General features: G+C 62.5%; 106 protein-coding genes (2 of these 106 only partly in view). 59 read left to right on the forward strand and 47 right to left on the reverse strand.

Features of this window, described 5'->3' with window-relative positions:
- A protein-coding gene (locus L0U82_RS20405; protein ID WP_233833949.1) for a glycosyltransferase family 87 protein crosses the window boundary here: on the reverse strand, positions 1 to 47 show its 5' end (the start). It extends 1,240 nt beyond the left edge of the window; 47 of the gene's 1,287 nt are visible here — the first part of the coding sequence; the start codon lies at positions 45 to 47; the stop codon falls past the left edge of the window.
- 841 nt (positions 48 to 888) lie between these two features.
- On the opposite strand from L0U82_RS20405, the gene L0U82_RS20410 reads away from it, so the two are divergent.
- From L0U82_RS20410 to L0U82_RS20475, 14 genes are all read left to right on the forward strand, one after another.
- Positions 889 to 1,125, forward strand: coding sequence for a hypothetical protein (locus L0U82_RS20410; RefSeq protein WP_233833950.1), 237 nt, complete (start codon positions 889 to 891; stop codon positions 1,123 to 1,125).
- Between the two features lie 109 nt (positions 1,126 to 1,234).
- Positions 1,235 to 1,405, forward strand: coding sequence for a Flp family type IVb pilin (locus tag L0U82_RS20415; RefSeq protein WP_233833951.1), 171 nt, complete (start codon positions 1,235 to 1,237; stop codon positions 1,403 to 1,405).
- 68 nt (positions 1,406 to 1,473) lie between these two features.
- A complete protein-coding gene (locus L0U82_RS20420; protein WP_233833953.1) occupies positions 1,474 to 1,644 on the forward strand; it encodes a Flp family type IVb pilin in 171 nt (56 codons plus the stop codon).
- A 29-nt stretch (positions 1,645 to 1,673) separates the two neighbouring features.
- Positions 1,674 to 2,216: an A24 family peptidase gene (locus tag L0U82_RS20425; RefSeq protein WP_233833955.1), complete on the forward strand. Its 543-nt coding sequence runs from the start codon at positions 1,674 to 1,676 to the stop codon at positions 2,214 to 2,216.
- A 41-nt stretch (positions 2,217 to 2,257) separates the two neighbouring features.
- Positions 2,258 to 3,091 (forward strand): Flp pilus assembly protein CpaB, encoded by an 834-nt coding sequence (cpaB, locus tag L0U82_RS20430; RefSeq protein WP_233833957.1) that lies wholly within the window; start codon positions 2,258 to 2,260, stop codon positions 3,089 to 3,091.
- 102 nt (positions 3,092 to 3,193) lie between these two features.
- Entirely contained in the window at positions 3,194 to 5,242 is a 2,049-nt protein-coding gene (locus tag L0U82_RS20435) for a type II and III secretion system protein family protein (protein WP_233833959.1), read from the forward strand.
- 21 nt (positions 5,243 to 5,263) lie between these two features.
- Positions 5,264 to 5,572 carry a hypothetical protein gene (locus L0U82_RS20440; RefSeq protein WP_442793645.1) on the forward strand — a complete coding sequence of 103 codons (309 nt, stop codon included), beginning with the start codon at positions 5,264 to 5,266 and terminating at the stop codon, positions 5,570 to 5,572.
- 78 nt (positions 5,573 to 5,650) lie between these two features.
- Positions 5,651 to 6,871, forward strand: coding sequence for an AAA family ATPase (locus L0U82_RS20445; RefSeq protein WP_233833961.1), 1,221 nt, complete (start codon positions 5,651 to 5,653; stop codon positions 6,869 to 6,871).
- 30 nt (positions 6,872 to 6,901) lie between these two features.
- Positions 6,902 to 8,263 (forward strand): CpaF family protein, encoded by a 1,362-nt coding sequence (locus L0U82_RS20450; RefSeq protein ID WP_233833963.1) that lies wholly within the window; start codon positions 6,902 to 6,904, stop codon positions 8,261 to 8,263.
- Positions 8,264 to 8,291: 28 nt separating this feature from the next.
- Positions 8,292 to 9,269, forward strand: coding sequence for a type II secretion system F family protein (locus L0U82_RS20455; protein ID WP_233833965.1), 978 nt, complete (start codon positions 8,292 to 8,294; stop codon positions 9,267 to 9,269).
- Positions 9,270 to 9,317: 48 nt separating this feature from the next.
- Positions 9,318 to 10,286, forward strand: a complete 969-nt coding sequence (locus L0U82_RS20460) for a type II secretion system F family protein (RefSeq protein WP_233833966.1) — start codon at positions 9,318 to 9,320, stop codon at positions 10,284 to 10,286.
- Positions 10,287 to 10,319: 33 nt separating this feature from the next.
- Positions 10,320 to 10,772: a TadE/TadG family type IV pilus assembly protein gene (locus L0U82_RS20465; protein ID WP_233833968.1), complete on the forward strand. Its 453-nt coding sequence runs from the start codon at positions 10,320 to 10,322 to the stop codon at positions 10,770 to 10,772.
- Entirely contained in the window at positions 10,769 to 11,266 is a 498-nt protein-coding gene (locus tag L0U82_RS20470) for a TadE/TadG family type IV pilus assembly protein (RefSeq protein WP_233833970.1), read from the forward strand. The genes L0U82_RS20465 and L0U82_RS20470 overlap by 4 nt, the downstream gene beginning before the upstream one ends.
- 130 nt (positions 11,267 to 11,396) lie before the next feature.
- A complete protein-coding gene (locus tag L0U82_RS20475) occupies positions 11,397 to 12,749 on the forward strand; it encodes a vWA domain-containing protein (protein ID WP_233833972.1) in 1,353 nt (450 codons plus the stop codon).
- Positions 12,750 to 12,764: 15 nt separating this feature from the next.
- On the opposite strand, the gene L0U82_RS20480 is transcribed toward L0U82_RS20475, so the two are convergent.
- The 6 genes from L0U82_RS20480 to L0U82_RS20505 form a co-directional block, all read right to left on the reverse strand.
- Positions 12,765 to 13,409 carry a trimeric intracellular cation channel family protein gene (locus tag L0U82_RS20480; protein ID WP_233833973.1) on the reverse strand — a complete coding sequence of 215 codons (645 nt, stop codon included), beginning with the start codon at positions 13,407 to 13,409 and terminating at the stop codon, positions 12,765 to 12,767.
- Positions 13,406 to 13,870, reverse strand: a complete 465-nt coding sequence (locus L0U82_RS20485) for a MarR family winged helix-turn-helix transcriptional regulator (protein WP_233833974.1) — start codon at positions 13,868 to 13,870, stop codon at positions 13,406 to 13,408. The genes L0U82_RS20480 and L0U82_RS20485 overlap by 4 nt, the downstream gene beginning before the upstream one ends.
- A 183-nt stretch (positions 13,871 to 14,053) precedes the next feature.
- Positions 14,054 to 15,298: a metal-dependent hydrolase family protein gene (locus tag L0U82_RS20490; RefSeq protein ID WP_233833975.1), complete on the reverse strand. Its 1,245-nt coding sequence runs from the start codon at positions 15,296 to 15,298 to the stop codon at positions 14,054 to 14,056.
- Positions 15,299 to 15,361: 63 nt separating this feature from the next.
- The gene (locus L0U82_RS20495) at positions 15,362 to 16,729 is read right to left on the reverse strand and encodes an MFS transporter (RefSeq protein ID WP_233833976.1); all 1,368 of its coding nucleotides are present in this window, start codon (positions 16,727 to 16,729) and stop codon (positions 15,362 to 15,364) included.
- 339 nt (positions 16,730 to 17,068) lie between these two features.
- Complete coding sequence (locus tag L0U82_RS20500; protein WP_233833977.1) at positions 17,069 to 17,596, reverse strand: GNAT family N-acetyltransferase; 528 nt, start codon at positions 17,594 to 17,596, stop codon at positions 17,069 to 17,071.
- Positions 17,593 to 18,192: a helix-turn-helix domain-containing protein gene (locus L0U82_RS20505; RefSeq protein WP_233833979.1), complete on the reverse strand. Its 600-nt coding sequence runs from the start codon at positions 18,190 to 18,192 to the stop codon at positions 17,593 to 17,595. The genes L0U82_RS20500 and L0U82_RS20505 overlap by 4 nt, the downstream gene beginning before the upstream one ends.
- Positions 18,193 to 18,342: 150 nt before the next feature.
- Here L0U82_RS20505 and L0U82_RS20510 point away from each other — a divergent pair, with 150 nt between their 5' ends.
- Both L0U82_RS20510 and L0U82_RS20515 read left to right on the forward strand, forming a co-directional pair.
- Positions 18,343 to 18,648, forward strand: coding sequence for an NIPSNAP family protein (locus L0U82_RS20510; RefSeq protein ID WP_233837428.1), 306 nt, complete (start codon positions 18,343 to 18,345; stop codon positions 18,646 to 18,648).
- 378 nt (positions 18,649 to 19,026) lie between these two features.
- Positions 19,027 to 21,243, forward strand: a complete 2,217-nt coding sequence (locus L0U82_RS20515; protein ID WP_233833981.1) for a beta-glucosidase — start codon at positions 19,027 to 19,029, stop codon at positions 21,241 to 21,243.
- 59 nt (positions 21,244 to 21,302) lie between these two features.
- On the opposite strand, the gene L0U82_RS20520 is transcribed toward L0U82_RS20515, so the two are convergent.
- Positions 21,303 to 22,769: a metal-dependent hydrolase family protein gene (locus L0U82_RS20520; RefSeq protein ID WP_233833983.1), complete on the reverse strand. Its 1,467-nt coding sequence runs from the start codon at positions 22,767 to 22,769 to the stop codon at positions 21,303 to 21,305.
- Between the two features lie 301 nt (positions 22,770 to 23,070).
- Between L0U82_RS20520 and L0U82_RS20525 the strand changes: the two genes are divergently transcribed.
- Together L0U82_RS20525 and L0U82_RS20530 are read left to right on the forward strand one after the other, a co-directional pair.
- Positions 23,071 to 23,352, forward strand: a complete 282-nt coding sequence (locus tag L0U82_RS20525; protein ID WP_233833985.1) for a hypothetical protein — start codon at positions 23,071 to 23,073, stop codon at positions 23,350 to 23,352.
- Between the two features lie 56 nt (positions 23,353 to 23,408).
- Positions 23,409 to 24,275: a MipA/OmpV family protein gene (locus tag L0U82_RS20530; protein WP_233833986.1), complete on the forward strand. Its 867-nt coding sequence runs from the start codon at positions 23,409 to 23,411 to the stop codon at positions 24,273 to 24,275.
- A gap of 157 nt (positions 24,276 to 24,432) precedes the next feature.
- Here the strand turns inward: L0U82_RS20530 and L0U82_RS20535 are convergent, their stop codons facing one another.
- From L0U82_RS20535 to L0U82_RS20545, 3 genes are all read right to left on the reverse strand, one after another.
- Positions 24,433 to 24,972, reverse strand: a complete 540-nt coding sequence (locus L0U82_RS20535; protein WP_233833988.1) for a thioredoxin family protein — start codon at positions 24,970 to 24,972, stop codon at positions 24,433 to 24,435.
- Position 24,973: 1 nt separating this feature from the next.
- Entirely contained in the window at positions 24,974 to 25,702 is a 729-nt protein-coding gene (locus L0U82_RS20540; RefSeq protein WP_233833990.1) for a cytochrome c biogenesis CcdA family protein, read from the reverse strand.
- A 200-nt stretch (positions 25,703 to 25,902) separates the two neighbouring features.
- The gene (locus L0U82_RS20545; protein ID WP_233833992.1) at positions 25,903 to 26,850 is read right to left on the reverse strand and encodes a LysR family transcriptional regulator; all 948 of its coding nucleotides are present in this window, start codon (positions 26,848 to 26,850) and stop codon (positions 25,903 to 25,905) included.
- 271 nt (positions 26,851 to 27,121) lie between these two features.
- Between L0U82_RS20545 and L0U82_RS20550 the strand changes: the two genes are divergently transcribed.
- Positions 27,122 to 28,165 (forward strand): alpha/beta fold hydrolase, encoded by a 1,044-nt coding sequence (locus L0U82_RS20550; RefSeq protein WP_233833994.1) that lies wholly within the window; start codon positions 27,122 to 27,124, stop codon positions 28,163 to 28,165.
- Positions 28,166 to 28,494: 329 nt separating this feature from the next.
- Entirely contained in the window at positions 28,495 to 28,872 is a 378-nt protein-coding gene (locus tag L0U82_RS20555; protein ID WP_233837429.1) for a DUF4148 domain-containing protein, read from the forward strand.
- A 90-nt stretch (positions 28,873 to 28,962) separates the two neighbouring features.
- Here L0U82_RS20555 and L0U82_RS20560 read toward each other — a convergent pair whose 3' ends face one another.
- A complete protein-coding gene (locus L0U82_RS20560; RefSeq protein WP_233833996.1) occupies positions 28,963 to 29,436 on the reverse strand; it encodes an Lrp/AsnC family transcriptional regulator in 474 nt (157 codons plus the stop codon).
- Positions 29,437 to 29,911: 475 nt separating this feature from the next.
- On the opposite strand from L0U82_RS20560, the gene L0U82_RS20565 reads away from it, so the two are divergent.
- Positions 29,912 to 30,211, forward strand: coding sequence for a type II toxin-antitoxin system Phd/YefM family antitoxin (locus L0U82_RS20565; RefSeq protein ID WP_233833998.1), 300 nt, complete (start codon positions 29,912 to 29,914; stop codon positions 30,209 to 30,211).
- Positions 30,162 to 30,476, forward strand: coding sequence for a Txe/YoeB family addiction module toxin (locus tag L0U82_RS20570; protein WP_233833999.1), 315 nt, complete (start codon positions 30,162 to 30,164; stop codon positions 30,474 to 30,476). Before L0U82_RS20565 ends, L0U82_RS20570 begins: the two co-directional genes overlap by 50 nt.
- 344 nt (positions 30,477 to 30,820) lie before the next feature.
- Here L0U82_RS20570 and L0U82_RS20575 read toward each other — a convergent pair whose 3' ends face one another.
- On the reverse strand, positions 30,821 to 31,870 hold the full coding sequence (locus L0U82_RS20575; protein WP_233834001.1) for a LacI family DNA-binding transcriptional regulator: 1,050 nt from the start codon (positions 31,868 to 31,870) through the stop codon (positions 30,821 to 30,823).
- A gap of 194 nt (positions 31,871 to 32,064) precedes the next feature.
- On the opposite strand from L0U82_RS20575, the gene L0U82_RS20580 reads away from it, so the two are divergent.
- From L0U82_RS20580 to L0U82_RS20600, 5 genes are all read left to right on the forward strand, one after another.
- Complete coding sequence (locus tag L0U82_RS20580) at positions 32,065 to 33,090, forward strand: TRAP transporter substrate-binding protein (protein ID WP_233834003.1); 1,026 nt, start codon at positions 32,065 to 32,067, stop codon at positions 33,088 to 33,090.
- A gap of 62 nt (positions 33,091 to 33,152) precedes the next feature.
- The gene (locus tag L0U82_RS20585) at positions 33,153 to 35,039 is read left to right on the forward strand and encodes a TRAP transporter large permease (RefSeq protein WP_233834005.1); all 1,887 of its coding nucleotides are present in this window, start codon (positions 33,153 to 33,155) and stop codon (positions 35,037 to 35,039) included.
- A gap of 98 nt (positions 35,040 to 35,137) precedes the next feature.
- Positions 35,138 to 35,677: a VOC family protein gene (locus L0U82_RS20590; protein WP_233834007.1), complete on the forward strand. Its 540-nt coding sequence runs from the start codon at positions 35,138 to 35,140 to the stop codon at positions 35,675 to 35,677.
- Positions 35,674 to 36,972, forward strand: a complete 1,299-nt coding sequence (locus L0U82_RS20595) for a ribulose-bisphosphate carboxylase large subunit family protein (protein ID WP_233834009.1) — start codon at positions 35,674 to 35,676, stop codon at positions 36,970 to 36,972. The genes L0U82_RS20590 and L0U82_RS20595 overlap by 4 nt, the downstream gene beginning before the upstream one ends.
- Positions 36,973 to 36,995: 23 nt before the next feature.
- Positions 36,996 to 38,417, forward strand: a complete 1,422-nt coding sequence (locus tag L0U82_RS20600; RefSeq protein ID WP_233834011.1) for a four-carbon acid sugar kinase family protein — start codon at positions 36,996 to 36,998, stop codon at positions 38,415 to 38,417.
- On the opposite strand, the gene L0U82_RS20605 is transcribed toward L0U82_RS20600, so the two are convergent.
- From L0U82_RS20605 to L0U82_RS20630, 6 genes are all read right to left on the reverse strand, one after another.
- A complete protein-coding gene (locus tag L0U82_RS20605) occupies positions 38,414 to 39,214 on the reverse strand; it encodes an SDR family oxidoreductase (RefSeq protein WP_233834013.1) in 801 nt (266 codons plus the stop codon). The genes L0U82_RS20600 and L0U82_RS20605 overlap by 4 nt on opposite strands.
- A gap of 185 nt (positions 39,215 to 39,399) precedes the next feature.
- On the reverse strand, positions 39,400 to 39,555 hold the full coding sequence (locus tag L0U82_RS20610) for a DUF3309 family protein (protein WP_233834015.1): 156 nt from the start codon (positions 39,553 to 39,555) through the stop codon (positions 39,400 to 39,402).
- Between the two features lie 228 nt (positions 39,556 to 39,783).
- Positions 39,784 to 39,990, reverse strand: coding sequence for a hypothetical protein (locus L0U82_RS20615; RefSeq protein ID WP_233834016.1), 207 nt, complete (start codon positions 39,988 to 39,990; stop codon positions 39,784 to 39,786).
- A 331-nt stretch (positions 39,991 to 40,321) separates the two neighbouring features.
- A complete protein-coding gene (locus L0U82_RS20620; RefSeq protein ID WP_233834018.1) occupies positions 40,322 to 40,540 on the reverse strand; it encodes a hypothetical protein in 219 nt (72 codons plus the stop codon).
- Positions 40,541 to 40,729: 189 nt separating this feature from the next.
- A complete protein-coding gene (locus L0U82_RS20625; RefSeq protein ID WP_233834020.1) occupies positions 40,730 to 41,020 on the reverse strand; it encodes a hypothetical protein in 291 nt (96 codons plus the stop codon).
- 88 nt (positions 41,021 to 41,108) lie between these two features.
- Positions 41,109 to 41,378, reverse strand: coding sequence for a hypothetical protein (locus L0U82_RS20630; RefSeq protein WP_233834021.1), 270 nt, complete (start codon positions 41,376 to 41,378; stop codon positions 41,109 to 41,111).
- A 442-nt stretch (positions 41,379 to 41,820) separates the two neighbouring features.
- Between L0U82_RS20630 and L0U82_RS20635 the strand changes: the two genes are divergently transcribed.
- On the forward strand, positions 41,821 to 44,031 hold the full coding sequence (locus L0U82_RS20635; RefSeq protein ID WP_233834023.1) for a serine/threonine protein kinase: 2,211 nt from the start codon (positions 41,821 to 41,823) through the stop codon (positions 44,029 to 44,031).
- Between the two features lie 126 nt (positions 44,032 to 44,157).
- Here the strand turns inward: L0U82_RS20635 and L0U82_RS20640 are convergent, their stop codons facing one another.
- Positions 44,158 to 46,197, reverse strand: a complete 2,040-nt coding sequence (locus tag L0U82_RS20640) for an SUMF1/EgtB/PvdO family nonheme iron enzyme (RefSeq protein ID WP_233834024.1) — start codon at positions 46,195 to 46,197, stop codon at positions 44,158 to 44,160.
- A gap of 452 nt (positions 46,198 to 46,649) precedes the next feature.
- On the opposite strand from L0U82_RS20640, the gene L0U82_RS20645 reads away from it, so the two are divergent.
- From L0U82_RS20645 to L0U82_RS20685, 9 genes are all read left to right on the forward strand, one after another.
- Complete coding sequence (locus L0U82_RS20645) at positions 46,650 to 47,066, forward strand: DUF4399 domain-containing protein (RefSeq protein ID WP_233837430.1); 417 nt, start codon at positions 46,650 to 46,652, stop codon at positions 47,064 to 47,066.
- Between the two features lie 41 nt (positions 47,067 to 47,107).
- A complete protein-coding gene (locus L0U82_RS20650; protein ID WP_233834026.1) occupies positions 47,108 to 47,551 on the forward strand; it encodes a DUF4399 domain-containing protein in 444 nt (147 codons plus the stop codon).
- Between the two features lie 271 nt (positions 47,552 to 47,822).
- Positions 47,823 to 48,110 (forward strand): hypothetical protein, encoded by a 288-nt coding sequence (locus L0U82_RS20655; protein ID WP_233834028.1) that lies wholly within the window; start codon positions 47,823 to 47,825, stop codon positions 48,108 to 48,110.
- Positions 48,111 to 48,475: 365 nt separating this feature from the next.
- Positions 48,476 to 49,858, forward strand: coding sequence for an efflux transporter outer membrane subunit (locus L0U82_RS20660; RefSeq protein ID WP_233837431.1), 1,383 nt, complete (start codon positions 48,476 to 48,478; stop codon positions 49,856 to 49,858).
- 237 nt (positions 49,859 to 50,095) lie between these two features.
- The gene (locus L0U82_RS20665; protein ID WP_233834029.1) at positions 50,096 to 52,687 is read left to right on the forward strand and encodes an FHA domain-containing protein; all 2,592 of its coding nucleotides are present in this window, start codon (positions 50,096 to 50,098) and stop codon (positions 52,685 to 52,687) included.
- A complete protein-coding gene (locus L0U82_RS20670; RefSeq protein ID WP_233834031.1) occupies positions 52,665 to 54,038 on the forward strand; it encodes an HlyD family efflux transporter periplasmic adaptor subunit in 1,374 nt (457 codons plus the stop codon). Before L0U82_RS20665 ends, L0U82_RS20670 begins: the two co-directional genes overlap by 23 nt.
- 37 nt (positions 54,039 to 54,075) lie before the next feature.
- Positions 54,076 to 54,828: a peptidylprolyl isomerase gene (locus L0U82_RS20675; RefSeq protein WP_233834032.1), complete on the forward strand. Its 753-nt coding sequence runs from the start codon at positions 54,076 to 54,078 to the stop codon at positions 54,826 to 54,828.
- 30 nt (positions 54,829 to 54,858) lie between these two features.
- The gene (locus L0U82_RS20680; protein WP_233834033.1) at positions 54,859 to 57,927 is read left to right on the forward strand and encodes a peptidase domain-containing ABC transporter; all 3,069 of its coding nucleotides are present in this window, start codon (positions 54,859 to 54,861) and stop codon (positions 57,925 to 57,927) included.
- Positions 57,924 to 59,279: a sigma-54 interaction domain-containing protein gene (locus tag L0U82_RS20685; protein ID WP_233834035.1), complete on the forward strand. Its 1,356-nt coding sequence runs from the start codon at positions 57,924 to 57,926 to the stop codon at positions 59,277 to 59,279. The genes L0U82_RS20680 and L0U82_RS20685 overlap by 4 nt, the downstream gene beginning before the upstream one ends.
- Before the next feature lie 11 nt (positions 59,280 to 59,290).
- Here the strand turns inward: L0U82_RS20685 and L0U82_RS20690 are convergent, their stop codons facing one another.
- Together L0U82_RS20690 and L0U82_RS20695 are read right to left on the reverse strand one after the other, a co-directional pair.
- Positions 59,291 to 60,061, reverse strand: coding sequence for a PP2C family protein-serine/threonine phosphatase (locus L0U82_RS20690; RefSeq protein WP_233834036.1), 771 nt, complete (start codon positions 60,059 to 60,061; stop codon positions 59,291 to 59,293).
- A 5-nt stretch (positions 60,062 to 60,066) separates the two neighbouring features.
- Positions 60,067 to 60,354 carry a hypothetical protein gene (locus tag L0U82_RS20695; protein ID WP_233834037.1) on the reverse strand — a complete coding sequence of 96 codons (288 nt, stop codon included), beginning with the start codon at positions 60,352 to 60,354 and terminating at the stop codon, positions 60,067 to 60,069.
- A gap of 494 nt (positions 60,355 to 60,848) precedes the next feature.
- On the opposite strand from L0U82_RS20695, the gene L0U82_RS20700 reads away from it, so the two are divergent.
- The gene (locus L0U82_RS20700) at positions 60,849 to 61,376 is read left to right on the forward strand and encodes a lecithin retinol acyltransferase family protein (protein ID WP_233834038.1); all 528 of its coding nucleotides are present in this window, start codon (positions 60,849 to 60,851) and stop codon (positions 61,374 to 61,376) included.
- A gap of 54 nt (positions 61,377 to 61,430) precedes the next feature.
- Complete coding sequence (locus L0U82_RS20705) at positions 61,431 to 61,685, forward strand: hypothetical protein (protein ID WP_233834039.1); 255 nt, start codon at positions 61,431 to 61,433, stop codon at positions 61,683 to 61,685.
- A 24-nt stretch (positions 61,686 to 61,709) separates the two neighbouring features.
- Here L0U82_RS20705 and L0U82_RS20710 read toward each other — a convergent pair whose 3' ends face one another.
- A complete protein-coding gene (locus tag L0U82_RS20710; protein WP_267929665.1) occupies positions 61,710 to 62,585 on the reverse strand; it encodes a LysR family transcriptional regulator in 876 nt (291 codons plus the stop codon).
- Positions 62,586 to 62,684: 99 nt separating this feature from the next.
- On the opposite strand from L0U82_RS20710, the gene bla reads away from it, so the two are divergent.
- Together bla and L0U82_RS20720 are read left to right on the forward strand one after the other, a co-directional pair.
- Complete coding sequence (gene bla, locus L0U82_RS20715) at positions 62,685 to 63,674, forward strand: class A beta-lactamase (protein ID WP_233834041.1); 990 nt, start codon at positions 62,685 to 62,687, stop codon at positions 63,672 to 63,674.
- 224 nt (positions 63,675 to 63,898) lie between these two features.
- Positions 63,899 to 64,390, forward strand: a complete 492-nt coding sequence (locus L0U82_RS20720; RefSeq protein WP_233834042.1) for a DUF4126 domain-containing protein — start codon at positions 63,899 to 63,901, stop codon at positions 64,388 to 64,390.
- Positions 64,391 to 64,474: 84 nt separating this feature from the next.
- On the opposite strand, the gene tehA is transcribed toward L0U82_RS20720, so the two are convergent.
- The 3 genes from tehA to L0U82_RS20735 all read right to left on the reverse strand — a co-directional run bounded on the left by tehA (position 64,475) and on the right by L0U82_RS20735 (position 67,585).
- Entirely contained in the window at positions 64,475 to 65,500 is a 1,026-nt protein-coding gene (gene tehA / locus L0U82_RS20725) for a dicarboxylate transporter/tellurite-resistance protein TehA (RefSeq protein WP_233834043.1), read from the reverse strand.
- A 213-nt stretch (positions 65,501 to 65,713) separates the two neighbouring features.
- Positions 65,714 to 66,064, reverse strand: a complete 351-nt coding sequence (locus L0U82_RS20730) for a response regulator (protein ID WP_233834045.1) — start codon at positions 66,062 to 66,064, stop codon at positions 65,714 to 65,716.
- A 6-nt stretch (positions 66,065 to 66,070) separates the two neighbouring features.
- On the reverse strand, positions 66,071 to 67,585 hold the full coding sequence (locus L0U82_RS20735; RefSeq protein ID WP_233834046.1) for an ATPase domain-containing protein: 1,515 nt from the start codon (positions 67,583 to 67,585) through the stop codon (positions 66,071 to 66,073).
- A 315-nt stretch (positions 67,586 to 67,900) separates the two neighbouring features.
- On the opposite strand from L0U82_RS20735, the gene L0U82_RS20740 reads away from it, so the two are divergent.
- Together L0U82_RS20740 and L0U82_RS20745 are read left to right on the forward strand one after the other, a co-directional pair.
- Positions 67,901 to 68,947, forward strand: coding sequence for a squalene/phytoene synthase family protein (locus L0U82_RS20740; RefSeq protein ID WP_233834047.1), 1,047 nt, complete (start codon positions 67,901 to 67,903; stop codon positions 68,945 to 68,947).
- Positions 68,948 to 69,137: 190 nt separating this feature from the next.
- Complete coding sequence (locus L0U82_RS20745; RefSeq protein WP_233834049.1) at positions 69,138 to 69,386, forward strand: hypothetical protein; 249 nt, start codon at positions 69,138 to 69,140, stop codon at positions 69,384 to 69,386.
- A 331-nt stretch (positions 69,387 to 69,717) separates the two neighbouring features.
- On the opposite strand, the gene L0U82_RS20750 is transcribed toward L0U82_RS20745, so the two are convergent.
- From L0U82_RS20750 to L0U82_RS20785, 8 genes are all read right to left on the reverse strand, one after another.
- On the reverse strand, positions 69,718 to 70,035 hold the full coding sequence (locus L0U82_RS20750) for a DUF4148 domain-containing protein (protein ID WP_233834050.1): 318 nt from the start codon (positions 70,033 to 70,035) through the stop codon (positions 69,718 to 69,720).
- Between the two features lie 274 nt (positions 70,036 to 70,309).
- Positions 70,310 to 71,812, reverse strand: a complete 1,503-nt coding sequence (locus L0U82_RS20755; protein ID WP_233834052.1) for an alkaline phosphatase family protein — start codon at positions 71,810 to 71,812, stop codon at positions 70,310 to 70,312.
- A gap of 209 nt (positions 71,813 to 72,021) precedes the next feature.
- Positions 72,022 to 72,714, reverse strand: coding sequence for a hypothetical protein (locus L0U82_RS20760; protein WP_233837433.1), 693 nt, complete (start codon positions 72,712 to 72,714; stop codon positions 72,022 to 72,024).
- Positions 72,714 to 73,196 (reverse strand): glycoside hydrolase family 108 protein, encoded by a 483-nt coding sequence (locus tag L0U82_RS20765; RefSeq protein WP_233834053.1) that lies wholly within the window; start codon positions 73,194 to 73,196, stop codon positions 72,714 to 72,716. Before L0U82_RS20765 ends, L0U82_RS20760 begins: the two co-directional genes overlap by 1 nt.
- A gap of 65 nt (positions 73,197 to 73,261) precedes the next feature.
- Positions 73,262 to 74,731: a tetratricopeptide repeat protein gene (locus L0U82_RS20770; protein WP_233834054.1), complete on the reverse strand. Its 1,470-nt coding sequence runs from the start codon at positions 74,729 to 74,731 to the stop codon at positions 73,262 to 73,264.
- A gap of 355 nt (positions 74,732 to 75,086) precedes the next feature.
- Positions 75,087 to 75,950: an ABC transporter permease gene (locus L0U82_RS20775; RefSeq protein WP_233834055.1), complete on the reverse strand. Its 864-nt coding sequence runs from the start codon at positions 75,948 to 75,950 to the stop codon at positions 75,087 to 75,089.
- Positions 75,951 to 75,966: 16 nt separating this feature from the next.
- Positions 75,967 to 76,761, reverse strand: coding sequence for an ABC transporter ATP-binding protein (locus L0U82_RS20780; RefSeq protein WP_233834057.1), 795 nt, complete (start codon positions 76,759 to 76,761; stop codon positions 75,967 to 75,969).
- A 47-nt stretch (positions 76,762 to 76,808) separates the two neighbouring features.
- Positions 76,809 to 77,828, reverse strand: coding sequence for an ABC transporter substrate-binding protein (locus L0U82_RS20785; protein WP_233834058.1), 1,020 nt, complete (start codon positions 77,826 to 77,828; stop codon positions 76,809 to 76,811).
- A gap of 258 nt (positions 77,829 to 78,086) precedes the next feature.
- Here L0U82_RS20785 and L0U82_RS20790 point away from each other — a divergent pair, with 258 nt between their 5' ends.
- From L0U82_RS20790 to L0U82_RS20805, 4 genes are all read left to right on the forward strand, one after another.
- Positions 78,087 to 78,764, forward strand: coding sequence for a response regulator (locus tag L0U82_RS20790; protein ID WP_233834059.1), 678 nt, complete (start codon positions 78,087 to 78,089; stop codon positions 78,762 to 78,764).
- Between the two features lie 2 nt (positions 78,765 to 78,766).
- A complete protein-coding gene (locus tag L0U82_RS20795) occupies positions 78,767 to 80,155 on the forward strand; it encodes a sensor histidine kinase (protein ID WP_233834061.1) in 1,389 nt (462 codons plus the stop codon).
- 49 nt (positions 80,156 to 80,204) lie between these two features.
- Positions 80,205 to 81,254, forward strand: a complete 1,050-nt coding sequence (locus L0U82_RS20800) for an ABC transporter substrate-binding protein (protein ID WP_233834070.1) — start codon at positions 80,205 to 80,207, stop codon at positions 81,252 to 81,254.
- Between the two features lie 184 nt (positions 81,255 to 81,438).
- A complete protein-coding gene (locus L0U82_RS20805; protein WP_233834071.1) occupies positions 81,439 to 82,353 on the forward strand; it encodes an EAL domain-containing protein in 915 nt (304 codons plus the stop codon).
- A 338-nt stretch (positions 82,354 to 82,691) separates the two neighbouring features.
- Here L0U82_RS20805 and L0U82_RS20810 read toward each other — a convergent pair whose 3' ends face one another.
- From L0U82_RS20810 to L0U82_RS20820, 3 genes are all read right to left on the reverse strand, one after another.
- Positions 82,692 to 83,960 carry an isoprenylcysteine carboxylmethyltransferase family protein gene (locus L0U82_RS20810; RefSeq protein WP_233834073.1) on the reverse strand — a complete coding sequence of 423 codons (1,269 nt, stop codon included), beginning with the start codon at positions 83,958 to 83,960 and terminating at the stop codon, positions 82,692 to 82,694.
- A 99-nt stretch (positions 83,961 to 84,059) separates the two neighbouring features.
- Positions 84,060 to 85,823, reverse strand: coding sequence for a collagen-like triple helix repeat-containing protein (locus L0U82_RS20815; RefSeq protein WP_233834075.1), 1,764 nt, complete (start codon positions 85,821 to 85,823; stop codon positions 84,060 to 84,062).
- Between the two features lie 244 nt (positions 85,824 to 86,067).
- On the reverse strand, positions 86,068 to 87,147 hold the full coding sequence (locus tag L0U82_RS20820) for a LacI family DNA-binding transcriptional regulator (protein WP_233834077.1): 1,080 nt from the start codon (positions 87,145 to 87,147) through the stop codon (positions 86,068 to 86,070).
- 109 nt (positions 87,148 to 87,256) lie between these two features.
- Between L0U82_RS20820 and L0U82_RS20825 the strand changes: the two genes are divergently transcribed.
- Together L0U82_RS20825 and L0U82_RS20830 are read left to right on the forward strand one after the other, a co-directional pair.
- Entirely contained in the window at positions 87,257 to 88,582 is a 1,326-nt protein-coding gene (locus L0U82_RS20825) for an MFS transporter (RefSeq protein WP_233834079.1), read from the forward strand.
- 393 nt (positions 88,583 to 88,975) lie between these two features.
- On the forward strand, positions 88,976 to 91,204 hold the full coding sequence (locus tag L0U82_RS20830) for an NADP-dependent isocitrate dehydrogenase (protein WP_233834080.1): 2,229 nt from the start codon (positions 88,976 to 88,978) through the stop codon (positions 91,202 to 91,204).
- 139 nt (positions 91,205 to 91,343) lie between these two features.
- Here the strand turns inward: L0U82_RS20830 and L0U82_RS20835 are convergent, their stop codons facing one another.
- The 3 genes from L0U82_RS20835 to L0U82_RS20845 all read right to left on the reverse strand — a co-directional run bounded on the left by L0U82_RS20835 (position 91,344) and on the right by L0U82_RS20845 (position 94,604).
- Entirely contained in the window at positions 91,344 to 91,571 is a 228-nt protein-coding gene (locus L0U82_RS20835) for a hypothetical protein (RefSeq protein WP_233834082.1), read from the reverse strand.
- 395 nt (positions 91,572 to 91,966) lie between these two features.
- Entirely contained in the window at positions 91,967 to 93,478 is a 1,512-nt protein-coding gene (locus L0U82_RS20840) for a DASS family sodium-coupled anion symporter (protein WP_233834084.1), read from the reverse strand.
- A gap of 415 nt (positions 93,479 to 93,893) precedes the next feature.
- Positions 93,894 to 94,604, reverse strand: a complete 711-nt coding sequence (locus L0U82_RS20845; protein ID WP_233834086.1) for a FadR/GntR family transcriptional regulator — start codon at positions 94,602 to 94,604, stop codon at positions 93,894 to 93,896.
- 482 nt (positions 94,605 to 95,086) lie between these two features.
- Between L0U82_RS20845 and gudD the strand changes: the two genes are divergently transcribed.
- On the forward strand, positions 95,087 to 96,436 hold the full coding sequence (gudD, locus tag L0U82_RS20850; protein WP_233834088.1) for a glucarate dehydratase: 1,350 nt from the start codon (positions 95,087 to 95,089) through the stop codon (positions 96,434 to 96,436).
- A gap of 136 nt (positions 96,437 to 96,572) precedes the next feature.
- On the opposite strand, the gene L0U82_RS20855 is transcribed toward gudD, so the two are convergent.
- Positions 96,573 to 98,081 carry an MFS transporter gene (locus L0U82_RS20855; RefSeq protein ID WP_233837435.1) on the reverse strand — a complete coding sequence of 503 codons (1,509 nt, stop codon included), beginning with the start codon at positions 98,079 to 98,081 and terminating at the stop codon, positions 96,573 to 96,575.
- A gap of 479 nt (positions 98,082 to 98,560) precedes the next feature.
- Here L0U82_RS20855 and L0U82_RS20860 point away from each other — a divergent pair, with 479 nt between their 5' ends.
- The 4 genes from L0U82_RS20860 to L0U82_RS20875 all read left to right on the forward strand — a co-directional run bounded on the left by L0U82_RS20860 (position 98,561) and on the right by L0U82_RS20875 (position 103,450).
- Entirely contained in the window at positions 98,561 to 99,595 is a 1,035-nt protein-coding gene (locus L0U82_RS20860) for a porin (protein WP_233837436.1), read from the forward strand.
- 690 nt (positions 99,596 to 100,285) lie between these two features.
- Complete coding sequence (locus L0U82_RS20865) at positions 100,286 to 100,993, forward strand: dienelactone hydrolase family protein (protein ID WP_233834089.1); 708 nt, start codon at positions 100,286 to 100,288, stop codon at positions 100,991 to 100,993.
- A 191-nt stretch (positions 100,994 to 101,184) separates the two neighbouring features.
- Positions 101,185 to 102,204 carry a helix-turn-helix domain-containing protein gene (locus tag L0U82_RS20870; RefSeq protein ID WP_233834091.1) on the forward strand — a complete coding sequence of 340 codons (1,020 nt, stop codon included), beginning with the start codon at positions 101,185 to 101,187 and terminating at the stop codon, positions 102,202 to 102,204.
- 4 nt (positions 102,205 to 102,208) lie between these two features.
- Positions 102,209 to 103,450 carry a Zn-dependent hydrolase gene (locus L0U82_RS20875; RefSeq protein ID WP_233834093.1) on the forward strand — a complete coding sequence of 414 codons (1,242 nt, stop codon included), beginning with the start codon at positions 102,209 to 102,211 and terminating at the stop codon, positions 103,448 to 103,450.
- 114 nt (positions 103,451 to 103,564) lie between these two features.
- On the opposite strand, the gene L0U82_RS20880 is transcribed toward L0U82_RS20875, so the two are convergent.
- Together L0U82_RS20880 and L0U82_RS20885 are read right to left on the reverse strand one after the other, a co-directional pair.
- Positions 103,565 to 103,870, reverse strand: coding sequence for a panthothenate synthetase (locus L0U82_RS20880; protein ID WP_233834095.1), 306 nt, complete (start codon positions 103,868 to 103,870; stop codon positions 103,565 to 103,567).
- A gap of 233 nt (positions 103,871 to 104,103) precedes the next feature.
- A complete protein-coding gene (locus L0U82_RS20885) occupies positions 104,104 to 104,730 on the reverse strand; it encodes a methylated-DNA--[protein]-cysteine S-methyltransferase (RefSeq protein WP_233834097.1) in 627 nt (208 codons plus the stop codon).
- Positions 104,731 to 104,997: 267 nt separating this feature from the next.
- Between L0U82_RS20885 and L0U82_RS20890 the strand changes: the two genes are divergently transcribed.
- The gene (locus tag L0U82_RS20890; RefSeq protein WP_233834099.1) at positions 104,998 to 106,359 is read left to right on the forward strand and encodes a leucine-rich repeat-containing protein kinase family protein; all 1,362 of its coding nucleotides are present in this window, start codon (positions 104,998 to 105,000) and stop codon (positions 106,357 to 106,359) included.
- 97 nt (positions 106,360 to 106,456) lie between these two features.
- Positions 106,457 to 107,437 (forward strand): substrate-binding domain-containing protein, encoded by a 981-nt coding sequence (locus tag L0U82_RS20895; protein ID WP_233834101.1) that lies wholly within the window; start codon positions 106,457 to 106,459, stop codon positions 107,435 to 107,437.
- An 85-nt stretch (positions 107,438 to 107,522) separates the two neighbouring features.
- On the opposite strand, the gene L0U82_RS20900 is transcribed toward L0U82_RS20895, so the two are convergent.
- Positions 107,523 to 107,966 carry a PRC-barrel domain-containing protein gene (locus tag L0U82_RS20900; RefSeq protein ID WP_233834103.1) on the reverse strand — a complete coding sequence of 148 codons (444 nt, stop codon included), beginning with the start codon at positions 107,964 to 107,966 and terminating at the stop codon, positions 107,523 to 107,525.
- Positions 107,967 to 108,190: 224 nt separating this feature from the next.
- Here L0U82_RS20900 and L0U82_RS20905 point away from each other — a divergent pair, with 224 nt between their 5' ends.
- Together L0U82_RS20905 and L0U82_RS20910 are read left to right on the forward strand one after the other, a co-directional pair.
- On the forward strand, positions 108,191 to 108,826 hold the full coding sequence (locus L0U82_RS20905; protein ID WP_233834105.1) for a LysE family translocator: 636 nt from the start codon (positions 108,191 to 108,193) through the stop codon (positions 108,824 to 108,826).
- Positions 108,827 to 108,931: 105 nt separating this feature from the next.
- Positions 108,932 to 109,354 carry an NUDIX hydrolase gene (locus L0U82_RS20910; RefSeq protein WP_233834107.1) on the forward strand — a complete coding sequence of 141 codons (423 nt, stop codon included), beginning with the start codon at positions 108,932 to 108,934 and terminating at the stop codon, positions 109,352 to 109,354.
- 118 nt (positions 109,355 to 109,472) lie between these two features.
- Here the strand turns inward: L0U82_RS20910 and L0U82_RS20915 are convergent, their stop codons facing one another.
- On the reverse strand, positions 109,473 to 110,864 hold the full coding sequence (locus L0U82_RS20915; protein WP_233834109.1) for a TIGR00366 family protein: 1,392 nt from the start codon (positions 110,862 to 110,864) through the stop codon (positions 109,473 to 109,475).
- A 492-nt stretch (positions 110,865 to 111,356) separates the two neighbouring features.
- Between L0U82_RS20915 and L0U82_RS20920 the strand changes: the two genes are divergently transcribed.
- Positions 111,357 to 112,184, forward strand: a complete 828-nt coding sequence (locus L0U82_RS20920; RefSeq protein WP_233834110.1) for an alpha/beta hydrolase — start codon at positions 111,357 to 111,359, stop codon at positions 112,182 to 112,184.
- A gap of 99 nt (positions 112,185 to 112,283) precedes the next feature.
- On the opposite strand, the gene L0U82_RS20925 is transcribed toward L0U82_RS20920, so the two are convergent.
- Both L0U82_RS20925 and L0U82_RS20930 read right to left on the reverse strand, forming a co-directional pair.
- The gene (locus L0U82_RS20925; RefSeq protein WP_233834112.1) at positions 112,284 to 112,862 is read right to left on the reverse strand and encodes a hypothetical protein; all 579 of its coding nucleotides are present in this window, start codon (positions 112,860 to 112,862) and stop codon (positions 112,284 to 112,286) included.
- A gap of 114 nt (positions 112,863 to 112,976) precedes the next feature.
- Positions 112,977 to 113,221: the 3' portion of a DUF1398 domain-containing protein gene (locus L0U82_RS20930; protein WP_233834114.1), read on the reverse strand. The gene runs 172 nt beyond the window's last position; 245 of the gene's 417 nt are visible here — the last part of the coding sequence; the start codon falls outside the window, past its right edge; it ends in the stop codon at positions 112,977 to 112,979.

The following is a 113,221-nucleotide window of genomic DNA, read 5'->3' on the forward strand; positions in this document are numbered from 1 at the left end:
CGAACCGGGTTCTCGCCGCCGCGCATCTGCAGTTGTGAAACGTACATGATCCCCGCCCCCGTGTGATTCGTGATCCGGATGAAATCGTGTCGACCATCCGTTCGCTCTGTTTATTGGTCGCTTATTGACCGCTATTTGCTGGCGTTTTCTGGTCTGCCTTTCTGATCGCCCGCGCGCGACATCGAATCAAAAAACTGTGTCGTTAGCGCTGAACCGGTGAGCTCATTGTTGGCGGAAATCTGTCTGACTTTCAAGCCCGCGCTTTTCAGCGTCCGCCGGGATTCATGCCAATTCGGCCAGATTTCGGCCCAAAGGCAGTGACTTATGTGCGCCACCCCACCAACGCGTCTCGCCGATGAGACGCTTTGGACAAATGCTCCCTTCCGCACACTCCGTTTCCCACGCAAATCTGCTTCTTACCGAGCCAGGGAATGTCCTGAGAAAAAAGTCCCGAGCCTCAATTGGCGCGGCTTCTACGCGCATCGCGAAGTGTTCGGCCGCGCACACAGCGTGTCGCGCAATCAGCACATTCAGGACGGCAATGCGGCATCACTCGCAGGGGCATCGAGCGGGAACCCGCATGTTTTCGAGATTCGCCCGCAGCTGGCCCTGTCCTTGCGATAGAGAGGGCGCGGCAAATCGACGACACGATGACCGGACGATTCGAAGCTCACGCAGAACGGGCACAAATCACGAAGGACATCGATAACGAATACGAGGCCGCTCCGCTCACGCGATGCCGAGGACCAGAACAGCGGCAAGCAAGCGGGAAGAACAAACGAGAAGAACAGGTAGCAAGAGAGAAGCAAGAGAGAAGCGAGAGAAAAGACGGCCGGCTTCGACCGGACGCCAGAAGAATCGCAGAAGAACACAGTACACGGGGGATCCATGAACGACCAGCTCACGCGAGAACGCAACCGCCGCCAGTGCGACGCGCATCGCTCGCCGATGCCACGCCAATGGCTCGCGGCCTCAATGAATCAACTGGCCGGCCGGCTGCGCACGTATGCCGACGTTGTCGTCGCTGCGCGCCTGCATTTCCATTCCTTCCGTTACGCCGATTTCGTATCGCCCAGCGTTGCGCCGGTGCGGGTCCATACCCGTGCCACGACAACGACCGGGTGACGAAAACCTGCCTGCTGTCCGCTGTTGCTTTGCAGTGCCCGCAGTGCCTTCCCTGAGGCCAATCCTGGTCAAGGGCTTTCATCAATTAGATATCGACAGGGAGTTCACCATGAAAAACGTCATCGCTCACGCAGTCCGTTTTGTTCGCGACGAAGACGGCGTCACCGCCATCGAATATGGCCTGATCGCCGCGTTGATCGCGCTCGCCATCCTCGGCGCCGTCAAGACGCTCGGCACCAATCTGAACTCCGTGTTCACCAGCCTCTCCACGGAAGTTTAAGTCTCCCTGCCGACGGACGAACTTTGAGATTCGTCCGTCACTTCCCATTGCCTCGAAAGGAGCCTGTGATGCAAAACGTTATTGCCAACGCAGCACGTTTCGTTCGCGACGAAGACGGCGTTACCGCCATCGAATACGGTCTGATTGCCGCGCTGATCGCGCTTGCGATCATCGGTGCCGTCACCACGCTCGGGACGAACCTGAGCACGCTGTTTAGCAGTATTGCTACGTCGATCTGAACCGTTCGACCTTACGCAACGAGGCCATCATGACGCTGCCACCTCTGCCGCCACATCCTGTACCGCTGTGCGTGATCGTGCTGGTGATCGTGACGGCCAGCACGGATATCACGGCGCGGCGCATTCCCAATCGCGTGATCGCGCTTGGGCTTGCCGCCGCGCTTGCCGTGCAAATCTGGCTTCTCGGGCCGCTCGCCGGCTCGCTCGAGTGGCTCGCGGGTGCCGCGTGCGGCTTCGCGTTGCTACTGCCTTTCTATCTGCTGCGCGGCATGGCCGCCGGCGACGTCAAGCTGCTGACGATGGTCGGCGCATGGGTCGGCGTGACGATGACCTGGCATATCGCGCTCGCCACGTTTCTGATCGGCGGCGTGTGGTCGATCGGGCTCGTGATCTGTCGCGGCAGCATCGGCAGATTGCTCGCCAATCTGCGGCAACTGATGCACGGCTGGCTCGCGGCACCGTTGCGCCAGCCGGACCTGATCGATGCGCATGCGTCATCGGTCGGAACCATTCCATACGGCGTCGCGATCGCGGCCGGAACCCTCGGGACGCTGTTCGCCACCGCCATGTAGAGGCGGATGAACGCTTCCCTGAACCATGCAGGAGTGTTGCCATGAAAAACAGTCGCGCTTTCGTCATGCTGTCGATCGCCGTGCTGGCCGGCCTCGCGGCCGTGAGCTTCGCGTCGCGATGGCTGCTGCAGACGTCGTCGAGCGCGGTGACGGCGGTGGCGGTCGCCTCGGGCGACATCAGCCTCGGCCAGCCGCTCAATCAGAACCTGATCCGCATGGTCAACTGGCCGACTTCGAGTGTGCCGCCCGGCGCATTCGCCGACGGCAAGGCACTCGACGGCCGCGTCGTGCTGACGAGTCTCGCGCCCGGCGAGCCGGTGCTCGAATCGAAGCTCGCACCGCAAGGCACCAAGGGCGGCCTGTCCGCGGTGATCGGCGAAGGCCATCGCGCGATCACGGTGCGCGTGAACGACGTGGTTGGCGTCGCGGGCTTCGCGCTGCCGGGTAACTACGTCGACGTGATCGTGAATACCCAGCAGGCGAACAAGGCCGATTCGCCGCAAAGCATTTCGAAGATCGTGCTCGAAAAGATTCTTGTGCTGGCGGTCGCGCAACAGGTGAGCCGCGACGACACCGCGCCGAAAGTGGTCAACGCGGTGACGCTCGAAGTGACGCCCGACCAGGCCGAAAAACTCGACCTCGCGCGCAGCGTCGGCACGTTGTCGCTGGTGTTGCGCAACCAGATCGACAAGCAGACACCGAGCACCGGCGGCGCGACCAAGCTGACCTTGCTCGACGTGCCGGTGCCGGCATCGGTGCCGGCGGCGCCCGAACCGGTGCATCCGGTGCGCACGCACTACGCCGCGAAGCCCGCGCCGAAACGCGATTGCGTCGGCGTGCTGTCGGGGGTGACGGGCAGCGTCGAATGTTTCTAGCGCGGTCGCGGCGCGCCGGTTGGCAGCAGGCGCCGTGGTCGGAATAACAAAGGCAGCAAAAAACGTCTCGGTTAATACGCATCGAGCGACGGGGGCAGGAACATGAAAACAGAACAGGGGTTCTCATCCGGCGGCGGCACGCGTTGTCGCGCGCTCGGCAACACGGTGCTCGCCGCGGCGCTGTGCGCCGCGCTGGCGAGCGCGCAGAACTGCGCGGCGCAGACCATGGCCGCTGCCCCGATGCCGCAAGGCTGGGGCACGCAGAGCGCACCGCTGCCGATCGGCCGCGGCGCGGTGCCGATGCTGGTCAGCAACACGCCGATGCCGACCGGCGCGTCGAGCGGCAGAACGGTCGCACCCGCGCAACTGACCGGGCCGAACTGTACCGGCGAGATCCGCGACGAATCGAGCGTATCGGTGCCGGTCGGCAAGTCGCTGCTGGTGCCGCTGCTCGAACCGGCGCGCAATCGCACGCTCGGCAATCCGTCGGTCGCCGAGGCGGCGCTGGTATCGCAGCGCACGCTGTACCTGGTCGGCATGTCGGTGGGCACCACCAACATGATCGTGCAGGGGCGCAGCGGCGCGTGCCAGATGATCAACGTGAGCGTGACCGTCGACGGCGACGGCCTGCAACGCTCGCTGCAGCAACTGCTGCCGAACGAGCGCGGCATTCGCGTATCGAGCGCGGCCGGCAACCTCGTGCTCGCGGGCCGCGTGTCGAGTGCGCAGGCCGCCGCGCAGGCGATCGGCATCGCAAGCGCCTATGCGGGCTCGCAGCCGACCCAGCAACAGCAGGCCAGCACCGCGAGCTTCGGTAACGGCGGCTCGATCTCGCAGCAGAGCACGAGCGTCAGCAAGGGCGCCGAAGTGATCAACATGATGACCGTCGACTCGCCGCAGCAGGTGATGCTCGAAGTGAAGGTCGCCGAAGTATCGAAGACGCTGCTGAACCAGCTCGGCTCGGCGGTCAACATTCAGGGCGGCTTCGGTTCGTGGACCGGTGCGCTGGTCAGCAGCCTGCTCGCCGGCGTCGGCAACGGCATCGTCGCGAGCAAGGCGAACAACAGGCCGTTCAATCTCGCGCTCGACGCGCAGAAGAGCGACAGCCTCGGCAAGATTCTCGCCGAGCCGAACCTCGTCACGCTGAGCGGTCAGGAAGCGTCGTTTCTCGCGGGCGGCAAGGTGTTCATTCCGGTGCCGCAAAGCAACGGCACCGGCGGCTCGACGATCACGCTGCAGGAAGAAGAGTTTGGCGTGGGGCTCAAATTCACGCCGACCGTGCTCGCGGGTAGCCGTATCAATCTGAAGGTCGCGCCGGAAGTGTCGGAGCTGTCGCCGACCGGCGTCACCGTATCGGCGACCAACATCAACGGCGCGGCGATCCTGCCGCTGATCACGACACGCCGCGCGTCGACCACGGTGCAGATGAACGACGGTGAGAGCTTCGCGATCGGCGGGCTGATCCAGAACAACATCACCGGTGCGCTGAAGGCGCTGCCCGGTATCGGCGAAGTGCCGGTGCTCGGCGCGCTGTTTCGCAGCACGTCGTTTCAGCAGGATCGCACCGAGCTGATCTTCATCATCACCGTGCATCTGGTGAAGCCGTTGCCGGCTGGCGACTATCCGTTGCCGACCGACAGCTTCGCGCAGACCTCGGAAGCGGCGGTCTACGCGACCGGCAACATGGAAGGCCGCCGGCCTGTCGCGCAGCCGGCAGCGGGTGCCGCGAACCCGAATGCGCCGCAGAGCCAGCCGCAGATGCAACCGGCGCCCGCACCGGCTCCGGCGCCTGCGCCCGCACCGGCGGAAGGCACCAACGCCCCGGCCGCGCTGCTGCCGCGCGATACCCAGGTGGACCGGCCCGCGCCGTCGGCGGCGCAGCCGTCGGCCGAGCCGATCGTATCGGCCGTGCCGCAGGCGGGCGGCGAGATCGTCGCAACTATGCCGGGCAACGCGGCCAGCCCTGCAACCAGTGCACCGCCAAAAGCAGCACCTGCCGCGGTATCGGCCGCAATGACCAGCACGACATCCGGCACGGCACCCAGCGCCGCCGCCGATGCCGCGCCGGGCACCGCGAGCGGCGGCGAGCCCGCGCTCGCCAAAGCCGATGCGACAGGCCAGCACAATCCGGCCGCTCAGTCCAACCAGTAACGCGCCGCGAAGGGGACTCTCATGAAACTCGAACAACTTGTGAAGACGCGCCGCGCGGCGTTGTTGCTGTCGCTGTGCGCCATGGCCGGCGGCTCGTTGAGCGGCTGCATGTCCAGCTCGCCGATCTGGGACGCGCATGTCGGCGACGCCGTGCGCACCGTGTCGCAGATGCAGATCATCGATCCGCATGCCGGCGAGCACACGCCGTCGACGCCGGGCATCGACGGCAAGGCCGCGGTATCCGCGCAGCAGCAGTACGACAGATCGTTCCAGGCGCCCGTCACGTCGTCCAATCCGTTCGTGATCGGCATCGGCGCGGGCAGTCAGTGATGCGCGCGGTGGCAAGCATGCAGCAGCGGCGGGCGGCAACGTCCGCCGGTTAACCTCGATAGCTCGGCTGAGAACATCATGATCAACATCCTGGCTCTCTCTGAAGACAGCGCGCGGCTCGCGCAGATCGTGCATCTGATCGGCGAATGCGGCGACGACCGGACCACGCGGGTCACGCGCGCGAGCGGCACGCCGTCGCTGCTCGGCGAGCGCGGCGACAGCCTCGATGCATTCGACGTGCTGATCGTCGATGCGCTGTCGCTGCAGGACGCGCAGCTCGCGGTGGTCGAACGTCTGCATCGCGAGCATGGCCGCCTGACCTGTCTTCTGCTGATTCCCGATGCGTCGCCCGAAACGCTGATCGCCGCGATGCGCGCGGGCTTTCGCGACGTATTGAACTGGCCGCTCGACGCGCGCCAGTTCGGCGACGCGCTGCAGCGCGCGCAATCGCAAAGCGCGCAAGGCAGCGCGCGCGAGACGCGGTTCCTGTCGTTCATCTCGTGCAAGGGCGGCGCGGGCACCAGCTTCATCGCCGCGAACGTCGCGCATGCGATCGCGCATCTGCCGCAGAAAAAGCGCGTGCTGCTGATCGACCTGAACCAGCAGTTCGCCGATGCCGCTTTCCTGGTCTCCGACGAAACGCCGCCGTCCACGCTGCCGCAAATCTGCGCGCAGATCGAACGCATGGATACCGCGTTCTTCGACACGAGCCTGATGCACGTGAGCGACACGTTCCATATCCTCGCCGGCGCCGGCGACCCGGTGAAGGCCGGCGAGATCAAGGAAGACCGGCTCGAATGGATTCTCGGCGTCGCGTCGCCGCAATACGACTTCGTGCTGTTCGACCTCGGCCTGACCTTGAACCGCCTGTCGATGATCGCGCTCGACCGCAGCGATCAGATTCATATCGTGCTGCAGGCGAGCATGCCGCACGTGCGAGCCGGGCGGCGGCTGCAGGAAATCCTGTGCTCGCTCGGCTACGCGCAGGACCAGATGCGGCTGATCCTGAACCGCTACACGCGCCACGGCGAACGCGCGCGCGCGGCGCTCGAATCGGTGCTCGGCATGAGCGCGTATCAGGTGATTCCCGACGATGCCGACACGGTGACCGATGCGATGAACCAGGGCCTGCCGGTTGCGAAGATCGCGCGCGGCAGCGGCGTCTCGCGCAGCCTGCAGACGCTGGCGGAAAACATCGGCGCGCGCACGGCCAAACCGGGGCGTGGCCAGGCGAAGGGCGACTCGCTGTTCGGGCGGCTATTGGGCCGTCAGACGCCGCCGAAACTCGAACCACTGTAACGCCGCACCTACCAGACAAGGGGAGCCGTCATGTCGCTACGTGAACAGATTTCCGCGCAACGCGCGCAGCCGCTCGGCGAGCGCCAGGACCCGGCCGGTGCCGGCATGCTGCGCAGCGCGTATCAGAAGTTGAAGCGCGAGATTCATCAGGCGGTACTCGATCGCGTCGAGCTGGAGCGCCTTGCAAGGCTGCCGACCGATCAGGTCCGCCACGAGATCGGCGCATTGATCGGGCGCATTCTCGAAGACCAGAAAGCGCCGGCCAACGATATCGAACGCAAGCAGCTCGTGATCGACGTGTACGACGAGATGTTCGGCTTCGGCCCGCTCGAAGTGCTACTGCGCGACCCGAGCGTGTCCGACATTCTCGTCAATACGCACCGTCATACCTATGTGGAGCGGCGCGGCCGGCTCGAAGAGACCGACGTCACGTTCTACGACGACGCGCATCTGATGAAGGTGATCGAGAAGATCGTATCCGGCGTCGGCCGGCATATCGACGAATCGAGCCCGATGGTCGACGCGCGTTTGCCGGACGGCTCGCGCGTGAACGCGATCATCAAGCCGTGCGCGATCGACGGTCCGCTGCTGTCGATCCGCCGTTTCGCCGCGAATCCGCTGCAGGTCGCCGACATGATCGAACTGCAAAGCCTGACGCCGCCGATGGCCGAGGTGCTCGACGCACTCGCGCGCGCGAAGGTGAACATGCTGGTATCGGGCGGCACCGGCAGCGGCAAGACCACGCTGTTGAACCTGCTGTCGGGCTTTATTCCCGGCGACGAGCGCATCGTTACGATCGAAGACGCGGCCGAACTGCAACTGCGCCAGCAGCATGTGCTGCGGCTCGAAACGCGTTCTCCGAATATCGAAGGGCGCGGCGAGATCACGCAGCGCACGCTGGTGCGCAACGCGCTGCGGATGCGCCCCGATCGCATCATCCTCGGCGAAGTGCGCGGCGCCGAAGCGCTCGACATGCTGAACGCGATGAACACCGGCCACGAAGGTTCGCTGTCGACGATCCACGCGAACACGCCGCGCGATGCACTGACTCGCCTCGAAAACATGATGACGTTGGGCGGTTTGCCGTTGCCGACCCGCACGATGCGGCAGCAGATCTCGTCGGCGATCTCGGTCATCGTGCAGGCCGCGCGTCTGACCGACGGCCGCCGCAAGATCATCAGCATTTCGGAGCTGACCGGCATGGAAGGCGACATGATCAATATGCAGGAGATCTTCGTGTTCCGCCGCTCCGGTGTCGATTCGAAGGGCAACGTGCGCGGACATTTCTGCGCGACCGGCGTGCGGCCGAAGTTCGCCGAGCGCTTGCAGGCATTCGGCGTCGCGCCGCCGGATCAGATCTACGATCCGGCCCGGCGCTTCGAAACGGCATGACACGCATCCGGTGCTTCAGGAGACTTGCATGAACCCGATCTTCTATGCGGCAATCATTCTGCTGTTCGTCGCGGTGGTGCTCGCGACCGGCACGGTGTACGAGTATTGGAACAGCCGCCACGGCCCGGTTGCGCGGCGCGTCGATTCGCGTATTCGCGCGGTGTCCGCGGGCGGCCAGGTCAGCAAGCAACGGCTGACGATTCTGAAGCAGCGCATGCTGGCCGATTCGGCGCTGGTCACGCGGCTGCTGCTGCGCGTGCCGCGCGTGCATGCGCTCGATCTGTTTCTGCTGCAATCGGGGCTCACGTGGTCGGTGGGCCGGTTGATCGGCACCTGTCTGGCTTTCCCGCCGTTCGTGCTGATCCTGGGCACGAGCCTGTCGTTGCCGTGGTACGCGACGGTGGGCGCCGCCGCGCTGTCCGCGCTGCTGCCGATCGTCTACGTGCAGCGGCGGCGCAACCGGCGCATTCGTCAGCTCGAACGGCAACTGCCGGACGTCTGCGACATGCTCGCGCGCGCGTTGCGCTCCGGGCATGCGTTCACCGGCGCGATCGATATGGTCGGCACCGAGTTCGCCGAGCCGATGAGCGGCGAATTCCGCATCGTGTTCGACGAGATCAACTACGGCGTGTCGATTGCCGAGGCGCTGACGAATCTCGCGACGCGCGTGCCGATTCGCGATCTGCGCTACTTCGTGATCGCGGTGGTGATCCAGCGCGAGACCGGCGGCAATCTCGCCGAAGTGCTCGACGGCATCACGACGCTGATCCGCGAGCGCTTCAAGCTGTTCGACAAGGTTCGCGTGCTTTGCGCGGAAGGAAAGATGTCCGCGTGGGTGCTGGGCTTGCTGCCGTTCGGTGTCGGCGGCGCGATGTTCACGATGAGCCCCGACTTCCTCGACATCCTGTGGCGCGACCCCGGCGGCATCAAGATGTTGACGGTGGCGGGCAGCGCCATGCTGTTCGGCGTGCTGTGGATGCGCTTCATCGTGAAGATCCGGGTCTGAGTACGCCACGCCGCGGCGAGTCGCCACACACGTCATCAAGGAGGGGCCATGCAAACGCTGAATATCACGCAGATTCTGTTGCTCGTTGGCGTGTTTGCCATCGTCTTCGCCGCCGCTTTCGGCGCGATGCACCTGGCCACGCCGCGCGACATGAGCCGCCGCATCGAGCAGGCCGGCGGCACGGCTGCCGGCCCCGCGCCGGGCCAGGTGGTCGGCACGGACGAGACGCCGTGGTACGAAAAGCTCGTCGAGATTTCGCAGCCGATCTCGAAACTGTCGGTGCCGAAAGACGGCTGGGAGCAATCCGCGTTGCGCGTGCAACTGATGAACGCGGGATGGCGCTCGGCCAATGCCGGGCCGATCTATCTGGCCGCGAAGACCGCGCTCGCGTTGGGCTTGCCGCTGATCGCGATGGGCGTGATGTATAGCTCGTCGGTGGCGACTTCGCTGCTTGAACGCGCATTCGTGCTCGTTGGCCTCGCCGCGTTCGGCTACTACCTGCCGAACGTGGTGCTGTCGCGGCGGATTGCGTCGCGAAAGCGCGCTCTCACCGATGACTTTCCCGACGCGCTCGATCTGCTGACGGTGTGCGTCGAGGCCGGCCTCAGTCTCGATGCGTCGTTGATGAAAGTCGGCGAGGAAATCCGTGCGCGCAGCGCGGTGGTGGCGAGCGAACTCGAATTGATGCTGCTCGAAATGCGCTCCGGCTTCTCGAAAGAAAAGGCGCTGCGCAATTTCTCGCTGCGCACCGGCGTCGAAGACATCGACGCGTTCACCGCGATGCTGATCCAGGCCGAACGCTTCGGCACGAGTATCGGCGCTTCGCTGCGCGTGCTGTCCGATACGCTGCGCACGCGGCGCCGCATGCGCGCGGAGGAGAAGGCCGCGAAGATCGCGCTGAAGCTGCTGTTTCCGCTGATCTTCTGCATTTTCCCGGCGCTGCTGGTCGTGCTGATGGGGCCGGCGATGATTCATATCTACCGGGAGCTGTTGCCGAGCATGGCGGGCGGCGCGTAAGCGCGGGAAGCACCGGACGAGCGGAGAGAGCGGATGAAACGAAACAGGGAGCGCGGCATGGCAACAGTGGAAGTGGCACTCGTGCTGCCGCTGCTGCTTGCGCTGATATTCGGCGTCGTGCAATTCGGCTGGCTGATCAACAACTATCTGGTGCTGACCAACACGGCCTCGCTCGCCGCGCATCTGCTCGCGTCGGAGCGCGGCTACTCGGCGCCGTACACCGACACGCAAAAGGTGATCACCGAGCAGACCCGGAATCTGAAGGGCGCGCTGACGATTTCGATCAGCGTGGGCGGCTCGTCGTGCACCAGCGACAGCGCGTGTGCGTCCGCGTTGGGTTCGACTACTCAGGCGCCGGCCACCGGCACGCAGGCACAGGTGCAACTCGGCTATTCGTTCATGCCGCTGTTCGGTGGCTCGTTGTACAAGCTCAAAAGCATCATGCCAACCAGTTTGAGCGCCACCATGTCGGAGCTGGTGCAATGAATCCTTCGAGAACGACAATGCGCGGCCGCGGCGCTCGGCAACTGAAACTGAAGAAACAACGCGGCGTAGCGGTGGTCGAATTCGCGCTGCTCACGCCGCTGCTGATGACGATCGTGATCGGCATCGCGCAGTTCGGCTGGATGTTCAGCAACTATCTGATGGTGGCCAATGCCGCGTCGTCGGGCGCGCGCTATTTCGCGGCGCAGCGCGGCACCACCAATCCGTACAGTTCGACGCAAACCCAGGTCGGCGCATCGGCCGCGTTGCTGACGACATCGAAACTGACGATCGCGACCTCGGTCAACGGTGCCGCGTGCAGCAGCGATTCGAGCTGCGCCGCCGATCTGACGAGTGCCGGTGGCACCTCGGCGGTGGGCACCGCGACCGTGACGGTCAGCTACACGTTTGCACCGCTGTTCAAGGGCAGTTTGTCGCGTCTCTATACGCTGATGCCAAGCTCGCTCAGCGCGAGCGCGGTGGAGCGCGTGCAATAGCAGAGCATCAAACAAGGGCGCCCGTGATACGAGGCGCCCTATAACGCATCGCGCGATCACAGCGCGGGCAAAAGCAGAAACAAAAAAGCAGAAGCAGAAGCGGTACAACCGACTTCAAGAGCGTGGGACCATGAAAAGAAAATACCTCGGTTTGCGCGGTTCGCGTCGCCGTGAGCGCGGCGCGGTGTCCGTCCTCGTGGCGATATCCATGGTGGTGTTGCTGGGATTCGCGGCGCTCGGCGTCGACTATGGCTATCTGGCCTACAGTCAACGGCGTCTGCAAAGTGCGACCGATGCCGCGGCGCTCGCGGGCGCGGTGGATTTGTGGACGCAATCGATGGATACCGTTTCGAGCGACGCGCAAGCGTTCTCGGCGGGCCGCAACAATACGCTGCCCGCTGGTGTCGTGCCGGCGAGCGCGGTGGTCACCGGGCTGAAGCTCGCGAGTGTTACGTTGCCGTATGCGCAGGCGGTCTCCGGCAACAACGGGATTCAGGTCACGCAGCAGGCCACGGTGCCGCTCTACTTTGCGCGCGTGTTCGGCAAGACCCAGCAGACGATCTCGGCGACATCGACTGCGGGTGCCGGCGGCGGCGCGGAACCGGCGCTGTACAACGTGATGATCGTGCTCGACGCTACGCGCTCGATGGCGACGACGACCGACAACCATTGCAAGGACTCGAAGGGCAACTCGCAGACCCGACTGCAGTGCGCGCAGGCCGGCGCTTTGAAACTGCTGACGGGGCTGACCAACGCTGGAGACAACGTCGGGCTGATGGCGTTTCCGCCGCAGACTTCGTCTTCGTACAACTTCTCGTGCACCGGTAAGTCGCCGACTGTCGCGAGCAGCTATTCGGCGTCGGGGTTGAGCTATCAGATTTCGCAGCTGGGTACGGGGTATCTCGGCAGCAACGGTAAGGTGAGCACGACCTCCAGCATCGTGCAGGCGCTCGGTGGTGGCAACTGTAGCGGGATGCCGGCGCCAGGCGGGCTCGGAACCTTCTACGCGCAGGCGATCACGGCCGCGCAGGCGGCGCTGCAAGCGACTTCGTCGACCCAGCATCCGGCTGGCCAGAACGTAATCATCCTGTTGAGCGACGGCATTGCCTCGTCGACAAAGACCCAGTTGGGCAGCACCTATACCAGCCAGTATGGTAGCGAGTGCTATGCCGCGATCCAGGCCGCTGCCGCGGCGAAAGCCGTTACCAGTACCGGTACCAGTACGTTGATTTATACCGTCGCGTATCTTGGCGGCGAAGCGTCGTCGGCACCGAACTGCGACGACGGCAGCGGTGGGCAGGACACCACGCCAAAGGTGCGCACTGCCTGCGGCACGATGCAAGCGATTGCAACCAGCCAGTCATACTTCTACTCGGATACCTGCTCGAATGCGGCGGGCGGCACCAACAGTCTGAATACGTTGTTCACCCAGATCGCCTACAGCTTGACCAAGCCGCGGTTGATCCCGCAGACCGCGCAGTGAATGCGTGCGCGCGAGTCACGGCATGTCGTGCCGATCAGCCGCGCGCCTTCCCTGAAAAATCGGCAGACGCCAGCCGAAACGCATCGACGCGAGCCGCACCATCACACAGGCGAGCGTCGCGAACCACGGCGTCCACCAGTCGGTCCAGCCTGCATACGAAAAGCCGACCTGCACCCCCGCGCCGAACAGCGCCGCCGATGCATAGATTTCGCGTTCGAGAATCGCCGGCACGCGCGACAGCATCACGTCGCGCATCACACCGCCGCCCACTGCGCTGACGGTGCCGAGCAGGATCGCGAGTTCGGCATTGTGGCTGTACACCAAAGCCTTCTGCGCACCCGCCACCGCGAATAAGCCAAGGCCGATCGCATCGAAAAATAGCACCGGCTGACGCAGCCGGCGCACCTGCGGATACGCGAGAATCGTGACCGCCGCGGCGGCCAGCGAACTCGCCAGATAGCGCCAGTTCGACAGCCCCGCCGGTGGAATCGCGCCGATGCAGACGTCGCGCACGATGCCGCCGCCGCACGCCACCATGAACGCGACTGCGGCAATACCGAACAGGTCGAGCCGTCGTTGCCGCGCGGCCACCGCGCCGCTGATCGCGAACGTGAAGGTACCGACCAGATCGAAAAAGGTATAGACGGCGTGTGAATTCACAGTGATTTATCGAGTTGAGCGGGCAGGGCGCCGGCTTCGCTGGCGAGCAGACTGCTCGAAAGCTTGCCGAGCAGTTGTTCGAGCATCTGGCGTTCGTTCGCGCTAAGCGCGTCGGAGAGTCGGGCTTCCAGCATCGAGCCTAATACTTCCGATGCCTGCGCGATGTCGAGCCCTTGCGTGGTGGCGCGTAACGCGACGCTGCGGCGGTCGGTCGAATGCGGGTTGCGTTCGAGCAGGCCGCGCGCTTCGAGTTCGGCGAGTACCTTGGACAGCAGCGTTTTCTCGATCAACGCGCGTTGCGAGACCGCTTTCGGCGTGATGTCGGGCTCCGCGCAGACGAGGCGCAGCACGCGCAGTGCGCGCACGTCGAGGTTCCAGCGCTCGCGATAGACGACGTTCGCGCGATTGATCAACAACGCGCTGGTCAGATCGAGCCTGAAAGTCAGGAAGTCCGAATACAAGAATTGCTCCGCTGGCGGTTGCGTGCCCAGGGCGGGCACGCACGCATTATAGGCATGTAGTTGCAGCTTTCAACTACATGGCGGAGCGCGGGGTGTGTGATGCGGGGTTCGGCTTTAGCGCGTGCCAGCCGCTTGCGGATGCGCTATCTGCAGCGCAATGAGCGACTGGCGCGCGGCGCCGGTTTAATGCAGTTCGTTGAACTCGATACGGCCGCCTTTCATTACCAGCGGAATATGCTCGCCCTGGCCGGTCAGGCAGTTCAGGTCACGGAACGGATCGCCGTCGACCACCAGCACGTCGGCATAGGCACCCGGCGTGAGACGCCCCAGCTTGCCGGTCATGCCGAGAATTTCGGCGCCGATGGTAGTGGCGCTGCCGATGATCTCGGCGGGGCTCAGCACTTTCGCGCGGATCGCGAATTCGTCGCTTTGCATGCGATGCCCAGGGCCGAGTAGATCGGAGCCGAACCCCATCTTGACGCCGGCGTTTCTGAAAATCTCCAGCGACTTCAAACCGGCTTCGCGCACGATGTCGATCTTCGCCGCGCTCTCGGCGGACAGGCCGAACTGCACGCCCTCGATATGTAAGGCCTCGTAAGCGACCAGCGTGGGCACCACGTAGGCGCCGTGCTCGGCCATCAGATCGGCGGTCGGCTCGTCGATCAGATTGCCGTGCTCGATCGTGCGCACGCCGCAGCGTACCGCGCGACGCATCGATTCGGCCGTGTACGCGTGCGCCATCACATAGGTGCCGCGTGCCTCGGCTTCGGCGACGACCGCGCGGATCTCGTCCTCGGAATAGCCGAGCGCGCCGACCGGATCGGTCGGCGACGCGACGCCGCCGGAGGCCATGATCTTGATCTGGTCGGCGCCCATCTGCAGTTCTTCGCGCACCGCGCGGCGCAATGCATCGACGCCGTCGACGACCCGGCTCAACGCACCGACACGCACGCAGCAGTTGCACGGCGCGTCGCCGGGCATGAAGTCCGTGCGCGCGCGTCCGTCGCCGTGGCCGCCGGTCTGGCTGAGCGCGCGTCCGGCGACGAACAGTCGAGGCCCTTGCGCGAGGCCCATTTCCACCGATTGCTTCAGCGCGAAGCCGGCGCCGCCCGCGTCGCGCACGGTCGTGAAGCCGCGCCGCAGAATGCCGCGCATGATCGGCAGCGCCTTCAGCGTGACGAACACGTTCGGCATGTTCACCTGGCTCGGCAGATCGAACTGCGTCGCGACCATGTGCGCATGCAGATCGATCAGCCCCGGCATGATGGTCTTGCCGTTCAGATCGATGACCTTGGCGTCGGGCGCGTCGATCGTCTGCTGAGACACTTCCTTGATCGTGCCGCCTTCGACCAGCAGGTTATGGCCGGGCTGCAAGGCTTTTTGCAGCGGATCGAGCAGAGCACCGTTCTTGAACAGGATGCGGTCCATTGATTTCTTCCTCGGGTTGCAGGGGCGGGCGCGCGATACGCCCACGGTCAGTGGTTCGGCGAATCAGCGGTTCAGACGCATCGCGGCAATTTCTTCCAGCGAGCGGCCACGGGTGGATACGCCCATCAGCAGAACGGCGAGCGCACCGATGATCAGCACCAGCGTCGTGCCGCCGAAAACGCCGCCGAAGCCGAGGCGCGGATACAGAAAGCCGACCAGGATCGGCGCGGCGATCGCGCCGAGGCGACCGATTGCCGACGAGACGCCCATGCCGGTCGCGCGCACTTCGGTGGGGAACACTTCGGGCGTGTACGCATAGACGCCGGCGTAAGTGCCGTTCATGAAGAACGACAGTAAGAAGCCCGATGTCAGAATTTCGGCATCGCTGTGCGTGAGCGCGAGGCCTAATGCGGAAACCCCGCCGAGTGCCATATACGTGACGATGGTCGCGCGCCGGCCGATCTTTTCATTGAGCCACGCGCCGGAGAAATAGCCGGGAATCTGCGCGAGATACATGACCAGCGAATAGGAAAAACTTCGCGTGATCGTCATGCCGCTTTGCACCAGCAAGCCGGGAATCCACGTGAAGAACGCGTAGTAGCTGAATGTGATCGACAGCCACATCATCCACGCCATCGCGGTGATGCCGGCAAGCTGGCGCGACCACAGCGCCTTGAGCTTGGCGATCGGCGAGCCGCTCGCAACGGGAGCCGGGGCACTCGTCGCGACTTCCTGCTCGGGCAACAGCGGCAAGCCGGCCGCATGCACGACCGCTTCCATCTTCTCGACGATCACCGCGGCTTCGGCGGTTCTGCCGCGGCTGTCGAGCCAGCGCGGCGATTCGGGCAACGCACGCCGCCACCACAGCAGCATGACGATCGGCAGCGCGGTGATCACCGACACCACCCGCCACGCTCCGGGCGCCAGCGGAATGACCAGATAACCGAGTATCGCGGCAAACACGAAGCCGAACGAGAAGAACGCGGCGAGACTGCCGGTGAAGGTGCCGCGATATTTGCGCGCGCAGAACTCCGAAAGAAAGGGCGCGACGATCGCGCTTTCGGCACCGGTGCCGATGCCGGCGACGATGCGCGTCGCCATGAAGAAGGGCCAATCCTGCGCGGTGGCGCTGACCAGCGATGCGATGCAATAAATGACCAGCGCCCACACCATCACTTTGCGTCGGCCAATCACATCGCCGAGGATGCCGGCGAGCGCGGCGCCGAAGAAGTAGCCGATGAAGGTGCCGCTGCCGAGCACGCCGGTCTGCACGCTGGTCAGATGCCATTGCTCGCGCAGCACCGGCAGCATGAAGGCCAGCACGGCCGCATCCATTGCATCGAAAACGTAGCCCAATCCTCCCAGCCACAACAGTTTCCGATGAAAGCTCGAGTACGGCAGGCGCTCTATGCGAGCGGGAATCGTCGACATAGCAAGGTTCCTTCCATAAAGAGGAGCGCCGTGGCGCCGAGGCATCGTCAAACGAGTATAGGGAGTCGAAATAGACGGGGCTTGGACGAAAACCGCATCGAACATGCGGATTCCGGCATCACCGCGCGGGGTGCGGCGACGCGTCAAAAGGGACTTGAAAGTTCGTGGCCGGACAGCGCGAAGGCAATGCCGGCAAGGCGGACAGCGGATTCGTCGGATGTTGAAAAGACCGGCCTCCGTGGCCTTGGCGCCGTCGCTACCGTGGAGAAACGCGCATACCATCGCCACGACGTGAATCCGGCGCTGTCTCGTGCCAGCGAGGCGATGGTGACGCCTTCATTAAAGCTGCTTGCAGTAAAACGTCGTGCCGCAGAATTCGCCGTCCGGCATCAGCGCGTAATTCGGCACATTGCCCACCCGTTGCCAGCCGGCGCGCTGATAAAGCCGCTCGGCGTCGCCACCCGTGACCGTGTCGAGCACGAGCACCGACTTGTTTTCTTCTCGCGCGATGCGATCGATCTCGCTCATCAGATCCTGGCCGACGCCACGCCGCCGCGCTTTTCTATGCACGAGCATCTTCGCGACATCCGCGCGATGCGGCTGGTTTTCGGGCTGCGCGGTAATCAATTGGACGGTGCCGACGATGTCGCCGTTGCTGTCTTCTGCAATCAGCAGCGCGCGCTCGCCGCGCGCCACGCCTTCGGCCACGCCGCGCCAGAAGTTTTGCGCCTTTTCCCGCGAGACCGGCAGCATGAAGCTGACCGATGCGCCGCCTTCGACGCAGTCGATCAGCACGTCGGCGAGTGCGTCGACGCAGGCCGATGCTTCGTTGCCGCCGAGGCGGCGTATGGTTATCGGCTCGATCATCCGTTTCTCCGTTCGTTGATGGGCGACATGATGGGCGACGTGGTGAGCGCCACCAGATAGCGCGCGCGTTTGCGGGTCGGATTTCTGAAGGCGGTTGGACTATCGAGCCGCATCGCGAGGCAGTCGCCGGCTTTGAGCCGCCAACTGCTATCGCCGAACGTGATTTCCATCACGCCTTCGAGCATCCATATCTGCTGATGAATCTCCGCGTCGCGCGCGCCGGTTTCGTAGCTCACGCGTTGGCCGGCCGGAAAGTCGACTTCCACCAACTGGATCGCCGAGCGCGCGGTCGGCGACAGATGACGCCGCACGTAACCGGAAGTCGGATCGGTCCACACGGCCTGATCAGCGGCACGGCTCACGGGCGACGGTTCGACGGAGGGCGTGGTGTCCTGCTCGAACAATGCCGCGAGCGGCACGTTCAACGCAGTGGCGAGTTTGTCGAGCACGGTCGCGGTCGGGCTGCTTTGACCGCGTTCGATCAGCGAGATATTCGAGCGGCTGACCTTGCTGCGTTCGGCGAGTGCGTCGAGCGACCAGTTCTGCGCATCGCGCAGCGCTCTGACGCGGCGTGCGATCAGGGCATTGATGTCCATGTGTTCCAGTTTAAAGGATGGCGTTTCCAGTAAACTAGATGAGACGTTTTTTGCTGTCAACCGCTAATAGCAGTGCGTCGACAGGCGACGTCGATGTGCCAATGCAATCGCTACAATCCGTGGCTTAAATATTTCCGGATCTCTATTTCGATGATTACCTGCCATGTTCGCTATGTGATTGAGCCGAGTCTGATTGCGGAATTCGAGGCCTACGCAAAGATGTGGATTCCATTGGTCGAGAAATTTGGCGGTCAACATCACGGCTATTTTCTGCCCGCGGAAGGTGCAAACAACATTGCACTGGCATTGTTTTCTTTTTCGAGTCTTGCCGCATACGAACAGTACCGGCATCAATCACAGCACGATGCGGAATGTCTGAAAGCCTTTGCGTATGCGGCTCAGACGCGCTGCGTGTTGAGCTATGAGCGCAGCTTTTTCAGGCCCGTGCTCGAGTGAGCAAGCGTATGAGATTGCATATCGCATATTTTTCCGTATTCAATGCCGCGAATAAGAAATCGTATAGAAATTGCCGGTTCAGATTGAATTCACATTCAATCCAGAGCTGACGGTATTCACTACCTATATGTAAGAAAATTCTGACTGCCCATTGCGCATAAAAACACGCATATTGGTAAAAATACTGATGCTGTAGTCAGACTACATTCTTACATTACTCCCCACGGAGCGCCGCTACAGCCCATCCGCTGCAACGATGCTCCGTCCGGCAGGCAAACGTTTGCAGTCACCGCTGCATTGCCTGCTTTCGCGTCCGCCGTCCACCCCTCGACGCGCTCCGCTGGCCCCCAGAAAAAGCCCCATTTCGGAGAGACACCTATGCAGAAGAAACTATGGCCGGCCGTCGCGATCGCGGCGGCCGTGAGTGTTGCTGCGCACGCGGAAATCCCCACCTCGCCGCTCGACTTTGCTCCGCTATCGACGGTGCTCAACGCATTCGCATCGGCGGCCGCGCATCGGCGCGCCGAAACGCTCGTCAACAAGATGACGCTCGACGAGAAGCTGCAATTCATTCACTCGGAGTACGCGATGTCCGCGGTGCCAGGCGGCGGCGCGGGCTATATCCAGGGTGTGCCGCGACTGGGCATTCCCGATCTGAACATGGTCGACTCCGCAACGGGTTCGGGCAGCACCACGCAGGCGAGCACGACGTTCCCCGCGACGATTGCCGTCGCTGCAAGCTGGGACCGCGACCTCGCTTCGAACTTCGGCAAGCAGATCGCGATACAGCTGCGTGAACAGGGCTTCGGCATGGGGCTCGGCGGCGGTACGAACCTGGCGCGTGAACCGCGCGGCGGGCGGCTCTTCGAGTACCTCGGCGAAGACCCGGTGCTCGCCGGCGAAATGCTCGCGGAACGCACTGATGGCACGCAAAGCCAGAAGGTGATCGCGACGATCAAGCACTACATGGGCAACGAGCAGGAGCATGGCCGCAGCGGAGGCAACAGCCAGATCGACGAACGCACGATGCGCGAACTCTATCTGCTGCCGTTCGAAATCGCCGCGCGGCGCGCACAGCCGGGCAGCGTGATGTGCAGCTACAACCGCGTGAACGGCACGTATGCGTGCGAGAACTCGCATATCCTCAACGACGTGCTGAAGAACGACTGGAATTTCCAGGGGCAGGTGCAATCGGATTGGGGCGCGGCGCATAGCACGGCACCCGCGATCAACGCCGGTCTCGACGAGGAAGAGGACGTCGGCACGACCGTTTATCTGACGCCGGATGCGGTCAAGCAGGCGATCGCGAACGGTTCGGTGTCGACCGCGCGTCTGAACGACATGGTCGAGCGCAAGCTGTACGTGATGATTCGCACCGGCGTGATGGACGATCCGCCGAAGGGTGGTGCGACGATCAACTACGCGGCCGCGAATGCGTTCACGCAGTCGGTCGCCGAGCAATCGATGGTGCTGCTGAAGAACGCGAACAACCAGTTGCCGCTCGCCGCCGGTTCGCTATCGCGGATCGCGGTGATCGGCGGACACGCGGACGCGGGCATGCTGACGGGCGGCGGTTCGGGCAATACGCGCGATCCGGTGACCGGTGCGTTCTCCGGGTGCGGCGGCCTGCAGTTCGGCACGACCAATGGCTGCAGCTGGTGGACCAATCCGTGGATCAAACTGAACGTGCCGGTCGTGTCGGCGATTCAGGCACTGGCGCCGAATGCCCAGGTGAGCTTCGCCGGCAATAGCGATCAGCAGTCGCCGTTCCGTGCGTACACGCAGCAGGAGATCACGCAGGCAGCGACGCTCGCGGCGAACTCCGATGTGGCGATCGTCGTTGTCGCGCAGCCGGCCGGCGAGGATATCGGCGATCTGACGAGCTTGAGTCTCGCTAACCCGACCAACCAGGACGCGCTCGTCGAAGCGGTCGCGGCGGCCAATCCGCACACGGTCGTCGTCGTCGAAAGCGGCAACCCGGTGCTGATGCCGTGGAAGGACAGCGTGTCGGCTATCGTCGAAGCGTGGTATCCGGGTGAAGCGGGCGGCAAGGCGATCGCGAACGTGCTGTTCGGCAAGGTCAATCCATCCGGCAAGCTGCCCGTCACGTTCCCGATGCATGACCAGGATACGCCGACGTGGGGTACGAATGGCGCGTTCCAGACCAACCCCGTGTACTCGGAACAGCTGAACATGGGCTATCGCTGGTACGACGCGAAGAACATCACGCCGATGTTCGAGTTCGGCTACGGACTGTCGTATACGCACTTCGCGTATTCGGGTCTGTCGGTCGTGCATCTGCCGGGCGGCCTGATCGACGTATCGTTCAACGTGCGCAACGACGGCCGCATGGCAGGCGCGGAAGTGCCGCAGGTGTACCTCGGTGTGCCGTATCAGGGTGAGCCGCCGCGTCGTCTGGTGGGTTGGGATAAGGTCGGTCTCAATCCCGGCGAATCGCGCCGCGTGCATCTGGTCGTGACGCCGCGCATGCAGAGCGTGTGGGATACGACGAACAACCGCTGGCTGTACGTGCCGGGCAGTACGGTGTACGTCGGTGCGTCGTCGCGCGATATCCGTCTGCAAGGGCATAGCTGAACAGCGTTGCGATGAGGCGAAGCCGGGCGCGGCAGGTTGCGCGCCCGGCGCAATGCCGCTTACGCTTTGAGCGTGTTCTTGTAGAACTTGCCGTCTTTCATCACGATACGCAGGTTCTGCTCGGGGTTGGCGATCAGATCGAGATTCTCGAGCGGATTGCCGTCGACGAGCAGCAGATCGGCGTACGCACCTTCTTCGAGTACACCGAGTTTGCGCGGATACGGATTGCGATGACCGGACATGGCGAGCAGTTGTCCGTTGGTTCCCGTCGCCATGCCCAGTGCTTCCGGCGCGGTGTACCAGCGCTTCATGTGCGCGAGCATCGTGCCCTGACGCGTGGCGACCGCTTGCGAAAAGATCAGGTCGGTGCCGAACGCGACCTTGATGCCGTGCTTGCGCGCGAGCTTGTACGCGTTGTCGGTGCCGGCCGTGACCTCCATAAATTTCTCGCGGCTCGCGGGAGCAAGCGGCGCGACGTCGTCTTCGCTCAGGAACGGCTGCATGCTCAACCATGTGCCGTTTTTCGCCATCAACGCCGCGGTCTTTTCATCCATCAGATGACCGTGTTCGACGCATTGCGCGCCCGCCGCGACCGAGCGTTGAACCGACTCCGGCGTGTACGCATGCACGGTGATATAGGTGCCCCAATCCGCCGCCGTTTCGACCGCGGCGCGTAACTGCTTTTCGGTGAAAGTGAGCATGTCGAGCGGACTACGCGGCGTGGAGACACCGCCGCAGCCAACCATCTTGATCTGCGTCGCGCCCTGAATGAACTGCTCGCGCACCCGCAGACGGACTTCGTCTTCGGTATCGGCGATCGCGCTGCCGCCGTCGCGCTCCGATTGGCTGACCTGGCTGCTCGTGCGCGGCAATTCGGCCAGCGAACGGAAATCGCCGTGACCGCCGGTGGTCGTGATCATCGCGCCTGACGGATAAATGCGCGGTCCGGAAATCATGCCGGCGTCGATCGCCTGCTTCAACGCAAAGGCAGGGCCACCCACATCGCGGATCGTCGTGAAGCCGCGCAATAGCGTGCGTTCGGCTTCGGCGCTGGCCGCCAGATGCACGAGCGCGATATCGGATTGCAGGATCACCTGAATCGGCAATGCCGCGAGCAGCGCATGCCAGTGCATGTCGATCATGCCCGGCATCATCACCTTGCCGCCGCAATCGACGAGCGTCTTGCCATCGGTCGCGGCGGGTTGACCCTGGCCGAGCTGACTGATGCTATTGCCCTCCACGACCATATAGAGGCCATCGCGCAACGTCGACGATTTGCCGTCGAACAGGCGGAAGTTGATGAATAGCACCGGTTTGGCGGGCGCGGTCGGCGGCAACGTACTTTGAGCATGGCTGAGTCCGGGCAGCACGACGCTCAGCATCGACGCCGCCAGACCGGCGACAAAGCCGCGGCGCGACAGATCGGCACTGATGCGGCGGTTCGCGTACTGCGCTTGCGCCTTGTCGCAAAGACATGAAATCGCAGGACTGACTTTTTTGTTGCCGAGGTACTTTCCTGAAGGCATAGCTCACCCGTAACGTAGATCACCGTGCATCGAAAGCCGCCGCCGGACGACAACCTGCGGCGAAGTGTGTCAATCGAGAGCAAGAGTATCGCCTGCGCCCAGGCATGGCAAATTACATTGCAAGTGAACAATTGTGAACTCGCAACGCGAAACTCTTTTCCATTAAAGCCGTGATATGAGAGTGACCCGCTATATCAGCACGACCTTGTTGCGTAATTGCCCTATTACAGCAATCAATTAAAAAAAATCTGCTTGCGACTGCTGAAATAAACGGGCTATGCTCATGCCACTCACGAAGCCCGTGAACCTCCCGGAAAAGGCGGCACAGGCAACCGTATCAAGGCGGCAGGATGGTTCGGACGAACGTCACAGCGAGGCTGTTGCAGTGCGCAACAGTGCTATGTGTATCGCGATCGTTAATCTTTTCGGCACTGGTCGGCCGCGTAGTCCTGTCGCAGCGTCATATTTGTCACATTATCGTGAACTTATTGGTGAACGCATCTTTGTGGCACTCCGTATTTCCAATAAGAACAACCATCCATTCGGCATTCAGTTCTTACCCCGTATCGGCATTGCGCAATAAGCGTCGGGACCGGCGCTATGACATCTGTCCTGCTTATTTTTCACGGAGAAACCAAGATGAATGACGTATCAATGCCGCGTGTGATCAAGGTGCTGGCCGGCGCCGCGTTGTCGATGTTTGCCGTTGCCGCAATGGCGGAGGATACGCTTGGCCTGTCCGAAAGCCTGTTTTCCATCGGCGCGCCGGAAATCACCGAGGCGCCCGCTCCGAATGCGAGCCCGTGGCACTTTTCGGTCGGCGCCGGTGTGGTGAACATGCCGAAGTTTCCCGGTTCGAGCGGCACCAAATGGGAAGTGCTGCCCGTGGTGAGTGCCAACTACGACCGCTTCTTTATCGGCGCGAATCCGGACGCGGCGTCGGCGCTGGCACTCGGCGCCTATCTGTATCGCGACAGTAACTGGCGTGTCGGCGCAGCCATTACTTACGATTTCATTCAGCCGCGCAGCGAGTCGGACGATTCGCGGTTGCGCGGGCTCGGCGACGTGAAGCGGACCGCGCACGCCGAACTGTTCGGTGTTTATACCTATCAGTTCATTACGGCGCGCGCGAGCGTTTTGACCGATATCGCCGGCAACGATCGCGGCACCGTCGCGACATTCGATCTGCTCGGCCGCTATCAACCGATTCCGCAACTGACGTTGACTGCCGGACCAGGGCTCACATGGGCGAGCAGCAAATACAACGAAACCTATTTCGGCGTGAACTCCGAGCAAAGCGCGCGTTCCGGATTGCCAACGTATTCGGCCGGCTCCGGTTTGAACCAGTTGCGCTTCTCGTTGAACGGCGCTTACCGGATTGCACCGCGTTGGAACATCGGCGCGAGCGTGTCGTTCGCGTGGCTGCGCGGCGATGCAACCGACAGCCCGATCACCGAGAAGACCAGTCAGATCACCTATGGCCTGTTCTGCAATTACCTCTTCTAAGCAGAAGTAGTGAAGGCGTTCGCGCGAAAGCGTGACGCGTGCGCGCCCGCAAAGATTAAAGCCCACATGAACCGATAGCTCAGGTACATGTGGGCTTTTTCATTGAGTGAGCAGTGAAGCTCGCTCTATTGGACGCATGGCTCATGCCCATGCAACATCAACTCTTCTGTGCGAGCAGTTCCTGAATCTTCGCTTCGGTCTGCGCATAGGCGCCTTCACCGAAGTGCGAGTAGACGATCTGTCCTTTCTTGTCGATCAGATAGAACGCGGGCCAGTACTGGTTGTTATAGGCACTCCACGTCGCGTACTGATTGTCCTGCGCAACCGGATAAGTAATGCCGAGCCGCTTCAGCGCAGTCTTCACGTTGCCGGTGTCACGCTCGAACGGATACTCGGGCGTGTGGACGCCGATCACCGTGAGCCCCTGATCCTTGTACTTCTGATTCCAGCTCTTCACATACGGCAGCGTGTTCAGGCAATTGATGCAGCTATAGGTCCAGAAGTCGATCAGCACCACCTTGCCGCGCAATTGCTGCAGATTCAGCGGCTCGCTATTGAGCCACTGCGCGATGCCGGTAAGTTCCGGCGCGACCGGACCGCTTTGCGGCGGCGCGGCGACGGCGGCAGTATTTGCTCCGATGACCGCGCAGGCGGCGAACGCGGTGGAAAGCGCGAAGGTTTTGAATCGGGCGATCATGTCAGAGTCCTTTGAGTGACGGGAAAAAGGCGGCGAGCCGCGCGTACAGCAGCACGTCGTATTGCAGATAGATGGCGAGTGCGGTCAGCATCACCAGTACGCCGAAGATCTGTTGCAGGCGTTGCGCGTGACGTGACACCACGCGTACATGGCGGGTCACGTAATGTCCGCCGTAGATGATCGCGAGCATCGGAATGGCCGCGCCGAGCGCATATAACGTGAGCAGCAGCGCCGACCAGCCGAAATCCTGTGCTTTCACCACCAGCACCAGAATCGATGCCAGCACCGGTCCCGCGCACGGTGTCCACACCGCGCCGAGCGACATGCCGAGCACGAAGCCGCCGGCGTTGCCGGTGCCAGGCTGGGTACCTGCCGGAGTGCCCGGTGCAATAGCCGCGCCGATGCGTTCGAGCGGCGCTTGCAGTTGCGCGACGAGCCAGTCGTAAGGGCGCGGCCATAGGCGCAGCAGGCCGGATAGCGCGAGCAATGCGATGCCGGTATTACGCAGTGCCTGCTGCGCGATATGCACGGTGCTGGACACCGCGCCGAGCAGCAACGCAAAAGACGCGAAGCTCAGAATGAAGCCGGCGACGATAAAGAGCGGCCGTGTGCGGCTTGGTTGTTCGACGGAGGTGCCGAGCAGGATCGGCATGACCGGCAGCACGCAGGGCGACGCGATCGTCAGCAAACCGGCGAGCAGAGCGAGCGGCGTTTCTAGAGTGCTGTGCATGGTGGGCGCTCCGTTGGCTGGTATGGCCGTATTGGAACGCCCGCGCGTATCTGGTTTATGTCTGCGCAGATGGCAATATGCAAGCTTTTGTGTCTGCGTATAGCGTGGATACACTACGACACAATTCGATGGATGCGCTTGTTTGCGCGACTACCGGTGGGGCCTTTTTATGTACATGTGCGTGCGCGTGCGTATGTGCGTTAGCGTGTTTTGCGCTTTCGCGTCGCATTTGATTTGGAAGCCGAGAACATCGGCATACGCTCCTGAATCCAGCGCAGCAATTCGAGCGGTCCCGGTGCGAGCGGCCGACCGGTTTTCACCAGCACGCGCGCATGCGCGCCTGAGAACAGCGGATGATCGATCGGCACCGTCGTCAATTCGCCGCTCGCAATTTCCCGGTAGGCGGCAAATTCGCCGATCAGCGTCATGTAGTTGTCAGCGGTCACGAAGCGCTTCAAGGCACTGAGCGAGTTGGTCGTCAGCGTCGCGCGAATCGACATGTTCTCGGCCAACTCGGTCATCTTGATCACGTGGCCGATCCCAAACGTGGGCGGCATCAGTGCCAGCGGATAGGCACGCAGATCGTCGAGCGTCGCGGGCTTCTTTCTTTTCGCAAGCGGATGATCGCTTCTCAACAGCAGGACGACCGGCTGCAGCGAACTCGCGCGATGTTCGATACGCGGATGAGGCGGTGGATTGTAGGCGAGCCCGATATGAGTGCGGCTTTCGGCGACGTCTTCCTGAATCGCATCCACCGCGAGCATATCGAGGCCGATTTCGAGTTCGGGATATTGGGCGCAGAATGGCGCGAGTACTTCGTCGACCAGTACATCGACGAAGCCTTCGCTGACGGCGAGCCGGATTTGCCCTCGCTGAAGGCCTTTTAGCGCATGCAGCTGATCTTCGAGCTTTTCCTGCTGTGAGCGATAGCCGCGCCAGAATTCGAGCAGATGCGTTGCGGCTTCGGTGGGTTTGACGCCGCGCGGCTGCCGCTCGAACAGTACCGCGCCGAGTTCGTCTTCGAGCAGCTTGATCTGCCGCGTAATTACCGATGGCGACGTATTGATGCTTTCGGCGGCACCGCGAATGGTGCCGTGCGTGAGCACCTCGTTGAAATACCGAAGACGTTGCTGATTGATCTCTCGCATATTATTGGCCGACTACGGTTAGTGCGTTGCTCTTAAAGCAACGATATGTGAACTTAGTTGCTCTTGCTGTCAAGGGCTTGCACTGTCACTATTCAACTCAAGCGTTGCGACAGCGGTCAAGCAGCGAACAGCCGTGCCGCCGTCGAAGCATGCGGATTTTCATATTCGCTTCATTCGTTCGATTCCATCGCCTTGTATGTCCGTTCTGTTCGCACAGCGGTTTGCGTGCGTCTGCGCGAGGCTTCGCATCACCTGATTAAGGAGAACAACCATGTCGGATCAGATCAATAGCCGGCGCCGTCGCTTTCTCGGCACGACCGTCGCGGGTCTCAGCCTGCTCGAATTGGGATTGGGCGGACTCGCGCACGCACAGTCGGCCGGCACGAGCGGTAATGCGCAAGCGGGCTCGCGTGTCGCGTCGTTCGAGAATATTCGCTCGATCAAGGCCGGCACACTCGACATCAGCTATGCGGAGGCGGGGCCGCAAAACGGTCCAGTGGTCATTCTGCTGCATGGCTGGCCGTACGACATCTATAGCTTCGCCGACGTGACGCCGCTGCTGACGGCAGCCGGCTATCGCGTGATCGTGCCTTATCTGCGCGGCTATGGAGGCACGCGTTTTCTGTCGGCGGATACGCCGCGCAACGGTCAACAGTCGGTGGTCGCGGTCGACATCATCAATCTGATGGACGCACTGAAGATCGACAAGGCGGTGCTCGGCGGTTTCGATTGGGGCGCGCGCACGGTGAACATCATCGCGGCGCTGTGGCCGCAGCGTTGCAAGGCCATGGTGTCGGTGAGCGGTTATCTGATCGGCAGCCCTGAGGCGAACCGCGCGCCGTTGCCGCCGCAGGCCGAACTGACCTGGTGGTATCAGTTCTATTTCGCCACGGAGCGCGGCCGTGCCGGTTATGAAGCGAACCGTCACGACTTCAACAAGCTGATCTGGCATACCGCCTCGCCGAAGTGGAATTTCGACGACGCCACGTTCGAGCGCAGCGCCGAATCGTTCAATAATCCGGACCATGTCGCGGTGGTGATTCACAACTATCGTTGGCGCTTGGGGCTCGCTCAGGGCGAGTCGCAATACGACGAACTCGAAAAGCGGCTGGCCGCCGCGCCGACGATCGCGGTGCCGACCATCACGATGGAAGGCGATGCGAACGGTGCCGCGCATCCTGCCCCGGCAGCATACGCGAAGAAGTTTACCGGCAAGTATCAGCATCGCGACATCAGCGGCGGCATTGGTCACAACCTGCCGCAGGAAGCGCCGAAGGCGTTTGCGCAAGCTATTCTGGACGTCACGCGTCTTTGATCGGCGGGCGCTTGCGCCCGGGTCGTTTCGCTCACCGTAGCCCCAGCAACCGAATTTCGGCTGCTGGGGTTTTTTCATGGACCGCGTGCAAGGCACACGCGAAAGCGCTCTTTGTATCGCAATGTATCCATCCGGTACACAGACAAACACGCTTGCATAAACGGGGGGTAACGAAAACATTGCGGATACGTTGGCGCGTTCAAATGTCGTCACGCAAGGTTGATTCGCAACGTTGCGTGAATCAGGCGGGACATGAACGCGTATCGATATCGACGGCTTCATGTTTCGCTCAGTCCTTGATCCTTCAATGCTGAAACCGGAGAAACATGATGAAACTCGTTCAATCGCTGATCGTCGCTGCCCTCGTTGCTATTCCCGTCGCTTCGTTCGCGCAATCTCAATCGCAACCTGCGCTGACGCGCGCCGATGTGCGCGCGGAACTGGTGCAGTTGGAGAAGGCCGGCTACAGCCCGGCGAGCGACAACACGCAATACCCGCAAAACATCCAGGCCGCGCAGGCGCGCGTCGATGCGGGCCATGATGCAACGCTCAGCGCTTATGGTGGCGTTGCGAAAGGCGGCTCGGCTTCGGGCTCGCGCGCACCGACGAATCATGCGGCGGTGAATGATACGAATGCGGGTACGAATACGGGCACAAACGACGGCTCGAACATCATCGGGCTCGGTTCGATTTACGCGCATTTGTAATCGATGCGGTGTGACAGGCCGTTCGTTCGCGTCTTCTATCGACGCGGGCGGCCTGCACGCATGCCGAATAGTCCGTTGCGCCCCACGTGTTCAGATCGCAATCGACGGAATGCTCTTCATGCAGCGCAGCGCGAACATCGAGCGGCTATGGCGAATGCCCGCGATCTTGTACAGCTTCTCGCGCAGAAAGCGCTCATAGCCGGCTGTGCCGTCCACCGCGACCTTGACCAGATAGTCGTAATCGCCCGACACCAGATACGCTTCGAGTACTTCGCTGAGCGTCGCGAGTTCGGCGCCGAAGCGTGCGAGCGCATCGTCGTCGTGGCGGTCTAACGTGACTTCGAGCAGCACGATGTCCGCGAAGCCGAGCTTCTGCTGATCGAGCAACGCAACATAGCCGCGGATATAGCCTTCGGTTTCGAGCTGACGCGTGCGATTCCAGCATGCAGTGGTCGACATGCCGACCAGCTCGGCCAGCTCCGCGTTGCTGAGTCGGGCGTTCTTTTGCAACTGACGCATGATCTTGCGATCGAGGTTGTCGAGCGGGCGATTTCGGGCGGTCATGGCATGGGATGGAAGAGTGTTCCGGAAAATCCGATTATAGGCGTAGATCGTTCCGAAATCGCATCTGAACCCACTGCCTTTAAGAAGCCTATCCAGCGGGGCTCCCGGTATATTTTCTCCATGCATTCATGCCCGGGACAACCGTCCGGGCCGAGGGCTCCAGCCCGGCGGCCCATAGCGGCCACAAGCTGCGCTTCGGAGTCTCGCCGCCCTCGCATCAGAGGGCCGCACGCGAGCGAATTCCGGCGTTACCAGCGCCGGAAGACGCGCTCGCCGGGCGTGGACGCATGTCGATGCAGGCGCCGCGCCGAATTGACGACTTGTACAATCTTTAGTACAATGACGTAGATGGTGATTCACGCGGGCCACTCGTTTTGGTCGGCGTTGAATCGCCAGCCGTCTTATCTTTATCTTCAATCCTGGTGTCATCACCATTCGTCGCGGATCGAACAGGGTCCGCTAAGGTATGGTTTCCATGAATATCCTGACTTTTAGTGAGGCGCGAGCCAGCTTTAAGCAGGCGCTGGACGCGGTCTGCAGGGACCATGAACCGACTGTCATTACCCGGCAGCGCGGTGAACATGTCGTATTGATCTCTCTGGACGATTACAACAGCATGCAGGAAACACTGCATCTGCTTGGTTCGCCTGCAAACGCGGAGCGGTTGCGTCGGTCCGTCGCCGAATTCAAGGCTGGTAAGACTTCGGAGCGAGGCTTACTGAAGAATGAATCAACAACGCAGGAAGGCCAGAAACAAGGCCGAAGCAAAAAGTGAAGTAAAGGTCGCCTGGTCGTCCGATGCGTGGGATGACTATCTTCATTGGCAGCAGCACGACATGCGGATAGTCGGAGAGATCAACGATCTGCTCGAGGAAATCTTCCGCGATCCATTCAGGGGAACAGGTAAGCCGGAGCCTCTACGGGGAGATCTGACCGGCTTCTGGTCGCGCCGCATTACGAAGGTGGACCGTCTTGTGTATATCGTGCAGGACGGCATCATCCATGTGATGCAATGCCGCTATCACTACACGAAACCTTAAACGTTTCGCTTCATCCAGAAACGCACATCGCGGCGGTATGCCGACCACGAATCAGCCGCATACCGCCGCCATCTCGTTCAAAGACCACCGTCACACTCTTACCTGTACCGCGAGCTATCAATGGAAAATGAGGTACAGGATAACGAGTACGATCAACGGAACGCCAAGCAGCCAGCCGAGTAGATAAGGCATGATGCGACCTCCTTTCGTATCGAGTTTTGGTACGTACGGAATTCAGCACGCTGCGTGCCTGAGCCGAAAATCGAGCGGCTGGCCGCCCGCGCGGAATGCAGTACTCCCGCCACGCGTTACCTCATACGAACTCGCTACTACCGCTGCTGCAATTACGGCAGGTTCTCCCGCAACACGATGCTGAACTGCACGGGCTTCACGTTGCTCAGCGCCTCGCGTTTCTCCCGCACATTGCGAAAGATCCGCAGACAGTTGCCCACCATCGCCTGCGGCGTTTGCGTAATCAAGGCGTCCATCGTTCCGTCGATCAGCAATGCGCGCGTATCAGGCGTGAGGCCATGGCCGACGAACAGGATCTTCTGTTCGGCACGCGCTTCGACGATCGCGCGCGCCACGCCGTCCGAGCCGCCGCCGCTGTTATAAATACCGGCGAGGTCGGGATGTTCTTCCAGCAGCTTGCGCGTCTGCATATAGTTGCGTTCGCTATCGTCGTGCCCTTCGCGCGACCCGATCACACGCACCTGCGGGAAGGTCGATTCGATCAGATGCAGAAAGCCGATTTCGCGTTCTTCGTGCCCGCGATAGTTGAGGCTGCCCGCTAGCATCGCGATCTTTCCGCTCGGCCGCGGCCCCATGAAGCGGCCCAGCAATAGCGCCGCCGTGCGGCCGGCCGAGCGATTGTCGATACCGACATACGCAAGCCGCCGCGCGTTCGACAGATCCGAAATCAGCGTAATGGCCGGCACGCCCTGGTCGGCGAGCGTATTCACCGCATCGCGCACGACCGGATGTTCGAGCGCCATGAATACGACGCCATCCGCGCGCTGTCCGTAATGCAGCAGACGGTCGGCGAGTTCGCTCGGATTGAAGCTCTCGACGTAGTGAACCCGGCACTTCATATCGAGCGCGCTCCATTGCTCGTGTGCGAATTCGATGTAATCGCCGAGCATGCGCAGATAGCGATTGGTGCCCGCCGGCAACAGAAACGCGACGCGCATCGGCTTTGTGGTCGACACGACGGGTGCATCGGCGCTCAGCAGATAGCCGAGTTGCGCGGCCGCGTGCAATACCCGTTGCGCGGTGACGGCCCGCACGCCTTCGCGGCCGTTGAGCACGCGGTCGACGGTGGCGGTCGAAACGCCGGCAATTCGCGCAATATCGGGAATGCGCGCGGGGGCGGTGAGGCGAACCGGGTCGGACATGGTTGTCCCTGCTAGATTGAAGTCCATCAAAAAACATCAAATTGGCGGTTTGACAGCCCTTACCGCACACGCCTAGTCTTGCAGCTATCGCGCTGTGGCTCAACGCTCACGACCGGAAATCAAAGCGTTGCAGCAAGTGGTGATGGATTTTGATGGATTCGACAGTCACATCAATTATAAGCAAGGAGACGCTCATGACAAACCTCGCGAGACGCAGCCTGCTGCGTGCCGCGGCCGCCGTGCCGGTAGCCAGCGCGCTGGGCTTCCCAGCGATCGCGCGCGCGGCATCCGGCCCGGAGTTCGTATTCAAGTACGGCAACAACCTGCCGCTGACGCATCCGTTGAACGTGCGGTCGCAGGAGGCGGCGAATCAGGTCCGCGAGGCGTCCAAGGGGCGCATGGAGATCCGGATATTCCCGAACAACCAGTTGGGCGGCGATACCGACATGCTCGCGCAGGTGCGCAGCGGCGGCATCGAAATGTTCACGCCGTCGGCGCTGGTGGTTTCGACGCTCGCGCCGTCGGTGGCGATCAACGCGGTCGGCTTTGCGTTTGCCGATTACGACCAGGTGTGGCGCGCGATGGACGGCAAGCTCGGCGCCTACGTGCGCGCGGCGATGCAGAAGGCCGGGCTCGAATCGTTCGAGAAGATGTGGGACAACGGCTTTCGTCAGACCACGACCAGTACCGCGCCGATCGTCAACGCGCAGAACATGCACGGGCTGAAGATTCGCGTGCCGGTGAGCCCGCTCAGCATCGACATGTTCAAGGGACTCGGCGCCGCGCCGACGAGCCTGCAATTCAGCGAGGTGTATTCGTCGCTGCAGACGCATATCGTCGACGCGCAGGAAAACCCGTTGCCGATCGTGCAGGTCGCGAAGCTCTATGAAGTGCAGAAGTACTGCTCGCTGACCAATCATATGTGGGACGGCTACTGGTTCGTATTGAACCAGCGCGCGTGGCAGCGTTTGCCGAAAGATCTGCAAGGTATTCTGAGCGACGCGTTCAATCAGGCCGGACTCAAGCAGCGCGAAGACGTAAAGAAGCTCAACGATGCCGCCGTCGCCGATCTGCAAAGCAAGGGTCTCGCGATCAATCGTCCGGCACCGGATACGTTCCGTACGGCTTTGCGTCAGGCAGGTTTCTACGGCGAATGGAAAGGCCGCTTCGGCAACGAAGCGTGGGATCTGCTCGAGCAATCGGTCGGCAAGCTCGCGTGAGCGTGCCGCCGTCAGGCGAGCATCGGACCGCGCGCGGCGCGCGGCCGCAAGGAGACAGCAGCATGTCGAATCACGCATTGAATCCGGCGGAAGCCGCTGTATCGTTGCAGGCCGCGAGCCTGCCGCGCCGCTGGCTGCGTACCTTCGATCGAGGGCTGATCGCGCTCGTCGAAGTGTGCGCGGCGGTGCTGCTCGCGGTCGAAATCGTCGTGATGCTCGCGGGCGTGGTGTCCCGCTATCTGCTGCATGCGCCGCTCGTGTGGTCCGATGAACTGGCCGGCATTCTGTTCCTGTGGCTCGCGATGCTCGGCGCGGTGCTCGCGTTGCGACGTGGCGAACATATGCGCATGACCGCGCTCGTCAGCCGTTTGTCGCCGCGCTCGCGCGCGTTCGTCGATACGCTCGCGATCGTTGCGTCGATTGCATTGCTCGCGCTGCTGGTTGCGCCCGCCTATGACTACGCGTCCGGCGAAGCGGCGATCGTTACGCCGGCATTGCAGATCAGCAACGCGTGGCGCGCGCTTGCCTTGCCGATCGGCGCGGTGCTGATGCTGCTGGTCGGACTGATTCGCCTTGCGCAGGTGAGCCGCTGGAGCGACGTGCTGATCGTGTGCGGCATCGCTGTACTGATCGGCGCGGTGGCGGTGTTCGCGGGACCGTGGTTTCAGACGCTCGGCAAAGCCAATCTGGTGATCTTCTTTGTCGGTGTGGTGGCGCTCGGTATTTTCTCCGGCGTGCCGATCGGCTTCTCGTTCGCGCTTGCCACCTTCGGCTATCTCGGCCTGTCGACCTATACGCCGCTCGAAGTGATGGTCGGCCGCATGGACGAGGGCATGTCGCATCTGGTGCTGCTCGCGGTGCCGCTGTTCGTTTTTCTCGGCCTGTTGATCGAAATGACCGGCATGGCGCGCGCGATGATCGAATTTCTCGCGAGCCTCGTCGGCCATGTGCGCGGCGGTTTGTCGTTCGTGCTGATCGGCGCGATGTATCTGGTGTCGGGCATTTCCGGTTCGAAAGTCGCGGACATGGCGGCGATCGCGCCAGTGCTGTTCCCGGAGATGAAAAAGCGTGGCGCGTCCGAAGGCGATCTCGTTGCATTGCTCGCGACGACCGGCGCGCAAAGCGAAACGATTCCACCGAGCATCGTGCTGATCACGATCGGCTCGGTAACGGGGCTGTCGATTTCCGCGCTATTCACCGCGGGCATGTTGCCGGCCGCGGTGCTCGCGGCGATTCTGTGCGTCGTCGTGTGGTGGCGTTATCGCAACGAAGACCTGAGTGGCGCGCAACGTTTTTCGCGCCGGCAGATCGGCCGGATGTTTATCGTGTCGCTGCCCGCGCTGGCGTTGCCGTTCGTGATCCGCGCGGCAGTCGTCGAAGGCATTGCCACCGCGACCGAAGTGTCGACGATCGGCATTGTGTATTCGATGGTGGTCGGTCTGCTGATCTACCGGCGCTTCGAATGGCGGCGGCTTGGCCGCATGCTCGTCGATGCGGCCACGTTATCGGGCGCGATTCTGTTCATCATCGGCTGCGCAACTGCAATGGCCTGGGCGCTCACGCAATCCGGCTTTTCGCAGGATCTCGCGCAACTGATGGGATCGATGCCGGGCGGCTCGTATGGTTTTCTTGCGGTGTCGATCGTCGTATTCGTGATGCTCGGCAGCGTGCTCGAAGGCATTCCCGCGATCGTGCTGTTCGGCCCGCTGCTGTTTCCGATTGCGCGGCTCGCGGGCGTTCACGAAGTGCATTACGCGATCGTCGTGATTCTGTCGATGGGTGTCGGGCTGTTCTCGCCGCCGTTCGGTGTCGGCTACTACTCGGCGTGCGCGATCAGCAAGGTCAATCCCGATGCGGGGATCCGGCCGATCCTCGTTTATATGAGCGCATTGATCTTCGGTTTGCTGCTGGTCGCGGCGATACCGTGGATATCGATCGGATTTCTGTAGACCCTGATGTTCTTTTAATTTGCGGCATTCGGGTGCTGTGTTCGCGCAGCGCCAGGGCGTCGCTCGTCCTTAAAAACCCGCAGCAACGGGAGAGTTTCATGAGTCGTTTCTTTGGCGAAATCCGTCAGGCAGGCTACGTGGTGCGCGATATCGAAGCCGCGATGGACTACTGGAGCCGTGTGCTCGGCGTGGGCCCGTGGTTTTATAACGAACGCGTGCCGATCGAAAACTATACGTATCGCGGGCAACGCTATGAAGTGCACAATTCGGTCGCGCTCGCGAATTCGGGACCGTTGCAGGTCGAACTGATCCAGACGCGCAACGACGCGCCGTCGATGTATCGCGACTTTCTCGCCGCGGGCAACACCGGTTTGCAGCACAACGCGTACTGGACGACGTCGTTCGATGCGGATCTCGCGCGTCTGCAAGAGCAGGGCTTCAAGGTGGCGATGAGCGGCGAGGTAGGGCGCAACGGCCGCTTCGTCTACTTCGATACCGAAGATCATCCGGGCACCGTGATCGAGTTGTCGGAAGTCGCCGGGCCGAAGGGCAAACTGTTCGACATGATCTACGCGGCCTCGCGCGACTGGAACGGCCGCGAGCCGGTGCGGCCCTTTCCGGACCTGAGCACGCTATGAGTACCGTTCATGCAGTGCGGCAGATGGAGATCGACATGCTCGAAGCCGACTATCTGATCGAAACGCCGCTCGACCCGGCGCGCGTCGCCGAGGTGATGGCCGGCGAGCAATCGAGCGGCACGTTCGTACGGGTGGCTAACGAATCCGACGCGCTGCGAGCGCGCAGCCGCGCGAGCGTGGTGCGCGTCGAGGAACTCGAACCGGTCGGGCAGCCGTCGCTGCACAGCGCGTGGCTCACGCGCCAGCGCACGCCGGGACCGTGGCGGCGCGCGCGCATCACGCTGGCGTTTCCGATCGCCAATATCGGCGTGAATCTGCCGACGCTCGCCGCGACGGTGGCCGGCAATCTGTACGACCTTGGCGAAGTCACCGGCATGCGTCTGCTGTCGGTGCGTTTGCCGCCCGCGTATCGCGCGCATTTCGAATTGCCGCGCCATGGCGTGGCGGGCACGCGCGCGCTGACGCAGGTCAGCGGCCGGCCGATGATCGGTACGATCATCAAGCCGAACGTCGGCCTGAGCGCGACGGAAACGGCGGCGCTGGTGCGCGATCTGTGCGAGGCCGGTGTCGATTTCATCAAGGACGACGAGGTCTGCGCGAACCCCGTGCATGCGCCGCTTGGCGAGCGCGTGCGCGCGGTGATGGCCGAAGTGCGCGCGTATCGCGAACGCAGCGGCCGGCCTGTGATGGTCGCGTTCAACATCACCGACGATCTCGATTCGATGCGCGCGCATGCGGATCTCGTCGAGCATGAAGGCGGCAGTTGCGTAATGGCGAGCATCAACTGGTGCGGCTTCTCCGCGATCCAGTCGCTGCGTCGCTCTACACCGCTGGTGCTGCACGCGCATCGCAATGGCTACGGGATGATGTCGCGCGACCCGGCGCTCGGCATGTCGTTTCAGGCGTATCAAACACTGTGGCGGCTCGCCGGTGTCGACCATATGCACGTGCATGGTCTCGCAGGCAAGTTCGCGCAGAGCGACGCCGAGGTGATCGAGTCCGCGCGCGATTGTGCGGAGCCGCTCGCGCCTGGCTACTACGACAGCGTGCTGCCCGCGTTTTCGTCGGGGCAATGGGCGGGCACCGCGCAAGCGACGTACGACGCAGTGCAGTCGAACGATCTGCTGTTCATGTGCGGCGGCGGCATTCTTGCTCATCCCGATGGCCCAGCGGCGGGCGTCGCGAGCGTGCGCCAGGCCTGGGCGGCGGTGCAGGCCGGCGTGCCGCTCGCGACCTACGCGGAGAATATGACCGAACTGCGGCACGCGTTGCAGTTTTTCGGCGCTCGCGCGTGAGTGCGCTTCGAGACCGCGACAAGATGATAGAAACACACGGCTCACACGACTTGTCTGAAGCGCACCGCGGAGGTCCAGCCTACGCGTTCTATGGCGACGACTTCACCGGTGCGACCGATACGCTCGCGCATCTTGCGCGCGCGGGTCTGCGCACGATGCTGTTGTTCGCGCCGCCCGATGCAGCGCGTCTTGCGATGCTGGGTCGGCTCGACGCACTCGGCGTTGCAGGCGCCGCGCGAACGATGGCGCCGGCTGCGCAGCAGCAGGAACTCGTGCGCGTCGGCGCTGCGTTCGCCGCGCTCGGCGTGCGTGTGATCCACTACAAGGTCTGTTCGACGTTCGATAGCGCGCCTCATACCGGCAGTATCGGTGTCGCGATTCGCACGCTGCGCGAGTACTGTGCGAACGAACTCGTTGCGATCGTCGGCGGTCAACCGAATTTGCGGCGCTATTGCGTGTTCGGCCAGCTATTCGCGGCGGCCGGCGCACACGATGGACAACACGCGATCTACCGGATAGACCGCCATCCGACGATGAGCCGCCATCCCGTCACGCCGATGAACGAAGCGGATCTGCGCGTGCATTTGCAACGACAAGGCGTCGAGCATGTGCAGTCGATCGACTGGCGCAGCTATGCGACGGACGATATCGCGTTGCAAACCGAAGTGCGGCGCAAGCTCGCTGCGAAGCCGGACGCGTTGCTATTCGACGTACTCGACGATACGCACCTGCAGGCGATCGGCAGGATCATCGTGCGTTATGCCGCGCAGTCGGCGCCATTGCTCGCGATTGGCGCGAGCAGTGTCGCGCAGGCATATGCATTGGCATGCGAAACGCGAGTGGAAGTGGTAACGCCAAACGAGGCGGCCACGCCGTTGGCGCGCGCGCGGGGTCCGGTATTCGTGATGGCCGGCAGCCTGTCGCCGGTGACCGAGGTGCAGATCGAGTCCGCGCACTCGTATTTGCGTGTGGAACTGGATCCACTGCGAATGACGGGTGATTCGGCGTCGGCCTATCTGGCGGATCGTGTCGCCGCGATTACGGGGCCGTTGCGCGACGGACGCAATGTGCTGGCATTTACCGCACGGCGCGTGGTGACCGCGGTGGCGACCGGCGAAAGCACCACACATTCCAGTAACGACAGCGCTGCGCAATCGCAACTCGCGCATGCATGCGCGGCGCTGCTGCAACAGGTGCTAGACAAGGTGCGATTGCAACGTATCGGTATTGCGGGCGGCGATACGTCGAGTATTGCCGTGCGTGCGCTCGATGCGTGGGGACTGTCCTATCTGGCGCCGCTGTCGGCTGGCGTCACGATGTGCCGCCTGCATTCCGACCGCGCGGAACTCGACGGCATGGAGATCATGCTGAAGGGCGGTCAAATGGGCGACGCGGATCTGTTCGAGCAATTGATCGACGGCTGCGCTGCTGAACAAAGTACTTAGCCATTACCGGCAAAGCCCGGATAAAGCGTCATTCCGCCATCGACGAATAGCGTCGTGCCCACCACATAGTCGCTTTCGTCCGATGCGAGCCAAACGGCGGCTTTGCCGATATCGTCCACGTTGCCGATACGGCCATACGGAATCAATTGCAGCAGCTTGTCGAGCGCTTGCTGCGAATCCCATGCATCCTTGTTGATCGGCGTGCGGATTGCGCCCGGTGCAATCGAATTAACGCGGATACGCTCGGGCGCAACTTCTTGCGCGAGCGACTGCATCATCATCCGGATACCGCCTTTTGATGCCGCGTAATTGACGTGCCCGGCCCACGGAATCAGCTCGTGAACCGAACTGATGCAAATGATCTTGCCGAGTGCTTTGGAAACGGGCGTCGCGCCGCGCCGGCGGAATTCCCTGACCGCGGCCTGGCAGGTGAGGAACTGACCAGTCAGATTGGTCGACAGAACCAGTTGCCAATCGTCGAGCGTCATATCCGCGAATGCACTGTCTTTCTGCAAGCCGGCATTCGCGATCACGATATCGACTCCACCGAAGCGCGCGCGGCTTGCATCGAACATATCGGCTACCTGAGTGGAATCCGAAACATCGGCTTGAATTGCAAGCGCGGAGCCTCCCGCCTTTTCGATCTCGCTCGCGAGCTGTTGCGCCGATTCTGCGTGCGAGTGGTAATTCAGCACAACGGCCGCGCCCGCGTTTGCGAGTGCCTGCGCGACGCCATAGCCGATTCCCGAACTCGCGCCCGTAATCAACGCCACCTGATTGGCGAGCAATTTTTCCATTACATGCTCCGGTGAGATCCGACAGCAGAAGAATTGCGCTTGAACAATGAAACAACGATGAAGAGGCGAAGAAACGACGAGGCCGTCGCGTACCGGCGCGTCGCATTGCGCGCTTGTACACGGCGGCCCGTCTGAAATTGCGGTGTGACTTGAGTAACTTATATCACCTCGCCGTATCACCCCCGCTATATCACGCCGGCGATCAGCAATACGATCACCACGACGACGATGACGCCGACTCCGCCGGTAGGACCATAGCCCCACGAGCGGCTATGCGGCCATGCTGGAAAGGCGCCGATAAGTAGCAGAATCAGCACAATCAGAAGAATGGTTCCTAACATGTTATGACCTCCCGCCTGGTTGATAAGGACCTGCCTTCCCGGCACGGCCATGCAAGGCCGCAGGGATATCCCTATCGAGCAAACGCTATGCCTGAGGCCGGCGCATTGCCGGATTGCCTCGTGCATCGGTGCCGCACGCGGAGTCTTCAGCTAGTTGGAACGGCACGCGGCGTACGCGCGAAACGTAAGCAGGGTGCCGTTTTTCCAATTGCGGACACGTCGCGCGTCCTATAGATAGGTCCCGCTGATGCGGCCTTCGAAGATCGCGGTGTTGATTTCCCAATCGTCGACATGGCCGGTGCTATTGCCGTCCACGGTGACGACGACGGAACGGCCGCCGTGCAGCGTCTTCATCTGCTCGACGCTCAGGGTTTTTTCGCGGGACGCGTCGCCGTCGCGACGTGGCAGGTCTTTGATGATGACAGTGGCTTTCATGGCATTTCTCCTTGACGTGAAAAGGCGAGCAGGGTGCGGCGCCCGCATCGATTTCTGCAAGGCCTATGCCAATGTGCGTGGACGTGGTGAGCAAAATCGCCTACTGGCTGAGGCGCGCGTCCAGACGGGGATCGCCGTGAGCGCATGGATATCGCACGAGGGAAACGCAAGCGAGCTCACCGCGAAGTGTTCGCGCGAGCCTCACGTATCGCGTGGGAATGGTGGGATTGCACCGGCGTTTTGCACGAATCAAAGCCCGCAAAAGCCGATGCAAAAGAATACGGCACGCGCGATTCGAGCGTACCGTGAAGCGTCCGATCTAGCAGCGGTACTAGCGACGCTTCTGTTTGCGTTGCAGGGCTGTCTCGCCGATACGCTGATGCGCGGCCGGGAATCCCGGCGGATATTCGACGACTCGCGTTCCGACCGGCACCAGTGGCGCGGCGATAGTCGAGTGCGCACCGACGCGCGCGCCACCGACGATCGCGGCCATCGCCTCACGGTCCAGTTCGACGTTCTCGGTCAGATCGTTGATTTTGAGCTTGGCCATGGCGGCTCCATAAAAGCAATCGGGCGGCCGGACCTGGTCAGGTTCCGGCCGCCGCGCCTGCATGTGGTTCGGCATATCGAGGTCTCAGCGCACTATCAGTATAAGTATAGGAAATCCGTTTGCGGCTTGCGTGGTGGCGACATGGCCGCGGCACGGGAGGAACCCCCGTTCCCGCGCTGCTGCATGCGATCACACGGCAGCGTAGTTGGTAGCGAACAACGACGGATCGACACTCAGCTTGAACGGCACGGCGCCCGCGCCGTTGATATGAACGTCGTTGAATGCCGCGACGTTCACGTATTGCTGCTGAACCAGGTTCTGGTTCACCGTGACGTTGATGTTGGCGATACCGGCAAGACTGCCGAGGCCGCCCGAAGGCATGCCGGGCACGCTGCTGCCGGTGCCGCCGGCCAGCGCGGACATGGCTCGGCGGTCGAGCTCGCGGGCGCCGGGCAGGTCGCGAATCATGAGGGATGACATGGCGTTTCTCCAGAAAAGCATGGAAAGCGGACATGAACGGCGCGCGGCGAAGCGGCCCGCGGTAGCGGGTGCCTCGCCGCGTCACACATTACATGTGGATGTTGTTGTCCGACTTGACCGACGGATCGAACGACGAGGTGATGCCGGCAGCGAGCGCAACGTTGTTGCCGTTGGCGTTCTGGAAGTTCAGTTCGTTGCTGATCAGCTGCGTCGCGGTGACGGTCTTGCTGTTGTTCGTGGCAGTGACCGGGCTGAAGTTGTAGTACAGGCTCGGGCCGAAGCCGCCGCGCACGGCGCGCATTGCCTTGCTGTCGAGTTGTTCGGTGACGGCGAGGTCTTTGATCATCAGCGTTTTCATGGTGAGTCTCCTGAAAGAAAGTTTCGCAGTGTTGCGAGTGGTTGTGAGCAACTTGTTTGCTCGGACATCACTAATGCACAGGCTGTGCCAGTTTTATTCAAGGATCCTGAGAAAGTCGGCAAAGCCGCGTCGTATAAGGGCTTTGCGTTGGGCTCGATGTTGTCGACCAGGGTGCCGGTGGGCTCTATGAGGCCGAGGGCGATGGTGGCCGTCCGACACACGGGTGGGCCCTGTTGGTTCCTCCACGACACCAGCATGCGATGGAAGAATTTCGGCGCGTCGTTCGTTTGTGTTTTGTCTGGTTTGTCCGGTTTGCGAAAGCTCAGACCGGGAGCTAGTATCGAATCGGCACATGTAACTGGTTACGACAGGTTCTCTATCGACCCGCGTGGCTCCCGTCGCATGCGACATGGCCCAGCGGCAACGGCGGTGCTTCGCACAAATGGCTAGCCTTGCGCGTGTGATTCACGACTTCCAGAGTGGCGAGCTGTCGCGAGACGAGTTCGTTGCTCAACTCGACAGCGCGTTGAGAACCGAGCAACTCGGGTCGACGCAGCTGCTGGAGATGCTTGGCACCGCGCAACGTCAGGCGCCGTTGCCGGAAGATCTCTATCTGGAAGTACGGCGGCGCATCGAGTTGTTGCGTGTGTCGAACGTGGCCGCGGGCGGAGAAGAAACCGGTATCCAGACGACGGTGGAGATTCCGTCGCTGCGCTCGTCGAGTGCGGGTAGCGTGGGGGCGTCGAGTGCTTCGGGTACTTCCGCTGGCGCCGCCGCGCACGATCCAATCAAAGGCATCGGCGATACGCTGAACAACCGCTTCGTGCTCGAAGAGTGCCTCGGCGTCGGCGGTATGGGCACCGTCTATAAGGCGCTCGATCTGCGCAAGCTCGAAGCATCGGATCGCAAGCCATATCTCGCGATCAAGGTGCTCAACGTCCAGTTTCGCGGAAATCCGAATTCGCTGGTCGCGTTGCAGCGAGAGGCGCGCAAGGCGCAGGTGCTCGCGCATCGCAACATCATCACGGTGTACGACTTCGATCGCGATGGGCCGATCGTCTATCTGACGATGGAGTACCTGAGCGGCAAGCCGCTTAGCCAGTTGCTGCGCACGCCCGGCTATCAGGGTATGCCGGTGCGCGCCGCGCTGCCGATCGTGCGCGGCATGTGCGCGGCTCTCGCGTACGCGCATGAACGCGGTTTCGTCCATTGCGATTTCAAACCGGCCAATGTGTTCCTGACGACCAATGCCGAAGTGAAGGTGATCGATTTCGGCATTGCGCGCGTATTCCAGCGGCCCGAAGAGGAAAGCGACGCGACGGTATTCGACCCGGGCAGCCTCGGCGCATTGACGCCCGCGTATGCGAGCCCGGAAATGATCGAGCATCGCGAACCGGATCCGCGCGACGATATCTATGCGCTCGGCTGCATTACGTATGAGCTGCTGACCGGCCATCATCCGTTCGATCGTCTGTCCGCGACGCAGGCGCGTAATGCCGATTTCAAACCGCAGCGTCCGCCGAATCTCGATTCCAAACAGTGGCGTGCGCTGCGCGCTGCGTTGTCGTTCGATCGCAATACGCGGATGCCGAGCGTCACGCGCTTTATCGCCGAGTTCGACAATGAAGCGCGCGCGGAGAAGTCCGGTGCGCTCGCGAAGGTGGGCCTCGCGGGTTTGGCCGTGGTGTGCGCGGCGGCGGTTGGAGTGTTTGCGCTGCGCTCGGGACCGAGCCGCCACAACGAGGTACGCAACGGCGCGGCTAACCCGCAGACGCAGGCCGATCAGGTGGATCGCGCGGGCGGTGCCTCGGCATTGGTGCCATCAACGACTTCGCCGGGGGCGCGTGCGCCTTCTACGGTGGCGAACGAGTCGGCCGCGAATGGCGGTAACAGCGGTAGCAACAGCGGCGCTAGCGCGATCGCAACCCAGCCGCCGGTCGAGCAGAGGCCCGTGCCAAAACCAGCGCCCAAACCCGCGCTGACGCTCGCCGCGATCACACCCGTGCTCGCGCAGGTGCCCTGTTCGGCGCTGTCGGCCAGCGTGCAGGATCACGCGCTGACGGTGCGCGGTTTCGTCTCGCAGCGTTATGGCGCGGCGCATCTGAAAGACACGCTGGCCGCTGCGCCGGGTGTCGATACGGTCGCGCTCGACGTGCAGCCGCTTGCCGACGACAAATGCGATGCGGTCAGGACGTTGGCGCCGTACTGGGTGCGTAACTGGCAAACGGGGCGTGCCGCGTCGCTGCACGTGCGGCCGCCGAGCGGCCTGTTGACCGAGGGCGATTCACTCGTCGTCGATCTGAGTACGCCGGGCTTCGACTCGTACGTGAACGTCGATTACTACCAGCTCGACGGCAGCGTCGTGCATATGGTGCCGAGCCCGCGCATGAAGGACAATCAGGCGCCGCCGAACTACTCGGCGACGATCGGCAGCGCGGGTGACTGGATCATTTCGAAACCGTTCGGCTCGGAAATGGTGGTATTGCTGATTACGCCGGTGCAGCTATTCGACAAGCCGCGCCCGGAAAGCGAAGCGCGCGCCGATTATCTGCGTGCGCTCGACACGCGGCTCACGCAGATCGGCGGCAAGTATGGGCAGGAGCATATCGTCGCGGATTTCGCGCCGATCACGACGCGGCCGCGTTCACCCTGAGTGCTGAACGCTGAGCTGGCAGCGTTGAAGCGTAAGCCGATGAATCGATCCATAGCACGACGCCGCTAATAGCCGCGACCGAAAGCCCCCGAATCGATTCGCGGCGCGATGCACACGGCCTCACCCTCAGCGCAGATCCTTCACGACGCGGAAGCCGTCCTGAGATTGCCGTACGCCCGAGCTGTATTTGAAGCGCGTCGCGCTCAGCATGTAGTTGCCGCCTTCGCGCCATGAGCCGCCGCGAATCACGCGCATGTCGCAACCGGGGCTGTCCCATGCGTGGCCATCGGCGGGCGCGCCCTGGTAGGAGTTGTGCCAGCAGTCGGCGGTCCATTCCCACACGCCGCCGTTCATATCGTGCAAGCCGAGTGGGTTCGGCGTGAACGAGCCGACGCTTTCCGGTCCTTCCTTGTGCCATGGGTCGCCGCAATCCTTGCAATTGGCGGTGCCTTTGCGCATCTGTTCACCCCACCAGTACGCGGTGGTGGTGCCGCCGCGATCCGCGTATTCCCATTCGGCCTCGGTTGGCAGGCGGTATGGCTTGCCGGTCGTTTTGGACAGCCATTTGACGTATTGCTGCGCGTCGTCCCAACTGAGATCGCGCGCCGGGGCTGCCTTGTTGGTATTGCTCTCGGGCGTGAGCTTCTGGCAAGCATTCGCCGCCACGCACGCATTCCATTGCTCGACCGTCACCGGGTATTTGCCGATCGCGAACGGCGAGCCGATGTTCACGTGATGGACCGGCTTTTCGGAAGGATCGTCGGTATTGCTGCCCATCACGAATGAGCCGGCCGGCACCGCGATCATGATCGGGCAGGCCGCGCAGTCGCGGATTTCACCGGCGGTGGGCGGATGCGCGACGGTCTTTTGCGCGAGCGGCGTGGCCGTCGTTGCGGTCGTTGCAGTTGGCGCCGGCGCCGGAGTGGATGGAGCCGGCGTGGCGCGCGCGGATGGCTGAGCCGGAGCACTCGCCTGCGCGGCTGGATGAGCGGCTGGTGGTGCGGGCGTTGCGGGTGTCGCGGGTGTAATACGGCCGCTGCTTTGCGAGCTGGGTGACGCCGGTGGCGCCATCGGTGCCGCACTAACGGCCGGACTCGACGCGGCCGTCGCGCGCAATCGATCGATACGCGCATGTGCAAGCGTGGCGAAGCGGCCATTCGGATAGGCCTTCAGATAAGCCTCGTAATCGCCGGGGTAGTTGCTGTCCTTGATCGAATTCCAGAACGTGATTTCGTATTGCTCGGTACTGTCTTGGGGCAGGATGCCGCGGCTACGCAGCGTGATGGAATTGTTGGGCGCGGTCGACGATACCGTGACGGGTGGTTCATTCGCTCCAGCCAGGGAAGAGGGCGCGGCTGCGATCCACGGTCGCTGCATGCCACCCGTTACCTCGCGAACCTCGGCGGCGACACGTTGAAACAGCACTTCCGGCGGTGGCTGCGACGTTTGTTGCAGCGCGTGCAGCAGGGCATCGGTATAGACGCCATGATGCAATCCGTCCGCCGCGAAGCCACCCGGCGCGGTTGCATAAGCAATCACGGTGTTAGCAGGCAATGCCGAAGTACTGGTGGCCGTCGCATCTGATGTAAATGGATTGTTCAGACAGGTATCGAGAATCACGAGATTGGCGCCGCTGGCGTGAGCGGATTGCATCGCGAGCAATACCGTATTAAGATCGACGCCGCTATCGATCAGCGTTGCGGCCGCGTGTGCATCAGCTCGTACATCGACCCCCGCCGGAATCAGCAGTGTTTGCTGGCCGATTTGCAGCCCGTGTCCGGCGAAATAGAGCAGCGCCGTCTGGCTTATCCCGTGTTGTTGGCCTGCTTGCAAACGCCGCCGGAACTCGTCGATCGCTTCGCGCATTTGCCGGGGTGTCGCATTGATACGAGCGATGACGTCGAAACCGCGAGCCCGCAGCGTATCGCGCATTGCTTCGGCATCGCGCGGCGCGTTGTTTCGAAGTGCGTCATTGGCATTGCCGTACGCGCCGTTACCGATTACGAGTGCAATGCGCCGCTGACGCATATCCCCGTTTGCCGGCGCGATACTTGCCAAAGTACTCGCCCGCGGCTCGATGCTTTCACGCTGCGTTGCGGCATCGGCGCTGCCCCATTGCAGCTGGATCGCGCCAACCATGCACATCAGCAGGAATTTTCGCCACATCTTCATATCCTGTTTGTACCGGACAGAATTCAGGCATTCGAGGACTGCGCCGCCCGCGTTATTCGCAAAGTACTGCGGAACGGCTCTCGATGCCGCTATTGGCCATTGACCCGCATCCTTTCAATAACGATAGCACGCGCTTTGCCTGATAACGGCGCGGCTACCGTCGATGCGTCATACGGTTAACGAGCATTGCGTATCTTTTTGGCAAGTTACGTCCTAAGCTGATTCACAAAGTCACACCGCACGGTCGTTTTAACAAGGCGGCAGTCCGGTCATTCGAGTCTGCGACATGCCGCTCGAGGACCCGGAAGGACATTCGTAGCCGGGCCAGCCATGACTCCTCTTCGGGAGAGTGCGCTATGCGAAGAAGAACCCGTGTTGCCCTTTTTCTCAGCGGATATCGTTCGGCGACAACGCATCCGAATGCGTTGCGAGCGGTTTTCTGCGCGATGTTCGTCGTGGCATTGGCGAGCCTCGCGCCAACCGATGCCGCACGCGCGGAACAGACGCCATCGCCGCCGGGCGCCGAGGAGTACATCATCTGGCCGTCGGACGGCGCGGTGATTCACGGCGGCAAGCTGTGGGTGCGCATGGGGCTGCGCAATATGGGCGTGTGCCCGAAAGGCGTCGCGATTCCGAATACCGGGCACCATCATCTGCTGATCGACACGGATTTGCCGCCGCTCGATCAGGAGATTCCATCGGATCGCCAGCATCTGCATTTCGGCGCCGGCGAAACCGATGCGCGCATCGAGTTGCCGCCCGGCAAGCACACGCTGCAACTGATTCTTGGCGATCACAATCACGTGCCGCACGTGCCGCCCGTGTATTCGAAGAAGATCACCATCACCGTGCTCAAGAACTAGCGCGGCCATTGGCTCGTGTGCGTCAGGAACGGAGAGACCTCATGTACAAGATCATTGCGGCCGCGGTGCTGAGTACTTGCGCGGCATTGGCGGTCTGGGCGGTGCCCGAAGCGGCGCTGGCCGGTACCACACCGGCGCCTCCCGGCGCCTATGCCTATATCGGTTATCCGAACGATGGCCAGGTCGTACCCGCCAATAAGCCCTTTCGCGTATGGTTTGGGCTGCGATTCATGGGTGTCGCGCCGAAAGGCGTCAAATACCCGAATACCGGCCACCACCATCTTCTGATCGACACCGATTTGCCGCCGATGGACCAGGAGATTCCATCGGATCGCCAGCATCTACATTTCGGCGCGGGCGAAACGGAAACGATGATTCAATTGCCGCCCGGCAAGCACACGCTGCAACTGCTGATGGGCGACGACATGCATATCCCGCACAACCCGCCGGTGTACTCGAAGAAGATCACCGTGATTGCGCGCTGAACGCGCGCGCGAAGTACTGTCACCATGCAGCCAACAATTCAGTATTCGCTGTTGGCTGCAATCCACCATTCGCGTTCTTCCATTCCCCGCTTGTTACTGCCGCGGCATTACGCGCCGCTCGTCGAGGTCCTTTATCCACGGCGTGTTCATGCAATCGATTGAACGAGGCCGCCAATCCTGGCATGGGCCATGCATCAGTAGCGCCCGAGCAGACAAGTTGCTCGAATCCCAACGCAACCCGATGCGCTTTCCCCCTTCCAGGAGATTTACCATGAACACGCTGATGATCAAGGACCTGTCCAACACCGCGGAACTCGACGGCAAGGCGATGAGCGCCGTGCGCGGCGGCAACGGCTATTACTATCCGATGTCGTCGTCGTATTACAGCTTCGCGCCGGTGTATGCGCCGAACAACAGCAAGACCGTCAACGCGACGCAACTGATCAGCACGACGATGAACATCCAGAGCGCGAACGGCAACAACTCCGCACTCATGACGGGCACGACGACCGAAATCGATCCGCAAGTGCAGTCGAGCAACAACATCGTCATGCGCTGAGCGAAGCGACGCGCGCGCCGACCACCGGCGCGCGCGCATCCCGCTGTGGCGAACGACTCAAAAAGATCGCCTGTTTAATCGTCCTTTCCACGCACCCTTCGCGCTTTCGCCCGATTTCCGCCTGATCCCCGCGCCGACTTTTCCGCAGCTTCGCAGACGACGCCGCGCGGGCGAGGCTCGGCCCGATACAGCATTTTCCTGGCGGAAACGAAGTGCCACCGGAGACCATCGTGTCAGCGTTGCTCGCTTCATTGCCCGGCTCGTCGCTCGATTCGTTGTCTGTGCCGTCTGTCGCGACCTATGTCGCAGCGCCCGTTTCGCCGCATCGCCGCAGCGTTCTTCGCACGCTGCGCGGCGTTTGCGTGATGGCGGCCTGCGCGGTTTCGCTGTGCGCGTGCGTCGATGTGAGCATGCCGGCCTACCAGCGTCCCGACACGCCGGCGAAGACGTCATGGTCCGACCACAAGGGCGCGCCGGTATCGGCCACGGAAACGATCCAGGCCGACTGGTGGAAAGGCTTCCAGGATCCGTATCTGGACACGCTGATCGACAAGGCGATAGCGGGCAACTTCGATATCCGGGTACTGGCCGCGCGGATCCAGGTCGCGGGCACGCAGATAACCGAAGCAAAAGCGGGCGCGCTGCCGACGATGGATCTCGGCGCTGGCGCCGACTTCGAAAAGACCAGCGGCGTGCCGCTTGCCAAGACGTACAACCTTGCCGCGCAGGTCAACTGGGACATCGACATCTGGGGCAAAGTCGAAAAAGGCGTGCAGGCGCAAAAGGCGGAATTCCATGCGAGCGAGGCAGATTGGCGCGCCGGCTATCTCGAACTGGTCGCGAACGTGTCCAGTACCTATTTCCAGATCCTGCAATTCGACGATCAGATCGTGCAGCAGCAAAAGACGCTCGGCACGAATCAGCAGATCCTGACGATCTACCAGGGCCAGGCCCGCAACGGCCTCGTGCCGCAAACGCAGGTACTGCGCCAGCAGGCGGAAATCAACCGACTGACTCACGACCTTTACGAGTTGCGCCGCTCGCGCGCGGTCGCCAATAACGCGCTGTGCACGCTGCTCGGCGTGCCGGCCGGCGACTTCCAGATGCCGGAAGGGCATCTGCAGGATCGCGTGAAGCTGCCGGATGTACCGGACGGTTTGCCCGCGCAATTACTCGCGCGGCGCCCCGATATCGTTGCCGCTGAATTCCGCGTGCTGGAGGCCTATGACCTCGTCGGTCAGGCGAAGCTCGCGCAATTGCCGACCATTGGCCTGACCGCGCACGGCGGCACCGCGAGTTTCGCGCTGAACAATCTGCTGAAGTCGTTCACGTTCGGCTTGATGCCGAGCATCAACATTCCGCTGCTCGATCCGAGCACGCGAGCGCATGTGAAAGTGACACAGGCCCAATCGACAGTCGCCGAGCAGCAGTACCGCGTGACGGTGATGGGTGCGTTCGAGGAAGTGGAAAACGCGCTGGTCAATCTGAGCGCGCACAAGGCGCAGCGCGAGGAATTGCTGCAACAGGTCGCGCGCCTGCAAATCGTCGCCGATCAGATCCAGTCGCAATTGCGGCTTGGCGTGGTGTCGCAGCTGGAAGTCTTCGAAGACGAGCGGACCCTGCTCGAAGCGCAGCAAACGCTGCTCGAGAATCATCAGGAAATTCTGTCGGATACCGTACTGCTTTATAAGGCGCTTGGCGGCGGTTGGCCGAGTGTCGACGTGCAGGCGCAGGTCAAAGATAAGTAACGAAGTATTGAGCTAATCCGCAAGCTGGCGTGCAACGCGGATATTTCGGCTGCTGATGACGCATCAATGCGGTTCTCAACAGACAATATGGAAATTGACACCCGTCATGCGTGACTTACAATCCCTTAAGGGTCAGCGTTCGCGCGGCTCTTCATTACAACGTCGTTGCGCCGTAGTTTCTCGTCCTGTTTCCGCCGCGCTTTTGCCGCGGGTTAACGCTTCGTGTTCCAGATAAAAATGGCCGCCGGCGAAGCTTCGATTGCTGAAATACGCGCGACAGTGGACGCTGCCTTCGACGTGGTGTTGTCGCCGGTTGCGTGTGCGCAACGTCCGACGCTCGACGCCATTCGCATCGTCGACGAACTCTTCGCCATTGGCCGCAGCGAAGCCCCATTCAACGATTACCCGCCGCAATGGACCGCGAGTCTGTCGCGCCGGCATGCGCGTGTTTTTACCGAGCATGGCGCGGTGTATGTGGCCGACCTCGGCAGCAAGAACGGCACCACAGTCAATGGCATTGCGGTACGCCAAATCCCCGCGCGAGTGCGTGCAGGCGACGAACTGTGCTTTGGCGGCGAGCTGTGCTATCGCGTCAATATCGAACCGCGCGCGCGTATCGTCGCGAGTGCAGGTGCGGGTGCACTACCTCAACTTTCGCTCGTGCCGCAGCGCGACGATCTCGGTTTGCAGCCGATCGACGTGCTGGCGTTTCCGTTTCTCGTCAGCAAGACCGACGACGTTTTCGCGCGCTACAAAGAGCGCTATCCGCACCAGGTCAACTATATTTCGCGGCGTCACGCGCATCTGTTTCTGAAGGGCGGCGAGTTGTATGTCGAAGATCTCGGCAGCACGAACGGCACCTTCGTGAACGGCAAGCGACTCGACGAATCGGCGCTGCCGCTCGTCGAGGGCGACGTCGTTGCATTTGGCGGCGATCACTTCGTCTACAGGGTGTCGCTACAGAAGTCCGCCGATGTCGAACCCACCGTGACCCAGCTTGCCCTGAACCCCGCCGCCGACAGTGCCGTCGATGCCGACAAGACCACCTTCGTTGGCGCCGCGCATTCGTTCCTCGATATCTTCTGCGTCGATCCGGCACTGCAGCGCGACGACGAAGTGAACGAGGCGGCGCAGCCGGCGTCCGCGCAGGCGAAACGCGACGCAGCCGGCGTCAGGGCGAATGGCGCGCAGGGCACGAAAAGCGCGAACGGTGCGCACCATGCCGATGCAGCAACGGGTAAAGGCGCCGCTAAGAGCAAACCGCGCCGCTGGCGCCTCGTGGCTGGCGAACTGCGCAATGCACTCGCGGATGGCGAACGCACGAACGTGCGCCGTATCGCGGCATGGAGCGGCGTGGCTGTCGTCGTCGTGGCCGCGCTTGGCGTGACGCTTTATCTGCGCGGCTCGTCGGAGCGCGAATTGAAGAACCTGCTTGCCAATGGCGACTACACGAGCGCGGTGACGGTGGCGCGCGGCTATCTGGCGACCCACCCCGCGGATACGAAAATTCGCGCGCTTGCGAGCGAAGCCCTGTTGAAAGCGAAACTTCCGGGCTGGATCAATGCATTGGAAAAAGCGCAGTTCGACGATGCCGATGCGCAGCTCAAGGACATGAAAACGGCAAGTACGAACAATGCCGATGCAACGTCGTTGGTCGGTGAACTGCAGTGGGTCGGCGATCTCGAACGTTTTGTCGCGGCGCGCGGCGGCGTCGACGCACCGATCCGCATGTACGCGGACGAATCGACAATCAATGGTCTGCTGCAGCGCTGGGATGACGATGCAAGAAGCCATCAACGCGCGCTCGATCGGATTGCGGGCTACGTGCCCACCTTTGCGGAGCCCTATGCGCACGCACTCAGTCATTTGCGCAAGCTCGAAAGCGACGACTCGGTGTATGTCGCCGCGATTGATCGGTTGAATGGCGTAATCCGCACCGAACTCGCGCGCGACAAGCCGGACGCATTGCCGGCGGTACTCGACGATTACGCGCAGCGTTATCCGCGCCTCGCCGGTCTCGACCGAGTGCGCGAGGATTTGCGCGAATACACCGCGCTGCTGAACGCGGCACTGAGCCGCCAGTTGACGTCGTTGCTCGCGATGATGAAGACCGCGCGCTTCAGCACTCCGCCGTTTCAGGCGCAATACCAGCAACTGGCGGCCACGCGTCTGCCGTCCGCGGAAATCGTCGCACGCCAGAACGCGGTCGACGCCGCCTGGCAGCGCGGCGATACGCAACAGGCGCTGGCCGGTTTGCAGTCGATGCCGGCGAGCCCGTGGTCCGATGTGCTCGAAGCCGAGGCCGCGCGCAAGAAGGCTTTGTCCGATCAGTACGCCGATCTGCAGAAGACGCGCGGCAGCAAGGATTACGACCAGCGTCTGCTGTCGTTCTATGCGAGCCTCGATCCGCAAACGGACGCGTGGTTTGCGCAATCGATCCAGAAGGATGTCGCGGCGCTGCACGATAAGGCGATCGCGCGTGCGCAGGAACTGCTGACGCGCGCGCAGAGCCTGTGGAAGGAGTACCGCGCGAATGGCCCGATTGGTGGCACGCAGCGGCTCGAAGCCGGTATCTCACCGGGCTTTCGCAGCGAGGCGCGGCTGCTTTCCGATGCGCAAACGGCGGCGCGGCAAGGCATGCGCATCTATACGCAACTGAAGGCCGATCATCCGGCCGAGTTCGACCGCCTGCTCGCGGATATCGATGCCGAAGCCAGTTTGCAGCGCCGCTCGCTGAGCGAGTTGCGGATGGTGCTCGACCCCGGGCTGCTGAAAGCGAAGCTCGCGTTGATTGGAGGCGACCAGAGTGAAACGCGACCCTCACCCTAGGCCATTGTCGGAGGCGCTGGAAGATCACAGCGTCGAAGGCATTGCGATTCTGACCTCGGAACCGGTGCGGATTGCGCGCGCGCTGATCTGGGCAATGGTCGCGCTCGTGGTGGCGGGCTTGTTGTGGTCGTTCGTCGGCCGCGCGGATGTGATCGTCAGCGCGCCCGGCACGCTGTCGCCGGAATCGGAAGTGCGGCGCATCTACGCGCCGATCGACGGCGAACTCGCGGATCTGTATATCGCCGAAGGCCAGCCGGTGTCGAAGGGCGACGTGCTGGCGCGGCTCAATGCGCGCGGCGCGATCGAGGCGGCGAGCAATGCGTTGCAGGCGCAGGTCAAGCTTGAAGACGCCGAGCGTGAATGGAAGCAGTTTCCCGAGAAAAAGGCATTGATGGAACGTAAGGCCGCTTCGCTGAAAGCACAGCTCGATGTCGAGGAGCGCCTGCACGAGAACCGCATTTCCGAGGGCACGACGAAGCTCGCCGAAGGACAGAAGGCCGAATTCGACGAAGCGCGCAGCACGCTCGACAATGCGCGCCGCGCGCGCGAAGCGGCGCGCCAGGAACTCGACCGCTATTCGCGGCTGTTCGCGCAGCCGGGCGGCGGCGGCATTGCCGAATTGCAGGTCGAGCAGAAACGCACAGCCGCGCTCGAAGCGGATAACGCGTACCGTGTCGCGCAGTCGAAGCTTGCGGAACTCGATTTCCGCTTGAGTCATGAATACGCGCAGGCCAATGCGCAACTCGCCACCAGCGGCCAGCAAAGTACCGATCTGCAACTGCAATACGACTCGGCCGTGCGCGATATCACCGATGCGGAAGATAAATTGCGCGTGCAACTGCAAAGCGCGCGACTCGAAGCCGATGCCGCTGCGCGCATCCGTTTCGAGAACATCGATAAAGACAATTTCCTGCTGATTCTCGCGCCCGTCTCCGGCGTCATTACCGATGTGACGTCGACGCAGCGCGGCGACAAGATTCAGGCGAACGCGCCGCTTGGCGGTATTGCGCCGAAAGATGCGCGGCCCGTGCTGAAGATCGAAATCGCCGAGCACGACCGCGCCTTTTTGCACGAGGGCCTGGCTGTCAAGATGAAGTTCAGCGCCTTTCCGTATCAGCGCTATGGGCTCATCAGCGGCACGCTGGCTTATATCTCGCCGGCGACCAAGCCGTCGCTGCAGGACAAGCAGCCGGTCTACGAGGGCCGCGTGGTGCTCGACAAGGACTATTACGAGGTGGCCGGCACGCGCTATCCATTGCGTTACGGCATGACGGCCAATGCGGAAATCGTGGTGCGCGAGCGGCGCCTGATCGATCTCGGTCTCGATCCGTTCAGACAGGTAGCGGGTTGAGCGCGCCCATTACATATCAATCAAAGGAGCGGATGAAATGACCGCGATAGTGCGTATCGATGACGAGGTCGTGGACGTGGACGAGTTCATTCGACTGCTGAAATTGACCGGCCAGTTCGAGAGCCTGATCGAGCAGATCGTGCGCGACAAGCTCACCGTGCATGCGGCGAAAAAGCAGGGCGTTGCCGTCAGTGCCGACGAGATCCAGCAGCGCGCCGACCAGTTTCGCCGCGTGCGCGGACTGCATCGCGCGGCGGATATGAATCACTATCTCGACGCGCTGCATGTGAGCCTCGACGAGTTCGAGGTGTTCATTACCGATGGGCTCTATCAGGAGAAGATGCTCGACGAGATCGGCAACGACACCGCGATTCGCGATTATTTCGCGCTGAATTCGCCGAAGTTCGATGCGATCGAGGTTAGCCATATCGTGCTCGACAGCGAGGGCAAGGCGAAGGAAATGATTTCGTATCTGCGCGACGATCCCGACAGTTTCGCCGAGATGGCGCGCGAGCATTCGATTGCCGATACGCGCGAGTCGGGCGGCGTAATCGGCAAGGTACTGCGCGGTTCGCTGAAGCCCGATATCGAGGCGAAGATCTTCAACGCGGCGGTCGGCGATCTGCTCGGGCCGTTTCCGTCGGCCGATCGCTCATGCTTCGAGATCTTCGCGGTGACGGCCAAGTATCCGGCCTCGCTCGATGCGGATGTGTCGACCGAGATCCGCCGTCTGCTGCGCGAAGGCTGGCTGATTGCGCGCGCGCAGGAGCATGTGATCGAAGCGCGTTGACGCGCTCGTCGAACCGGAAACCGCTGATCTATGGACGCTCCGCAGACCGCCCCCTCCGCGCCTTCCACCGCCGACTTTCTCGCGTCGGTGGAAATTCTGTCGCCGTTCTCGCGCGAAGAGATCGAGCGCCTTGCCGAATTTGCGCAGGCGCGCTTCTATTCGTTCGGCGAAACGGTCTGCTCGACGGGCGACGTGGCCGATGGTCTGTACGTAATCCGCTCGGGGTCCGTGCGTATCTTTACCGAGGAACACGGTAAGGAAACCAGCATGGGCGTGCGCAAGTCCGGCGAGATCTTTGCCGATATCGCGATGTTGCGCACGTATATCCACGAAGCGTCGGTGCGGGCGTCGGCGAAAACCGAGCTGCTATTTATTCCGCGCGCGTCGATCGAACCGGTGATGGCGGCCAATCAGGCCGCGCTGGCCTTCGTCGCGAGTTATGTCGCGATCAATTCGGCGGGCGGCTTCGTCGCGCAGCTATTCGATCTGCGCGGCAAGTTGAATAAGGCGGAACTGGAAGAATACGTGCGCAGTGTCGGCGTCAAGCGCGTGGCCGCCGGCAAGGAGATTCTGAAGCAGGACGGCCGCGACGACAGGCGGCTCTATGTGGTGCGGCAAGGCGCGGTGCGCATCGTTCGCCATGACGATGGGCGCGACTACACGCTCGCGACGCTCGGCGAAGGCGAAATATTCGGCGAAAAGGCTTGCCTGATGCGCCAGGAGCAAATGGCCTCGGTCGTCGCAACGATCGACACACGGCTGCTGGTGATCCCCGAGCGTACGGTTCATTTCATTCTCGAACGCAACCCGAAACTGCGCGAAGTACTCGACGAACGCATTCGCTACGGCGATCGGGAATTGCAGCGGCAAAAGCGGCTGGAGCAACGGCGCAAGCTGCCGCTGATGCTCGACCTGCAGAGCAAACCGGAACTCGGCGAAAAGATCATCAAGCGTTTTGCGCTCGTCGAGCAAGCCGAAGAGATGGATTGCGGCGCCGCCTGCCTCGCGATGATTTGCCGCCACTACGGCATTCCGATGACGCTCGGCAAACTGCGCGAACTCGCGAACGTGACGACGCAAGGCGCGACGCTCGATAGCCTCGCGCGCGCGGGCGAATCGCTCGGCTTCACGACGCGTGGCGTGCAATGCACGTTCGATTCGCTGCGCGGCTTCGATCTGCCGTTTATCGTGCATTGGGAAGGCTATCACTACGTGATCGTGTATGGCCTGTCGAAAGACTATGTGTGGGTCGCGGACCCGGCGCTCGGCTTCAGAAAGCTCGCGGTCGAGGATTTCGAGCGCGGCTGGAGCGGCACCTGTCTGTTGTTTACCGGCGGCGCGCATCTGTTGCAGATGTCCGCCGCGCGCTCGCCGTGGATACGCTTCGTCGGCTATCTGAAGCCGTACCGGAAAATACTCGGGCACCTGTTTCTCGCGACTTTCGTGATTCAAGTGCTGGGTGTGATTCCGCCATTGATCATCCAGAACATTCTGGATGGCGTGATCGTGCATCAGAACGTCAGCCTGCTGCATCTGCTGATCGGCGGGCTGATCATCTCGAACGTGTTTACGCAATTGATGTCGACGATTCGCGCGTATCTGGCGAACTTCATGGTGCGCAACATGGACTTCGCGATGATGTCGCAGTTCTTCAAGCATACGTTGTCGTTGCCGTTTTCTTTCTTTGCCAAGCGCAAGACCGGCGACATCTTCGCGCGCTTCCAGGAAAACCAGACGATCCGCGCGTTCCTGACCGAATCGACAGTCACCACTGCGCTGAATCTGCTGATGATCTTCATCTACTTCACGATCATGTTCGTCTACAACGTGAAGATGACGCTCGTGCTGATCGCTTTCGTGATTCCGATCATGGCGCTGACGCTGGTCGCGACACCGAAAATCAAGGCTTATGCGCGTGAAGTGTTCACCGCGTCGACCGAGGCGAAGTCGTTTCTGATGGAAGCATTGTCAGGTGTCGAGACCGTCAAGGGTATGGGCATCGAGCGGCCGGTGCGCTTGCGCTGGGAGAAGAAGTACGCGAAGGCGCTGGAGGTGCAGTATCGCGCGCATGCGTTCAATATTCTCGTCGGCTTCGGCAGCCAGTTGCTCAATGCGGCGACGACGATTGCGATTCTGTGGGTCGGTGCGAATCTGGTGCTGGCGCGCGAATTGACGATCGGCCAATTGATCGCATTCAATGCATTCATGGGCAGTGTATTGAGCCCGCTGATGGGGCTGGTCGGTTTGTGGAGCATGCTGAACGACGCGGGCGTGGCGATGGAACGGCTCGGCGACGTGCTCGATATCGAGCCGGAGCAGCGGCCGCAAGACCTACCGTCGCGCGTGATGCTGCCGGAGCTGCAAGGCGAAATCAGCCTGAACGGCGTGTACTTTCGCTACGGCGAGGACGATTCGGCTTATGTGCTGGAGAACATCAGCTTCGATATCAAACCTGGCGAACTGGTGGCGATCGTCGGGCGCAGCGGGTCCGGCAAGACCACGCTCGCGAAGCTGCTGGTGGGTTTCTATCAGCCGAGCGAGGGCAAGATGACGATCGATGGTTACGACGCCAACGTGATCGACAAAGCCTATTTCCGCGCGCAGATCGGCTATGTGATGCAGAGCAATCTGCTGTTCTCCGGCACGATTGCCGAGAACATTGCGAGCGGTGACGATGCGCCCGAGCGGCGCCGCATCGAGGAGGTCGCGAAAATGGCCGACGCGCACGGCTTTATCAGCAAGATGCCGCTTGGCTACGAGCAGATTGTCGGCGAGCGCGGCATCGGCCTGTCGGGCGGGCAGATCCAGCGGCTTTGCATTGCGCGCGCGTTGTATCACGACCCGCGTTTGCTGGTATTCGACGAAGCGACGTCGGCACTCGATTCGCAATCGGAAAGCAATATTCTCGGCAATATGCACGACATTCTGAAGGGCCGCACCGCAGTGATCATCGCGCACCGGCTCAGCACGATCATGCGCGCGGACAAGATTCTGGTTCTGTATGAAGGCGCGATCGTCGAACAGGGCCGTCACGAAGAATTGATCGAGCGTGGCGGCATGTACTACCAGCTGGTGCAGAAACAGTTGAGCGCATCATGATGAAGATACTCGACCAGGTTGAAGAAGCGAGCCCCGCAATATCCTATGCGGGGCTGATCGAGCGGATCGAGATTCTGCGTTCGACGCTGCGCTGGTCGTCGCGGCTCGAACGCGCGGATATCGACAAGCTGCTCAGGCAGGCCACGTCGTTGCGCGATGAGGTGATGCAGCTGTCGCACAAGGAGCGCTTCGTGCAGGCGGCGACATCGGCCGAGCCGCAAGAAAGCACCAGTCAGTCGCGCGGTGCGCGCCGCAAGGCACTGCTCGAACGCAGCTTTATTTTCGAAGGGACCTTCGGCGACAATCCGCGTCTGCTCGAATCGCTCGAAATCGCCGAGAAAGCGGCGCCCACCGATTTGCCGGTGTTGATCGACGGTGAAAGCGGCACCGGCAAGGAGCTGATGGCCAAGGTGATCCATGCGAATGGCGCGCGCGCGGACAAGCCGTTTATCTCCGTGAACTGCGGCGCGATTCCGGACAATCTGCTCGAATCGGAGCTGTTCGGGCATCGCAAGGGCGCTTTCACCGGAGCGTCGAATGATCGCAAAGGTAAATTCGAAAGCGCGCATACGGGCACGATCTTTCTCGACGAAATCGGCGAGTTGCCGCTCGCGGGTCAGGTGAAGCTGCTGCGCGTGCTCGAAGCACACGAGATTCAGCGCGTCGGCTCCGACGAAACGATCGCCGTCGATACGCGCATCGTCGCGGCGACCAATCGCAATCTGCGCAAGCTCAGCGAAGAGGGCAAATTCCGCGAGGATCTGTTCTATCGGCTCAGCGTGATTCATGTGACGCTGCCGCCGCTGCGCGAGCGCCGCGACGAAATTCCACTGCTGATTTCGTGGTTCGGCGACGAGGCGGCCGGCACGTTGAAACGCCGCCCGGTCAGATTGACGCCACGCTTGCGCGATTTTCTGTTGAGCTATGCGTACCCAGGCAATATCCGCGAATTGCGTAACGTGATGTACCGCATTTCGTGTCTGGCGGGCGATATGGCGGACGTCGAACATTTGCCGCTCGACATGCGTCCCGCGGCGCCCGGCACGCTGGCGGCGGTGTCGAACGGCACGCATGCGAGCGGCGAGCAGCCGATCAGCGTCGCGAACCTGATGTCGTTGAGCGATGCAAAGCGTGCTGCGAGCGACGATGCCGAAAAGGCGTTTCTCGAACGCGGGCTGCGCGAAACGAGCGGCACTGTCGCGGAACTGGCGCGACGCATCGATATGAACCGCTCGCATTTGCAGATGCTTCTGAAAAAGCACGGTCTGCATTCGAAGGATTTTCGCAACCGCAATGCGTCGTCCGCGAAAAACGGCTCGGACGAGCGCGACGAGGAAGACGGCGAAGTTTGAACAATGGCCGGTTAAGGCGCGGGATTCAGCAAGGTCTTTTCCGACGCATTCGGGTCTTGAGCTTCGACGACCACCGCGGTGATGTTGTCGCGCCCGCCACGCGCGAGCGCGAGTTCGACCAGTTCGCCACAGGCGTTTTCGCGTTGTGCCGATGTCAGCACGTCGGCAATTTCATCGTCGCTCAATTCGTTGCTGAGGCCGTCGCTGCATAGCAGGAAGATGTCGCCGTCGGCGACTTCGATTGCGTCTTCATCGAGTTCCAGCACGTCCGTTGCACCGACCGCGCGCGTAATCATGTGTTGCGCGGGATGATGGCGCGCTTCTTCTTCGGTGATCACGCCGAGCGAGCGCAATTGCTCGACCTGACTGTGATCGCGCGTGAGTTGCCGCAATTGTCCCGATCGATACAGATAGATGCGGCTGTCGCCGGCCCACACGTAACCGCAAAAGCGGTCGCACGCGAGCAATACGACGACCGTGCTGCCGATCCGCTGCACCTGGCGGCGCGCGGCCTCGTCGCGCAGTTGCCGGTTCGCGCGTTGCAAACGCGTGCGCGTATCGGCAATCAATGTCCTGATGCTGCGCGGTGTCGTCAGTTGACTCAACGCGTCGATCACCGTGCGGCTCGCGAGATCGCCGACCGCGTGACCGCCCATGCCGTCCGCGACCGCCCAGCGTCCGGCGTCGGGTTGGTCGAGGCAGGCATCTTCGTTGATTTCGCGCACGCGTCCGGCGTCGGAACGCGCGGACGACGTCCAGCGAAATTGGCTGGCACAGGTCACAACGGCTACACCATATCGTTTCGGTTGCGCGCGTCGGGAGAGACGTTGAGGTTCGAGTTCGCGCCGAAGTTACGCACGTCGACCGACTGGAACTGGTTGATCATCTGGTTAGCATAGAAGTTGTTGGACACCTCGTACAGATTGACGACGGGCCCGATACTCGGCGTTTGCGGCACATACGGCTGAATCCAGCCATAGACCCATGGCGCGCCACCGCCGCCGCGAATCGCGGCCATCGCCCTGCGATCGAGCGCGAGGTTCAGCGAGAGATCATTGATCGTGAGGCAGGACATGTCGTTCTCCGGTTGGCCGCGTGTGCAATGCATGCGGCGAAATGGACGTTGTGCCTGATGGTGCAAGTGCCATGCCAATCGGCGGCGCTTTGCGCAGATCGCCTGTAGTCCATTGACTGGCGGCGACTGCGCGCGTTTCCGTACGTTATGGTTAGCGCGATCGGTCGGTCGGCAACCAACAGGCGCGCATCCAAACAGTGGTGCGATCCAACACATTCGTGTGCGGCTGCGAGCGCTGTCGTCTGTTTTTCATTCACGCAAATTCCCCGCGGATTCTCCGTCGTTCCACGCGAATGCGCGTCTGGCACGGCGCGCAAAAAGAGCGCCGCACGCCAACAGATTCACTCGAATTCTGTTGGCCTGCCGCTGACATTTGCTCGCCAGGAAATCTGGCGAATACGCCGCAAACCCCGTCAATAAAGGCTTTCCAGCGCATGGCCCGGATGATGCAAAAGCTGTCGCAACAGTGTTGGAAATTGCGAACGAGGCCAGCCATGAACACCCCCACGCCCGATACGAATCACGAAGAATCCTTTGATGCCCGCGTTGCCGCGTCGTCGACGATCGATCTGCCAATCGGCTCGCATCTGGTCACCCAGCGCAACGGCTACGAGCATCACGGCATCTACGTCGGCAACGGCCGCGTGGTCCATTACTCGGGCTTTGCTACTTCAGCGCATCGTGGGCCGGTCGAGGAAGTCGAGATCGCGCGCTTTGCCGCCGGTCATCCGCTGTCGGTCCGCGCAACGCCGAGCGCGCGTTATGCCGGCGCCGAAGCCGTGAGCCGCGCCCGTTCGCGCCTCGGCGAAAACCGCTACCGCCTGTTGACCAACAACTGCGAACACTTCTGCGCGTGGTGTCTGCTCGGCGAAAGCCGCAGCGAGCAGGTGCATTGCTGCCTGCGTCATCCGCGTACTGGTATGCGCGCGCTGATGTGCCTCGTGAAGGCGTTCGTCGAAAGCGGCGTGCGCAACGATGAAGGATGCGTGGAGCGTGCCGTTGAATTCGCGCAATTCGCGTGAACGTATCGCTGTGAATATCGCGCGTGACTCGCGCAACGATTCGAGGAGAGCATCATGGTTGCCGCCGAAAAAAGCTTGCACCGGGCCGTCGACAAATGGCTCGCACCGACCCCTTCGATGCCCGCGCGCGTCGTGCAGTTCTGCCATCGTACGTCGCAGCGTTATGTCTGCGTGCAGGCGCTGCGGCCCGAAGGCTTGCTGTCGATCTTCTTCTTTCGTCACGGCGACGGGTCGTGGAACGTATTCCCGCCGCAAGCCGAGCGGCCCGCGATGAACGGCGATTGCCGCACCGCTGCCTTGTTGAGCTAGTCGTATTGAACTGGCAGTGTTGAACTAGTTTCGCGGCGTGGCCGCTTCCTTCACGATCCACTGACTGAACAGCACCATCGCCGGTGTCATCGGCTTGCCCTTCAGGCAGGTCAACCAGTAACTGCCCGCGTGAACCTCCACGTCGAACGGGCGCACCAGCCGACCGGTATTGATCTCACGCTCGAACATCAACGCGGGCGCGAGCGCGATTCCCGCACCCTGTACCGCCGCTTCCACCATCAGCCGCGATGAATCGAACACCGGGCCGCGCACCGGCCGCGGTGCGATACCCGCCGCGGCAAACCAGTTCATCCAGTCATCCACGCGATAGGAGCGCAGCAGCGTTTCGTTCGCCAGATCGTCGGGCCGCGCCAGACGCGCGGCGATTTCCGGTGTGCATAGCAACGCGAGCGGCGCGTCGAGCAGTCTTGTGGCGAGCGAGCCGGGCCATGTGCCGTCGCCGAAACGGATCGCGAAATCGAGACCTTCGGTTGCCAGATCGACGAGGTTGTTATTCGTACGCAGCCGCAATTCGACAAACGGATGCGCGTCGCGAAACGATTTGAGGCGCGGCATCAACCAGCCGACCGCGAACGTGCCGACTACGCCGACCGTCAGTACTTCGTGGAAGTGGCCGCCATCGAATTGCTTGAGCACCGCTTCGATGCGATCGAATGCGTCGGACAGCACCGGGCGCAGCGCGAGCCCTTCATCGGTCATCGCGAGACCGCGCGGCAAGCGCTTGAATAGCGTGGTGCCGAGCCGTTCTTCGAGCGAGCGGACCTGCTGGCTGACGGCCGCCTGGGTGACGTTCAATTCGAGCGCCGCGCGCGTGAAACTCAGATGCCGGGCGGACGATTCGAACGCACGCAGCGCGTTCAACGGAAGATACGGTCTCATGATGTAGGCATTAGATTTTCTTGTGAGTCGGCAAACTTATCATCGTTTGTCAGCAGCGCGCGAAAAATCGATAGTAGCGCCTTCTGACAAGGAGCAACGATGATTACAAGAAGAAGATTCACGAGCGCGATGCTGGGTGTTTCGATAGCGGGGATTGCAGCTCACGGTACGGACGCATGGGCTAAAACGGCCGGCACGGTGAAGGCCGCGACCCAGGCGGGTGCGTTGAAAGCGGACGCGGCGTCGGGCGATGTGCTGGCCCGAGCCGATACGATCCGCGAAAGTCTGACGTGGATCGAAGCGCAAAGCGGGGGCCGGCTGGGTGTCGCGATCGTCGATACGACGTCGAGTTTGCATGTGGGGCTGCGTGCGGACGAGCGCTTCCCGATGTGCAGCACGTTCAAGGTGCTCGCAGCGGGTCTCGTGCTCGCACGCGTCGATCGCCGCGAAGAGGATTTGCAGCGGCGCATCGTGTTTTCGCAGCGCGACGTGGTGGAGAACTCCCCCGAGACCAGCCGGAATACGCGCGAGCTGACCGGCGACGCGGGCATGACCGTCGCGCAGTTGTGCAAGGCGGCGCTCACGCTCAGCGACAACACCGCCGGCAATCTGCTGCTCGCGAGTTTCGGCGGTCCGGCCGCGCTGAACGCGTTTGCGCGCAGCCTCGGCGACCCCGTCACGCGGCTCGATCGTATCGAGCCGGCACTGAACGAGGCGACGCCCGGCGATCCGCGCGATACCACCACGCCCAACGCGATGCTCGGCAATCTGCGCGAACTGACGCTTGGCGAGCGCTTGTCGACGGCTTCGCGGATGCAGCTACTCGCGTGGCTCGCCGCGAATCGGACCAGCGCGACGCGGATTCGCGCGAAGCTGCCGAAGGACTGGGGCGTCGGCGACAAGACCGGTGCCGGCGAGCATGGCACGACCAACAACATCGCGATTCTGTGGCCGCCGGCACGCGGGCCTATTCTGGTGGCCGCGTATCTGACCGGCACAGCCGGTGACGTGGCGCGCGATAACGCGGTAATCGCGAGCATCGGGGCGCTGGTGGTCGAGTCGGTCTCAGGGCGAATTGTGCGACACTAGGGCCGCATCGAAGGGGGCAACCGCGAACTCGGCGCGGCGGTAGGCGGGCAGCAGCGGCCACGCGCAACAGACGTGCAGTAGTGAACGGCCAATGCGGATTGCCTCGATGGAGGTGGTGAGAAGTTGACTGTCCAGATGGAATGCTCGACATATTCTGCCGACGTTCGTCCCGGTAAGCCGTCGGCTTGATTCACGTGCATCATTGCCCTCGATCGGAGTTCACTATGTCCGTGTATGTTCTGGCCTTGCTCATCGGCATCGTCGCCGGCCTTCGCGCGATGACTGCTCCCGCCGCGGTCAGTTGGGCCGCGCGTCTCGGATGGTTGCCGCTGCAGGGCACACCGCTCGCGTTTTTCGGCTTTGCGGCCACGCCGTACATTTTCACGGTGCTGGCATTCATCGAACTGATCACCGATCAACTACCCGAAACCCCCAGCCGCAAGGTGCCGTTGCAATTCGGCGCGCGCATCGTGCTGGGCGCGTTGAGCGGCGCGGCAATCAGCGGCGCGCATGGCGGTCTGGCGGGCGGCGCGATTGTCGCCGTGCTGGGGGCGGTCGTCGGCGCGGTCGGTGCGATTATCGGCACGCTCGGCGGCGCGAAGGCGCGTGCGTCGCTGGCGAGCATGTTCGGCCGGGATGCGCCGGCGGCGTTGATCGAGGACGTGGTCGCGATCGTCGGTGTCGCGCTGATCGTCGTGTCGCTGCACGGCTTCTGACGATAACGTGAATGCGGCGGGACGCGTTGCGCGTCCCGCCGCATGTTCTTGTTTCGAGTCGGCTGAGCGAGTGGTCTCGCGGTTTCAGCTAGCCCGTGCGATTCGCGAACCCGCCGCCACTGTTGCAACTGCGGCGCTGGTCGAAACCGGAGTCGTCGCGGCCGGCGGGATCAGCTTGCCTTGCACGAGCAGGCCCAACGTCTTCACGACAAGAATCGCGATGATTGCATTCGCCGCGATGAACAGAACCGGTGCGGCCCATGCGAGCGGACCCGTTGCGCCATGTTCGAGAATGCGCAGGACCATCGTCGGCAGCGCAGCCACGCCGAAGCTGAAGGCCCAGTAGCCGGGCACGAAGGCCTGTTGGCGGATCCACGGCAGCAAACGCAGCAACAGCATCGCTTGATACAGACCGTAGCCGAGCAGCGCATACGCAAACAGGTCAGGCGTGCCGGTGGTCAGGCTCAGGTACGACACGCCACCCACCACCGGCGGTGCGAGCTGAATGCCGAGCGTCGGGCGCAGTGCTTCGGGCAGCGGGTCGTGCACGGCGGCACGATGCAGGATCTTCGATTCGAGCGCGAGCCAGGACAACATAGCGGCGCCGAAGAACAGTTCACCGAGTTCATGGAAACCAAATGCGGCTGATGCGGTGGCCGCGACGAAGCCCGGTGCGACGGTCGGCAGATAGATCGCCGGCGTGGTCAGTTCGGGCTTGCGGCCGCCTTGCCACAGCTTGCCGTGCAGCCACGCGCCGAGTGCGAGTTGAGCGACGGTGGCCACGCCGAACAGCGTCAGCGCGAGCGTATGTGAGTAGGGTTGCAGCAGCACGGCGGCGAGCAGTGTCGATACCGGTCCGAGTGCCGCGAACGACGATTGCACCGGATGTGCCATTTCCGCGCGGGCATCGGCGGCATGCGTGAGCCACTTGTGGCCATAGGCGAGCATGATCACGACCCACACGGCCAGCGCGCCGACCGTCAACAGCGTTCCCGCGAGCTCGGGCAGATGCCACACGCGGATTGCCACGCGCCACAGATTGGCGAGCGCCAGGCCGCCCACCGCGATTCCGAAGAAAGCAACAGGTACCGCACCACGATTGCCGTTCATCACCCATCTCCTGAAGTTGCGACGCGCTACGGTGTGTGTTGCTGTGCGCGATCGATGGGTGTCACTGTAAAAGGCGGCGGCCAATCGCTGAATGCTGCAAACGCTCGACAAATGGCGCGCGCGTCTCAAGCTGTTTTTCGTGGTGAGACAAGTGTTTGGCGCACGCCAATATGACGCGGGCGTGACGTGGAAGTCGCGCGAAAGTGCCGCCCGTTAGCCGCCCATCTGCTTCAGCATCGTCAGCAGATGATCGAAGGACAGCGGCTTGCGCGCATACGCGATGTGCGGATTCGGTTGCACCGGAATATCCGATGCCGCGCTGCACAGAATGATCGGGATGTCGCGCAGTTCCGGATCCGCGTACAGCGCCGCGCACAACTGCGTGCCCGACATCACCGGCATCATGCAGTCGGACACGATGATGTCGGGCCGGTTCGTGCGGATCAACGCGAGCGCGGCGGCCCCGTTCGACGCGGTCAGCACCGTATAGCCCTGCCGTTCAAGCAGCAGCCGCCACACGGTGAGGATGTCGAATTCGTCGTCCGCGACCAGAATGGTTTTCATGAGCGGCTAGGTTTTGCGCCGCGATTGCAGCGTGGCCGACAGGCCGGGCGCCGATTGCGCGCTGGTGGCGCTCGCCGGCCCGTCGATCACGTCGATGCCTTGCGATGAAATGCCGAGTTCGCGCAGCGAGGTGTCGTGCGCGCTTTCGCGCTGCTTGACGACCGAGATCATGCGCCGCAGTCCGGCGTCCGTTTCCGCGTAGCGCAGCAATACGAGGTTCTCGGTCAACGCGGATACGCGCACGCTTCTCGCGTGACCCGGATCGGCGTACAGAGGCAATTCCTCGGTGACGAGCGTGGTGACGGCCGCTTCGCGAAGCTGATGCATCAACGCGTTGAGGAATAGCCCGAAGCGTTCGGGGCGTAGCGCGGAGTCGCGGAAACCTTCGACCCCGTCGATTGCGATGCGTGTCGCGCCGGTCTGTTTGACCGCGGCGAGCACGCGCGCCGCGACTTCATCGACGGCAAGTTCGATCGCGGGTTGCCAGTGAATCGTCAGACGGCCGTCGTGCCAGGCATCGGCGAGCGGAATCGATACGGCTTCGGCTTTGCCGATCAGCCGCTGCGGTCCTTCGTAAAAGCCCAGATACACGCAGCGTTCGCCTTGCGCGAGACCGGCCGCGAGAAATTGCAGACATAGCAGCGTTTTACCGACACCCGATGGTCCGATCAACGTCGTGGTCGAGCCCTGCGCGAAGCCGCCGCCGAGCAGCCTGTCGAGATGCGGCAGGCCGAAGCCGAGACGCGCTTTCAGGTCCACGGGACCGGGCGGTTGCGCGCACTGCGCTTCGAGGCGCGGGAACATCAGCAGTCCGCTTTCGGCGATACGGAAGAAATGCCTGCCCATCAGATGATCGCGCGCGCGCATCTTGTGCACTTCGATTTCGCGCGCGCGGCGCATGCCGTCGTTATAGCGGTTCAACTCGATCAGCCCGTCGACGAGCGTGTGCTCCGGATGCGGTTCGTTGCCGGAGAGCGGCGCGAGCAGCAGCGTGGTGCAGTCCATCGCAGCGACCAGCGCGTTCAGTTCGTGGATGAACTTCGATAGCGACAGCTCGGTTTCGCTGAATTCGCGTGCGCTGCGAAACCCGTCGATGATCATCAGACTCGGCCGGTAATCGTAGATGCTCGACGCGATCAGCTTCAGAAAGCCGTCGAGGCCGTCCTGCATCAGTTCGTGATAGCCGGACACGAACAGCATCTGCTGCGCGACCGCGGTTTCGTCGAAGAAGCTCAGGCCTTTCAGATGGCCGAGCAGCTTGTCGTGCGATTCGGCGATCAACGTCATGTACAGCACTTTCTCGCCCTGTCTGACACGATGAAAGCCGATCTGACTCGACAGGATCGTTTTGCCGGCGCCGGCCATTCCTTCGAGCAGATAGACGCCGCCGCTCACCAGGCCGCCGCCGAGAATCTCGTCGAAGCCGGGTACGCCTGTTTCCACGTTTCGTCGCGCGATGCGAGGCTGGGGCGCGTGAGACGGAGGCAACGGAGAGGGCGTACTGGATGCGTGCTTGGTCATTGTCGATATGTCGTTCGAAGTGCGATAACCGGCGCTATGGCGATGAAACGGCCGGTGCTGAACCCCTTCGTGGTAGCAATCCCTGTTCCCGGCCTGTCGTGCATGGCGATGCGTGACGGCTGGATCGCGGGGATTCTATCTGGCAACGCGCTATTTGGCGAACCGCGGGCTCTGGCGTGTTCCAGCCGAGCTAGATAGACGCGCGCGAGACGCGCGCGCGGCATCGGCGCCGTGCCGCGCCGTGCCGTATACAATCCGGCAGCGCCTGACTGTCGCGGTATTTTTCTCCGCTTATTTGCCAATTCGATCCAACCCATGCCGAATCCGACCCGGGCCTTTCTTCTCGGCCCGCTCCTGAAAGGCGTCTCACGCTCCTTTTATCTGACGCTGCGCGTGTTGCCCGTCGGCATGCGCGACCCGATCGGCCTTGCGTATCTGCTCGCGCGCGCGGCCGACACGATTGCCGATACTTCGCTGATTCCACCGGACCAGCGCCTTGCCTTGCTGCTCGCGCTGCGCAACCAGGTCAATGGCGTCGCGCACGACAGCGCGCTGTTCCAGCGTATCGCCGCCGAAGTCGCGGGGCAGCAGTCGCAGTCGGATGAAAAGGTGCTGCTCGAATCGCTGGGTCCGGCGCTCGACGTGCTTGCGCAACTCAGCGAATCCGACCGCCACGCGGTGCGTCAGATCGTGACGACGCTGACCGAGGGCATGGAATTCGATCTGCGCACGTTCCCCGACGAGCGTTCTGGCCAGCTCGCGGCGCTGCGCGAATACAGCGAACTCGATCGCTATACCTATCTGGTCGCCGGCTGCGTCGGCGAGTTCTGGACCACGATGACCTACGCGCATCTGCCGGGCACGCTGAAAGAGCTGCCTGACACGATGACGCAGCGTGGCGTGCGCTTCGGCAAGGCCTTGCAGATGACCAACGTGTTGCGCGATTGCGGCAAGGATCTGCGGATCGGCCGCTGTTATTTGCCGCAAAGCATGCTCGATCGCCATGGGCTGGATGCGCATGAGCTGCTGCAACCGGCCAATTCGATGCGCGCGCGGCCGTTACTCGTCGAGCTTCTGCGCCACACGCTCGATCATTTCCGCGCGGCGCTCGATTACACGCTGGCGATTCCGGCGAGCGCGGTGCGCTTGCGCCTTGCGTGCCTGTGGCCGATTCTGATTGGCCTCGAAACCCTGCTATTGCTCGCGGATAACGACGCATGGCTCGATCCGGCGAAGGTGTCGAAGGTGACGCGCAATACCGTGTATCGGATCATCGCGTCGTCGCTGCTGCTGGTGCCGTCGAATGCGCTGGTGCGCAATGCGATCGACAAGCGGATCCGGCAGGTTGAAGCGCGGCTGTGAGCGGCGTCAACGTGTCGCCCCGCCCCGCATACCAGGCGTTTCAGCCAGGACCCTACGTCCTCGATACCCGACCGATCGAGCCGTACAGCAGCCAGTTTGATCTGGATCGTTGAACGGTCAACAATCGGGAAACCCCTAAGCCCATCGGTCCGCGCTTCGCGTTAGTCTCTTCCAAAAGAGGAGACAACCGATGCGACAGGCGTTCTATATTGCCGTGGTGCTTTTGCTTGGCTATCTGATGGCCGATCGGGCGCTGATGCGCGCTCAGGCCGGCGAGGTCGGGACGATTACGTGTCACCAGGGCGCGTCGCTCGTCAAATCGGACGCGTTGAAGAAGGGCTTTGGAGAGGCCGGAGCGGGCGCGCAGAGCGAGAGCTTTCTGTCGAGCTGTCTCGTGACCGGGCGCGGTCAGGTCGGCGATCTGATCGCTCGCGAATGACACGCGACTGACATCAAATCAATCACGCAAGATTCGGCGCGGCGCGCAAAGTGCCGTGAAGAATGCGCCGCGAAAAAGCGCCCAGACCGCGAAGGTCCGGGCGAAGTCATCGGCAAACCGATGACGGAGGTAACAAAACATGAACTGGCCCGCGCCCGGAGATACCCGGTCGCGGGCCAGTTCATTTGAATCGGGGTGCGCGCCCCAACGGCGCACTAAGCGGTACGGCGCGTTCAACGTGCGCCAGCGGTTCGTGTCGGCGCGATGCAGCCTGACGTCGACGTGCGATGACTGCCTGACGAACCGCTTTCTACTTTCTACCTGCTACTGCTTACTGACCGAAGTAGATCGACTTCATGTTGGTCGTCGGCGCTGCGTGGCTCGATTGCGACGTACCGTTTGCCACACCGCCGAAGCCGCTGGTTGCCGCTTGCGCGACACCGCTTTGCGCGTCGACACGAGCTTGCGCGGCCTGGATGTTCTCCGGGTAGTACACGTCGGATTGCCCCGGTTGATAGCCGGCCTTTTCCAGTTGAACCAGTTCGGCGCGCACTTGGGCGCGGGTCACGGGCTGGTTCGATTGTGCAAACGAAGCGACCGGAGCGGCGATAGCGGCGGCGATTACAACGGCTTGAATGAGCGATTTCATGATACTTACCTCCAGTTTCAGGGTTCTGTGTTGCTGCGAACGTGCTTGTTCGTAGTCAGTGATTGCATTGTAGTTTTGAGAACTGGAGAGAGTAATGGCGGTTCTGAGGATTATTTGTTGCTGATTTTGAGATAGACTCGCGGAACTTTAAGGGTTAACGCGTAACCATCGCTGCGGTGCATCACTGCCGGCGGCGGCGCGCCGCCAGCGCAACGTCGGGCCTCGGTGCCGCGTGCTAATCCGTTGATATGGAACTAGTCTGCGACGTCGTTGCTCACGCATCGTTGCGCGGCACGCCGGTGTTCGCGCCTGCCGATTGCGATAAACGCGTGAATGCGCCGCTCGTGCGCGCATCGCGCTGGTCCCTCGCGTCATAGAAGTCTTTGCTGAGCCATTGCCCGAAGCTCGTCATCAGCGAGCCCAATGCGCTCTTGAAGCGCACCCACGCATTGCCGGTTCGCGCGAGGCCCGCCGCGGATTCGACTGCTCCCGCGGCGAGCCGATCCAGTTCCGCGTGCAGAAAATCCGCGAAATGATGCAAGCCATGCTGGTTGCCGTTCGACGATTTGCGCTCCAGTTCGACGTGCGTGGGGATCAGCGACTGATTGGTTACGCGGATAAACGCAGGCGTATCGGTGCGCGCAACGTCGGCACCGTGAATCGCCACGCCGATGCTTGCCGCTGCCTGCGTGCGCTTGCCAAGCGGTTCGAGATGCCACTTGTCGCACAGATACTTCAGCAGACTGCAGTGATCGAATTGCGTATTGCACACGCCGGGCTTGCACCATGGCGACACCAGAATCGCCGGCACTCGTACGCCGAGCTGTTTGAAATCGAAGCTGGTGACGTGTTCGTCGGGCGCTACCGCATCGGCCGGCGGCGGCACGTGATCGTAGAAGCCGCCATGTTCGTCGTACAGCACCACGAGCAACGTGCGCTCCCACAGCGCCTGATTCGAGCGCAACGCGTTGTAGGTATCGGCGATCAGCTTTTCCGCCTTCATGATGTTGTGCTGCGGATGATCGTCGTTTTGCGCATCGCCGAAATACTTCGGCTCGATCAGCACGAATTGCGGGAATGCGTCGGCGGGACCGGCCGCGTCGTGAAAGAACGTGTCGAAAAGGTGATAGTTCGCGAGATTCTCCGCGCGCCGCTGGTTCTTCAAGAGCAATGAAGCGGGGAAGTCGTAGAAATAGACCTTCCATGTTTTGCGCGCGGCATTCAGGCGATCGAAAAGCGTGTCCTGGTCCTGCTCGGTGTACCAGTGCGGACTCAGTGCATCGAGTCCGGAAGGCATGCCGGTCTGGCCTTTCGATGTGCCCGTCAGCGCGAAGTAGCGGTTCGGCCAGGTCGGTCCAGGTAATGACGAAAACCAGTGGTCGCAGACGGTGAATTGCGAGCCCAACGTGTGCAGCGCGGGCAGAAAGCCGAGTGGGTAATAGCCCATGATGTCTTGGCGCGCGGCAAGGCTGCTGTTCGGATAGTCGTGCACGAACGAGCTGACGAAGCCGCTGTTGCCGCCGGCGATCTGCTTCATGACCGCGTCGTGTTCGTGATTCGGATCGTGCTTCATTTGCCGCTCGCGCGTCGCGCGAGGGGAGAACGTGTGGCCTTTGCCATCGGCGTTCGATTGACCGGCCGCATTGCGTACGCCGTCCAGATCCCGATGCACGGCGTCAAGACAGCCGAGCATCTGGTCGAACGAGTGATTCTCCATCAGCAGCAGAACGACGTGTTCGATCGGATCGTTCTGCGCATTCTGCTCGATGTCGCTCATGTTTATCGCTCCATTCGGGACGGGATGGATCGCGTGCGGGTGATCGCGCGGCACGTTGCCGCCGGGCACGGCGCTGCCAACTTAACGCAAATCGTTGGGATGGGAAAGCGTTTCGCTGGTGATGCAGCGAGATGGGACATAAGCGACAAACATGCGCGCGGCGGGTTGCGATACCCGCCGCGCGCACGGTTTGCTTAACGAAACAGCGCTCAACTGCCCGAGAAGATCGGCCCTTGTCCGCCTGGCGAGAACGGCTGGAACACGTCGGCATGCGGCGCGGCCGCCGTGGCCGGTGCGCGCGAGCCCGGTTGCGAAGCGGGTTCGCGCAGCGTGACCGCGCTATCCGGCGTGATCGGCACACTCGGCTTCGCGAGCAATTCGGTCTTGCGCATCGAGCCGACCGACGTGCCGAAGTAGTAGCCGATGATGCTGATCCACGCGGTACCCAACGCGCCGACGACCACGTTGACCAGATCCTTGTTGCTGCCCGGCAAAGGCTGGAACGCCATCAGCAGCAGGATGCCGAAGAACCCAGTGGTGACCGCCATCGCGAGTACTTTCGGCACCCAGTCGCGATTGGCGACACCCATTGCGCGCGCGCCGGCGCGATCGTCGGCGGCGATGCGGGCCATGTCGGTTTCATGCGCGAGGCTCGCCTGCGCGGCGGTCACCATCAACTGCTGCAATTGCAGCGAGTTCGCGCTTTCGGCCTGCCTGATCTTGTCGATCGCGCCGGGTTCGTTCAGCGCGGTCTCCACGATGCCGGGATCGCTCGGCGTGCCGAGCGCGTGTGAAATGATCGCCGCGGCGGCCGTGACGCCGAGCCCGACCGGTCCACCTACGAGCCCGCCGAGAAGCGGGGCGGCGTTGCCGATGTTCGTCGCTACTTTAGACCAGTCCATCATGCTGCTCCCAGAAGAAGATTGGCTGCCATGCGTTCGGTCCAGCCGCGGCTGAAATGCGGCCATGTATGCAGGTTTCTCAGATACCGCAAGCGATACGCGGCAAAGCGCATCACGAACTTCATCGCGTCGACGCTTTTGACCGCGTCGAGCGTGTCCGGTCCGAACTTGCCGTCTTCCTTCGCACCGGACGCTTTCTGCATCCACAGCACGACGAGGCCGCCGTTGTAGTTCGCATCGAAAATCTGGAACGCGACACGCGGGTCGAGTTCGTCCAGATGCAGCGGATCCCAGTACCTGCGTTTGGCGATCTGGTGGGCGGTATCGAGCGGCAGATCCTTCATCGCGCCGGTATAGCCCTCGGCACGCGCGACGCGCGCCGTCACGCCCCACATCGTTTCGCCACCGGGATCGGCTGGATTGAAGCTGTAACCGCCTTCATTTCCGATCAGGGCTTTGAATGCGTCTTCGAAACTGTCCATCGAACTGTCTCCTCTTCGGTGTGTTGCCGGGTGAATCTACGACTCGAACATCGGATGCATTCGGCTTACACCGGACGCATTGCACTTCCTCCGGTACCGCGCGCCGTTTCAAGCGCTGCCTGAAGCGGAGATGCCGCCGGTGGATTCGGAACGGGCCTGGCGTGAGCGCCGGCCTTGGGTATGGAATCGCCCGCGTCCTGCGCCGCGTTGGCGAAGTGAGCCAGTTCGCTTTCGCGGCTGGACAGCGTGCCGGCATCGAGTTGCAATGCCTGTGCGTATTTGCGCGAGGCGCCGCGCAGGTCGCCCTGACGGTCGAGCGCGCGGCCCCATTCCGCGTATGACGGAGCCAGATCGGGACGCAGTGCGACGGCGCGCGAGAGCTTGTCGATCGCTTCGTCGTAGCGGCCGGCGGCGACGAGTGCTTCGCCCCAGTCATGCAATGTGTCGACGGAATCGGGCTTCATCGACGCGGCCCGCTTGAAGGCGTCGAGTGCTTCCGTGTAACGATGCGCGTGCAACAACACGTCGCCGAGCAGACGCAGGTTCTCCGCGGTGCGCGATTTCTCGCTGGCGCCGGCGCGCAGTGCTTCGAGCGCGTCGTCGACGCGATGCTGTTGTTCGAGTGCGATGCCGAGACTTGCGCGCAGTACCGCCGAATGTCTGTACGTGGTCAGCGCTTCGCGAGTCTGCTGTTCCGCTTCTTTCGAGAGCCCCTGACTGGCGAGCAGCCAGGCTTTGCCGGCGAGCGCCCACTCGCCCTGTTCGGATGCGGGCAGCGCGAGTACTTCGTCATAGATCGCGACGATGTCGCGGTAGTCGCAATGCGCGAGCGAGCATTTGGTCTTCTGCACCTGCGAGAACAGATGGCTGGCGAGAATGTTCGGCTCGGCAAGCCGCATCGCCCTGATGGCAATTTCGCGCACGAACTTCTCGACGTCCCGCCCTTCGAACGACACCACGCTTTCGCGGGCATTGAACGGGCCGCCTTCTATCTGCACATGCGCGATGTAGGAATCCGTATTGGCATCCATGCTCGTGATGCCGACACGCACGACCACGTCGTTGCGCTTGATAACGCCCTTGATGAATCGCACCGTCGTCGCGTACGACATTTCCTGCCCCGGAATCTGGATATCCGGTTGTGCGTCGTTATCCGTCATCGTGTCGTGCGGGATCGATTCAGCGTCCTGACCGATCTCCTTCATCGACGACATGATCCGCTCGGCGAGGAAGTTGGACGTATAGCCGCGCTCGGTCAGCTTTTGCGGTGCTTCGACCGGCGGCACCAGCAATTGCCGCGTCAGCACGCCGTGCACGACGAGGCACAAGAATCCGATCGTCAGTACGGCAAATACCCATGGCAATACGTACGGCCACAACCGCTTCGGACCTCTGCCGATCAGCCCGGCGGTGCGCAGCCCGAATAGCACGAAGCCGCCCGAATGACGACGCTCGCGGCGATTCTCGGCATTGCCGCGAGCGAATGGACCCGTGCTCCCATTCATTGGCCGACGTTGACTCTGCGCACTCGACATGACTCACCTCGTTGCGATCTTTCGATCGATGTTGGCAACCGTCCGACTTGCGCGGGATAACGCATCGAACGTGCCATCGGGGCGAATGCAAGGCGCCAGCGTGGTTCAGGCTTTGGGAGGCGAGCGGGAGAGCGCGAAAGTGTCGCGTGCCGGCCAACGTATCGACAGCGATAGTCTGGCTGCGGGAGACATCGCGCGAAGAAGCGGGTTAAATAAACGCTTTCACGCGACGGAAAATGAAAATGCCGTTCAGTCTGTGACTGAACGGCATCTGTCGTTACGGGTACTTCAGGCGATTTGCGCGCCGTATCTGAATGGCGCGGTTACTACGCTGCTGCTTTGCTCACTGCGTGGCTCAAACCGAACTCGGCCGCCACTTCAGCAGCCGGTTTTCGACTGCAGTCAACAGATAGTCCGCCGCGAGCGCCACGACGGCGAGCACGATCATCGCCGCGAACACGCCGCTTGCATTGAACGCGCCCTGCGCGGTCGAAATCAGCAAGCCGATACCCTGCTTCGAGCCGAGGAATTCGCCGACCACCGCGCCGACCAGCGCAAAGCCGAAGCTCACGTGCAAGCTCGCGAGAATCCAGCTGAGTGCCGACGGAATTACCACCGACGTCGTCACCTGGCGGCGCGACGCACCGAGAATCTGCGCATTCGCGATCATGTAGCGGTCGGCTTCGCGCACGCCCTGGAATGCATTGGCGAACACGACGAAGAACACCATCACGACCGCGAGCGCGACTTTCGACGCCATCCCGAGCCCCAGCGAAATCACGAACACCGAACCGAGCACGACGCGCGGAATCGAGTTGGCGATCTTGATGTACAGGCTGAACACGTCCGACAGCAGCTTGTTACGGCCCAGCACGATACCGCAGACGATGCCGCCGATCGCGCCGATGATGAAGCCGAGCCCGGTTTCTTCCAGCGTGACCCATACCTGCGTGAGCAACGGGCCTTGCGACGTGCCGTTCACGAACCAGTCGACGATCTGATTGAAGATCTCGGTTGGCATCGAGAAGAAGAACGGGTCGATCCACTTCAGCCGCGCGGACAGTTCCCAGCCGCCGAGCACGACGACGAGCACCAGCACGCGCAGCGAAATCACCAGCGCCTGACGCTGACGGATCTTCTTTTGCGCGACGCGCTCGACGTGAGCGAGCGACGCGGCATCGATGCCCGACGGCATCATCTGTTGAGAGGGTGTAGACATGGTTGCCGTTCCTTGATTAACCGATTTGCACTTCTTCGCGCAGGTCGTGCCAGATGTCGCGCGAGATTTCGATAAAGCGCGGGTCGTAGCGGATCTCCGACGTGATGCGCGGACGCGGCAGATCGATTTCGTACACTTTCTTCAGCGTTGCCGGGCGCGCGGTCAGCACGAACACGCGGTCGGCGAGCGCGATGGCTTCTTCCAGATCGTGCGTGACGAACACGACCGAACCGGCGCCACCCCACAATTGCAGCAGCTCGTCCTGCATCAGCGTGCGCGTCTGCATGTCGAGCGCCGAGAACGGTTCGTCCATCAACAGGATTTCCGGCTTGTTGATGAAGGTTTGCGCAAGCGCGACGCGTTTGCGCATACCGCCGGACAGTTGATGCGGATAGTGCTTGCCGAACTTCTCGAGACCCACGCGACGCAGCCATTCGTTTGCTTCGTCGTAAGCGGCCGATTTCGAACGGCCGCGATACAGCGGGCCGGCCGCCACGTTATCGAGCACCGAGCGCCACGGAAACACCGCGTCGGCCTGGAACACGAAGCCGATACGCGGATCGATGCCGTCCACCGGCACGCCCATCACGCGCACCTCACCGGTGGTCGGCTTCAGCAGGCCGGTGATCATGCTGAGCGTGGTGGACTTGCCGCAGCCGGTCGGGCCGACCACCGCGACGAATTCGCCGCGCGCAACAGCCATGCTGAAGTCGCGCAACGCAACGGTTGCCTTGCCGTCCGGGGAAATGAAACGGCACGACACGTTGCGCATTTCGATCGCTGGCGTATCGCGTGACGTAGATTGATTCATCGGCGGTTGCCTCGCTGTACTGTGGATTCTCGGGATGTCGAACGGTGTTACTGCGCCGCGGTCTTGACCGGCGCCGATACGTAGTCGTTGGTGTAGGTCTTGGCCAGATCGATATGCTTGCCCTTCACCGACGGATTGAATGCCGACAGCACCTTCAGCACCGTTTCCGGACCGTCGGCGGGCATCTTGCCGTCCTTCGTGAACATCGGTTGCGATGCCTTCAGCGCGGCCACGTACAGGTCCTTGTTGTTGCCGTAGTAATCCTTCGGCATCTTCGCGGCGATGTCTTCCGCGCTATGCGTGGCGATGAAGTTCAGCGTCTTCGCGAACGCGTGCGACAGCTTCGCGGCGTCGTCCTTGTGCGATTCGGCCCACGCGCGCTGCACGTAGAAGCTCGAAGCGGGATACGTGCCGCCGAGCGCGGCGCGCGTGCCGTCGAGCGTGCGCATGTCGACCAGCACCTTCGCGTCGCCGGTCTTCAGCAACTGCGATACGGTCGGCTCGGTGGTCATGCCGGCGTCGATACGGTTCTGCTTGATTGCCGCGATAAAGCTGTTGTCCGCGCCGACCGGCAGCATCGTGTACTGCGTGGGCGGCACACCCGCGCGTTGCGCGAGGTATTGCGTGAGAAAGCTCGTCGACGAACCGAGGCCGGTCACGCCGAGCGTCTTGCCTTTCGCGTCGGCCATGCTCTTCAGCGTATCGGCCGCCTTGGTCGACGCCATTTCCACTTCGCCCGGCACCTGACCGAAGATCACGAGCGCCTGGATTTCCTTGCCCTTGCTCTGCAGATCGATCGTGTGATCGTAGAAGCCGACCACGCCTTGCACCGCGCCCGCGAGCAGTTCGTTTTCCGCGTCGACGCCGGCCGGTTGCGACAGCAGTTCGACGTCGAGGCCTTCGTCCTTGAAGTAACCGAGCTGCTCGGTGAGCTTGGCCGGCAGGTAGATGATCTTGGTGGCGCCGCCGATCATGATCGTGATCTTCTCGGCATGAGCGGCCGCCGAAGCAGCGGCGAGGGCGAACGCAACACCTGATACAGCGGCAATCTGGCGCAAGGTACGCATCGAGCAGTCTCCTTAGGTTTGGTCGCCGCGGCAATCGTGTGCGGCGCTTTTTGGGGTGAATGGCAGCGATTATAAAAATGCGAAACCTTCTGCCAGCTTTCTGGGCTTTGGGCAAAACATGGGTGTTAACCCGAAAGAACGACGAAAACTTCACGGAGCGCGCGACGTATGGGGCAAATCACGTAGCCGGCACACGGCAAGCGCGCAAACCCCTTGTTTTAAGGCACAATCGACGGCCTGACTTTCGCCGTTGCCGCCATGAAGCTGCTGCTCATCGAAGACAATCCCACGCTTGCGCACTGGCTCGCCAAGATGCTGGAGCAGGAAGCATTCGCGCTCGACGCCGTGCAGGACGGCGAAGAAGCCGACCGCCTGCTGCGCACCAATCACTACGACGTGATCCTGCTCGACCTGAATCTGCCGAAGCTCTCCGGCAAGAACGTGCTGCGCCGGCTGCGTCAGCGCGGCGACGCGACGCCGGTGCTGATCCTGACCGCGAGCGGCTCGATCGACGAGAAAGTGGAACTGCTCGGCGCCGGCGCGGACGACTACCTGGTGAAGCCGTTCGAAGTGCGCGAGCTGATCGCGCGCATCAAGGTCGCGATCCGGCGGCAGTCGCCATCGAAGGCGGGCGAGGTTGTATGCGGCGATCTGTCGTTCGACATCGATACGCGTCAGTTCACGCTGAAGGGCGCGCCGCTGAACGTAACGCCGCGCGAGCGCTCGGTGCTCGAAGCGCTGATTCTGCGGCTCGGCAAGACGGTGACGAAGCCCGCGCTCGTCGACGCGATCTTCACGCTCGCCGATGAGCCGAGCGAGGACGCGGTCGAGATCTACATTTCGCGCCTGCGCAAGAAGCTCGACGGCAGCTCGGCGGCGATCGTCACGCTGCGCGGGCTCGGCTATCTGCTGCGCAAAAAAGAAGAAGACCAGTAACGATGTCCAATAGCCTGCGCATACGCCTGCTGTGGTGGCTGCTCGTGCCGCTCGCGCTTTATGTGCTGGTGACCGGCGAGACCGAATACGACAACGCGCGCCGCACCGCGAATCTGGTGCAGGACAATCAACTGGTTGCGTCGGCACGCATGATCGCGGGCGAAGTCGAATGGGTGGACGGTTTTCTGCGCGTCGACGTGCCGCCCGCGGCGCTCGAGATTTTCGCGTCGCCGTATCGCGATCAGGTGTTCTACAGCGTGCGCGTCGACGATGGGCGGTTGCTGGCAGGCACACCGGATTTTCCGGCGCGTCCGGTGCAGGCGCCCGATGTGCCCGATCACTACTACACGGAGTTGCACGGCCGCCAGGTGCGCGCGGTCGATATCGTGCGGCTCATGTACGACAACGGGGTGACGCGCCATGTGCGGGTCACGGTCGGCAAGACCACCCGCTCGCGCGATGCGATGACGCAGCAGCTATGGCAGCCGCAACTCGTGCGGCAGATCGTGATGATCGCGCTGGCCGTCGCGCTCGTTTGCATCGGCCTCACGTTCGAATTGCGGCCGCTGATCAAGGTGAAGGACGAGGTCGCCGACCGTGATCCGATGCAGCTGGAGCCGATTCGCGTCGAACGTTTGCATTCGGAATTGCGGCCCATCGTCGAGGCAATCAACCAGTGCATCGCGCGGCTCGGCGTGCAGGTGGCCGCGCAGCGCCGCTTTATCGCCGACGCCGCGCATCAGTTGCGCACGCCACTGACGGTACTCGGCACGCAATTGCAGTTCGCGCGGCAACAGGAAGGCCTGACCCCCGCACTCGACGAAGCACTGGTCGCGATGCATCGAAGCAATCGCTCGATGGTTGGCCTCACGAACAAGCTGCTATTGCTCGCGCAGGCCGAAGCCGCCGATAACGCGCAGCTCGCGACGGAAACCGTCGATCTGGTGCCGCTCGCGATGGAAGTTGTCGAAGATCTCGCGGTGCTGGCGCAGGCGCGCGACATCGATCTCGGCGCCGAACTGGCTCACGCCGCAACGGTGGTCGGGCATCGAGGGTTGCTGCAGGCGCTGATCGCGAATCTCGCGGATAACGCGATTCGCTATACCGGCAGCGGCGGCCATGTGACGGTCGCCGTCAAAGCCGATGCCGCGACGGTCACTGTGAGTGTGATCGACAACGGGCCGGGCATTCCAGCCGAGTCGCGCGGCCGTGTGTTCGAACCGTTCTTCCGCGCATCGACGGATACGGATGGCACGGGTCTGGGGCTTGCGATCGTGCGCGAGATCGCCGATGCGCATCGCGGTGAGATCACGCTGAAGACGGGCGATGGCGGCAGGGGCCTGCATATTGCGGTGAGCTTTCCGCGCGCGGCGGGCGCCACGGATGCGTAGTTCTTCGACAGATAACCGGGACATGGACCCTCGAAGGAGACTCTTCACAATGCAGTTTCCCCGAGTGCGTTTCCTGCGCATGACGCGCGCGACATTCGTGGCATCGCTCTTGTTCTGCGCATTCGCAACGCTTGCAACATTCTCGATACCGGCCCAAGCAGCCGAACCGGAGAAGCTCGCAATCATGGTGGGCGGCATCAACAAGCTCATTTATCTGCCCGCACGTATTGCCGAACGGCTCGGCTATTTCCAGGCCGAAGGGCTCGATGTCGAATTGCTGTCGCAGCCCACCGGTATCGATGGCGAAAACGAAATGCTCGCGGGCGCGGTGCAGGGCGTGGTCGGTTTCTACGATCACACGATCGATCTGCAGGTGCGCGGCACCGAGGTCAAAACGATCGTCGTATTCAGCTCGGTGCCGGGAGAAGTGCAGATGGTCGCCGCGCAATCGGCCGATTCGATCAGAAGCATGGCCGATGTGCGCGGCAAAACACTCGGCGTGACCGGGCTCGGATCGTCGACGAGCTTTCTCACGCAGTACCTCGCGCAGCGCGCCGGCGTGCATCGCACGCAATTCACGCTGTTGCCGGTCGGCGCGGACACCAGTTTTATCGACGCGATGCGGCGCGGACGCATTCAGGCCGGCATGACGACCGAGCCGACCGTGACTCAGCTGCTAAAAGCCGGCGACGCGAAAGTACTGGTGGACATGCGCAATGTCGAAGGTACGCGCGCCGCGCTAGGCGGTACTTATCCCGGGGCGAGCCTGTACGTGCAAACCACGTGGCTCGATGATCATCCGCGTGAGGCGGAAAAACTCGCGCGGGCGTTCGTCAGGGCACTGCGCTACCTGCATACGCACAGCGCCGCGGAAATCGCCGCGCGGATGCCGCAAGAAGATATCGGCGGCGACAGGGCGCTTTATATCAGCGCATTGCAGGCATCGCTGCCGATGTACACGGTGGACGGCAAGATGCCGGCCGATGGTCCGCCGACCGTGCTCAAAGTGCTGGCCGGTTTCAATCCAGCGGTGAAGGGGCGGCATATCGATCTGTCGCGCACGTATACCAATCGGTTCGTCGATGCGGTCGAGCCGTGAGAAGCGCCGTTCGAATCGCCCGTTGCGCGGCGTAACGTTACGAACGAACGCTACGTAACGAGGGCGATCGCGGCGGCCTTCTCGCCGCGCATACGTTTGGTTTGACATCGACTGATCGCGCGCAAAGCACTGTCCAGAAAGGCTGCAATTAATCTGCGGCGATTCATTTAGAGCTTTTCCTTGTTTGGCACGGTATCTGCATGCGTCGAGGCGGTTAAACCCGTACCGATTCGCCATGCACACACTCGACTACGCGAAACATATCGCGCTTGCCCACACGCTGCCCGCACGTCTCGCCGCGTTCGCCCAGAACGATGCGGACGGTGTCGACGACACATCCGCCGGACTCGGCGAACTGGAGACACGTGTCTGCGAAGGCTTGCGTGCGGGCGAGTTTCATCTCGTGTTCCGCGGCGCGCATCGTGTCGCGGACGGCACATTGACGCGGCTCGAAGCGCAGCTTCGCTGGACACATTCCGAATACGGACTCTTGTTGCCGGGTGTCTTCATGATGCCGCTCGAGCATCCGCAAGTGGCGCGGGAAATTGCGGCGTTCGTCGCGAACAGCGTATGCCGCGAGTTGAGTGAATGTCTGGCCGCGAAGCAGTCGTTGGCGCCGATCGCGCTCACGGTGTCGGCGCAGATTGCATTGCTCGATTCGTTTGCCGACGATCTCGCGCGGACCGCCGATACTTATGACGTCCCGTCGCATCTGTTTGAAATCGAAGTGGCGGATAGCGCGGAAGCGGCGACGCTGCTGTCGTTGCGAACGATGACGGCGGGGCTTCGCGATGTGGGTGTTGGGGTGGCGTTGGGGAATTGGGGGAATGGTGCTTCGTCGTTGGCGTTGCTCGGGGCGCTTGATGTCGACACGATTACTATTGCGCGCGAGTTGATGGCTGCGGTGCCGCGGGATGGGCGTGCCAGGGTGGTGATGGCTGCCGTGCTGGATCTGTTATGTGCGCTTGGTGTGCGGACGGTTGTGAATGGGGTTGATACGGAAGCGCAATTGCAGTGGTTGGGGGCGTGGCCGGAGGTGTTGGCGCAAGGGGCGGTTTTTTCGCGGGCGTGGCGGGGGTTGAGGGATGTGGTGGGGTGAAAGCTTTTTTGTTGGTTGTGGTGTTGGCCTTTTCCTGAATGCTTATTGGTCTATTAGCGTTGCCCCTGTGCGGGGCGGCACCTACTTTCTTTGCGTGCTGCAAAGAAAGCAGCTTGACACCGCTAGCTCATAAGTGGGTCCCCTGGCTTGGACGAGGTAGTGGTGCATCTGGAATCTGTGTTCTCCGCACACTTCGCCTCAGTGACAAGGCCGTCATTCTTCCGGCGGCGCTGCGCGCGCCGTAGCGCTGGTCAAGAACCGTCGGGTTTCTTTGCGTGATGCGGTCATTTCTTACATCGTGCTGGTGATATGGCTTTTGCTACGGTGTAGAGCGGTCCCTAATCAAATAGTCGCGATAGCTTTGCGACTATCCCGTGCTTTGCAATCCACGCTGCGTAAATTCGGTACTCGGGGTCGTTCATCAGATGCCGCTCCTCCGTTTTTGCGCGCAGAAAATACAGCAGGTTGACGGCGATCAATCCGGCGCAGTGTGTCACCGCGATTTTCCAGCCGAGCGGTTCGACGAACGGCACCGAGATCATCCAGTACGACAGATTCTTCGCGATATAGGCCGGGTGTTTGGTAAACCGGTAGGGTCCCGATGTGATGATTCCGCGATTGGTCAGGTTCGAGAAGCGTAGTCCGAATGAAATCGTCGCGCACGCATAACACAGCAGCAACGCGACGATGACGACGCCCCATGCGAATCGTAGTGCCGGCACCGAAATCAGCCAGCTATCCCAGAACGTCGAGCCTTCATAGCGGATGTACTGGCTCGAGATCAGCGACCAGAACGGCTGGTAGCAGATGATCGCGACGAGCCAGCCGAGCGTGGTTGGCTCCGCGCTGCGCACGTGGCTGTCGAGCACGCGGAATGTGCACAGATAGCCGACCGTGCCGAACATCAGATCCATCGCAAACGACAGGTCGTACATGAAGCGGAATGTCGCGAGCGAGAACGGCGCGTCTAGCGCGCTCGTCAATGAGGCGTTCAGATGTTCCGCGTTGGTCGACAGATAAACGGTCATCAACGGCAGGAAGAATGCCTTGACCATCCAGCCCGCGAGCATTTCGCGCAACGGCCGCCAGTTTGCCGGCCGCTCGCCGCGCAGAAGCAGACGCGACAACACGAGGTAGGTGTCGTCGGTTTCGCGCTGATGCCGGTCCATCCATGCGAAGTAGAACGGCGTGGCGGCAATCGCATAAGGCGCGAGCGTGCGCAATAGCGACCAGAACGGATCGTAGAACGCGCCGTGATATTCGGGCAGCAGCCAGTACAGCGCGCCGATGATTGCATAGATCGATGCCAGTGCAACGAGCCGCGACGCGACGCGCGCGAGACTCAACGATCGTATTGCCCGGTTCGCGAGGCCAGTGCCCGGCCGCAGATAGACGCGCGCGACGAACAGATCGTAGAGCGCGATTGTCGCGATGATCGCGACGCATGCGAGCGTGCTGCGCGTCGCGCCGTCGATCGTCGTGCTATCGCGTACCAGCCAGAGCGTCGACAGGCCGGCCGCCATGCCGGCGACGCCAATCGAAAACGGCGTGGCCGAACGCGGCCGCGAGTCTTCAGCGCGAGCGATCGTGTCGAAGGTGGAGCTCATGTCATCCCCCGTAGTCATCGCAGCGAGGCGGCCGGGCTATCGTTTTTTAAGGCCCGGCCGCCGGGCCGCCGGATGGTGCCCGGTTGCGCGTTGCCGCGCTTACTTGCCGGCCGCGGCGCCGCCGCCGAGCAGACCGCCGACAAGATTCGTCACTGGCGCGAGCGGGTTCTTGTTGCCGGAAGCATTGCCGCCCGATCCGCTCGACAAGCCACCGGTGAGGCCGCCCAGCAAGCCGGTCACCGGGTTGACCGCAGCGCCTGTGCCGCCGGCGCTGCCACCACTGCCGCCGCTCCCGTGAGGCGCGCCGACGCCGACGCCGACGGCGCCCGTCAGCGAGCCGACCAGACCGGTGACGGGCGCGAGCGGGCTGCTGCTGCCTGGCGTGCCGTCGAGCGAGCCGACCTTGTTGAGCAATCCATTGACCGGCGTCAGCAGACCGCCGAGTCCGGCGCCACCACCGGCACCACCCGAACCGCCTGTTCCCGCGACGCCGCCGAGCGAACCGAGGTTGCCGAGCAGACCCGTGAGCGGCGGGATCGCACCGCCGCCCGCGCCGCCGCTTCCACCCGCGCCGCCGACTCCGCCCAGCAGACCGGTGAGCGGCGCGAGCGGATTGGCGGTCCCGCCGGTCAGCAGACCGCCCGTGGTGGTGACGGTGTTGCCCAACTGGCTGACGATTCCGCCGACGTCCTTGCCGACCTGATCCTTCGTCGAGTTCGATACTTTCACGCCGGCCGCGTTGACTCCGTTGCCGACCGTGCCGAGCAGGTTGCCGAGCGGCGCGCCGAGGCCCGTGGCTTTGCCGAGTGTCTGCGTCGTATCGGAGACCGCGAGCGTGATCGGATTGATGACCGTGCTGAGTTGCGTCTCGACCTGTTGAACCGGGCCGCTCGATAGCAGCTTGTTCAGTCCGGAGCCGGCCGCGATGACGCCGTTGCCCACGCCATCGACGGCGCCGCCGACGGTCGATGTCACCGGCGACAGCGGCGCGAGCGGTCCGCTGCCGAGGCTCGCGACGACACCGCCGACCGATTTGGTCGCGGCGCCCACATCGGTGACGACACCGGAGGTGGAGCCCAGCGTCGCGCCGAGCGGATTCTTCGGGTTGCCGAGCGTGCCGAGGCCCGCCGCCACACCGTCGCCGAGCGTCTTGACGCCGTTGCCGAGATTCGTGACGGCTCCGCCGAGATTGTCCGTCGTCGCGCCGTTGACGCCGGGGATCGACGTGCCGGAAACCTTGGTGCCGGTATCGGCGACGGTCGTGCCGATCGCGGTGATGAGGTTGCCTGACTGGGTGACGACGTTGCCGATCGGAGTCGAGGAGGTGCCTGAGGTACCCGAGGTACCCGAGGTACCCGAGGTACCCGAGGTACCCGAGGTACCCGAGGTACCCGAGGTACCCGAGGTACCCGAGGTACCCGAGGTACCCGAGGTACCCGAGGTACCCGAGGTACCCGAGGTACCCGAGGTACCCGAGGTACCCGAGGTGCCTGAGGTGCCTGAGGTGCCTGAGGTGCCTGAGGTGCCCGAAGTACCCGAAGTACCCGAAGTACCCGAAGTACCCGAGGTGCCCGAAGTACCCGAGGTGCCCGAAGTACCCGAAGTACCCGAAGTACCCGAAGTACCCGAAGTACCCGAAGTACCCGAAGTACCCGAAGTGCCCGAAGTACCCGAAGTACCCGAAGTACCCGAAGTACCCGAAGTACCTGAAGTACCTGAAGTCCCTGAAGTCCCTATCACTCCGCCTAGCCCACCGCCGCCGACTCCGCCACTGGGGGCATGAAGAGTCGAGCCGCAACCATAGAGTGCGAGAAGCGTGGACGTTGCGACGGCGACGGCTGTCAGACTGGTGATTGTTTTCATGATGTCCTCGTTGAACGACAATTGACGAGGCCATCAATGCAAATCGCACGCCAGGCGTAAGTTATCTTTTATTTCGCCTGCAAATAAGAATTCCGATGCAGGAAACCACCGGTCGACCGAATTTATATCGATAAAACCCGCTTTTTATAGATGGCGGGCGGGCGATGTACCGTGCGTGTGCTACGTAACGTCAGGGCCACGCGTAACGGCGTTGCTCCACGACAGCGGATCCGTCACAACCCGATCACCCGGTCGACATCCTCGTGGCTCTTTTCGGCGCGTCGCTTGCCGCGACATTGCCGGCGTCGCTCGAACTGGCTTGTACCGCGTCCCCGCGCCTGATGGTCGACTCACGCACGACCAGATGCGGGTCGAGCATCGAATAGCCGGCGTTTACCGCGGCTTTGCCATGCAATTCGTCGATCAGCTTCGTCATCGCGAGTTCGCCCATGCGCTCGCTCTGAAAATCCACCGACGTCAGCGATGGCGACGTGTACTCGCCATACGGCACGTTGTCGAAGCCGGCCACCGACACATCTTGCGGCAAATGAAAACCGAGTTCGCGAGCTTCCTTGATGAAGCCGAGCGCAATCAGATCGTTGTAGCAGATCACCGCATCCGGGCGTTTCGGGCCGAGCATCAAACCCGAACACGCGCGCTCGCCGCCCGCGGCCGACGGGCTCTGCGCATCATGCACATCGAGCGGTATGTCGTGTTCGTCGAGACAGTTGCGGATGCCACGAATCCGTTCATCGTTCCAGCGCGAGCGGCCGAAGCCGAGATAGGCGAAGCGCCGATGGCCGAGCTTCAGCAGGTGATTCGCCAGCATGTAGCCCGCGAGGCAACTGTCGGTGCCGACACTCGAAATCGGAAAGCGCTCGCTGCGTCCGAACAGCACGACGGGTTTGCCGAGATCGAGCAGCCATTGCACGGACTCGTCCGGCATCCGCGAACTAACGATCATGCCGTCGACGCGAAGCGCGAGCGATTCGATCAGCGTTTTTTCGCGCTCCTGGCTTTCTTCGGTATCGACGAGCAGCAGCGTGTAATCGTGCTGCAACGCGACGCGGTTCGCGCCCTTGACGATGTTGGTGAAATGCGGATTGCGGATATCGAGGATCGCCAGACCGATGGTGTGCGTGCGGCCGGTGATCATCGAGCGGGCGAGCGGATTGGAGCGATAGCCGAGCTGTTCGATGGCCTGCTTGAGCCGGGCTTCGACGACCGCGGTGAAGCGCTGGGTCCCATTCATATACTTCGACACGGTGGCGACCGACACGCCTGCTGCGGCCGCGACGTCGCGAATGGTGGCACCCTTCTTCATCGGTAGCGGATATCGTTTTCTATTAGTTTTTTAATATTATCGGCAATCCGGCGCAAAGGCGAGCGCGGCCGGCGCGGGCCAATCGACAAAGGGAGACACGAGGTAACACATGACGATCAAGGTAAAAGGACTGCGCTGGTGGATGATCGGGCTGCTCACGCTCGGCACGATCACCAACTATCTCGCGCGCAGTTCGTTGAGCGTGGCCGCGCCGACGGTGCTGCATCATCTGCATATCTCCACGCACGAATACGGCTGGATTACCGGGGCGTTTCTCGTCATGTATCCGATCGGCGCACCGTTGACCGGCTATCTGATCGATCGCGTCGGGTTGCGCTTCGGTTTTCTGCTGTGCGGTGTCGCGTGGTCGTTGATCTGTATCGCGCACGGTTTCGCTTCGGGCTGGCTCGGTCTGTTCGTGCTGCGCGGCATGCTCGGGCTCGTCGAAGCCGCGTTCATTCCCGGCGGCATGCGCGCGGCCGCGTACTGGTTTCCGCCGCATGAGCGCGGCACGGCCGCGGGCGTGTTCAACCTCGGCACGTCGACCGGCGCGATTCTCGCGCCGCCGCTGATCGCGTGGTCGATCCTGCGCTATAGCTGGCACGTCGCGTTCATCATCGTCGGCGCGCTGGGGCTCGCGTGGGCCGTGCTGTGGCTGCTGTTTTACCGGCAGCCGGAGCGGCACTCGGCGTTGTCGAAGGAGGAGGCTGCATATGTCGGCGCGAGCGTCGGCACATGCGGCGAGTCCGGTTTGCGCGCCGCCACCGCCATCGACGCCCCAGCGCCGAAGTTGCTCGCGATACTGAAGCAGCGCAATTTCTGGGGCATCGCGCTGCCGCGCTTCTTTGCCGATCCTGTGTGGGGCACGCTGGTCTACTGGATGCCGCTCTATCTGTACCAGGCGCGCGGTTTCGATCTGAAGGCGATCGCGCTGACCGCGTGGCTGCCGTTCGTCGCGGCCGACCTCGGCTGCATGGTCGGCGGCCCGTTGTCGGCGTGGCTCGAACGCCGCTTCGACGTGCCGATCGTCAACGGCAAGCGCATCGCGTTCACGCTGGCCGCGTTGCTGATGATCGGCATGGCCGGCGTCGGCTTCGTGAGCAATCCGGCGCTCGCGGTGGCTCTGCTGTGCCTCGGCGGCTTCGCGCATCAGACGCTGTCGATCACCGTGATCTCGATGTCCGCCGATCTGTTTCCCCGCCGCGAGGTCGGCACCGTAACGGGTCTGGCCGCGCTCGTCGCCGGGCTCGGCAACTTCGCGTTCACGATGACGATCGGCGGATTCGTCGCGCGTGTCGGCTATACGCCGTTTTTCGTCGCGCTCGGTTTGGGCGATCTGATCGGCGTGGCGCTGCTGTGGGCGCTCGTGCGCCGTCCGTCGGCGTCGGCAGCCGCGGTCGCGGTGGAACGCGCGGCGCGGCAAGCGCGGGCGTGAGATGGGTTTGAAAGGGACTGCCGATCCCGTCCACGCCACATCGCCATCCGTTGACACAGGTCAAAACCGCGCATCACACACGCATTCGACAATGCGAGCAGTTCTCATCTGAAAGCAACGGGCAGGCATCAAGTCATCTATAAGATATCTGTCTCAAGACCTTCGGAATTGACCGCAAAGCCTTATCGGGCGGGGCTCGACCCCTTTGGGTGAGTTCTCGGGACCTGTTTGTTTAGCAGCAAATAGTGCCAAAGGCGCATATACTCTCGGTCGTGCCGCAAAACCCGGGGGCCGCGGGTTGCATCGTGTCGTCGTGCAGCGCAGTCGTTGTCGCGCCGCGATTGCACTGGCTCCGCCAACGCTCTGTCTACCACTTCTAGCAAAGCCTCAATCATGTCCACATCGCCGAAGATCATCTACACCCTGACCGACGAAGCGCCCGCACTGGCGACGTACTCGCTGCTGCCGATCGTCAAGGCGTTCACGCGCTCGTCCGACGTGCTCGTTGAAACCCGCGACATTTCGCTCGCCGGCCGGATCATTGCCGTATTTCCGGACTACCTGACCGCGGAACAGAAGGCCTCCGACGATCTGGCGGAGCTGGGTGGACTCACCACGCGCCCGGAAGCGAACATCATCAAGCTGCCGAACATCAGCGCATCGGTGCCGCAGCTGAAGGCCGCGATCGCCGAATTGCGCGACCTCGGCTACAAGCTGCCGTCCTATCCGGACGTCGCGACGACCGACACCGAAAAGGACGTCAAGGCCCGCTACGACAAGATCAAGGGCAGCGCGGTCAACCCGGTGCTGCGCGAAGGCAATTCGGATCGCCGCGCGCCGCTGTCGGTGAAGAACTACGCGCGCAAGCATCCGCACAAGATGGGCGTGTGGAACGCGGACTCGAAGTCGCACGTCGCGCATATGAACAGTGGCGATTTCTACGGCAGCGAGAAGTCGGCGCTGATCGCGCAAGCCGGTAACGTGAAGATCGAACTGATCGCCGCCGACGGCGCGGCAACGGTGCTGAAGGCAAAGACGGCGGTGCAGGCCGGCGAAATCATCGACGCGTCGGTGCTGAGCAAGAAGGCGCTGCGCAGCTTCATCGAAGCGGAAATCGCCGACGCGAAGAAAACCGGCGTGCTGTTCTCGGTGCACCTGAAGGCAACGATGATGAAGGTCTCGGACCCGATCATCTTCGGCCAGGTGGTATCGGTGTTCTATCAGGACGTGCTGGCCAAGCACGCCGACGCGCTCGCGCAAGTCGGCTTCAACCCGAACAACGGTATCGGCGATCTGTACGCGCGTCTGAAGGACCTGCCGGCTGAAACCGCCGCCGCGATCGAAGCCGATATCAAGGCGCAATACGAACAGCGTCCGCCGCTCGCGATGGTCAACTCGGACAAGGGCATCACGAGCCTGCACGTGCCGAGCGACGTGATCGTCGACGCATCGATGCCGGCGATGATCCGCGAGTCGGGCAAGATGTGGGGCGCCGACGGCGCGCTGCACGACGCGAAGGCGCTGATTCCGGACCGTTGCTACGCGGGCGTTTATCAGGCTGCGATCGAAGACTGCAAGAAGAACGGCGCATTCGATCCGGTCACGATGGGCACGGTGCCGAACGTCGGCCTGATGGCGCAAGCGGCCGAGGAATACGGTTCACACGACAAGACGTTCCAGATCGCAACGAACGGCGTGGTCCGCGTGACCGACGAAGCCGGCGCGGTGCTGCTGGAGCAGCCGGTCGAGCAGGGCGACATCTTCCGTATGTGCCAGACCAAAGACGCGCCGATTCGCGACTGGGTCAAGCTCGCGGTCAACCGCGCTCGCGCAACCGGCACGCCGGCCGTGTTCTGGCTCGACTCGGCGCGCGCGCACGACGCGCAGATCCTCAAGAAGGTCGAGCAGTACCTGAAGGACCACGACACGAACGGCCTCGACATCCGCGTGATGGCGCCGGTCGACGCGGCGAAGTTCTCGTTCGAGCGCATCCGCGCGGGCAAGGACACGATTTCGGTGACGGGCAACGTGCTGCGCGACTATCTGACCGACCTGTTCCCGATCATGGAAGTCGGCACGAGCGCGAAGATGCTGTCGATCGTTCCGCTGATGGCCGGTGGCGGCATGTTCGAAACCGGCGCGGGCGGTTCGGCGCCGAAGCACGTGCAGCAGTTGGTCGAGGAAGGCTTCCTGCGCTGGGATTCGCTGGGTGAATTCCTCGCGCTGGCCGCGTCGCTCGAACATCTGGCGGGCATGTATCACAACCCGAAGGCGCAGATTCTGGCCAAGACGCTCGATCAGGCGACCGGCAAGTTCCTCGACAACGACAAGTCGCCGGCGCGCAAGATCGGTGGCATCGACAACCGCGGCAGCCACTTCTACCTCGCGATGTACTGGGCCGAAGCACTGGCCGCGCAAACCGAGGACGCCGCGCTGCAGGCGCAATTCGCGGGTGTTGCGAAGGCGATGGCCGACAACGAGGCGAAGATCGTCGCGGAACTCGGTGCTGCGCAAGGCAAGCCGGTGGATATCGGCGGCTACTACCGTCCGAACGTCGAACTGACCGCCAAGGCAATGCGCCCGAGCGCGACGCTGAACGCGATCGTCGATTCGGTTGCCTGATAGCTCGCGTTGAAGTCGCGACGCACGCGGCTGATGTGGTGAGCATCCTGGCCGCAAATACGACAATGGCGCCTTTTGGGCGCCATTGTCGTTTCTACTTCCCCTTCTTCGTCTACGTGCCCAGCGGTCATACCCGTCCTTATACGTGAACGATTTCCCAGTCGGCGAGCTTCTCCGGAATCTCCAGCGTCGACGTATCGAGTTCGCACAGATGCTCGCAGGTCAGGCCGCGCGCGAGGTCGTCGGCGGCCTGTTGCGGGCTCGAAAACTCACCCAGCGTTTCGTTGCCGTAAGTGGCTTGCCAGCCGTCGTCACCCGGCAGAATGTAGAACGCTCCTTGCGTCGAACCAAAGCGAAAGCCTTTCATTTTTTGTCTCCCAGTTGCCAATAAAAAACCGCGATTCGTGGCGGCTTCGTCGCAATCTGTGGGATCGGAGCGGGCTGTCCCGTTGCGCCCTCTCGAATCCGACTGCGTGAAGCGACTGCTCTTGTGAAAGAGTCTACGTCAGCGCCAGAGCGGGCAAGCGGGCGTCAAATCGTTCTTTTCTATAAAAATTATTGTTTATAAACAATGAATTGCGGTCGTCATTTTGCGATGTGCAACGGAGGGCGACATCGTGAAACGGCTGGTTTGTGCCTCGCACCATGATTTTTTACGACACGCGGAATCGTTTCGTATCGTGAAAATTAGCGGTTGCGCGCGATGCGTGAAAACGATCACTGCGCGGGCACCGCGACCCTACGCCGCGCCACACCCGGCGCTTACAACCACCCAAGCCAGCGCCACCACGTCGCCGCGAACAGCAGCAGCACCAGATACCCGGCGATCGTCAATACGATGCCGACACGCGAGAACTGCCGCGCGGTGAACGTATCGGTGGCGAGGCACACCATGTTTTGCGGCGCGTTGATCGGCAGCAGGAAGCCGAAGCTGACCACATAGCCGAGCAGCATCGTCATGCCGATCCGGCTGAACTCGCCTTGCATCGATTGCAGCACCGCGATCAGGATCGGCAGCATCGCCGAGGTCAGCGCGGTCGCGCTCGCAAAGCCGAGGTGAATCACGATCAGGAACGCGGACAGAATCGCGAACGCGGTGAACGCGCTCGCGTGATCGAGGCCGGTGTGATGCGCGACGAGATCGCCGAGCCATTGGCCGGCGGTGGTCGTCAGCAGCGCGGTGCCGAGGCTGATACCGACGCCGAAGACGATCACCGTGCCCCACGGAATACGGCTTTGCACCGTCTTCCAGTCCATCACGCCGAAGCGCGGCAGCATCAGGATCACGAGACCGACGTAGGTGACCGACGTGGTGTCGAACGGATGCAGCTTGCCTTCCGTCGCCCAGAAAAACAGCAGGCCGATCGCGACGCCGAGCAGGCGCTTCTGCGGCCCGGTCATCGGCCCAAGCTCGCGCAGCGAGCGCGCCACGGCCTCCTTGCCGCCGGCGATCTGATCGGTTTCGGGCGGCAGCATTTTCAACACGATCACCAGCAGCACGGCCGACATCACGATCGCCCACGGCGCGCCGGCGATGAGCCAATCGAGCCATGTGACGCGCGCGCCGAGCATCTTGTCCATGAAGCCGACCGTCAGCAGATTCTGCGCGGCGGCGGTCAGGATGCCGACGTTCCAGATGCTGGTCGCCTGCGCGACCACGATCATGATGCCGGCCGCGATATTCGAGCGCTTATCGACGCCGAACGCCGAGATCACGCCGATCATGATCGGCACGACGCAGGCACTGCGCGCGGTCGCGCTCGGCACCACGAACGACAGCACGATCGTGACCGCGATCGAGCCGATCAGAATGCGCCGCGTGGTCGTGCCGATCAGCGATAGCGTGACGAGCGCGATGCGCTTATCGAGACCGGTGATCGTCATCGCAGCCGAAATGAACAGCGCGCCGGTGACCAGCGCGAGCGCCGAATTCGAAAAGCCGGCGAGCGCCATGCTGATCGCCGCCGACGTGCCGTAGATGACGCCCGGATCCTTGATGGTCGGCGCGGTGCCGATCAGGAACGCGATCAGCGACGTGATGATGATCGCGCTCGCCTCATACGACACGGCCTCGGTCAGCCAGACGACGACCGCGAACGCGAGAATCGCGAGCATTCGGTGCCCGGCGGGCGGCAGCGTGGCGGGGAGCGGCAACAGCAGCACGACGATCAGGGCGGCGACGCTTGCGATCGGACCGATCGGCACGCCGTGTTTGACCGGCGTGGAACCGGTCGAGCCGGCGCCGGATTGAGCTTCGGGTTTCGATGCGCTCATGCTTGTCGCTCCTCGGTGGGAGTGCTGCTCGCCGCGCGGGTCGATCGATGATCGATGTCCGAGTCGGTCGATGCATCGGGCATCGCGCGATGTCACGCGGCGAGCGTCACGGTATCGCAAGGGGATGTCGCAAGCGCTGTTGTATCACGCGGTGGGTTTCGATTTGAACGCAGCGTGCGTGGCGATGTGATGACGTGGTGTGCCGCGAACTGTTGCATATCGCGGCGTTTCGATTTCGTGCGGGGGGAATGCGGGCGTCGGCGGTGTGACGCGTTTGCTCGTGCTAGTTCGACGTTAGGGAGAGTGAGCCTGGAGTTGACGCCACAGCCGTCTTATCGCGAGCGATCCGTTGACCTCAGGCATAGCCGATTCACCGACCGCAAAGCATTCACACGGTCAGCGAACCACGCTCCGCTCAGACGCCCACCTTGGTCAACTCATGCGCGCGGCGCAGCCGTTCGCGGCTGTTGCTCAGATGCATGCGCATCGCGGCGCGCGCATCGTCGGCATCCTGGCGTTCGATCGCGCGATAGATCAACAGGTGCTCGCCGAGCACGTTGCGCAGCACCTCGATCTGGTCGAGTTCGGCGATCTCGGCCGAACCGAGCCGCGTGCGCGGGTGGACGGAGTTGCCGAGCTGGCTCAGCACGTCGAAGAAATAGCGGTTGCCGCTTGCCCGCGCGATCTGCAGATGGAATTCGATGTCATGCGCGAGCGTATCGGTGCTGCCGCGTTCGAGTTCCGACTCGAAGCGCGCGAGCGCCGCGCGGATCTGCTTCAGATGCTGATCGGTGCGCCGCGAAGCCGCGAGCGCGGCGGCGGCGGCTTCGACGTCGATACGGAATTCGATGATCGCCATCACGTCCAGCATGCTGGACAGATCGGCGGCGGGCAACTGCATCGGCTTTTCGGCGGCGGGCGCGAGTACGAACGTGCCGATGCCGTGCCGCGTCTCGACGATATGGGCTGCCTGCAGACGCGAAATCGCCTCGCGAACCACGGAGCGGCTCACGGAAAGCTGCTTCATCATGGCGACTTCGGTGGGAATGCGGTCGCCTGGCCTCAGGGCGCCGCGGCGGATTTCTTCGGAAAGGGTGGCCACCACCTTCTCAGTTAGGCTGCTCATTTTTGTGGCTGATTGACTGATTTCCAGCAAAGTATCGCACAGGACTTTACTTGATACCGCTGTGTTCGGCTGGACGGGCACGGCCGGCTTTTGCGTGTGGGGATGTTGTGCGTTAAGGCGGAAGGCGGCTGACGCCGACGCGCTTTCGATGGTTCATCGGGTGCGCAAGATGCCTGGGCGAGTCGGTGGAAGAGTGATGGCTGGCACTCGGCGGTGGTGATTAAATTAAAGACATCAGACGTCTTAGTTCGGTCGTATTGGCATGTTCCAACGTTGTAATGACCGTGGATTAGCCCGATTTTGCCCGATAAACATCATGTTTATAGGGTAAACGCTGTGCTTTACCTGGCAAATGGATCAAGGTAGACTGTCATCGGACAACATATCTTGTGTTCGCAGAATCATACGCGCTGCCCGGATGCGCACGCGCCTCCCGGAGGCTTGCACCGGCCGGCTTACTTCATGCACCAGGTGCTCTTCCCATGTCCACGAAACCTACCGAATCGAACGCCACGCCGGTCGTCACCGAACTGCGCGTCGTGCCCGTCGCCGGCCGCGACAGCATGCTGCTGAACCTGAGCGGCGCGCACGGCCCGTTCTTCACGCGCAACGTCGTGATCCTGCGCGACAGCGCCGGCAACACCGGCATCGGCGAAGTGCCGGGCGGCGAGAACATCCGCAAGACCATCGACGATGCGCGGCCGTTCGTCGTCGGTCAATCGATCGGCAACCTGCAGGCGATTCTGAACAAGGTGCGCACGCAATTCGCCGATCGCGACGCGGGTGGGCGCGGCCTGCAAACCTTCGATCTGCGCACGACGATTCACGCGGTCACCGCGCTCGAAGCAGCGCTGCTCGACCTGCTCGGCCAGCACCTCGGCGTGCCGGTCGCGGCGCTGCTCGGCGAAGGGCAGCAACGCGACGAAGTGGAAATGCTCGGCTATCTGTTCTATATCGGCGATCGCAACAAGACCGACCTGCCGTACGCAAGCGGCGCCGATGGCCGCGACGCCTGGGAGCGCGTGCGCACCGAACAAGCGCTGACGCCCGAGGCGGTCGTGCGTCTCGCCGAAGCCGCGCAGGCGCGCTATGGCTTCAACGACTTCAAGCTGAAGGGCGGCGTGCTGGCCGGCGATGCCGAAATTGAAGCGGTCACTGCACTCGCTGAGCGCTTTCCCGACGCGCGCGTGACGCTCGATCCGAACGGCGCATGGTCGCTTGCCGAAGCGGTGCGCCTGTGCCGCGATCAGCACGACGTGCTGGCCTACGCGGAAGATCCGTGCGGCGCGGAAAACGGCTATTCGGGCCGCGAAGTGATGGCCGAATTCCGTCGCGCAACCGGCCTGCCGACGGCGACCAACATGATCGCGACCGACTGGCGCCAGATGGGTCACGCAATCCAGTTGCAATCGGTCGACATTCCGCTGGCCGATCCGCATTTCTGGACCATGCAGGGCTCGGTGCGCGTCGCGCAGATGTGCAACGACTGGGGCCTGACGTGGGGCTCGCATTCGAACAATCACTTCGATATTTCGCTCGCGATGTTCACGCACGTCGCGGCCGCCGCGCCGGGCAAGATCACCGCGATCGACACGCACTGGATCTGGCAGGACGGTCAGTTCCTGACGCAGGATCCGTTGCAGATCGTCGGCGGCAAGGTGAAGGTGCCGCAGAAGCCGGGTCTCGGTATCGAACTGGATATGGACGCGCTCGAAAAGGCGCATGCGCTGTATCAGCAGCACGGCCTCGGCGCGCGTGACGATGGCGTGGCGATGCAGTATCTGATTCCGAACTGGAAGTTCGATAACAAGCGTCCGTGCCTGGTGCGCTGATATCGCTACTGTTGGGCGAGATGTTAAAAGGCGGCTGCACGGATAAGCGTGCAGCCGCCTTTTCTTATGGTCCCAACTAACCGGGCAGGGGCAGCTAAGCCTGCCACCCTCAGCTCACGCCGCCACCACCCTCCGCTCAACCGCGCCGAAACACCACGTGTGAAATCCGCTGCACCAGCAGCGCGGCCGCGAGCGATGCCACCGCCGTCAGCCACACGCCGATATGAATCGACTGCACCAGCGCATCGCGCGCGGTGTCGAGCAGTGCGAGCGTGTTGAGCCCCGACGATTTCATATCCGCGATCAGTTGCAGGCGCGAAGTGTCGTCGATCAGGATGCGCAGATCGACGAAACGCGGCCGCCATTGCGACGCGGCGGGCTCGCCGAGCACGCTCATCGTGCGCGTGACGACATCGCGATAGTGATGCGACACGACCGTCGCGACGATACTCGTACCGAGCATGCCGCCCACCATCCGCGTGGATTGCAGCAGCGCGGTCGTGATGCCGAAGCGCTCGCGCCCGGCGATCTCCTGCGCGAACACGTTCAGATTGTTCAGGATGAAACCGAGGCCGATGCCGACCGCGCCCATCGGCACGACGATGCGCAGCCGCGGCGTATCGGGATTGGCGAACGCAAGCGCGATCGATGCGAACATCAACAGCGCGAAACCGATCGACAGAATCCGCGTGGGCTTTTTCATGTGAATCACGATGCGCGTATTCAGCAGACTGCCGAGCGCGATGCACGCGGCGATCGGCGTCGCGAGCAGGCCGGCCTGTTGCGGCGACAGGCCGAAGCCGCCTTGCAGCAGCAGCGGCGCGAAGAAGATCAGCGAGAACATCACGAAGCCCGACAGCATGCCGAGCGTAAATAGCGTGACGAGCTGCGGGTCCTTGAACAGGTCGAGCGGAACGATCGGATGGGTTGCGCGCTTTTCGCAGATCAGCAGCGCGACCGCGCCGACGATCACGCATACGCCGAGCACGAGATTGCCCGGTGTGAGGCCGTGTTTCGGCACTGCCTCGATAAACGCCTGCAAGCCGCCGAGCACGGCCGCGACCAGCGCAGCGCCGAGCCAGTCGATCTTTACCTCGCCTTCCTGCGGCCGCCGGAAAGTGGGCAGATGCATCCAGATGAAATAGAGCGCCGCCGCGCCGACCGGCAGGTTCACCAGAAACGTGGAGCGCCAGCCGAGGTGTTCGCTCATCCAGCCCCCGAGCGACGGGCCGGCCGCGGTGCCGATGCCGTACGCGGCAGCCAGCACCACCTGCCAGCGCACGCGCGTGCGCGCATCGGGGAACAGGTCAGGGATCGACGCGAACGCGGTGCCGACCATCATGCCGCCGCCGACGCCTTGCAGACCGCGCGCGATCGCGAGGAACAGCATGTTGGGGGCGAGCCCGCACAGCACCGACGCGGCCGTGAACGTGATCACCGCGGCGATCACGAAGCGCTTGCGGCCGAAGTAGTCGCCGAGCCGCCCGAACACCGGCACCGTGACAACCGACGCGAGCAGGTACGCGCTCGCGATCCACGCGAAATATTCGAAGCCGTGCAGTTCGGCGACGATCGACGGCAGCGCGGTACTGACGACGGTCTGGTCCAGCGCGACCAGCATATTGACGAGGCCGATGCCGAGCATCGCGAGCAGCGCGTTACGGAACGGCAGCGTGGGGGCGGGGGTGGGATCGGCTGGGGCGGCGTCTGTAGTAGCGGAGGTGGCGGTCGAATTCACGGAGGCGGGCAGAAGGCGGTTCAGGGTGGGCGCGGCGGGCGGGTCGCGAAGCAGGTTTCCGGCAATTCTACGGAAGTTGTCTGACGTCTTCGAGGATTATACGGGTTTTCCCTTATCAAAATTATTCGTCGCGTGGAAAACATGCGGGGCGAAAGCAGGAGAGGCAGGCGGTACGGTTCGTGCAACCCGGGAAAGCGCGCGCCTGTTCACGCAATCGAACGTGGTAAGTTTTGTCGCGCGACAACCCGATCGAAGTGCCAGCGGAGGACCTCACCCTGCGCCACGCTCCGGCTTCCTGTTCGACGACCCGCCAGATCTCTGGGACTTCATCCCCTGAACGAATGGCGACCAGCTCTTGGCGTACGTTTGCGTGCGCACGCATCGGCATGAGCGTCGGCCTGAGCCTCGCCGGCGCCGCCGCTACGTTGCTGCTGTGTTCGCAGCCGGCCGCCGCCGCCGAAATCAACGCCGGCTTCGTGTCGCTCTACGGCGTGCTGGACACCAGCCTCGAAATCACCGACTCTGGCTCCGGCTGGACCCCGCGACTCGACTCGGGCGCGTTTCGCGGCTCGCGTGTCGGGCTGCATGGCGCGGAGCCGATCGGCGGTGGCACCGCGATCGTGTTTACGCTTGAAAACGGCTTCAGCTCGGTCGACGGCTCGTTGCAGGTGCCTGGCTCGATCTTCAATCGCCAGGCGTGGATCGGCGCAAGCGGTCCGTGGGGTGAAGTGCGGGCCGGCCGCCAGTACTCGCCGATCTATATCCCGTTCAAGGGCGATCTCGACGCATTCGGCGCCGGCACGATCGCCTCGGGGCTCAACAACCTGTCGAAGATCACGCCGTATGCGAGCAACGCGGTGGCGTATCTGTCGCCGCGAGTCGCGGGCTTCAGCGCCACGCTGATGCTGGCGACCCGCGATCCGTCGGAGGACGACGGCAACGGCATCGACGGCTACTACGTGACCGCGTCCTATCGGCTCGATGAACTGCATCTGCTGTACGCGCGTCAGCAGACGCATGGCGCCGGCGCGCTGCGCGCGAATCTCGGCGGCGCGAGCTACGGCTTCGGCAAGCTGCGCGTGTGGCTGTCGTTTTTCAACGGCGATGGCGGCTCACCGGTCTATCACGGCGCGGGTGGAGCGCTGTCCGCGCAGTACAGCGTGTCGGCGAACGCACGGGCGTCGCTCGGCTATGCACACGTGCGCGACTACACGACGCCCGGCGGTAACGCCGATCAGTTCAGCGCCGCGTTCGAATACGACGTATCGCGCACGCTGCAGCTGTACTTCAGCGCTGCCTATCTCGCCAATCACGACGACTCGAGCTTTACGCTGCGCGGCGTCAACGTGACCGGACTGCCGGTCGCCTATCCGGGCGCGCCGGTCGCGGGCGTGCAATTCGGCGTATTGGAGCGGTTCTAGCGCGCATGCCGATATTTATCGGACAGCAGGAATCGCAATGATCGAATAATCGGATAAGACCATTTAAATGATCGCGGACTATAGCGCGGCATGTTGCAATATTATTTTGAGATGTGACATATGTATTTTTGAGACAACGCTTGTTTGACAAAAAACTGTCAGGGGCTTGCATCCGTGCAAGGTCGGGGAATAAAAAAAAGGCCGACACAATGTGCCGGCCTAAAGATTCTGGCGTCCGAGGGTTTTGTTTGCCAGAACCTGAGAGACATTTGCCGCAAGCCCGTGCTGGGCGGGGCAATCAGGGATTTCGAGCTGAGCGCCGCAACGCGCGGATAATCACGCTGCGGCTTCGAGGCACTGCGGCCCATCAGCTTGCGACGCACAGCCTGTTCGGCCGAGGGTCGCTAACGGTCGGGGATTTTAAACCAAAAAGCATCACGCTGAGCAAAGTTTTTAAAATCAAATTTTTCGCCCAGCATAACGTCTGATTAATATCGGAAAATTCTTATGAGTTCCTGATGTCGCTTATTTTAAATAATCGTGAAAATTGGGCGGCGTGTTGCCGGGCGCACGAACTGGTTGAACGTGAATCGCGAGCAAATCGCGACGGCGTCTGATCGCGAGTCCGACAGCACAGAACACCGGATACTGGCGCTATGCTTGTGCCTTCGTCTACTCGAGGAGCCACCCATGACACAACCCGCAGGTTCGATGATCACCTTCAGCCGTCCCGATGGCCAGCAGCTCCAGGGCTATCTCGCGAAGCCGGCCAACGCCGACGGCGCGCCCGCCATTGTCGTGATCCAGGAGTGGTGGGGCTTGAACGACCAGATTCGCGGCGTCGCTGACCGGCTCGCGCTGGCCGGCTATACCGCGCTGGTGCCCGATCTCTATCGCGGCAAGTCGACGGTCGAAAAGGAAGAAGCGCATCACCTGATGAGCGGCCTCGATTTCGGCGATGCCGCCACGCAGGACGTGCGCGGCGCGGTGCAGTATCTGAAGCAGCATACGGAGAAGGTCGCCGTGACCGGCTTTTGCATGGGCGGCGCGCTGACGCTGCTGGCGCTGTGCAACGTGCCTGAGGTATCGGCTGGCGTGGTCTGGTATGGCTTTCCTCCGCTCGACTATATCGACGCATCGAAAATCAACGTGCCGGTGCTGGGCCACTGGGCGTTGCAGGATGAGTTCTTCGCCGCGGAAACCGTCGATGCGCTCGAAAAGAAACTGACCGACGCGAAGGTCGATATCGAGTTTCATCGCTATCTGGCACACCATGCGTTCGCGAACGAAACGGCCGTGGGCTCGGGCCGCATCGCGCAGACGCAATACGATCCGGTGTGGGCGCAGCAGGCGTGGGACCGCACGCTGACGTTCTTCGGCCGCACGATGTGGAAGTGATGGGTGGATAGAGGAAGTGGGCCGCGGTCCGCTTCCAGTTGGAGCGTCGCGATTCAATTCGGCGTTCCGCAAACCGGCCGCGCGATGTCGAAGCGCGGCCGGCTTTTTTATAGGCGACGACGCTACGGTGCAGAAGTTTTGCGCATCCGCGGCTATGATTCGCAAAATACGAACCCCGGCGGAGGCCCATCTTGACGACCGATCCGGCGACTGGCCGCGCGGCCTCCGAGGCGACGCCGGCCTGCATCCACAGCTACTTCGATACCAGCCGCGAAGCGCCGCGTGCGCAACTGCCCGCCTGGCGCGAGCGCATCGGCCATTTTCTCGACGTGCCGATTTCGCGCGCACAACTGGCCAGCGGTTTTAGCGGCAGCATCGACAGCTATCGCGTAGGCGGCATGGCCTTCATGGATTGCCGTACCGATCCGTTTTCGCAGAGCCGGCCGGTCGCGCGCATTTCGACCGACAGCGTGCGCCAGTTCGTGTTTCACGTGGCCGTGGAAGGTGCGATCGAAACCGTCACGGGTCTTTATCCGACGCGCAACGCGCTGCAAACACGGCCCGGCATTCTGGCGCTCGATATGAACCAGCCGATGCGGATGACGCGCGGTCCGTGCCGCGTGCTCGCGCTGTTCCTGCCGCGCGAGCTTGTCGAGTCGGTATTGCCGGAAGCGGAGTCGATTCATGGCAGCGTGATCGAATATCAATCGCCGCTGGGTCGCCTGATTCCCGCGCATCTCGCTCAACTGTGCCGCAAGCTGCCTACGATGAGCGCGGCCGAAGCGCGCGAAACGCTGGAGACCTGCGGCCTGCTGATCGCCGCGGCTTTCGGCAGGCAGGCAGGCCTGACCGGCAATGCACGCGCGGCGGTTCGCACCGCGAGGTTCGCGACCGCGCGCCGCTATATCGATGCGCATCTCGGCCAGCTGGATCTGACGGTCGAGCGTGTGCTGGCGGTCTCGCAACTGTCGCGGCCCACGCTGTATCGACTGTTCGAGCCGGAGGGCGGGCTCGCCGCGTATATTCGCAACCGGCGGCTGCGTGAAGCGGCCGACGAGTTGCAGCGCTATCCGCAGCGACCGGTCATCGAAGTCGCGTATGGCTGGGGCTTCAATAGCGCGTCGGATTTCAATCGCGCGTTTCGGCGCGCTTACGACATGTCGCCCGGCGATTTTCGCGCGGCGGCGTCGGCAATCAATCGAAGGAGATAACAACGTGGTGAAGATCGATCCGAACCGTCTGATGGCCGACCTCAAACGGCTGCGCAGCTTTGGCGCGACCGGTCCTGGCGTGGTTCGGCTGTCGCTGTCGCCGGTGGATCTGGCGGCGCGCGAATGGCTGGTCGGACGGATGACGGAAGCGGGGCTCGACGCGCGCATCGACGGCGTGGGCACCGTGTTCGGCCGTTCGCGCAACAGCGGCCCGGCGCTCGTGATCGGCTCGCATACCGACACGCAGCCGACCGGCGGCTGGCTCGACGGCGCGATGGGCGTGATGTACGGCCTTGAGATCGCGCGCGCGCTCGCGGAAAACGACGCGACGCGTCACCTCGCGGTGGACGTCGCTTCGTGGATCGACGAGGAGGGCACGTTCTCGGGCTTTCTCGGCAGCCGCAGCTTCATCGGCGAGCCGGTCGACGAATCGATTCGCGGCGCGAGCAACCGGCAGGGTGAGCGCCTCGAAGACGTGCTGAAGGCAGCGGGACTCGCGGAGCGTCCGCGCGTGCGTTTTGAAGCGGGGCGGCAGGTCGCGTATCTGGAGCCGCATATCGAGCAGGGCGGGCGGCTCGAAGCGATCGGCAAGTCGATAGGCGTGGTGACGACGATCGTCGGCTTGCGCGATGTGCGCGTGCGTTTTAGCGGTCAGCGCAATCACGCGGGCACGACGCCGATGGCGATCCGCCGCGATGCTGGCGCCGCGCTGGTCGCGTTCATCACGCGGATGAACGATGCATTCAAGCCGCTCGTCGATGCCGATACCGTGTGGACCGTCGGCCGCATCGATCTGGAGCCCGGCTCGATGAGCGTCGTGCCGGGGACGGCCGACATGTACCTGCAATTCCGCGACGCGAACGCCGCGCGGCTCGATGCGATGGAACAGGCGCTGGTCGATCTGGCGCGCGGCTTCAATGCGCAAAACGCGGTGGGTGTCGAATTGCAGACGCTCGACGATCCGGTCGAACCTGTCAGCATGAATACGACGCTCGCCGAACATATCGCGCGAGCCGCCGATGCGCTCGCGCCGGGGCAGTGGCTGCGCATGCCGAGCGGTGCCGCGCATGACGCGCAGTTGATCGCGCGTTGCATGCCGGCCTGCATGATGTTCGTGCCGAGTATCGGCGGCGTGAGCCACGACTTTATCGAGGACACGGCCGACGAGCATATCGTGCTCGGCTGTCAGATCGCCGCCAATGCGGCCGCTTCGATTCTGCTGGAAGCGTCGGCGCAGCATTCGTGATTCGACGCGGGCGCGGGTGGCGCGGTTGATCGACCGCGTTGCCCGCGCCGCGAGATGAATGAAGCCGAGTGAAGCCGAGTGAAGCATTACCGTGCCTCGCCTGCTTTCTTCACCTTATTTCCACTTCTGGCCGAGCCCGTCGAGGCCCGCCTTCATCAGATCTTCGGGCAGCATCGCGATGCGCAGTTCGCAGTTGGCGTTCAGTTTCAGGAACCACGGCTCGGCGAGTGCGGGAATCGCGGACGCGTCGTCGATATGGACGACCATCACCGCGCCGCGTTTGCCCTGCTGTTCGGTGAAGTAGACGCTTTCCGGCTTCGCGTCATCGAGTATCTTCGCCATCAGCTCGCCGATCGTGCCTTCGCGCACCAGCGTGTTGAAGGGTTCGTTCGGTATTTGTATGTTGAGAAGCATGCGCATGTCATCCTCCTGATCGATGCCGAACCGGCATCTTAAGAATAGATGTTGGATGCGCTGGCCGATGGCGCTGATCGCGGACGATTCATCGGCAATTGCGGCCGGTGGCGGTGCGCGCGTTGCGTGAGGTGCGTGTTGCGTCGCGAGGGGTACGACAAGGGTTTTGTCGGCATGGGTGAACGGTCTCTATCGGGCGGTCCTGGCCGCCCGTCCGTTCGCAATGCCTTCGTTCACGTTCAGTTGCCGAATAGCGACGCCTGTGTGCCGCGGCTCGGCAGCGCGCGTGTCGATTTTGTTGCCGGTGTGTCGGCTTTGACTGCGGGGGTGGCCTGCCGCGGCTGCTCCTGCACCTGCGCTCCATCCGCCGCCGCTTCGAGCGAAGTCTGCCCCGCCTCCAGCGAAAGCAGCAGCATCTTGTTCGCGAGTCCGCCGGCAAACCCGGTCAGCTCGCCCGACGCGCCGATCACGCGATGACACGGCGCGATAATCGAAATCGGATTCCGGCCGTTGGCGGCGCCGACCGCGCGCACCGCGCTGACATTGCCGACCTGCTGCGCAATCTCCGTGTAGCTGCGAGTCTGGCCGAACGGAATCGTCAGCAGCGCGTGCCAGACTTTCTTCTGAAACTCGGTGCCCTGAAACTTAAGCGGCAGATCGAAAGCTTGCCGCGTGCCGGCGAAATACTCGCGTAATTGCCGCTCGGTTTCGACGAGTACCGCAAGCTCGTTCGCTTCGGTCATCTCGCCGAGGCGGACGCGGTTTGGCCGGTCGTGTTCCCACAGAATCGCGGCGAGGCATTCGCCGTCGGCGACGAGTTTCAATTGGCCGACGGGCGAATCGATCAACTTGTATGTGTACGGCACTTTGCTTGACTCCTGACGGGATTCGGACGCGCAAATCGCGAGGGGGGCGCGAACCGGCGCGAAAGACCACACGAATGCGGCGCCAGTATTCGATAGTGTGGCGCTCGCGCTGTCTGAACGCGCTCCAGATATTGCGGTCTTATTCGCATTCGACAAGACGGTGTCGAACGCAACAATCCTGTCACTGTACCGCAGACAGTGCGCGACTCAGTAGAATCGATAGCTTCGGTATCACGCACGACGCTGCCCGAACCTCTCTCCACGACTGTGACTACGACTTTAGAACAACTTCGCGCCGGCCAACTGGCCGGCGCGCGCGAGCTCAAGCTGGCGTGCGGATTGAAAGAGCTTCCACGCGAGGTCTTCGGTCTCGCCGATACGCTCGAAGTGCTCGACCTGTCTAACAACGCGCTATCGACGTTGCCCGACGATCTGCCACGCCTGCGCAAACTGCGCATCCTGTTCGCGTCGAACAACCCGTTCACCGAACTGCCCGAAGTGCTCGGCGACTGCGCGCAATTGAGCATGATCGGCTTCAAGGCGAATCGCATTCGCGAAGTGCCGGCTGCCGCGTTGCCGCCGTCATTACGCTGGCTGATCCTGACCGACAATGAAGTCGAACGCATGCCCGCCGAGCTGGGGCGTTGCACGCAACTGCAGAAGCTGATGCTGGCCGGCAACCGGCTCGCCGCGTTGCCCGAGGAGTTGGCTGCCTGCACGCGGCTCGAACTGCTGCGGCTCGCGGCGAACCGTTTCGATGCGCTGCCGCGCTGGCTGCTGCGTCTGCCGCGCCTCACATGGCTCGCGTATGCGGGCAATCCATTCGGCGCCGCGCTGGAAGCCGCCGCGTTGAGCGATACGCCGATTCGCGCGATCGGCTGGGACGCGCTGAAGCTCGAACAACCGTTGGGCGAAGGCGCGTCGGGTGTGATCTATCGCGCGATGCTGCGTGACGATTGCAACGGCGGCGACGAACGCGCGGTGGCCGTCAAGCTGTTCAAGGGCGCGGTGACCAGCGACGGTCTGCCCGACTGCGAAATGGCCGCTTGCATTCGCGGCGGCGACCATGCGAACCTGATCCCCGTGCTGGGCAAGGTGATCGATCATCCGGCGGGCACGCATGGGTTGGTGATGGAGCTGATCGATCCGCGTTTCGGTAATCTCGCCGGTCCGCCTAGTCTCGCATCATGTACACGCGATATCTACAGCGACGGTTTGCGTTTCGATCTCGCCACCGTGCTGGCAATAGCGAGCGGTATCGCGAACGTCGCGAGCCATTTGCATCGGCGCGGTGTCATGCATGGCGATCTGTATGCGCACAATATCCTGCACGGCGGCGCGGGCCAGGCGCTGCTCGGCGATTTCGGCGCCGCGTCGTTTTATGATGCTGGCGATCGCGAACTTGGCGCCGCGTTGCAGCGGCTCGAAGTAAGGGCATATGGCTGTCTGCTCGAAGAACTGCTCGAGCGTTGCGATGCGCTCGATACGCCCGATACGCCCGATACGAAATCGCAAATCGCCGCCGGACTCGTCGCGTTGAAAGCGCGTTGCCTGAGCGAAGCAATCGATAACCGGCCGCTATTCGACGAAATCGCGGCCAGCCTCGCGGTGTGGAAGGAGCAACGATGAGCGTGCAACATTTTTCCTGTGACCGGGCGCAGTCCGGGCGATTCGCGGTGGCGCACGGCGTTGCGTTCGAGCAGCCCGTGAGCGTAGGAGGTCGCCCATGACGCGGAACCTGCGCCGCCGCGTGCTGTTCGCGAGTGCATTGAGCGCCACGGGTCTTGCCGGTCTTTCGCTGTTCACGGGCAACACGCAAGCCGAAGTGCTGCCCGGCACGCAGTTGAAAATCGCGCTCGTGCTGAAGGCGACCACCGATCCGTTCACGGTTTCGATGCTCGATGCCGCTCGCAATTACCAGCAGCACTTCGCGTCGCAATTCAGCCTGACGACTCGCATCACGACCAAGCAGACCGACACCGCCACGCAGATTCGCATGGTCGACGAGATGATCAAGGCGAAGATGAATGCCATCGTGATCGCGCCGACCGATTCGAAGGCGCTGATACCGGTCATCGCGCGAGGTATCAAGGCCGGCATCATCATGATCGCGATCGACAGTCCGCTCGACGCGGCGGCGCAGGACGCCGCCGGCATTTCGGTGCCGTTCGTCGGACCGAACAATCGCAAGGGGGCGAGGCAGGTCGGCGATTATCTGGCCGCGCGGCTGAAGCCCGGCGATCAGGTGGGGATCATCGAAGGTAATTCGGCAAGCGGTAATGCGCAGGAGCGCACGGCCGGCAGCCGCGACGCGATGGAAGCGGTGAACGTGCAGGTCGTCGCGGTCGCGTCGGGCAACTGGGATTACGGCAAGGGCCGCGACGCCGCCGCGAAAATGCTCGCCGACCATCCCAAAGTGCGCGCGCTGCTATGCGGCAACGACAACATGGCGATGGGCGCGGTCGATGCAATCCGCGACGCGGGCAAAGGCGGCAGTGTGTACGTGACCGGCTACAACGCGATCGACGCGATCAAGCCGCTGCTTGCCGACGGCAGCGTGCTGGCAACGATGAATCAGTTCCCCGACCGGCAGGCGGTGTTCGGTATCGACGTTGCGTTGAAGGCGGTGACCGAGCAGCGCAAGCAGCAGGAATTGTCGAAGGTGATCGAGACGCCGCTGCAACTGGTGACTGGCGCGAAGCGTTGAAGTGAAGCGTTGAGGCGGAACATTGAAGCGAAGCGCGCATCACGACGACGATGCGCGCTTCCCGTCCCGGCACTTTGCTTCTACATCATTCAACCGCCACCTTGTGCGGCTTCGTCGCCTTCTCCAATTTGTTGTACTCGAACTCGGGCACCGACTTCAGCGCGTCTTTCGTCGCGCCCGCGAGGAACAGGTTGCCGTCGCGAATCTGGAAATGGTCGACCGGAATCGCGACATAGTGCTTGCCCATGCCGAGAAAGCCGCCCACCGATACCACCGCGTACGTTGCCTTGCGATCCGGCGCGATGATCACGTCATAGATGCTGCCGATCTTGTCGTTCAAGTCGTTGTAGACCGGTTCGTCGACGAGCGCGCGCCGCACGCTCCAGCCCCTGAGCAGCGCGTTGGTCTGTTCGACGGTGCCGCCGAGCGGTTGCAGCCCCGCGACCTGGGCAAGCGCGACCGGCGAAGCGCTGAGCGCCGTGAGCGTGGCCGCGCAGATCATCGCGCTTGTGATTTTTTTCGCTTTCATTGTTGGGCTCCCTGATTGCCTGTCGAAAACACATCTGTAGGTGTCGAAGGCGGTAGCAGGTGGCGTGCCCGGCGCTCGCTTCGGTATGAACGTGCGCGGATGGACTTTGTGAAAACCACCGATAGCTTTACAGCGATCGCCGTTCTGGCGACTACGTGGTTTTTTTCCATGGCATCATCGTTAGCATTGTCGAAAAACATTCAATACGAACCACGGGGCTTGTCATGTCATTGCACACCTGGCTGCTTTTTGCCGCGGCTTATCTGCTCACCACGATTTCACCGGGGCCGAATGTTCTGCTCGTGATTCGCAACTCGGTTCGATATGGAAGCCGCGGCACCGCGGCGACGATCGCCGGTAATCTGCTCGCGCAACTGCTTGTCGTCGTGCTCGTGGCGCTCGGTGTCGGTGCGGCGCTTGCGGCGCTGCCGCCGCTGTTCGTCGCAATGAAGCTAATCGGCGCGGCTTATCTGATGTTTCTCGGCGTCAAGCAATTGCGAGGTGGCAAGCCTGGGGATGCGCGGGCGTCGGTGGCCGCATCGGGCGCTCACGAATGGGATCGGACGAAGGTATTCCGTGAAGCCTTGCTGGTGTCGGGAAGCAATCCAAAGACGCTGATTTTTCTATCGGCGTTTATGCCGCAGTTCATCGCGCATGATCGCGGCTTGCCGGAACAGTTCTTCGTGATGTATCTGACGGTGGCGATCATCGTCGCCATCGTGCATACGATCTATTCGCTCGGCGTGCGCGGCATTCATAATCGGCTCGGCGCAAACCGGTGGCTCGGCGCGATCAAGCGTGGCAGCGGATTGATCTTCGTTGCGCTCGGCATCAAGCTGCTGGCGGCGCGGCAAGCGTAGTGGTAGTGCAATGAGTGGGTGTCGATTGAGTCGACATCCGCTCGCACGCATTGGCTCGGGCTACACTCGCGGTTCACCCAGCATGCCTGCTTAAAAATGAGCCGAATGCAAAGCGTTGTTGACGTGAACGTCCTGTTCCTGAATGAGCGGGGAGAGTGCCTTTTTGTCCAGCGGGCCAACACCGGCTTCAGGGACGGTCAATACGCGCTGGTTGCCGGCCATCTCGAACCGGGCGAATCGATAGAAGAGTGCGCGATCCGCGAATCGAAGGAAGAGGCCGGCGTGACGATTGCACCCGGCACACTCGATTTCAAACTCGTGATGCGACGCGATTCGGATCAGAACCGCATCAGTTTCTTTCTGGCCTGCCATTCGTGGGAAGGCGTGCTTGCCAACATGGAGCCGCACAAGTGCTCGGATTTCGTCTGGGCGAAACCGGACAATCCGCCCACGCCGATCGTCGATTATGTGGAGGCTGCGCTCGCGCATATTCGCGATGGTGTGATGCTGGCCGATTTCAAGCCATAGGTGCTGATTTCTGGGCGAAGCGCTGCGTCGTGAAAGTCACATCGCTTCGCGCATTCGACACCCGCCTGGCCTTCATTGAAATCCGCGTCGATCTTTCTTCCCTACGCCGCAAACGTACTCAAGGCACGAGCCACAACGCGACCGCGTAAATCACGAGCGACACCGCGAACGTCACTGCCGTGTAACCCATCACACGCTGAATCCGGATACCCGCGATCGCGACGATCGGCACGGCCCAGAACGGCTGCAGCATGTTCGACACGTTCTCCGCCATCGCGACGCCCATCGCGGTACGAGGCACCGACGCGTGCAGGCTGATCGCGGCGGGCAGCACGAACGGGCCTTGCACTGCCCAGTGACCGCCGGCGCTCGGCACCAGCAGCGTGATGATCAGCGAACTCAGATAACTCCACAACGGCAGCGTGAGCGGCGACGCAATCGTCACGAACGCCTTCGCGATCATCGACGCGAGACCCGTGCCTTTCATGATGCCCATGATCCCGCCGTACATCGGATATTGCAGCAGCATCGAACCCGTCTGACGCGCGGCGCGACGGATCGAATTCGCGTACGCGATCGGCGTGCGCTGCAACGCGAGGCCGATCAGCAGAAAGATCAGGATCGTGTTGTTGATGTCGAGATCGAAGCCTTCCTTGTGCCATGTCATCGCCAGATACCCGATGCCGAGCGCGAGCAGCAACAGCGTGCCGAGCACAGACCGTTCGAGGCGCGCCGCAAGCGATGACGCATCGCTCGCGCGGGCGTGCGGATCGTCGCTGGGTGCATCGTCTGCGTTCTCGCCGCTTTGACGAAACGCCACTACGTTCTCCGGCTTCGGATGCATCTTGATGAAGATCGCCGTCATCACGACCACGACCAGTACCGTCGGAATGAAAACGAATGGCGCGAAGATCGTCTCGCTGAGTGGCACGACGTGGCCGGTCGCTTTCTCGACGAGATTCAGCGCATTGCCGTGCGATGCCTGCGACAGCGCAATCGAACTGGACAGGCCGCTATTGCAGATCGACCAGGCCGAGTAACTGCCGGCGACGAGCCACGCGAAATCGACATCGACGCGCCGCGCGATTTCTCGCGACAGCAACGCACCGACGATCAGCCCAAGGCCCCAGTTCAACCACGCCGCGACCGCGACGACCGGAAACACGAGCAGAGCGGCGCGCGTCGGCGTGTGGGCGTTGGCCGCGAGCGCGCGCAAGCCGCGCTGCACGATCGGTGCTTCGGCGATTGCATAGCCGGTGCAGAGGATCAGGATCATCTGCAGCGCGAAGCCGAGAATGCCGAACGTGCCGGTGTACCAGGAATCGAGCAGCGTCGGCAGCGTGCCGCTCGGCGCGATCAATAGCGCGAGCACGGCGACGAAGAACGTCAGGCAGATCGACAGCACGAACGGGTCGGGCATGACCTGCTCGAAAACATAAACCAGGCCGCCGACGATGCCGCGCGAAGCGGCAGGCTGGGCAGCGGCGTTAGGGGTGTTGTCTCGTTTCATGGATGTGTGTGACTTTGAGTAGTGCGCGGCCATTTGCAGCGTGGCGCGAACAGGAACGGGGCGGCGGATCCGCTTGCACGGGATAGGCGCGCGTATCGCTGGCACGCTTGCGTTAACGGGCTTTCATGAGCCGGCCTTCATGAACTGGCCTTGATGAGAGGGATCAGCTTCTCGTGAATGCCCGAGCGTGGGCGGGGGCTATCGGGATTTCAACGCAGTGAGTCTCAACCTCGTGCTGTGCGCGGTGAAAGACTTCTGGTCCGTTTTCAATGTTCTTACAATGAACGGTGTTTCGGTAAACGAACGTGTCATTATTCGTCTCGCGTGCGCGGGATGTCAAGAAAAGAGCCCGGCCTGCGCGTTGCGCGGCGCGCTTCATATCGTGCGTCGGCGCTCATATGGCACACTGCGCGCGAGATGAATGCCAATTGAAAGCGACGCATCCGCGTTGGTATCTGGATCAAGCAATTTTCCGAGTGAGGCCTTGAGGCTATGACGACTGTTTATCGCGGGATGGATCGACCGACACTCGATGTCGCCTACAACAACACCAAGGCCATTCCGAACTTTCCGGAAGTCCTGAGCGATTTCCAGGCGCGTAGCGCGAAGCTTTATGAGCGCGTGCCGGGACGCCGCAATTTGCGTTATGGCGAGCGCCCGCGCGAATGCTTCGACTGGCTTTCCTGCGGCAAAGCCGACGCGCCCACGTTTATCTTCATTCACGGCGGCTACTGGCAGAACTGTGTGAAAGAGGATTTCGCGTTCATCGCGGACGGCCCGCTCGCCAGAGGCTTCAATGTCGTGCTGGCCGAATACACGCTCGCGCCGCACGCATCGATGACGCAGATCGTCGGCGAAATCGGCCGTTTGCTCGATCATCTGCAAGCGGATCCTGACGGGTTTGGCATCGCGAGCCGGCCGGTCTGCCTGAGCGGTCATTCAGCGGGTGGCCATCTGACCGCGATGTATCGCGCGCATCCGCTCGTCACGCGTGCGCTTGCGATCAGTGCGCTGGTCGATCTCGAACCGATCAGCCTGTCGTGGCTCAACGACAAGCTGCAACTGAGCAATGAGGAAATCGCCGCGTACAGTCCGATTCATCACGTCGGCGCCGGTGTGCCGACTATCGTCGCGGTTGGGGCTGAGGAATTGTCCGAACTCGTGCGTCAATCGGACGACTATGCGGCGGCGTGCGAGGCGGCGGGGCAGAAGGTCCAGCGATTGCATATGGCCGGCTGCACGCATTTTTCGGTGCTCGACGATCTCGCGCGAGCGGACGGTGTGCTGATGAGCGCGCTGGAACGCAGCGAAACGCAATGAGTGAGACTGGGGCATCCGGCAAATCAACGACCTGACCCGTTGCGGCAATTCAAGCTACCGGCGGTCGACGTGCTGGCCTCGGCTCATCAAGTCATCAGGTCATGTTCGTGTTGCTGCGCGCTGTTCGGGATACCAGCGCGTAAACTTCACCGCCGCGACGAGTGCCACTACCGTCGCGATGACTCCCATCGAATGTGGCACCGCCGGCACGTAAGCCATCACGATATCGGCGAGCACGAGCGCACCGAACGCGATGGCCCACGCGGCACTGATCACATAGTTGATCGCCACGAAGTCCGGGCTGTCCCAATGCTCGCGGCCGACGGTCTCGCGGGCATACTGAAGTGTGAACGGCTTCCGTACGGCGATCGATGCCAGCACGATCAGCATCAGTCCCGCATCGACGCGCAGCCGCACCGCCGCGGTTGACCATTGCACATCGTTCGTGAACGCATAGACCGTAAGTGCACCAAACAGCAGGACCGTGCCGATCTCCAGCAGCTTGACGTGGCGGCCCGGCGTCACCAGATCTCGCACCACAAGAGCGGCGGCCAGGATCGCGCCGGCTGCAAGTCCCGCCGGCACACTGACCAGATGTTCGACCACGACGAACGCGACAAAAGGGGCAAACGCCAGAAGAAGATTCATCTCGAACTCCAGAGTGTCCAGGTCATCCACGCGTCAGTGTGAGTTCACGCGAATGGGCAGGCATGTTCACGTCGTCGAACCTGAATATTTCCAGTGGAAAAGATGTTGATATCGATGCTCCGCCTGGTCAACCAGTCTCCACGGCTATTGGCCTTCCGCAGCGGGATACTGCTCGACGTATTCTTCATCGTGACAGCCGTAGTACGTAACGGTGCGATTGAGAAGGTCGACGTCATAGCGGACGACGCCCGCGCGCCACGAAGCCTCCAGAAATTCCGGAAATGAGCTCTCCCCTGCCTGATCTATCCGCAGCGCTTTCACGAGTGCCTGCTGGTCGAATGGCGGCACGTCGGCGGCGCCCGACACCAGCGGCGTGCCCTGCACGACGA

Origin of the sequence: Paraburkholderia sp. ZP32-5, assembly GCF_021390495.1 — a bacterium.
Lineage (GTDB): Bacteria > Pseudomonadota > Gammaproteobacteria > Burkholderiales > Burkholderiaceae > Paraburkholderia.

Excerpts from the sequence above, each read along its gene's own strand:
- L0U82_RS20410 (WP_233833950.1), top strand. The coding sequence starts at position 889 with ATGAACGACCAGCTCACGCGAGAACGCAACCGCCGCCAGTGCGACGCG.
- L0U82_RS20415 (WP_233833951.1), top strand. The coding sequence starts at position 1,235 with ATGAAAAACGTCATCGCTCACGCAGTCCGTTTTGTTCGCGACGAAGAC.
- L0U82_RS20420 (WP_233833953.1), top strand. The coding sequence starts at position 1,474 with ATGCAAAACGTTATTGCCAACGCAGCACGTTTCGTTCGCGACGAAGAC.
- L0U82_RS20425 (WP_233833955.1), top strand. The coding sequence starts at position 1,674 with ATGACGCTGCCACCTCTGCCGCCACATCCTGTACCGCTGTGCGTGATC.
- cpaB (WP_233833957.1), top strand. The coding sequence starts at position 2,258 with ATGAAAAACAGTCGCGCTTTCGTCATGCTGTCGATCGCCGTGCTGGCC.
- L0U82_RS20435 (WP_233833959.1), top strand. The coding sequence starts at position 3,194 with ATGAAAACAGAACAGGGGTTCTCATCCGGCGGCGGCACGCGTTGTCGC.
- L0U82_RS20440 (WP_442793645.1), top strand. The coding sequence starts at position 5,264 with ATGAAACTCGAACAACTTGTGAAGACGCGCCGCGCGGCGTTGTTGCTG.
- L0U82_RS20445 (WP_233833961.1), top strand. The coding sequence starts at position 5,651 with ATGATCAACATCCTGGCTCTCTCTGAAGACAGCGCGCGGCTCGCGCAG.
- L0U82_RS20450 (WP_233833963.1), top strand. The coding sequence starts at position 6,902 with ATGTCGCTACGTGAACAGATTTCCGCGCAACGCGCGCAGCCGCTCGGC.
- L0U82_RS20455 (WP_233833965.1), top strand. The coding sequence starts at position 8,292 with ATGAACCCGATCTTCTATGCGGCAATCATTCTGCTGTTCGTCGCGGTG.
- L0U82_RS20460 (WP_233833966.1), top strand. The coding sequence starts at position 9,318 with ATGCAAACGCTGAATATCACGCAGATTCTGTTGCTCGTTGGCGTGTTT.
- L0U82_RS20465 (WP_233833968.1), top strand. The coding sequence starts at position 10,320 with ATGAAACGAAACAGGGAGCGCGGCATGGCAACAGTGGAAGTGGCACTC.
- L0U82_RS20470 (WP_233833970.1), top strand. The coding sequence starts at position 10,769 with ATGAATCCTTCGAGAACGACAATGCGCGGCCGCGGCGCTCGGCAACTG.
- L0U82_RS20475 (WP_233833972.1), top strand. The coding sequence starts at position 11,397 with ATGAAAAGAAAATACCTCGGTTTGCGCGGTTCGCGTCGCCGTGAGCGC.
- L0U82_RS20490 (WP_233833975.1), bottom strand. The coding sequence starts at position 15,298 with ATGGACCGCATCCTGTTCAAGAACGGTGCTCTGCTCGATCCGCTGCAA.
- L0U82_RS20495 (WP_233833976.1), bottom strand. The coding sequence starts at position 16,729 with ATGTCGACGATTCCCGCTCGCATAGAGCGCCTGCCGTACTCGAGCTTT.
- L0U82_RS20500 (WP_233833977.1), bottom strand. The coding sequence starts at position 17,596 with ATGATCGAGCCGATAACCATACGCCGCCTCGGCGGCAACGAAGCATCG.
- L0U82_RS20505 (WP_233833979.1), bottom strand. The coding sequence starts at position 18,192 with ATGGACATCAATGCCCTGATCGCACGCCGCGTCAGAGCGCTGCGCGAT.
- L0U82_RS20510 (WP_233837428.1), top strand. The coding sequence starts at position 18,343 with ATGATTACCTGCCATGTTCGCTATGTGATTGAGCCGAGTCTGATTGCG.
- L0U82_RS20515 (WP_233833981.1), top strand. The coding sequence starts at position 19,027 with ATGCAGAAGAAACTATGGCCGGCCGTCGCGATCGCGGCGGCCGTGAGT.
- L0U82_RS20520 (WP_233833983.1), bottom strand. The coding sequence starts at position 22,769 with ATGCCTTCAGGAAAGTACCTCGGCAACAAAAAAGTCAGTCCTGCGATT.
- L0U82_RS20530 (WP_233833986.1), top strand. The coding sequence starts at position 23,409 with ATGAATGACGTATCAATGCCGCGTGTGATCAAGGTGCTGGCCGGCGCC.
- L0U82_RS20535 (WP_233833988.1), bottom strand. The coding sequence starts at position 24,972 with ATGATCGCCCGATTCAAAACCTTCGCGCTTTCCACCGCGTTCGCCGCC.
- L0U82_RS20540 (WP_233833990.1), bottom strand. The coding sequence starts at position 25,702 with ATGCACAGCACTCTAGAAACGCCGCTCGCTCTGCTCGCCGGTTTGCTG.
- L0U82_RS20545 (WP_233833992.1), bottom strand. The coding sequence starts at position 26,850 with ATGCGAGAGATCAATCAGCAACGTCTTCGGTATTTCAACGAGGTGCTC.
- L0U82_RS20550 (WP_233833994.1), top strand. The coding sequence starts at position 27,122 with ATGTCGGATCAGATCAATAGCCGGCGCCGTCGCTTTCTCGGCACGACC.
- L0U82_RS20555 (WP_233837429.1), top strand. The coding sequence starts at position 28,495 with ATGAAACTCGTTCAATCGCTGATCGTCGCTGCCCTCGTTGCTATTCCC.
- L0U82_RS20560 (WP_233833996.1), bottom strand. The coding sequence starts at position 29,436 with ATGACCGCCCGAAATCGCCCGCTCGACAACCTCGATCGCAAGATCATG.
- L0U82_RS20565 (WP_233833998.1), top strand. The coding sequence starts at position 29,912 with ATGAATATCCTGACTTTTAGTGAGGCGCGAGCCAGCTTTAAGCAGGCG.
- L0U82_RS20570 (WP_233833999.1), top strand. The coding sequence starts at position 30,162 with ATGAATCAACAACGCAGGAAGGCCAGAAACAAGGCCGAAGCAAAAAGT.
- L0U82_RS20575 (WP_233834001.1), bottom strand. The coding sequence starts at position 31,870 with ATGTCCGACCCGGTTCGCCTCACCGCCCCCGCGCGCATTCCCGATATT.
- L0U82_RS20580 (WP_233834003.1), top strand. The coding sequence starts at position 32,065 with ATGACAAACCTCGCGAGACGCAGCCTGCTGCGTGCCGCGGCCGCCGTG.
- L0U82_RS20585 (WP_233834005.1), top strand. The coding sequence starts at position 33,153 with ATGTCGAATCACGCATTGAATCCGGCGGAAGCCGCTGTATCGTTGCAG.
- L0U82_RS20590 (WP_233834007.1), top strand. The coding sequence starts at position 35,138 with ATGAGTCGTTTCTTTGGCGAAATCCGTCAGGCAGGCTACGTGGTGCGC.
- L0U82_RS20595 (WP_233834009.1), top strand. The coding sequence starts at position 35,674 with ATGAGTACCGTTCATGCAGTGCGGCAGATGGAGATCGACATGCTCGAA.
- L0U82_RS20600 (WP_233834011.1), top strand. The coding sequence starts at position 36,996 with ATGATAGAAACACACGGCTCACACGACTTGTCTGAAGCGCACCGCGGA.
- L0U82_RS20605 (WP_233834013.1), bottom strand. The coding sequence starts at position 39,214 with ATGGAAAAATTGCTCGCCAATCAGGTGGCGTTGATTACGGGCGCGAGT.
- L0U82_RS20610 (WP_233834015.1), bottom strand. The coding sequence starts at position 39,555 with ATGTTAGGAACCATTCTTCTGATTGTGCTGATTCTGCTACTTATCGGC.
- L0U82_RS20615 (WP_233834016.1), bottom strand. The coding sequence starts at position 39,990 with ATGAAAGCCACTGTCATCATCAAAGACCTGCCACGTCGCGACGGCGAC.
- L0U82_RS20620 (WP_233834018.1), bottom strand. The coding sequence starts at position 40,540 with ATGGCCAAGCTCAAAATCAACGATCTGACCGAGAACGTCGAACTGGAC.
- L0U82_RS20625 (WP_233834020.1), bottom strand. The coding sequence starts at position 41,020 with ATGTCATCCCTCATGATTCGCGACCTGCCCGGCGCCCGCGAGCTCGAC.
- L0U82_RS20630 (WP_233834021.1), bottom strand. The coding sequence starts at position 41,378 with ATGAAAACGCTGATGATCAAAGACCTCGCCGTCACCGAACAACTCGAC.
- L0U82_RS20635 (WP_233834023.1), top strand. The coding sequence starts at position 41,821 with ATGGCTAGCCTTGCGCGTGTGATTCACGACTTCCAGAGTGGCGAGCTG.
- L0U82_RS20640 (WP_233834024.1), bottom strand. The coding sequence starts at position 46,197 with ATGTGGCGAAAATTCCTGCTGATGTGCATGGTTGGCGCGATCCAGCTG.
- L0U82_RS20645 (WP_233837430.1), top strand. The coding sequence starts at position 46,650 with ATGTTCGTCGTGGCATTGGCGAGCCTCGCGCCAACCGATGCCGCACGC.
- L0U82_RS20650 (WP_233834026.1), top strand. The coding sequence starts at position 47,108 with ATGTACAAGATCATTGCGGCCGCGGTGCTGAGTACTTGCGCGGCATTG.
- L0U82_RS20655 (WP_233834028.1), top strand. The coding sequence starts at position 47,823 with ATGAACACGCTGATGATCAAGGACCTGTCCAACACCGCGGAACTCGAC.
- L0U82_RS20660 (WP_233837431.1), top strand. The coding sequence starts at position 48,476 with ATGGCGGCCTGCGCGGTTTCGCTGTGCGCGTGCGTCGATGTGAGCATG.
- L0U82_RS20665 (WP_233834029.1), top strand. The coding sequence starts at position 50,096 with ATGGCCGCCGGCGAAGCTTCGATTGCTGAAATACGCGCGACAGTGGAC.
- L0U82_RS20675 (WP_233834032.1), top strand. The coding sequence starts at position 54,076 with ATGACCGCGATAGTGCGTATCGATGACGAGGTCGTGGACGTGGACGAG.
- L0U82_RS20680 (WP_233834033.1), top strand. The coding sequence starts at position 54,859 with ATGGACGCTCCGCAGACCGCCCCCTCCGCGCCTTCCACCGCCGACTTT.
- L0U82_RS20685 (WP_233834035.1), top strand. The coding sequence starts at position 57,924 with ATGATGAAGATACTCGACCAGGTTGAAGAAGCGAGCCCCGCAATATCC.
- L0U82_RS20695 (WP_233834037.1), bottom strand. The coding sequence starts at position 60,354 with ATGTCCTGCCTCACGATCAATGATCTCTCGCTGAACCTCGCGCTCGAT.
- L0U82_RS20700 (WP_233834038.1), top strand. The coding sequence starts at position 60,849 with ATGAACACCCCCACGCCCGATACGAATCACGAAGAATCCTTTGATGCC.
- L0U82_RS20705 (WP_233834039.1), top strand. The coding sequence starts at position 61,431 with ATGGTTGCCGCCGAAAAAAGCTTGCACCGGGCCGTCGACAAATGGCTC.
- L0U82_RS20710 (WP_267929665.1), bottom strand. The coding sequence starts at position 62,585 with ATGAGACCGTATCTTCCGTTGAACGCGCTGCGTGCGTTCGAATCGTCC.
- bla (WP_233834041.1), top strand. The coding sequence starts at position 62,685 with ATGATTACAAGAAGAAGATTCACGAGCGCGATGCTGGGTGTTTCGATA.
- L0U82_RS20720 (WP_233834042.1), top strand. The coding sequence starts at position 63,899 with ATGTCCGTGTATGTTCTGGCCTTGCTCATCGGCATCGTCGCCGGCCTT.
- tehA (WP_233834043.1), bottom strand. The coding sequence starts at position 65,500 with ATGAACGGCAATCGTGGTGCGGTACCTGTTGCTTTCTTCGGAATCGCG.
- L0U82_RS20730 (WP_233834045.1), bottom strand. The coding sequence starts at position 66,064 with ATGAAAACCATTCTGGTCGCGGACGACGAATTCGACATCCTCACCGTG.
- L0U82_RS20735 (WP_233834046.1), bottom strand. The coding sequence starts at position 67,585 with ATGACCAAGCACGCATCCAGTACGCCCTCTCCGTTGCCTCCGTCTCAC.
- L0U82_RS20740 (WP_233834047.1), top strand. The coding sequence starts at position 67,901 with ATGCCGAATCCGACCCGGGCCTTTCTTCTCGGCCCGCTCCTGAAAGGC.
- L0U82_RS20745 (WP_233834049.1), top strand. The coding sequence starts at position 69,138 with ATGCGACAGGCGTTCTATATTGCCGTGGTGCTTTTGCTTGGCTATCTG.
- L0U82_RS20750 (WP_233834050.1), bottom strand. The coding sequence starts at position 70,035 with ATGAAATCGCTCATTCAAGCCGTTGTAATCGCCGCCGCTATCGCCGCT.
- L0U82_RS20755 (WP_233834052.1), bottom strand. The coding sequence starts at position 71,812 with ATGAGCGACATCGAGCAGAATGCGCAGAACGATCCGATCGAACACGTC.
- L0U82_RS20760 (WP_233837433.1), bottom strand. The coding sequence starts at position 72,714 with ATGGACTGGTCTAAAGTAGCGACGAACATCGGCAACGCCGCCCCGCTT.
- L0U82_RS20765 (WP_233834053.1), bottom strand. The coding sequence starts at position 73,196 with ATGGACAGTTTCGAAGACGCATTCAAAGCCCTGATCGGAAATGAAGGC.
- L0U82_RS20770 (WP_233834054.1), bottom strand. The coding sequence starts at position 74,731 with ATGTCGAGTGCGCAGAGTCAACGTCGGCCAATGAATGGGAGCACGGGT.
- L0U82_RS20775 (WP_233834055.1), bottom strand. The coding sequence starts at position 75,950 with ATGTCTACACCCTCTCAACAGATGATGCCGTCGGGCATCGATGCCGCG.
- L0U82_RS20780 (WP_233834057.1), bottom strand. The coding sequence starts at position 76,761 with ATGAATCAATCTACGTCACGCGATACGCCAGCGATCGAAATGCGCAAC.
- L0U82_RS20785 (WP_233834058.1), bottom strand. The coding sequence starts at position 77,828 with ATGCGTACCTTGCGCCAGATTGCCGCTGTATCAGGTGTTGCGTTCGCC.
- L0U82_RS20790 (WP_233834059.1), top strand. The coding sequence starts at position 78,087 with ATGAAGCTGCTGCTCATCGAAGACAATCCCACGCTTGCGCACTGGCTC.
- L0U82_RS20795 (WP_233834061.1), top strand. The coding sequence starts at position 78,767 with ATGTCCAATAGCCTGCGCATACGCCTGCTGTGGTGGCTGCTCGTGCCG.
- L0U82_RS20800 (WP_233834070.1), top strand. The coding sequence starts at position 80,205 with ATGCAGTTTCCCCGAGTGCGTTTCCTGCGCATGACGCGCGCGACATTC.
- L0U82_RS20810 (WP_233834073.1), bottom strand. The coding sequence starts at position 83,960 with ATGAGCTCCACCTTCGACACGATCGCTCGCGCTGAAGACTCGCGGCCG.
- L0U82_RS20815 (WP_233834075.1), bottom strand. The coding sequence starts at position 85,823 with ATGAAAACAATCACCAGTCTGACAGCCGTCGCCGTCGCAACGTCCACG.
- L0U82_RS20820 (WP_233834077.1), bottom strand. The coding sequence starts at position 87,147 with ATGAAGAAGGGTGCCACCATTCGCGACGTCGCGGCCGCAGCAGGCGTG.
- L0U82_RS20825 (WP_233834079.1), top strand. The coding sequence starts at position 87,257 with ATGACGATCAAGGTAAAAGGACTGCGCTGGTGGATGATCGGGCTGCTC.
- L0U82_RS20830 (WP_233834080.1), top strand. The coding sequence starts at position 88,976 with ATGTCCACATCGCCGAAGATCATCTACACCCTGACCGACGAAGCGCCC.
- L0U82_RS20835 (WP_233834082.1), bottom strand. The coding sequence starts at position 91,571 with ATGAAAGGCTTTCGCTTTGGTTCGACGCAAGGAGCGTTCTACATTCTG.
- L0U82_RS20840 (WP_233834084.1), bottom strand. The coding sequence starts at position 93,478 with ATGAGCGCATCGAAACCCGAAGCTCAATCCGGCGCCGGCTCGACCGGT.
- L0U82_RS20845 (WP_233834086.1), bottom strand. The coding sequence starts at position 94,604 with ATGAGCAGCCTAACTGAGAAGGTGGTGGCCACCCTTTCCGAAGAAATC.
- gudD (WP_233834088.1), top strand. The coding sequence starts at position 95,087 with ATGTCCACGAAACCTACCGAATCGAACGCCACGCCGGTCGTCACCGAA.
- L0U82_RS20855 (WP_233837435.1), bottom strand. The coding sequence starts at position 98,081 with ATGCTCGGCATCGGCCTCGTCAATATGCTGGTCGCGCTGGACCAGACC.
- L0U82_RS20860 (WP_233837436.1), top strand. The coding sequence starts at position 98,561 with ATGAGCGTCGGCCTGAGCCTCGCCGGCGCCGCCGCTACGTTGCTGCTG.
- L0U82_RS20865 (WP_233834089.1), top strand. The coding sequence starts at position 100,286 with ATGACACAACCCGCAGGTTCGATGATCACCTTCAGCCGTCCCGATGGC.
- L0U82_RS20880 (WP_233834095.1), bottom strand. The coding sequence starts at position 103,870 with ATGCGCATGCTTCTCAACATACAAATACCGAACGAACCCTTCAACACG.
- L0U82_RS20895 (WP_233834101.1), top strand. The coding sequence starts at position 106,457 with ATGACGCGGAACCTGCGCCGCCGCGTGCTGTTCGCGAGTGCATTGAGC.
- L0U82_RS20900 (WP_233834103.1), bottom strand. The coding sequence starts at position 107,966 with ATGAAAGCGAAAAAAATCACAAGCGCGATGATCTGCGCGGCCACGCTC.
- L0U82_RS20905 (WP_233834105.1), top strand. The coding sequence starts at position 108,191 with ATGTCATTGCACACCTGGCTGCTTTTTGCCGCGGCTTATCTGCTCACC.
- L0U82_RS20910 (WP_233834107.1), top strand. The coding sequence starts at position 108,932 with ATGCAAAGCGTTGTTGACGTGAACGTCCTGTTCCTGAATGAGCGGGGA.
- L0U82_RS20915 (WP_233834109.1), bottom strand. The coding sequence starts at position 110,864 with ATGAAACGAGACAACACCCCTAACGCCGCTGCCCAGCCTGCCGCTTCG.
- L0U82_RS20920 (WP_233834110.1), top strand. The coding sequence starts at position 111,357 with ATGACGACTGTTTATCGCGGGATGGATCGACCGACACTCGATGTCGCC.